95 protein-coding genes, 4 tRNA genes and 1 pseudogene (1 of these 100 running past the window's edge) are annotated in these 115343 nt (G+C 72.9%); 59 read left to right on the top strand and 41 right to left on the bottom strand.

Going from position 1 to position 115343, the window contains the following annotated elements:
- Positions 1–127: 127 nt before the first annotated feature.
- Positions 128–2368 (top strand): heavy metal translocating P-type ATPase, encoded by a 2241-nt coding sequence (locus tag ACFYWG_RS12285; protein ID WP_389201021.1) that lies wholly within the window; start codon positions 128–130, stop codon positions 2366–2368.
- A gap of 669 nt (positions 2369–3037) precedes the next feature.
- Here the strand turns inward: ACFYWG_RS12285 and ACFYWG_RS12280 are convergent.
- From ACFYWG_RS12280 to ACFYWG_RS12270, 3 genes are all read right to left on the bottom strand, one after another.
- A complete protein-coding gene (locus ACFYWG_RS12280; RefSeq protein WP_369195533.1) occupies positions 3038–4327 on the bottom strand; it encodes a citrate synthase in 1290 nt (429 codons plus the stop codon).
- Positions 4328–4505: 178 nt separating this feature from the next.
- Positions 4506–6782 (bottom strand): ATP-dependent RecD-like DNA helicase, encoded by a 2277-nt coding sequence (locus tag ACFYWG_RS12275; protein ID WP_389201018.1) that lies wholly within the window; start codon positions 6780–6782, stop codon positions 4506–4508.
- A 166-nt stretch (positions 6783–6948) separates the two neighbouring features.
- Positions 6949–7542, bottom strand: a complete 594-nt coding sequence (locus tag ACFYWG_RS12270; RefSeq protein WP_383509298.1) for a CGNR zinc finger domain-containing protein — start codon at positions 7540–7542, stop codon at positions 6949–6951.
- Positions 7543–7628: 86 nt separating this feature from the next.
- Here ACFYWG_RS12270 and ACFYWG_RS12265 point away from each other — a divergent pair, with 86 nt between their 5' ends.
- On the top strand, positions 7629–8432 hold the full coding sequence (locus ACFYWG_RS12265) for an MBL fold metallo-hydrolase (RefSeq protein WP_389201016.1): 804 nt from the start codon (positions 7629–7631) through the stop codon (positions 8430–8432).
- Between the two features lie 54 nt (positions 8433–8486).
- Here the strand turns inward: ACFYWG_RS12265 and ACFYWG_RS12260 are convergent, their stop codons facing one another.
- Positions 8487–9134, bottom strand: coding sequence for a dihydrofolate reductase family protein (locus ACFYWG_RS12260; protein WP_383509304.1), 648 nt, complete (start codon positions 9132–9134; stop codon positions 8487–8489).
- A 495-nt stretch (positions 9135–9629) separates the two neighbouring features.
- Here ACFYWG_RS12260 and ACFYWG_RS12255 point away from each other — a divergent pair, with 495 nt between their 5' ends.
- From ACFYWG_RS12255 to rbsD, 5 genes are all read left to right on the top strand, one after another.
- A complete protein-coding gene (locus tag ACFYWG_RS12255) occupies positions 9630–10649 on the top strand; it encodes a LacI family DNA-binding transcriptional regulator (protein ID WP_383509307.1) in 1020 nt (339 codons plus the stop codon).
- Positions 10646–12187 (top strand): sugar ABC transporter ATP-binding protein, encoded by a 1542-nt coding sequence (locus ACFYWG_RS12250; protein WP_389201013.1) that lies wholly within the window; start codon positions 10646–10648, stop codon positions 12185–12187. Before ACFYWG_RS12255 ends, ACFYWG_RS12250 begins: the two co-directional genes overlap by 4 nt.
- Positions 12177–14123: a substrate-binding domain-containing protein gene (locus ACFYWG_RS12245; protein WP_389201011.1), complete on the top strand. Its 1947-nt coding sequence runs from the start codon at positions 12177–12179 to the stop codon at positions 14121–14123. Before ACFYWG_RS12250 ends, ACFYWG_RS12245 begins: the two co-directional genes overlap by 11 nt.
- Positions 14124–14197: 74 nt before the next feature.
- Entirely contained in the window at positions 14198–15112 is a 915-nt protein-coding gene (locus ACFYWG_RS12240) for a ribokinase (protein ID WP_389201009.1), read from the top strand.
- A complete protein-coding gene (gene rbsD, locus ACFYWG_RS12235) occupies positions 15109–15498 on the top strand; it encodes a D-ribose pyranase (RefSeq protein WP_383509318.1) in 390 nt (129 codons plus the stop codon). Before ACFYWG_RS12240 ends, rbsD begins: the two co-directional genes overlap by 4 nt.
- A 267-nt stretch (positions 15499–15765) precedes the next feature.
- Here rbsD and ACFYWG_RS12230 read toward each other — a convergent pair whose 3' ends face one another.
- The 4 genes and pseudogenes from ACFYWG_RS12230 to ACFYWG_RS12215 form a co-directional block, all read right to left on the bottom strand.
- A complete protein-coding gene (locus ACFYWG_RS12230) occupies positions 15766–16569 on the bottom strand; it encodes a sugar phosphate isomerase/epimerase family protein (RefSeq protein WP_389201007.1) in 804 nt (267 codons plus the stop codon).
- An 11-nt stretch (positions 16570–16580) separates the two neighbouring features.
- Positions 16581–16821: pseudogene (locus ACFYWG_RS12225) on the bottom strand (hypothetical protein); the annotation flags it as partial.
- 42 nt (positions 16822–16863) lie between these two features.
- Positions 16864–17790, bottom strand: a complete 927-nt coding sequence (locus ACFYWG_RS12220; RefSeq protein WP_383499198.1) for an amidohydrolase family protein — start codon at positions 17788–17790, stop codon at positions 16864–16866.
- A gap of 246 nt (positions 17791–18036) precedes the next feature.
- Complete coding sequence (locus ACFYWG_RS12215; RefSeq protein ID WP_383499200.1) at positions 18037–19086, bottom strand: LacI family DNA-binding transcriptional regulator; 1050 nt, start codon at positions 19084–19086, stop codon at positions 18037–18039.
- Positions 19087–19360: 274 nt separating this feature from the next.
- On the opposite strand from ACFYWG_RS12215, the gene ACFYWG_RS12210 reads away from it, so the two are divergent.
- The 3 genes from ACFYWG_RS12210 to ACFYWG_RS12200 are packed head-to-tail and all read left to right on the top strand — an operon-like array spanning position 19361 to position 22508.
- Entirely contained in the window at positions 19361–20512 is a 1152-nt protein-coding gene (locus ACFYWG_RS12210; protein ID WP_389201002.1) for a Gfo/Idh/MocA family protein, read from the top strand.
- The gene (locus tag ACFYWG_RS12205) at positions 20509–21678 is read left to right on the top strand and encodes a dihydrodipicolinate synthase family protein (protein WP_385419020.1); all 1170 of its coding nucleotides are present in this window, start codon (positions 20509–20511) and stop codon (positions 21676–21678) included. The genes ACFYWG_RS12210 and ACFYWG_RS12205 overlap by 4 nt, the downstream gene beginning before the upstream one ends.
- A gap of 32 nt (positions 21679–21710) precedes the next feature.
- The gene (locus ACFYWG_RS12200) at positions 21711–22508 is read left to right on the top strand and encodes a sugar phosphate isomerase/epimerase family protein (RefSeq protein WP_389201793.1); all 798 of its coding nucleotides are present in this window, start codon (positions 21711–21713) and stop codon (positions 22506–22508) included.
- A gap of 13 nt (positions 22509–22521) precedes the next feature.
- Here ACFYWG_RS12200 and ACFYWG_RS12195 read toward each other — a convergent pair whose 3' ends face one another.
- Positions 22522–23469 (bottom strand): EamA family transporter, encoded by a 948-nt coding sequence (locus ACFYWG_RS12195; RefSeq protein ID WP_389201000.1) that lies wholly within the window; start codon positions 23467–23469, stop codon positions 22522–22524.
- 99 nt (positions 23470–23568) lie between these two features.
- Here ACFYWG_RS12195 and ACFYWG_RS12190 point away from each other — a divergent pair, with 99 nt between their 5' ends.
- The 3 genes from ACFYWG_RS12190 (at position 23569) to ACFYWG_RS12180 (ending at position 27600) form a co-directional block, all read left to right on the top strand.
- A complete protein-coding gene (locus ACFYWG_RS12190; RefSeq protein ID WP_383499212.1) occupies positions 23569–24489 on the top strand; it encodes a LysR family transcriptional regulator in 921 nt (306 codons plus the stop codon).
- A 504-nt stretch (positions 24490–24993) separates the two neighbouring features.
- Positions 24994–26826 carry a glycoside hydrolase family 3 protein gene (locus ACFYWG_RS12185; protein ID WP_389200997.1) on the top strand — a complete coding sequence of 611 codons (1833 nt, stop codon included), beginning with the start codon at positions 24994–24996 and terminating at the stop codon, positions 26824–26826.
- A gap of 114 nt (positions 26827–26940) precedes the next feature.
- Entirely contained in the window at positions 26941–27600 is a 660-nt protein-coding gene (locus ACFYWG_RS12180) for a hypothetical protein (RefSeq protein WP_385419014.1), read from the top strand.
- 21 nt (positions 27601–27621) lie between these two features.
- Here the strand turns inward: ACFYWG_RS12180 and ACFYWG_RS12175 are convergent, their stop codons facing one another.
- The 7 genes from ACFYWG_RS12175 to ACFYWG_RS12145 all read right to left on the bottom strand — a co-directional run bounded on the left by ACFYWG_RS12175 (position 27622) and on the right by ACFYWG_RS12145 (position 38677).
- Complete coding sequence (locus ACFYWG_RS12175; protein WP_376331708.1) at positions 27622–29058, bottom strand: S28 family serine protease; 1437 nt, start codon at positions 29056–29058, stop codon at positions 27622–27624.
- Between the two features lie 118 nt (positions 29059–29176).
- Positions 29177–29566: a hypothetical protein gene (locus ACFYWG_RS12170; protein ID WP_383499225.1), complete on the bottom strand. Its 390-nt coding sequence runs from the start codon at positions 29564–29566 to the stop codon at positions 29177–29179.
- Positions 29567–29671: 105 nt separating this feature from the next.
- On the bottom strand, positions 29672–33397 hold the full coding sequence (locus tag ACFYWG_RS12165; RefSeq protein WP_389200993.1) for an ABC transporter ATP-binding protein: 3726 nt from the start codon (positions 33395–33397) through the stop codon (positions 29672–29674).
- Between the two features lie 112 nt (positions 33398–33509).
- Entirely contained in the window at positions 33510–34361 is an 852-nt protein-coding gene (locus ACFYWG_RS12160) for a serine hydrolase (protein ID WP_389200991.1), read from the bottom strand.
- Between the two features lie 130 nt (positions 34362–34491).
- A complete protein-coding gene (locus ACFYWG_RS12155) occupies positions 34492–36177 on the bottom strand; it encodes a thiamine pyrophosphate-binding protein (protein WP_383499231.1) in 1686 nt (561 codons plus the stop codon).
- A complete protein-coding gene (speB, locus tag ACFYWG_RS12150; protein ID WP_389200989.1) occupies positions 36174–37154 on the bottom strand; it encodes an agmatinase in 981 nt (326 codons plus the stop codon). Before speB ends, ACFYWG_RS12155 begins: the two co-directional genes overlap by 4 nt.
- 56 nt (positions 37155–37210) lie before the next feature.
- Positions 37211–38677: a sodium:solute symporter gene (locus ACFYWG_RS12145; RefSeq protein WP_389200987.1), complete on the bottom strand. Its 1467-nt coding sequence runs from the start codon at positions 38675–38677 to the stop codon at positions 37211–37213.
- A gap of 131 nt (positions 38678–38808) precedes the next feature.
- Between ACFYWG_RS12145 and ACFYWG_RS12140 the strand changes: the two genes are divergently transcribed.
- On the top strand, positions 38809–40284 hold the full coding sequence (locus ACFYWG_RS12140; RefSeq protein WP_389200985.1) for a PucR family transcriptional regulator: 1476 nt from the start codon (positions 38809–38811) through the stop codon (positions 40282–40284).
- Positions 40285–40388: 104 nt separating this feature from the next.
- Complete coding sequence (locus ACFYWG_RS12135) at positions 40389–41177, top strand: phosphatase (protein ID WP_376331697.1); 789 nt, start codon at positions 40389–40391, stop codon at positions 41175–41177.
- A 112-nt stretch (positions 41178–41289) separates the two neighbouring features.
- Here the strand turns inward: ACFYWG_RS12135 and ACFYWG_RS12130 are convergent, their stop codons facing one another.
- The 3 genes from ACFYWG_RS12130 to ACFYWG_RS12120 form a co-directional block, all read right to left on the bottom strand.
- Positions 41290–42174 (bottom strand): acyl-CoA thioesterase, encoded by an 885-nt coding sequence (locus tag ACFYWG_RS12130; RefSeq protein WP_385418999.1) that lies wholly within the window; start codon positions 42172–42174, stop codon positions 41290–41292.
- A gap of 35 nt (positions 42175–42209) precedes the next feature.
- Positions 42210–43367 (bottom strand): acyl-CoA dehydrogenase family protein, encoded by a 1158-nt coding sequence (locus tag ACFYWG_RS12125; protein WP_356023214.1) that lies wholly within the window; start codon positions 43365–43367, stop codon positions 42210–42212.
- Positions 43368–44181: 814 nt separating this feature from the next.
- Positions 44182–44775 carry a TetR/AcrR family transcriptional regulator gene (locus tag ACFYWG_RS12120; protein WP_376331693.1) on the bottom strand — a complete coding sequence of 198 codons (594 nt, stop codon included), beginning with the start codon at positions 44773–44775 and terminating at the stop codon, positions 44182–44184.
- Between the two features lie 86 nt (positions 44776–44861).
- Between ACFYWG_RS12120 and ACFYWG_RS12115 the strand changes: the two genes are divergently transcribed.
- The 10 genes from ACFYWG_RS12115 to ACFYWG_RS12070 all read left to right on the top strand — a co-directional run bounded on the left by ACFYWG_RS12115 (position 44862) and on the right by ACFYWG_RS12070 (position 57936).
- Positions 44862–46478, top strand: coding sequence for a carboxyl transferase domain-containing protein (locus ACFYWG_RS12115; RefSeq protein ID WP_383499247.1), 1617 nt, complete (start codon positions 44862–44864; stop codon positions 46476–46478).
- Between the two features lie 14 nt (positions 46479–46492).
- On the top strand, positions 46493–48409 hold the full coding sequence (locus ACFYWG_RS12110; RefSeq protein WP_389200981.1) for a biotin carboxylase N-terminal domain-containing protein: 1917 nt from the start codon (positions 46493–46495) through the stop codon (positions 48407–48409).
- A complete protein-coding gene (locus ACFYWG_RS12105; protein ID WP_389200979.1) occupies positions 48406–49356 on the top strand; it encodes a hydroxymethylglutaryl-CoA lyase in 951 nt (316 codons plus the stop codon). The genes ACFYWG_RS12110 and ACFYWG_RS12105 overlap by 4 nt, the downstream gene beginning before the upstream one ends.
- Positions 49357–49361: 5 nt before the next feature.
- Entirely contained in the window at positions 49362–50522 is a 1161-nt protein-coding gene (locus ACFYWG_RS12100) for an acyl-CoA dehydrogenase family protein (RefSeq protein ID WP_383499256.1), read from the top strand.
- Between the two features lie 205 nt (positions 50523–50727).
- A complete protein-coding gene (locus ACFYWG_RS12095) occupies positions 50728–51771 on the top strand; it encodes an ABC transporter substrate-binding protein (RefSeq protein WP_389200977.1) in 1044 nt (347 codons plus the stop codon).
- Positions 51772–51892: 121 nt separating this feature from the next.
- Positions 51893–52735 (top strand): siderophore-interacting protein, encoded by an 843-nt coding sequence (locus tag ACFYWG_RS12090; protein ID WP_389200975.1) that lies wholly within the window; start codon positions 51893–51895, stop codon positions 52733–52735.
- 156 nt (positions 52736–52891) lie between these two features.
- Positions 52892–54358 carry a lysine decarboxylase DesA gene (gene desA / locus ACFYWG_RS12085; protein WP_376331682.1) on the top strand — a complete coding sequence of 489 codons (1467 nt, stop codon included), beginning with the start codon at positions 52892–52894 and terminating at the stop codon, positions 54356–54358.
- The gene (locus ACFYWG_RS12080) at positions 54342–55619 is read left to right on the top strand and encodes a lysine N(6)-hydroxylase/L-ornithine N(5)-oxygenase family protein (RefSeq protein WP_389200972.1); all 1278 of its coding nucleotides are present in this window, start codon (positions 54342–54344) and stop codon (positions 55617–55619) included. Before desA ends, ACFYWG_RS12080 begins: the two co-directional genes overlap by 17 nt.
- A complete protein-coding gene (locus ACFYWG_RS12075; protein WP_376331678.1) occupies positions 55616–56167 on the top strand; it encodes a GNAT family N-acetyltransferase in 552 nt (183 codons plus the stop codon). The genes ACFYWG_RS12080 and ACFYWG_RS12075 overlap by 4 nt, the downstream gene beginning before the upstream one ends.
- Complete coding sequence (locus ACFYWG_RS12070; RefSeq protein WP_389200969.1) at positions 56164–57936, top strand: IucA/IucC family protein; 1773 nt, start codon at positions 56164–56166, stop codon at positions 57934–57936. The genes ACFYWG_RS12075 and ACFYWG_RS12070 overlap by 4 nt, the downstream gene beginning before the upstream one ends.
- Positions 57937–58046: 110 nt before the next feature.
- Here the strand turns inward: ACFYWG_RS12070 and ACFYWG_RS12065 are convergent, their stop codons facing one another.
- Positions 58047–59645, bottom strand: coding sequence for a beta-N-acetylhexosaminidase (locus ACFYWG_RS12065; protein ID WP_385418983.1), 1599 nt, complete (start codon positions 59643–59645; stop codon positions 58047–58049).
- Positions 59646–59725: 80 nt separating this feature from the next.
- Between ACFYWG_RS12065 and ACFYWG_RS12060 the strand changes: the two genes are divergently transcribed.
- From ACFYWG_RS12060 to glmS, 3 genes are all read left to right on the top strand, one after another.
- Positions 59726–60610 carry a DUF4429 domain-containing protein gene (locus ACFYWG_RS12060; protein WP_385418980.1) on the top strand — a complete coding sequence of 295 codons (885 nt, stop codon included), beginning with the start codon at positions 59726–59728 and terminating at the stop codon, positions 60608–60610.
- 87 nt (positions 60611–60697) lie between these two features.
- Positions 60698–60955, top strand: a complete 258-nt coding sequence (locus ACFYWG_RS12055) for a hypothetical protein (RefSeq protein WP_376331670.1) — start codon at positions 60698–60700, stop codon at positions 60953–60955.
- Positions 60956–60967: 12 nt separating this feature from the next.
- A complete protein-coding gene (glmS, locus tag ACFYWG_RS12050; protein WP_376331668.1) occupies positions 60968–62785 on the top strand; it encodes a glutamine--fructose-6-phosphate transaminase (isomerizing) in 1818 nt (605 codons plus the stop codon).
- A gap of 146 nt (positions 62786–62931) precedes the next feature.
- Here glmS and ACFYWG_RS12045 read toward each other — a convergent pair whose 3' ends face one another.
- Positions 62932–63492 (bottom strand): GPR1/FUN34/YaaH family transporter, encoded by a 561-nt coding sequence (locus ACFYWG_RS12045; protein WP_389200965.1) that lies wholly within the window; start codon positions 63490–63492, stop codon positions 62932–62934.
- Positions 63493–63609: 117 nt separating this feature from the next.
- The gene (locus tag ACFYWG_RS12040; protein ID WP_010047889.1) at positions 63610–64137 is read right to left on the bottom strand and encodes a universal stress protein; all 528 of its coding nucleotides are present in this window, start codon (positions 64135–64137) and stop codon (positions 63610–63612) included.
- Positions 64138–64442: 305 nt separating this feature from the next.
- Here ACFYWG_RS12040 and ACFYWG_RS12035 point away from each other — a divergent pair, with 305 nt between their 5' ends.
- The 4 genes from ACFYWG_RS12035 to ACFYWG_RS12020 all read left to right on the top strand — a co-directional run bounded on the left by ACFYWG_RS12035 (position 64443) and on the right by ACFYWG_RS12020 (position 67334).
- A complete protein-coding gene (locus tag ACFYWG_RS12035; RefSeq protein WP_383499288.1) occupies positions 64443–64775 on the top strand; it encodes a hypothetical protein in 333 nt (110 codons plus the stop codon).
- A gap of 377 nt (positions 64776–65152) precedes the next feature.
- Positions 65153–66391, top strand: coding sequence for a helix-turn-helix domain-containing protein (locus ACFYWG_RS12030; protein ID WP_383499291.1), 1239 nt, complete (start codon positions 65153–65155; stop codon positions 66389–66391).
- Positions 66392–66543: 152 nt separating this feature from the next.
- A complete protein-coding gene (gene orn / locus ACFYWG_RS12025; protein WP_376331660.1) occupies positions 66544–67146 on the top strand; it encodes an oligoribonuclease in 603 nt (200 codons plus the stop codon).
- Positions 67147–67261: 115 nt separating this feature from the next.
- A tRNA-His gene (locus tag ACFYWG_RS12020) sits at positions 67262–67334 on the top strand.
- Positions 67335–67493: 159 nt separating this feature from the next.
- Here the strand turns inward: ACFYWG_RS12020 and ACFYWG_RS12015 are convergent.
- Positions 67494–68549, bottom strand: coding sequence for a LacI family DNA-binding transcriptional regulator (locus ACFYWG_RS12015; protein WP_383499296.1), 1056 nt, complete (start codon positions 68547–68549; stop codon positions 67494–67496).
- A gap of 403 nt (positions 68550–68952) precedes the next feature.
- Here ACFYWG_RS12015 and ACFYWG_RS12010 point away from each other — a divergent pair, with 403 nt between their 5' ends.
- From ACFYWG_RS12010 to ACFYWG_RS11995, 4 genes are all read left to right on the top strand, one after another.
- Positions 68953–70257: an extracellular solute-binding protein gene (locus ACFYWG_RS12010; protein WP_389200962.1), complete on the top strand. Its 1305-nt coding sequence runs from the start codon at positions 68953–68955 to the stop codon at positions 70255–70257.
- Between the two features lie 5 nt (positions 70258–70262).
- Positions 70263–71279: a carbohydrate ABC transporter permease gene (locus tag ACFYWG_RS12005; RefSeq protein ID WP_389201791.1), complete on the top strand. Its 1017-nt coding sequence runs from the start codon at positions 70263–70265 to the stop codon at positions 71277–71279.
- A gap of 11 nt (positions 71280–71290) precedes the next feature.
- Positions 71291–72199, top strand: coding sequence for a carbohydrate ABC transporter permease (locus ACFYWG_RS12000; protein ID WP_376331655.1), 909 nt, complete (start codon positions 71291–71293; stop codon positions 72197–72199).
- A gap of 108 nt (positions 72200–72307) precedes the next feature.
- Entirely contained in the window at positions 72308–73744 is a 1437-nt protein-coding gene (locus tag ACFYWG_RS11995) for a GH1 family beta-glucosidase (RefSeq protein ID WP_389200960.1), read from the top strand.
- A 182-nt stretch (positions 73745–73926) separates the two neighbouring features.
- Here the strand turns inward: ACFYWG_RS11995 and ACFYWG_RS11990 are convergent, their stop codons facing one another.
- Complete coding sequence (locus ACFYWG_RS11990; RefSeq protein WP_383499308.1) at positions 73927–75321, bottom strand: sensor histidine kinase; 1395 nt, start codon at positions 75319–75321, stop codon at positions 73927–73929.
- Positions 75318–76016, bottom strand: a complete 699-nt coding sequence (locus ACFYWG_RS11985; RefSeq protein ID WP_376331649.1) for a response regulator transcription factor — start codon at positions 76014–76016, stop codon at positions 75318–75320. The genes ACFYWG_RS11990 and ACFYWG_RS11985 overlap by 4 nt, the downstream gene beginning before the upstream one ends.
- A 132-nt stretch (positions 76017–76148) precedes the next feature.
- Here ACFYWG_RS11985 and ACFYWG_RS11980 point away from each other — a divergent pair, with 132 nt between their 5' ends.
- Complete coding sequence (locus ACFYWG_RS11980; protein WP_383499312.1) at positions 76149–76679, top strand: hypothetical protein; 531 nt, start codon at positions 76149–76151, stop codon at positions 76677–76679.
- Positions 76680–76707: 28 nt separating this feature from the next.
- On the opposite strand, the gene ACFYWG_RS11975 is transcribed toward ACFYWG_RS11980, so the two are convergent.
- Together ACFYWG_RS11975 and ACFYWG_RS11970 are read right to left on the bottom strand one after the other, a co-directional pair.
- Entirely contained in the window at positions 76708–77577 is an 870-nt protein-coding gene (locus ACFYWG_RS11975; protein WP_385418965.1) for a spermidine synthase, read from the bottom strand.
- Between the two features lie 137 nt (positions 77578–77714).
- Entirely contained in the window at positions 77715–78110 is a 396-nt protein-coding gene (locus ACFYWG_RS11970) for a hypothetical protein (protein WP_376331644.1), read from the bottom strand.
- A 298-nt stretch (positions 78111–78408) separates the two neighbouring features.
- On the opposite strand from ACFYWG_RS11970, the gene ACFYWG_RS11965 reads away from it, so the two are divergent.
- Complete coding sequence (locus ACFYWG_RS11965; RefSeq protein ID WP_389200956.1) at positions 78409–79860, top strand: hypothetical protein; 1452 nt, start codon at positions 78409–78411, stop codon at positions 79858–79860.
- A 181-nt stretch (positions 79861–80041) separates the two neighbouring features.
- Here the strand turns inward: ACFYWG_RS11965 and ACFYWG_RS11960 are convergent, their stop codons facing one another.
- Complete coding sequence (locus ACFYWG_RS11960; RefSeq protein WP_383499324.1) at positions 80042–80635, bottom strand: histidine phosphatase family protein; 594 nt, start codon at positions 80633–80635, stop codon at positions 80042–80044.
- A 187-nt stretch (positions 80636–80822) separates the two neighbouring features.
- Between ACFYWG_RS11960 and ACFYWG_RS11955 the strand changes: the two genes are divergently transcribed.
- From ACFYWG_RS11955 to ACFYWG_RS11925, 7 genes are all read left to right on the top strand, one after another.
- Positions 80823–81776 carry a phosphatase PAP2 family protein gene (locus ACFYWG_RS11955; protein ID WP_376331639.1) on the top strand — a complete coding sequence of 318 codons (954 nt, stop codon included), beginning with the start codon at positions 80823–80825 and terminating at the stop codon, positions 81774–81776.
- Positions 81727–82848, top strand: coding sequence for a hypothetical protein (locus ACFYWG_RS11950; protein ID WP_383499327.1), 1122 nt, complete (start codon positions 81727–81729; stop codon positions 82846–82848). Before ACFYWG_RS11955 ends, ACFYWG_RS11950 begins: the two co-directional genes overlap by 50 nt.
- Positions 82839–84431: a hypothetical protein gene (locus tag ACFYWG_RS11945; RefSeq protein WP_389200953.1), complete on the top strand. Its 1593-nt coding sequence runs from the start codon at positions 82839–82841 to the stop codon at positions 84429–84431. Before ACFYWG_RS11950 ends, ACFYWG_RS11945 begins: the two co-directional genes overlap by 10 nt.
- Positions 84428–85762: an AAA domain-containing protein gene (locus ACFYWG_RS11940; RefSeq protein ID WP_383499333.1), complete on the top strand. Its 1335-nt coding sequence runs from the start codon at positions 84428–84430 to the stop codon at positions 85760–85762. The genes ACFYWG_RS11945 and ACFYWG_RS11940 overlap by 4 nt, the downstream gene beginning before the upstream one ends.
- Before the next feature lie 136 nt (positions 85763–85898).
- The gene (locus tag ACFYWG_RS11935; protein WP_376331631.1) at positions 85899–86267 is read left to right on the top strand and encodes a hypothetical protein; all 369 of its coding nucleotides are present in this window, start codon (positions 85899–85901) and stop codon (positions 86265–86267) included.
- 136 nt (positions 86268–86403) lie between these two features.
- On the top strand, positions 86404–87018 hold the full coding sequence (locus ACFYWG_RS11930; RefSeq protein ID WP_385418951.1) for a bifunctional DNA primase/polymerase: 615 nt from the start codon (positions 86404–86406) through the stop codon (positions 87016–87018).
- A tRNA-Lys gene (locus ACFYWG_RS11925) sits at positions 87009–87082 on the top strand. The genes ACFYWG_RS11930 and ACFYWG_RS11925 overlap by 10 nt, the downstream gene beginning before the upstream one ends.
- A gap of 71 nt (positions 87083–87153) precedes the next feature.
- On the opposite strand, the gene ACFYWG_RS11920 is transcribed toward ACFYWG_RS11925, so the two are convergent.
- A complete protein-coding gene (locus ACFYWG_RS11920; RefSeq protein WP_383499339.1) occupies positions 87154–88455 on the bottom strand; it encodes a M6 family metalloprotease domain-containing protein in 1302 nt (433 codons plus the stop codon).
- A gap of 277 nt (positions 88456–88732) precedes the next feature.
- On the opposite strand from ACFYWG_RS11920, the gene ACFYWG_RS11915 reads away from it, so the two are divergent.
- On the top strand, positions 88733–90598 hold the full coding sequence (locus tag ACFYWG_RS11915; protein ID WP_383499342.1) for a putative bifunctional diguanylate cyclase/phosphodiesterase: 1866 nt from the start codon (positions 88733–88735) through the stop codon (positions 90596–90598).
- Here the strand turns inward: ACFYWG_RS11915 and ACFYWG_RS11910 are convergent.
- Together ACFYWG_RS11910 and ACFYWG_RS11905 are read right to left on the bottom strand one after the other, a co-directional pair.
- Positions 90568–91665: an LLM class flavin-dependent oxidoreductase gene (locus tag ACFYWG_RS11910; RefSeq protein WP_389200949.1), complete on the bottom strand. Its 1098-nt coding sequence runs from the start codon at positions 91663–91665 to the stop codon at positions 90568–90570. The genes ACFYWG_RS11915 and ACFYWG_RS11910 overlap by 31 nt on opposite strands.
- Positions 91666–91800: 135 nt before the next feature.
- Positions 91801–92532 (bottom strand): decarboxylase, encoded by a 732-nt coding sequence (locus ACFYWG_RS11905; protein ID WP_389200947.1) that lies wholly within the window; start codon positions 92530–92532, stop codon positions 91801–91803.
- 307 nt (positions 92533–92839) lie between these two features.
- On the opposite strand from ACFYWG_RS11905, the gene ACFYWG_RS11900 reads away from it, so the two are divergent.
- The 7 genes from ACFYWG_RS11900 (at position 92840) to ACFYWG_RS11870 (ending at position 98095) form a co-directional block, all read left to right on the top strand.
- On the top strand, positions 92840–93787 hold the full coding sequence (locus tag ACFYWG_RS11900; protein ID WP_389200945.1) for a D-2-hydroxyacid dehydrogenase: 948 nt from the start codon (positions 92840–92842) through the stop codon (positions 93785–93787).
- A 132-nt stretch (positions 93788–93919) separates the two neighbouring features.
- Positions 93920–94846, top strand: coding sequence for an ectoine/hydroxyectoine ABC transporter substrate-binding protein EhuB (gene ehuB, locus ACFYWG_RS11895; protein WP_389200943.1), 927 nt, complete (start codon positions 93920–93922; stop codon positions 94844–94846).
- On the top strand, positions 94843–95544 hold the full coding sequence (ehuC, locus tag ACFYWG_RS11890; protein ID WP_383499357.1) for an ectoine/hydroxyectoine ABC transporter permease subunit EhuC: 702 nt from the start codon (positions 94843–94845) through the stop codon (positions 95542–95544). The genes ehuB and ehuC overlap by 4 nt, the downstream gene beginning before the upstream one ends.
- Complete coding sequence (gene ehuD, locus ACFYWG_RS11885) at positions 95541–96191, top strand: ectoine/hydroxyectoine ABC transporter permease subunit EhuD (RefSeq protein WP_385418935.1); 651 nt, start codon at positions 95541–95543, stop codon at positions 96189–96191. The genes ehuC and ehuD overlap by 4 nt, the downstream gene beginning before the upstream one ends.
- Entirely contained in the window at positions 96181–96966 is a 786-nt protein-coding gene (gene ehuA, locus ACFYWG_RS11880; RefSeq protein ID WP_389200940.1) for an ectoine/hydroxyectoine ABC transporter ATP-binding protein EhuA, read from the top strand. The genes ehuD and ehuA overlap by 11 nt, the downstream gene beginning before the upstream one ends.
- 197 nt (positions 96967–97163) lie before the next feature.
- Complete coding sequence (locus ACFYWG_RS11875) at positions 97164–97925, top strand: IclR family transcriptional regulator (RefSeq protein WP_376331610.1); 762 nt, start codon at positions 97164–97166, stop codon at positions 97923–97925.
- Between the two features lie 96 nt (positions 97926–98021).
- Positions 98022–98095 (top strand) — tRNA-Lys (locus ACFYWG_RS11870).
- Positions 98096–98142: 47 nt separating this feature from the next.
- On the opposite strand, the gene ACFYWG_RS11865 is transcribed toward ACFYWG_RS11870, so the two are convergent.
- The 4 genes from ACFYWG_RS11865 to ACFYWG_RS11850 form a co-directional block, all read right to left on the bottom strand.
- Complete coding sequence (locus ACFYWG_RS11865) at positions 98143–98640, bottom strand: hypothetical protein (RefSeq protein WP_383499363.1); 498 nt, start codon at positions 98638–98640, stop codon at positions 98143–98145.
- A gap of 108 nt (positions 98641–98748) precedes the next feature.
- Complete coding sequence (locus tag ACFYWG_RS11860) at positions 98749–99354, bottom strand: lytic polysaccharide monooxygenase (RefSeq protein WP_383499366.1); 606 nt, start codon at positions 99352–99354, stop codon at positions 98749–98751.
- Positions 99355–99455: 101 nt separating this feature from the next.
- Positions 99456–100574: an SPFH domain-containing protein gene (locus ACFYWG_RS11855; RefSeq protein ID WP_389200937.1), complete on the bottom strand. Its 1119-nt coding sequence runs from the start codon at positions 100572–100574 to the stop codon at positions 99456–99458.
- A 136-nt stretch (positions 100575–100710) separates the two neighbouring features.
- Positions 100711–102027 (bottom strand): peptidoglycan-binding protein, encoded by a 1317-nt coding sequence (locus tag ACFYWG_RS11850; protein WP_389200935.1) that lies wholly within the window; start codon positions 102025–102027, stop codon positions 100711–100713.
- Between the two features lie 198 nt (positions 102028–102225).
- Between ACFYWG_RS11850 and ACFYWG_RS11845 the strand changes: the two genes are divergently transcribed.
- The 3 genes from ACFYWG_RS11845 (at position 102226) to ACFYWG_RS11835 (ending at position 106905) form a co-directional block, all read left to right on the top strand.
- Positions 102226–102299 (top strand) — tRNA-Lys (locus ACFYWG_RS11845).
- 668 nt (positions 102300–102967) lie between these two features.
- Positions 102968–104968 (top strand): glycosyltransferase family 2 protein, encoded by a 2001-nt coding sequence (locus ACFYWG_RS11840; RefSeq protein ID WP_389200932.1) that lies wholly within the window; start codon positions 102968–102970, stop codon positions 104966–104968.
- Positions 104965–106905 (top strand): galactose oxidase-like domain-containing protein, encoded by a 1941-nt coding sequence (locus ACFYWG_RS11835; RefSeq protein ID WP_389200930.1) that lies wholly within the window; start codon positions 104965–104967, stop codon positions 106903–106905. Before ACFYWG_RS11840 ends, ACFYWG_RS11835 begins: the two co-directional genes overlap by 4 nt.
- Positions 106906–107060: 155 nt before the next feature.
- Here the strand turns inward: ACFYWG_RS11835 and ACFYWG_RS11830 are convergent, their stop codons facing one another.
- The 6 genes from ACFYWG_RS11830 to ACFYWG_RS11805 all read right to left on the bottom strand — a co-directional run bounded on the left by ACFYWG_RS11830 (position 107061) and on the right by ACFYWG_RS11805 (position 112927).
- Positions 107061–108098 carry a glycoside hydrolase family 6 protein gene (locus ACFYWG_RS11830; RefSeq protein WP_383499380.1) on the bottom strand — a complete coding sequence of 346 codons (1038 nt, stop codon included), beginning with the start codon at positions 108096–108098 and terminating at the stop codon, positions 107061–107063.
- Between the two features lie 330 nt (positions 108099–108428).
- Positions 108429–109106 (bottom strand): class F sortase, encoded by a 678-nt coding sequence (locus ACFYWG_RS11825; protein ID WP_389200927.1) that lies wholly within the window; start codon positions 109104–109106, stop codon positions 108429–108431.
- A gap of 2 nt (positions 109107–109108) precedes the next feature.
- Positions 109109–109756 (bottom strand): hypothetical protein, encoded by a 648-nt coding sequence (locus ACFYWG_RS11820; RefSeq protein ID WP_389200925.1) that lies wholly within the window; start codon positions 109754–109756, stop codon positions 109109–109111.
- A 121-nt stretch (positions 109757–109877) separates the two neighbouring features.
- Entirely contained in the window at positions 109878–110657 is a 780-nt protein-coding gene (locus ACFYWG_RS11815) for an HAD-IIA family hydrolase (protein ID WP_376334563.1), read from the bottom strand.
- 196 nt (positions 110658–110853) lie between these two features.
- A complete protein-coding gene (locus tag ACFYWG_RS11810; RefSeq protein WP_376334564.1) occupies positions 110854–111615 on the bottom strand; it encodes a hypothetical protein in 762 nt (253 codons plus the stop codon).
- A gap of 226 nt (positions 111616–111841) precedes the next feature.
- The gene (locus ACFYWG_RS11805; RefSeq protein ID WP_389201789.1) at positions 111842–112927 is read right to left on the bottom strand and encodes an ROK family protein; all 1086 of its coding nucleotides are present in this window, start codon (positions 112925–112927) and stop codon (positions 111842–111844) included.
- 95 nt (positions 112928–113022) lie between these two features.
- On the opposite strand from ACFYWG_RS11805, the gene ACFYWG_RS11800 reads away from it, so the two are divergent.
- The 3 genes from ACFYWG_RS11800 to ACFYWG_RS11790 all read left to right on the top strand — a co-directional run.
- Positions 113023–114114, top strand: a complete 1092-nt coding sequence (locus ACFYWG_RS11800) for a Gfo/Idh/MocA family oxidoreductase (protein WP_389200922.1) — start codon at positions 113023–113025, stop codon at positions 114112–114114.
- Positions 114111–114629, top strand: coding sequence for a heme-degrading domain-containing protein (locus tag ACFYWG_RS11795; protein WP_383499393.1), 519 nt, complete (start codon positions 114111–114113; stop codon positions 114627–114629). The genes ACFYWG_RS11800 and ACFYWG_RS11795 overlap by 4 nt, the downstream gene beginning before the upstream one ends.
- Before the next feature lie 80 nt (positions 114630–114709).
- On the top strand, positions 114710–115343 hold the 5' portion of the coding sequence (locus ACFYWG_RS11790; RefSeq protein WP_389200919.1) for an LLM class F420-dependent oxidoreductase. The gene runs 233 nt beyond the window's last position; the window shows 634 of its 867 coding nt (coding positions 1–634); its start codon is at positions 114710–114712; its stop codon lies off the right edge, out of view.

The following is a 115343-nucleotide window of genomic DNA, read 5'->3' as shown; positions in this document are numbered from 1 at the left end:
CCGTCCGACCGGGTGTGAGTCGGCCCGGTCCCGGCACCCGTACCCGGGTGCGGGCCGTACGCAGCCGTCCCCGGCCCGTACGGCCCGTTCCGTCCGGCGGGCACACCGCGTCTCCTGGAGCGACACCATGACCACCACCACCGGCCGTGCGCCGGCCGGCCGCGAGCCCGGGCTAGCCGAGACCGAGCTCCTCATCGGCGGCATGACCTGCGCCGCCTGCGCCGCCCGCGTGGAGAAGAAGCTCAACCGCATGGACGGCGTGAGCGCCACGGTGAACTACGCGACGGAGAAGGCCCGGGTCACCCACCCCGAGGACATCGGGGTGGCCGACCTGATCGCCACCGTGGTGAAGACCGGGTACACCGCCGAGGAGCCCGCACCGCCCGCCCAGGAGGCGCCCGCGGCCGAGGAGGCCGACCCCGCTCAGGCGGCCCTGCGCCGGCGTCTCGTCGTCTGCGCCGCCCTCGCCCTGCCCGTCGTGCTGCTCGCGATGGTCCCGGCGCTGCAGTTCGACAACTGGCAGTGGCTCTCGCTCACCCTCGCCGCGCCCGTGGTGGTCTGGGGCGGGCTGCCCTTCCACAAGGCGGCCTGGACCAACGCCCGGCACGGCGCCGCCACCATGGACACCCTGGTCTCCGTCGGCACGCTGGCCGCGTTCGGCTGGTCCCTGTGGGCGCTGTTCCTGGGCGACGCGGGCATGCCGGGCATGCGCCACCCCTTCGAGGCGACCGTGGCGCGCGGCGACGGCGGCTCCTCGATCTACCTGGAAGTGGCCTCCGGCGTCACCGCCTTCATCCTGCTGGGCCGCTGGCTGGAGGCCCGCTCCAGGCGCCGGGCCGGGGCGGCGCTGAAGGCGCTGATGGAACTGGGCGCCAAGGACGTGACCGTGCTGCGGGACGGGCGCGAGGTGCGGATCCCGGCACAGCGGCTGGCCGTCGGCGACCGGTTCGTCGTCCGGCCCGGCGAGAAGATCGCCACCGACGGCACGGTCGTGGAGGGCGCCTCAGCGGTGGACGTGTCGATGCTGACCGGCGAGTCGGTGCCGGTGGACGTCACCGCCGGGGACGCGGTCACCGGCGCCACGGTCAACGCGGGCGGCCGGCTGGTCGTCGAGGCGACCCGGGTCGGCGCCGAGACCCGGCTCGCCCGGATGGCCCGGCTGGTGGAGGACGCGCAGACCGGCAAGGCGGAGGTGCAGCGGCTGGCCGACCGGGTCGCCGGCGTGTTCGTGCCGGTCGTGCTGTTCATCGCCGTGGCCACGGCCGGGGCCTGGCTCGGGCTGACCGGGGACGCGGTCGCCGCGTTCACGGCCGCCGTCGCGGTCCTGATCATCGCGTGCCCCTGCGCCCTGGGCCTGGCCACCCCGACCGCGCTGATGGTCGGCACCGGCCGCGGCGCCCAGCTCGGCATCCTCATCAAGGGCCCCGAGGTGCTGGAGTCCACCCGCCGGATCGACACGGTCGTCCTGGACAAGACCGGCACGGTCACCACCGGCCGCATGACGCTGCGGGAGGTCCACGCCGGCGCGGGGACGGACGAGAAGGAGGTGCTGCGGCTGGCGGGCGCCGTCGAGCACGCCTCCGAGCACCCCGTCGCCCGCGCGATCGCCCTGGGCGCCGCCGAGCGGGCCGGGGACCTCCCGGAGGTCGAGGACTTCCGCAGCGTTCCGGGCCGGGGCGTACGCGGCCGGGTGGAGGGCCGCGAGGTCGCCGTGGGCCGCCTCTTCGACGCGGTGCCGCCGGACCTCGCCCGGGTGCGGGACGAGGCCGAGCGGGCGGGGCGCACGGCCGTGCTCGCCGGCTGGGACGGGACGGCGCGGGCCGTGCTGTGCGTGGCGGACGCGGTCCGGGAGACCAGCGCCGAGGCCGTACGGGAGCTGCGCGCGCTGGGGCTCGCCCCGGTGCTGCTGACCGGTGACAACCGCACGGTGGCCGAGGCGGTGGCCGGTGAGGTGGGGATCGACCGGGTGGTCGCCGAGGTCCTGCCCGAGGACAAGGTCGACGCGGTCCGGCGGCTGCAGGCCGAGGGGCGGGTCGTCGCCATGGTGGGCGACGGCGTCAACGACGCGGCCGCGCTCGCCACCGCCGATCTGGGGCTCGCCATGGGCACGGGCACGGACGCGGCGATCGAGGCGGGGGACCTGACCCTCGTCCGGGGCGATCTGCGGGCCGCCGCCGACGCGATCCGGCTCTCCCGCCGCACCCTGGCGACGATCAAGGGCAATCTCGTCTGGGCCTTCGGCTACAACGTGGCCGCGCTGCCCCTGGCCGCCGCGGGGCTGCTGAACCCCATGATCGCGGGGGCCGCGATGGCCTTCTCGTCGGTCTTCGTGGTGACCAACAGCCTCCGGCTGCGGACATTCCGGTGAAGTCGCCCGAATTCGGCCTACGTTCCCGGCGAACGTGATTTGAACCCCCCTGGAGTCCCGGGCCCGGCTCACATAAGCTCTTCACAAGGCTCGCGCATCATCCTTACGCTGGGACCCCCCGGACGGCGCATCCGGGCTCTTGCCCATCTATAGGACATATGCAAGAGACGCAGATCACAGTGATGTGAACGTAACCATCCGAGGGGTTCGAAGGTCTAAGTTGACGATGTCAGGAAGCGTCTTGGGGGGCGCGACCCGACATCTGGGGATGTCTTGGGGGACTTCCCCGGAGATGCGTTGCCGGGGCACGTACACCGGGAAGCTTTGAGCGGCCCTCCCGGGCGTGCGCTGTCCCGGCAGACCGCACCTCACCCAGTGGTACGGCGAGTCCGCTCGCCGCGTTCACCAGCGATTCAGGCGCTGTCCTCACAGACGCCCGGCCGGATCCCGTGGGGGGAATCCGTACCGGGACTGGGAAGGCGCCCTGGTCGTCGGCCCGTGGGGGGACCGACGCCGGGGCGCCTTCTTCATTGCGTAAGAAATCATGTGAGAGATCACGATCGTGCGGGCCCGCACGCGGAGTGCGCCGGACACGCCCGAGCCCCCGCGTCCGGTGGCCGGACACGGGGGCTCGGGCGTCAGAGCATCCCTGGACTGCGGGGCGGCGGCTCAGCGCTCCTCGACGGGCACGAAGTCGCGCTCGACCACGCCCGTGTAGATCTGGCGCGGGCGGCCGATGCGGGAACCCGGCTCCTTGATCATCTCGTGCCACTGGGCGATCCAGCCCGGCAGCCGGCCGAGGGCGAACAGGACCGTGAACATCTCGGTCGGGAAGCCCATGGCCCGGTAGATCAGGCCGGTGTAGAAGTCGACGTTGGGGTAGAGGCTGCGCGAGACGAAGTAGTCGTCGGAGAGCGCGTGCTCCTCCAGCTTCAGCGCGATGTCCAGCAGCTCGTCGGACTTGCCGAGGGCGGACAGCACGTCGTGCGCGGCGGCCTTGATGATCTTGGCGCGCGGGTCGAAGTTCTTGTAGACCCGGTGGCCGAAGCCCATCAGGCGGACGCCGTCCTCCTTGTTCTTCACCTTGCGGATGAAGGAGTCGACGTCGCCGCCGGAGTCGCGGATGCCCTCCAGCATCTCCAGCACCGACTGGTTGGCGCCGCCGTGCAGCGGGCCCCAGAGCGCGTTGATGCCGGCGGAGATCGAGGCGAACATGTTCGCCTGCGAGGAGCCGACGAGGCGGACCGTCGAGGTCGAGCAGTTCTGCTCGTGGTCCGCGTGCAGGATCAGCAGCTTGTCGAGCGCGGAGACCACCGTCGGGTCCAGCTCGTACTCCTGCGCGGGGACCGAGAAGGTCATGCGGAGGAAGTTCTCGACGTAGCCGAGGTCGTTGCGCGGGTAGACGAACGGGTGACCGATCGACTTCTTGTACGCGTACGCCGCGATCGTCGGGAGCTTGGCGAGCAGGCGGATCGTCGAGAGGTTGCGCTGGCGCTCGTCGAACGGGTTGTGGCTGTCCTGGTAGAACGTGGACAGCGCCGAGACGACCGAGGACAGCATGGCCATCGGGTGGGCGTCGCGCGGGAAGCCCTTGTAGAAGTTCTTGACGTCCTCGTGCAGCAGGGTGTGCTGCGTGATCTCGTTCTTGAACGCCGAGAGCTCGTCGACGGTCGGAAGCTCGCCGTTGATCAGCAGATAGGCGACCTCCAGGAAGGTGGAGCGCTCGGCCAGCTGCTCGATCGGGTACCCGCGGTAGCGCAGGATGCCCGCCTCGCCGTCCAGGTAGGTAATGGCGGATTTGTACGCGGCGGTGTTGCCGTAACCACTGTCCAGCGTCACCAGACCGGTCTGGGCGCGGAGCTTTCCGATGTCGAAGCCCTTGTCACCGACGGTGCTGTCGATCACCGGGTAGGTGTACTCGCCGTCGCCGTACCGCAGTACTACAGAGTTGTCGCTCACGTCTTCCCTCACCGACGTTGTGCCTCATCTTCGAGGTGCCCTGACTGTCTCTACCATCCCCCACTTGGCTCAGGAGAGTGCACTCGGGGTCGACCATCGGGCCTACTGACGGCACTGAGTGCCGCCAACTTGCCCATCCTGCCCCCTGTGATGCCCTTCCGGAAGTGGCTTGTGACCTTCACGACTCATTTGATCGATCATTTTTTGCCGAACCGAGCCGGAAGTCGAGTGCCGTGCACCGCCGACCCGCCGAAACCGTGCGCACCGCCTGGCCGATCGCCTTGCGCGACCCGACGAGGACGACCAGCCGCTTGGCCCGCGTGACCGCCGTGTAGAGCAGGTTGCGCTGGAGCATCATCCAGGCCCCCGTGGTGACCGGGATGACGACCGCCGGGTACTCGCTGCCCTGGGAGCGGTGGATCGTCACGGCGTAGGCGTGGGCCAGCTCGTCGAGCTCGTCGAACTCGTAGGCGACCTCCTCGTCCTCGTCCGTGAGCACCGTCAGGCGCTGGTCGACCGGATCGAGCGAGGTGACCACGCCCACGGTGCCGTTGAAGACACCGTTGGTGCCCTTCTCGTAATTGTTGCGAATCTGGGTGACCTTGTCGCCGACGCGGAACACCCGGCCGCCGAATCTCTTCTCGGGCACGTCGGGGCGGCCCGGGGTGACGGCCTGCTGGAGGAGGCCGTTGAGCGTGCCGGCGCCGGCCGGACCGCGGTGCATGGGAGCGAGGACCTGCACGTCCCGGCGGGGGTCCAGCCCGAACCTGGCCGGGATGCGGCGCGCGGCCACGTCCACGGTGAGCCGCCCCGCCTCCTCGGTGTCGTCCTCGACGAACAGGAAGAAGTCCTTCATGCCGTCGGTGAGCGGGTGCTGCCCGGCGTTGATGCGGTGGGCGTTGGTCACCACGCCGGACTGCTGCGCCTGGCGGAAGACCCGGGTGAGGCGGACGGCGGGGATCGGGCTGCCGTCGGCCAGCAGGTCGCGCAGGACCTCGCCCGCGCCGACGCTGGGCAGCTGGTCCACGTCCCCGACGAACAGCAGGTGCGCCCCGGGCGGCACGGCCTTGACCAGTTTGTTCGCCAGGAGCAGGTCGAGCATGGACGCCTCGTCGACGACGACCAGGTCGGCGTCGAGCGGGCGGTCGCGGTCGTAGGCGGCGTCACCGCCGGGTTTGAGCTCCAGCAGCCGGTGGACCGTGGAGGCCTCGGCGCCGGTCAGCTCGGACAGGCGCTTGGCGGCCCGGCCGGTCGGGGCGGCGAGCACGACCTTTGCCTTCTTGGCCCGGGCCAGCTCCACGATCGAGCGGACGGTGAAGGACTTGCCGCAGCCCGGGCCGCCGGTCAGCACGGCCACCTTCTCGGTGAGCGCCAGCCGGACGGCGGCCTCCTGCTCGGGCGCGAGATCGGCGCCCGTACGCCCCTTCAGCCAGGTCAGCGCCTTGTCCCAGGCGACGGAGGCGAAGCCCGGCATCCGGTCCTCGCCGGTGCGCAGCAGGCGCAGCAGCTGGGCAGCGAGCGAGAGTTCGGCGCGGTGGAAGGGGACGAGGTAGAGGGCGGTGACGGGCTGGCCGTCGGGGCCCGGCACCTTCTCCCGCACGACGCCGGGGTCCTCCCCGTCCTGTCCGGGCTCGGCCAGTTCGGCCAGGCACTCGATGACCAGGCCGGTGTCGACCTGGAGCAGCTTGACCGCGTCCTTGATCAGCTGCTCCTCGGGCAGGTAGCAGTGGCCCTGGTCGGTGGACTGCGACAGGGCGTACTGCAGGCCCGCCTTGACGCGCTCGGGGCTGTCGTGCGGGATGCCGACCGACCGGGCGATCTTGTCGGCGGTGAGGAAGCCGATGCCCCAGACGTCGGAGGCGAGCCGGTAGGGCTGGTTCTTCACCACGGAGATGGAGGCGTCGCCGTACTTCTTGTAGATGCGCACGGCGATGGACGTGGACACCTCGACCGTCTGGAGGAAGAGCATGACCTCCTTGATGGCCTTCTGCTCCTCCCAGGCGTCGGCGATCTTCTTCGTCCGCTTGGGGCCGAGCCCGGGGACCTCGATGAGGCGCTTGGGCTCCTCCTCGATGATCTTCAGGGTGTCCATGCCGAAGTGCTGGGTGATGCGGTCGGCGAAGACCGGCCCGATGCCCTTGACCAGGCCCGAGCCGAGGTAGCGGCGGATGCCCTGGACGGTGGCCGGCAGGACGGTCGTGTAGTTCTCGACGTGGAACTGCTTGCCGTACTGCGGGTGGGAGCCCCAACGGCCCTCCATGCGCAGGGACTCGCCGACCTGCGCGCCGAGCAGGGCACCGACGACCGTGAGCAGGTCACCGGCGCCTCTGCCGGTGTCGACCCGGGCGACCGTGTAGCCGTTCTCCTCGTTGGCGTACGTGATGCGCTCCAGCACGCCCTCCAGCGTGGCCGGTCGTCGCTCGCCCGCAGGGGCGGCCCCCGCCTGATCGGTCATGATCCGACGGTACCGCCCGGGTACGACAGCGGAGTCGGCCGCGGCCTCAGCAGCACCCCGCGCGGAGGGAACGGGCCGGTGACGTACGGCCGCTCACCTTTCCGGCCGAGACACCGGGGGCCAAGTCCTGCGCGGATGCGGCCGGTTGCCCCGCCGCCCGCGCGGTTCAGGTCCCGGCGGTCCTGCGTGCGTACGCGCGGGCCGCACGCGCCCGGTCGCCGCAGCGGGTGGAGCACCACTGGCGGCGGCCGTGGCGGAGCAGGAAGCGGTTGCAGGGCGGGGAGCCGCAGGCCGTGAGGCGTTCCGCCGCGGGGGACGTGAGCAGGTCGGCCGCGTCGGCCGCGAGGGTCGCCACGGCGAGGTCGACGATCGCGGTCGTCGGGTGCGGGGCGGTGCGGTAGGGGCCGGTCCTGTCGTCCCACCGCAGGAGGGGGGCCGTCGGCACGCGGGTCATGGCGTCGTTGACCGCGTCGACGGCCGCGGGCAGGGCGGGCAGGCCCTCGGCGCGGGCGGCGAACAGCGACCTGATCTGTTCGCGCAGTGAACGCAGTTGCGCCGCGCACATCTCCCGCATCCCGGCGTCGGCCGGCGCGAGGCCGCGCTCGGTGAGCCAGTGATTTGCCTGCGCGGGCGTGCCCAGGAGGTCGATCGTGTGCCCGCCGGGCAGCGCCGGCGCGCTGTTGGCGAGGGCGAGGGACGGGTGCTCCTCCTCCCCCTGCGCGGGCGGCGGGACGGGCTGCTCGGTCACGGACTCTTCCATGCTTCTCATGGTACGGCTTGCCGTCATCCGTGAGAAAGGACTACGGTCTCCTCACGGTTCCACGACATCTATCCGTGAGGTGCTGCATGTCCTCCACGCCCGCGCCCACCGGCGGTCTACCCGTGCGCGTCTTCGGCGGCCCCACCGCCCTCTTCGAGTACGGCGGCCTGCGCTTCCTGACCGACCCGACCTTCGACGCACCCGGCGACTACCCCCGAGGCGACGCCCGGTTCCTCACCAAGACGGCACCCGCCGCGGCCTCCCCCGACGACCTCGGCCGCGTCGACGTGGTGCTGCTCTCCCACGACGAGCACCCCGACAACCTCGACCGCTCCGGCCGCGCCCTGCTCGCCGGCGTGCCGCTGACCCTGACCACGCCGGGCGGCGGCAAGCGCCTCGGCGAGTCCCTGGGCGACCGGGCCAGGGGCCTGGCCGACTGGGAGTCCGTCGAACTGGACCGGCCCGGGGGCGGCACCGTGACCGTCACCGGCGTCCCGGCCCTGCACGGACCCGGCGCCCGCGAGGAGGTCGAGGCGGTCACCGGCCAGGTCGTCGGCTTCGTCCTGACCGGGGAAGGGCTGCCCACCGTCTACGTCAGCGGCGACAACGCCTCCCTCGACGCGGTCCGTGAGACAGCCGGGCGCTTCGGGCCCGTCGACACCGCCGTCCTCTTCGCCGGGGCGCCCCGGTTCCCCGTCCTCTTCGACAACCGGGTCATCGTGCTGGACAGCGCCATGGCCGCCGAGGCCGCGCGGATCCTCGGCGCCCGCCGGGTGGTCCCCGTCCACTACAACAGCTGGGCCCACTTCACCGAGGGGCGCGAGGAGCTCGAAGCGGCCTTCACCGCCGCCGGGCTCGCCGACCGCCTGGACTGGGGCACGGACGCCTGAGCTGCGGCGACGGGAACACCTGGCGGGGTGCGGCGAGGACGCCCGGCCGGTCCGTCACTTGCGCCAGAACAGGTGATGGACGACCCCGCTGGGGCTCGGCACCACATCGCAGTGGAAGCGGTCGAGCAGTTCCTGCGGGGACTCCCACAGCCGCGCGCCGGAGCCGAGGACGATGCCCGGGGAGACCGCCACGTGCAGGGTGTCCACCAGGTCGGCGTCCAGGAACTCCCGGACGACGGTCGCCCCGCCGCCGAGCCGGACGTCCTTGCCCCCGGCCGCCTCGCGCGCCTGCCGGAGGACCTCGGCCGGCTCGCCCCCGACGAAGTGGAACGTGGTGTCGGAGAGCGTGAACGAGGGGCGCTCGTGGTGGGTCATGACGAACACCGGGGTGTGGAAGGGGGGTTCGTCGCCCCACCAGCCCTGCCACTCGTGGTCCTGCCACGGGCCGCGCTGCGGGCCGAACTTGTTCCGGCCCATGATCTCGGCGCCGATGCCGTGGTGGAAGTCGCGCACCAGGTAGTCGTCGAGGCCGCGGCTGCCGCCGGGGTCGGTGCGGTTGGGCCAGCTCGCCGTGGCACCGGCCCAGGCGAACATCTCCCCCGGGTCCGCGTGGCCGAAGGGCCTCTCCAGGGTCTGGTTCTCCCCGGCACCGAAGCCGTCGCTGGAGACGTTGAAATTCTGCACGCGCAGCAACTGGGACACAGCGTTCCTCCTGTGGTCGACGGGATGGGGACCGCCCGGGCCGCCGGAACTCATCGGTGGCCGGAGTACCGGATCCGGAGGGCGGCCCGGGCCCCGGCCCGCCCTCCGGCGGCCGGCCCCGGCAAGCGCGCCGCGGCACCCCGGGCCGCAGGCGCCGGGCGCGGCGCCCTGCCGAGCTCGGCCGCCGTCCGGCCGCCGCTCGGCAGCCGCCCGGCCTCGCCCGCCGGGCGGCCGACGCCCTCCGCCGCCTGTTCCGCCGCCGCGGGCAGCCCGTCGCAGCCCGGCCCGCCGCTGCCGCGCCGGCCTCCGGCAAGATCCCCGCCCTTCCACCCTGACCCGCCCCCGCCGTCTCCGCGACATCACGATCCGGTCAAGAGGTGCCCTCGGGGTCTTGCCTCGCGGCCGTGTAATCGATTCCATGCACTCGATGTAATCGATTCCACGAGCACCCCCCGAGGTGCTCCCCCGACTGATCCACGAGGAGGTGGAGCGGCGGTGGCCAGCATCAAGGACGTCGCCGCCGAGGCCGGCGTCTCCGTCGCCACGGTCTCGCGCGTCCTGAACGACCACCCGTCGGTCAGCGCCGAGGCACGCACCCGCGTGCTGGCCGCCGTCGAGACCCTGGGCTACCGCCCGAACGCCGTCGCCCGCTCCCTGCGCACCGACCAGACCCGCACCCTCGGCCTGGTCATCAGCGACGTGCTGAACCCGTACTTCACCGAGCTGGCCCGCTCCGTGGAGGAGGAGGCCCGCGCGCTCGGCTACAGCGTGATCATCGGCAACGCCGACGAGCGGCCCGACCTCCAGGACCACCACGTCCGCACCCTGCTGGACCGCCGGATCGACGGCCTGCTGGTCTCCCCCACCGACGGCGGCTCCCCGCTGATGCTGGACGCCGCGCGGGCCGGGACGCCCATGGTGTTCGTCGACCGGTGGATCCCCGGCGTGGACGTGCCGGTCGTCCGGGCCGACGGGCGGGCCGCCGTGCGGGATCTCGTGGCGCACCTGCACGGTCTGGGGCACCGGCGGCTGGCCATCATCGCGGGCCCGGCGGCGACCACGACCGGCCAGGAGCGCGTCGCCGCCTTCCGGGAGGCACTCGCGGCCCACGGGCTCGACCTGCCCGGCTCCTACATCGGCCAGGGCGACTTCCAGGCCGAGAGCGGACGACGGGTCACCGAGGGCTTCCTCGACCTGGCCGAGCCGCCCGAGGTCGTCTTCGCCGCCGACAACCTGATGGCGCTGGGCGCGCTGGACGCCGTACGCGCGCGTGGTCTGCGCGTGCCGGACGACCTCGCGCTCGCCGCGTTCGACGACATCCCGTGGTTCGTGCACACCGATCCGCCGATCACGGCGATCGCCCAGCCGACGGGCGAGCTGGGCCGGGCCGCCGTGCGGGCCCTGGTGAACCGCATCGAGGGGCGGGCCGGGGAGTCCGTCACCCTCCCCGCCCGTCTCGTCGTGCGCCGCTCGTGCGGCGAGAACCCCACCCCAGTGCAGAGGAGCACGTCGTGAGCAACGCGGACGAGTTGCTGCGCATCGAGGGCATACGCAAGACCTTCCCGGGCGTGGTGGCGCTGGACGGCGTCGACTTCGACCTGCGCCGGGGCGAGGTGCACGTGCTGCTCGGTGAGAACGGCGCCGGCAAGAGCACCCTGATCAAGATGCTCTCCGGCGCCCACACGCCCGACGCCGGGCGGATCCTGGTCGGCGGCGAGGAGACCCGCATCCAGAATGCGCAGGACTCCGAGCGGCTCGGGATCGCCACCATCTACCAGGAGTTCAACCTGGTCCCGGACCTCACCGTCGCCGAGAACATCTTCCTGGGCCGCCAGCCGCGCCGCCTCGGCATGATCGACCGCAAGCGGATGGAGGCCGACGCCGAGGTCCTGCTGCGGCGGGTCGGCGTGGACGTCTCGCCGCACGCCCGGGTCCGCGAACTCGGCATCGCGCGCCTGCAGATGGTCGAGATCGCCAAGGCGCTCAGCCTGGACGCGCGCGTGCTCGTCATGGACGAGCCGACGGCGGTGCTCACCTCCGAGGAGGTCGACACGCTCTTCGCGATCGTGCGCACGCTGCGCGAGGACGGCGTCGGGATCGTCTTCATCACGCACCACCTGGAGGAGATCGCCGCGCTCGGCGACCGGGTCACCGTCATCCGGGACGGCAGGAGCGTGGGTCAGGTGCCCGCCTCCACGCCCGAGGACGAACTCGTCCGGCTCATGGTCGGGCGCTCCATCGAGCAGCAGTACCCGCGCGAGCGGGCCGGCCGGGGCGCCGCGCTGCTCACCGTCGAGCAGCTCACCCGGGACGGCGTCTTCCACGACGTGAGTTTCGAGGTGCACGCCGGCGAGGTCGTCGGCATCGCCGGGCTGGTCGGCGCCGGGCGGACCGAGGTGGTCCGGGCGGTCTTCGGGGCCGACTCGTACGACCGGGGCAGCGTCAGGGTGTCCGGCGCGCCGGTCGCCAGGCACGACGTGAACGCGGCGATGCGCGCCGGGATCGGCCTGGTGCCCGAGGACCGCAAGGGCCAGGGCCTGGTGCTGGACGCCTCCGTCGAGGAGAACCTCGGGCTGGTGACCCTGCGGTCGGCCACGCGCGCGGGGCTCGTCGACCTCAAGGGGCAGCACGCGGCCGCCGAGCGGATCGCCGGGCAGCTGGGCGTGCGGATGGCGGGTCTCGGCCAGCAGGTGCGCACGCTCTCCGGCGGCAACCAGCAGAAGGTCGTCATCGGCAAGTGGCTGCTCGCCGACACCAAGGTGCTGATCCTCGACGAGCCGACCCGCGGCATCGACGTCGGCGCCAAGGTCGAGATCTACCAGCTCGTCAACGAACTGACCGCCACCGGGGCGGCCGTCCTGATGATCTCCAGCGACCTGCCCGAGGTGCTCGGCATGAGCGACCGGGTGCTGGTGATGGCGCAGGGCCGGATCGCCGGTGAGCTGACCGCCGACGAGGCGACCCAGGACGCCGTGATGGCCCTCGCCGTCAGCACCCCCACGACGACCACGCACCCGACCACGAACGGAACGGAGACCTCCGGTGGCCACTGACACGCTCAAGAGCACGACGGGCGCGGGTGGCGCCCCGGGGGGCCTGCGCCGCCTCCTGCTCGACAACGGCGCGCTGACCGCGCTCATCGTCCTCGTCGTCGCGATGTCGGCGCTGTCCGGCGACTTCCTGACGGCGGACAACCTCCTCAACGTCGGCGTCCAGGCGGCCGTGACCGCCGTTCTCGCCTTCGGCGTGACGTTCGTGATCGTCTCGGCGGGCATCGACCTGTCGGTCGGCTCGGTCGCCGCGCTGTCCGCCACGGTCCTCGCCTGGAGCGCCACCTCGGCGGGCGTGCCGGTCTTCCTCGCCGTGCTGCTCGCGATGGCGACGGGCGTCGTCTGCGGCCTGGTCAACGGCATCCTGATCTCCTACGGCAAGCTGCCGCCGTTCATCGCCACCCTGGCCATGCTGTCCGTGGCCCGCGGCCTGTCGCTGGTCATCTCCGAGGGCTCCCCGATCGCCTTCCCCGACTCGGTGTCCCACCTGGGCGACACGCTCGGGGGCTGGCTGCCGGTGCCGGTCCTGGTGATGATCGTGATGGGCCTGATCGCCGCCTTCGTGCTCGGCCGGACCTACATCGGCCGCTCGATGTACGCCATCGGCGGCAACGAGGAGGCGGCGCGGCTGTCCGGCCTGCGCGTGAAGCGGCAGAAGCTCGCCATCTACGCCTTCTCGGGTGTCTTCGCCGCCGTCGCCGGTGTGGTGCTGGCCGCCCGCCTCTCCTCCGCGCAGCCCCAGGCCGCCGACGGCTACGAGCTGGACGCGATCGCCGCGGTCGTCATCGGCGGCGCCTCCCTCGCGGGCGGTACCGGCAAGGCGTCCGGGACGCTGATCGGCGCGCTGATCCTGGCGGTGCTGCGCAACGGCCTGAACCTGCTGAACGTCTCGGCGTTCTGGCAGCAGGTCGTCATCGGTGTCGTCATCGCGCTGGCGGTGCTGTTCGACACCCTGCGCCGCAAGGCGGGGGCGACCCCGGCGGCGGCCGGGGCCGGCGGCCCCAGGGGAAGGCAGGCGGCGACGTACGCGCTGGCGGCCGTGGTGACGGTCGCGATCGTCGGCGCCACCTCCTTCCTGCACAACGGCTCCTCCTCGGACAAGCCGAAGATGGGCCTGTCGCTGTCCACGCTCAACAACCCGTTCTTCGTGCAGATCCGGGCGGGCGCCCAGGCCGAGGCGGAGAAGCGCGGCATCGACCTGACCGTCACGGACGCCCAGAACGACGCCTCCCAGCAGGCCAACCAGCTGCAGAACTTCACCAGTTCCGGGCTGGACGCGGTCATCGTCAACCCGGTGGACTCCGACGCGGCGAGCAACTCCGTGCAGGCCGCCGGCAAGGCGGACATCCCGGTCGTCGCCGTGGACCGCACCGTCAACGACGCGGCCGTCGACACCCTGGTCGCCTCCGACAACGTCGCCGGTGGTGAACTCGCCGCGAAGACCGTCGCCGACAAGCTGGGCGGCAAGGGCAAGATCGTGATCCTGCAGGGCCAGGCGGGCACCTCCGCCGCCCGCGAGCGCGCCCGGGGCTTCGCCGAAGGCCTCGAGGCGTTCCCCGGCATCGAGGTCGTCGCCCAGCAGCCCGCCGACTTCGACCGCACCAAGGGGCTCGACGTGATGTCGAACCTGCTCCAGGCCCACCCGGACGTGCAGGGCGTCATCGCCGCCAACGACGAGATGGCCCTCGGCGCGATCAAGGCGCTGGGGTCCAAGGCCGGCAGGTCCGTGTCGGTGGTGGGCTTCGACGGCACGCCTGACGGACTGAAGGCGGTCGAGGGCGGCACGCTGTACGCGTCGGTGGCGCAGCAGCCGTCCCAGCTCGGGAGGATCGCCGTCGACAACGCCCTGAAGGCGCTCCGGGGCGAGAAGGTCGAGCAGACGGTGAAGGTGCCGGTGAAGGTGGTCACGAAGGAGAACGTGGCCGGCTTCAGCGGCTGACCTCGGGGAACGGCGGGCGGGCGCACACGGCGTGCGGGCCCGCCCGCCCTGTCACGGACGTGGGGAGACAACGCATGTACGACTACGACCTCCTGGTCGTGGGGTCGGCCAACGCCGACCTGGTGATCGGAGTGGAGCGCCGGCCCGCCGCCGGCGAGACCGTGCTCGGCTCCGACCTGGCCGTCCACCCGGGCGGCAAGGGCGCGAACCAGGCGGTCGCCGCCGCCCGGCTCGGCGCCCGTACGGCCCTGCTGGCCCGGGTCGGCGACGACGCGCACGGCCGGCTGCTGCTGGACTCGCAGCGGGAGGCCGGGGTCGACACGGTGGGCGTCCTGGTGGGCGGCGCGCCGACGGGCGTCGCGCTGATCACGGTCGACCCGTCCGGGGACAACAGCATCGTCGTCTCCCCGGGCGCCAACGGCCGCCTGACGCCCGACGACGTGCGGGCCGCCGCATGCCTGTTCCAGGGTTCCCGGGTGGTCTCCGCGCAGCTGGAGATCCCGCTGGAGTCGGTGGTGGAGGTCGTGCGGAACCTGGCTCCGGGGAGCCGTTTCGTGCTCAACCCCTCGCCGCCGCGGCCCCTCCCCCAGGAGGTGCTGGCGGCCTGCGACCCGCTGATCGTCAACGAGCACGAGGCGAAGGTGATCCTGGGCGGTGCGGCCGTCGGGGACGCCCCCGAGGACTGGGCGCGGATCCTGCTGGCGAAGGGCCCGCGGTCGGTGGTGGTGACGCTCGGCGCGCGGGGCGCCCTGGTGGCGTCGGCGCAGGGTGTCGCGCGGGTGCCGTCGGTGCGGGTGGAGGCCGTGGACACGACCGGCGCCGGGGACGCCTTCACGGCCGCGCTGGCCTGCCGGCTCGGCGCGGGCGAGTCCCTCCCGGACGCGGCGGCGTACGCGGCGCGGGTCGGGGCGGCGACGGTGCTGAAGGAGGGCGCGCAGGCGTCCTTCCCGACGGCGGCGGAGCTCGCGGCGCGGGACGGGGCGGTGTGAAGAAGGACGGGATACTCAACCGCCACCTCGCGGGGGCGCTGGCCGGGCTGGGCCACGGCGACGGGGTGCTGGTGTGCGACGCGGGCATGCCCGTCCCCGACGGCCCGCGGCTGGTGGACCTGGCGTTCCGGGCCGGGGTGCCGGCCTTCGCCGAGGTGCTGGAGGGGCTGCTGGCGGAACTGGTGGTCGAGGGGGCGACGGCCGCGCAGGAGGTCCGGCGGGCGAACCCGCGGGCGGCGGCCCTGCTGGAGGGGCACTTCCCCGCGCTGGACCTCGTCCCGCACGAGCGCCTCAAGGAGCTGTCGTCCCGGGCCCGGCTGATCGTCCGCACGGGCGAGGCCCGTCCGTACGCGAACGTGCTGCTGCGCTGCGGCGTGTTCTTCTGAGGCGCGCGCGGCCCGGAGCGCTCCGGAGACGTTTCGAGGGGACCCGGTCCGTCGACCGGGTCCCCTCGGCGTTTCCCCTCCCGTCAGGAACTCCCTCGATTCCCCCCTCGGAAATCCCCCCGGAGGTCCTGACACCACGTACGACCCGCGCGGACGGCGAAGGGTTGCGCGGCGGAGCGAAGTTTTTCCGCCGGATCTTTCGGGGACGATCGCGGAGGCCGGGCCCGGCGGGGACGGGGGGCCTGTGCGGGCGCGCCGCCGGGCGGGTCAGGCCGAGTCGTTCAGGAGGCGGTTCAGGTGGGTGCGGCCCGCCTCCAGCAGGTCCGGCAGCGGGGCGGCGTCCTCGTACCAGCGCTTCTCGTACTCCCAGCACAGCCAGCCGTCCCAGCCGTGCCGGGAGAGGACCTCCACGCAGTCGGCCAGCGGCAGGACACCCTGGCCGAGGGGCAGCGGGGTGGTGTCCTCGGCGGAGGCGATGTCCTTCACCTGGACGTAGCCGAGGTGCGGGGCCAGGGCCATGTACGACTCGGAGGGCTGCTCCCCGCCGAGCCAGGTGTGCATGACGTCCCACACGGCGCCGACCTGCCGGTGGCCGACGAGGCCGAGGACGCGCATCGCGTCGGCGGCGGTGCGGTGGGAGTCGTGGGTCTCCAGCAGGATGCGCACGCCGAGATCGGTGGCGTACTCGGCGGCCGTGCCCAGGCGGCGCGCGGCCGTCGCGTCGGCCTCCTCGGGCGTCTGGGCGTCCGGGTCGGCCCCGGGGAAGACGCGGACGTACGGGGCGCCGAGGTCGCGGGCCAGGTCGAGCAGGGCCCGGATCTCGGCCAGCACCGGGCCGTCGTCGCCGGGCGCGGCGACGCGCACGTAACCGGCCAGGCCCAGGAGCTCCACACCCGCCCCCTTGAACTCGGCGGCCACCTCGGCCCGCCGGTCCGGGTCGAGGCCGAGGTGCACCGGCTCCTCGGGGTGGGTGCGCAGCTCCACACCGTGGTAGCCGTGAGTGGTCGCGAGCCGCAGGACGTCGGGCAGCGGCAGGCCGGGGACACCGAGGGTGGAGAACGCGAGCTTCATGTGGACGGACACTACCCGCCATCCCCGCCGGCGATTCCCCTTCGCGCCCCTGGTGTTGCGGCGAGATCCAGTCGCCGGTCCTGGCCGGTCAGGTCGGGCCCGGAGGAGCGGTGCGGCCGCTCGGCGACCAGGACGAAACCGTGGCGCGGGTGGATGCGGCGGGCCGCGGTGAGGACGGCGTCGGTCCACAGCGCCACCGCGCGGCAGCCGGCCGCGGGCGAAGTCCACGACGGCGCCGGCCAGGCGGTCGCCCCTCGCGACACGGGCGCGGCGGCCGGCGCTCGGTGGGAGGCGTCACGCACCCGTCCGCCCGCCGGCCGGCCCGAACAGCCGCGCCGCGTTGTCGTGGCAGACGGCGCGCAGCCACGGCGTACCCAGCCCGAGCCGTTCCAGTGCGTGCAGCTGGTGCAGGTAGGGATAGGGGATGTTGGGGAAGTCGGAGCCGAGCAGGATGCGGTCGCCGAGTGCGGCGAGCCGGGGCAGGGCCCGGCGCGGGAACGGGGCGAGCCGCTCGGTGAAGTCGGTGAACGACATGGTGGTGTCGAGCCGGACCTCGTCGTGGCGCTCGGCGAGGTCGAGGAAGTCCTCGTACTCGGGCATGCCCATGTGCGCGACGATCAGCCGCAGCCGCGGGTGCCGGGCGAGCACCCGGGCGACGGGCTCGGGGCCGGTGTGCTTGCCCGGTGCCGGGCCGGAGCCGCAGTGCATCACCACCGGGATCCGGGCCTCGGCGAGCAGTCCCCACGCCCGCTGCAGGCGTTCGTCGGCGGGGTCGTAGGCGCCGACCTGCACGTGTGCCTTGAACACGCGCGCGCCCGCTGCGACGGCCTCGCCGACGTACGCCTCGACGTCCGGGTCGGGGTAGAGGGTGGCGGTGTGCAGGCAGTCGGGCGTGCGCCGGGCGAAGTCGGCGGCCCAGCCGTTCAGCCACCGGGCCATGCCGGGTTTGTGCGGGTACAGCATCGCGGTGAACGCCCGGACCCCGAACTCCCGCAGCAGGGCGGTCCGTTCGGCCTCCTCGCGCCGGTAGGTGATCGGCCACTCCAGGCCGCCGACCAGTGGCCCGTTGGCGGCGAAGTAGTCCCAGACCTTGCGCAGGACGCGCTCGGGCATGAAGTGGGTGTGGACGTCGACGAGCCCGGGCACCCCGAGCCGCTGCCAGAACGCCCGTACCTGCCGGGCCTCTTCCGAGTCGGTGCTCCCGCCCTGCGCTTCCGCCATGCCCTCACGATCACCCCGTCCGGGGAGTAGGGCGATCCCTTGCACGGAGAAGCACCTGAGGCGTGCGCCACACCCCGGATTTCGGGGGCGGGCTGCCGCTGCGGCCCGACCCGTCTCCGCCCGACCCGTCTCGGCCCGTCCGGCGTTTTGAGGGCGAGGCCGTTCAGGCCGATGCGGGGTCCGGGGGCGGCAGCCCCCGGCGGGCCCCGGGGAGCGGCCCCGAGCACCCGCACCCGGTACCGCGCCTCACGACGCCCGCGGCACTCCGGAGGAACCCCGCACCATCAACTCCCCCCGCACCGAGGCGATCCCGCCGGGCGGGGCCTCCTCCCTGCCCATGGCGACGCGCCCGGCCCGGGCGCCCGCCTCGGCCAGCGGCAGCCGCACCGTCGTCAGCGACGGCACCGCGTCGATGCTGAACGGCAGGTCGTCGAAGCCGGCCACCGACACGTCCTCGGGGATCCGCAGCCCCGAGTCGCGCAGCGCCGCGCAGGCGCCCAGCGCGACGGAGTCGTTCGCCGCGACGACCGCCGTCAGCGAGGGGTCGCGGCGCAGCAGCTCCAGCGTCGCCTCATAGCCGGAGCGCCGGTCGTAGCGCCCGTGCACGGTCCAGCGGGGGTCGTCCTCGATGCCGTGCGCGGCCAGCGCGGCCCGGTGGCCCTCCAGCCGGTGCCGGGTCGTGGTCCGTTCCTGCGGTCCGGCGATGTAGCCCAGCCGCCGGTGGCCGAGCCCGATCAGGTGCTCGGTCAGTTCCTGCCCGCCCCCGCGGTTGTCGAAGGTCAGCGCGATCGCCCCGGTGTCCGGCGCCGGCGGGCGCCCGCACAGCACGACCCGCGTCCCGGCGTCGATCAGCTTGCGGACCTTGGCGTCCATCGCCGCCCGGTGCGCGGGGTCCTCGATGGCCCCGCCGGTCAGCACGACGGCCGCGGCCCGCTGCCGCTGCAGCAGCGTGAGGTAGGTCAGCTCGCGCTCCGGGGTGCCGCCGGTGTTGCAGACCACCGCGAGCCGCTCCCCGCCCGCACGGCCGCCCGGGCCGCCGATCTCGGCCTGGATGGCGCTCGCCATGATGCCGAAGAAGGGGTCGGCGATGTCGTTGACGAGGATGCCGACGAGGTCGGAGGTGGCGGCGGCCAGGGCGCTGGCGGGCCCGTTGAGCACGTAGTCCAGCTCGTCGACGGCCTTGAGCACCCGCTCCCTGGTGGAGGCGGCCACGGGGTAGTTCCCGTTCAGCACGCGCGACACCGTCGCGGGCGAGACCTGCGCGCGGGCCGCCACGTCCGCCAGGGTCACCGTCATCTCGTCGTCCTCCGGTCGCGCATCTCGTGTGCCCTCGTCCACACCACACCCGTGGCCGTGGTTCGAAGCAGACCTTAAGCCCCCGGCCCCGGGTTGTTCGCCCCCTCGAACAACTCGTCCTGGTCACGGTCTTGTCCGGACCGCCGCCAGGGGCTAGCTTCTCCGAGGACAGAAAGCGCTTACTGGACGGTTCACCAGTCAGTGCCGTCTCCCGGGGGTCCCCGGTGACGGGTGGGGCGCACGCGGCGCGGCGCCCGCGTACGAAGGGAACGACGTGACACGCAAGACGGTGCGAATCGCCATGAACGGCGTGACCGGGCGCATGGGCTACCGCCAGCACCTGGTCCGCTCCCTCCTCGCCCTGCGCGCGCAGGGCGGACTCGACCTCGGCGACGGCACCGTGCTGTGGCCCGAACCGGTTCTGGTCGGCCGCCGCGAGCACGCGCTGCGGGCCCTGGCCGAGCGGCACGGACTGGAGCACTGGTCGACGGACCTGGACGCGGTCCTGGCCGACGCCTCGGTGGACGTCTACTTCGACGCCCAGGTCACCTCCGCCCGCGCGGAGGCCCTGAAGAAGGCCGTCGCCGCCGGCAAGCACGTCTACACCGAGAAGCCGACCGCGACGGGCCTCGCCGGCGCCCTGGAGCTCGCCCGCCTCGCGGACGAGGCCGGCGTCAAGCACGGCGTGGTCCAGGACAAGCTCTTCCTGCCGGGCCTGCTGAAGCTGAAGCGCCTGATCGACGGCGGCTTCTTCGGCCGGATCCTGTCCGTGCGCGGCGAGTTCGGCTACTGGGTCTTCGAGGGCGACTGGCAGGCGGCGCAGCGGCCGTCGTGGAACTACCGGGCGCAGGACGGCGGCGGCATCGTCGTCGACATGTTCCCGCACTGGGAGTACGTGCTGCACGAGCTGTTCGGGCGGGTCCGGTCCGTGCAGGCCCTCACCGCCACGCACATCCCGCAGCGCCGGGACGAGCACGGCAAGCCCTACGACGCCACCGCCGACGACGCCGCCTACGGGATCTTCGAGCTGGAGGGCGGTGCGATCGCGCAGATCAACTCCTCCTGGACCGTGCGCGTCCACCGCGACGAGCTGGTGGAGTTCCAGGTCGACGGGACCGAGGGCTCGGCGGTGGCCGGGCTGCGCACCTGCCGGGCGCAGCACCGCAGCGCCACCCCCAAGCCGGTGTGGAACCCGGACCTCCCGGCCACGGAGGTCTTCCGCGACCAGTGGCAGGAGGTCCCGGACAACGGCGAGTTCGACAACGGCTTCAAGGCCCAGTGGGAGCTGTTCCTCAAGCACGTGTACGCCGACGCGCCCTACCACTGGGACCTGCTGGCCGGGGCCCGCGGTGTCCAGCTCGCCGAGCTGGGGCTGCGCTCCTCGGCCGAGGGCCGCCGTCTCGACGTACCGGAGATCTCGCTGTGACACTCCGGCTCCCGGGCCCCGGAGGGGCGGTGCGCGCCTACGAGCCGCGCACCGAGCCGCTCGCCCTGTCCCCCGGCGCGCCCCTCACCTCCCGTACGGTCTTCTCGGCCGCGCACGTCGTCGCCGACCCCCGTGCCGACGTCTCGCCCGACTCGCCCGCCGCCGTCGACTGGGACGCCACCCTCGCCTTCCGCCGCCACCTGTGGTCGCACGGGCTCGGCGTGGCCGAGGCGATGGACACCGCGCAGCGCGGGATGGGCCTGGACTGGGCGGGTGCGGCGGAACTGATCCGCCGGTCGGCCGCCGAGGCCGGGTCGGTCGGCGGCCTGATCGCCTGCGGCGTGGGCACCGACCAGCTGCCGGTCACCGCATCCGGCCGCCCGTACGGCCTCGGCGCGATCCGGGCCGCGTACGAGGAGCAGCTCGCCGTCGTGGAGGAGTCCGGCGCGCAGGCGATCCTGATGGCCTCCCGGGCGCTGGCCGCGGCCGCCCGGGGGCCGGAGGACTACCTGGAGGTCTACGGGCATCTGCTGCGCCAGGCGTCGGAGCCGGTGATCCTGCACTGGCTCGGCCCGATGTTCGACCCGGCGCTGGAGGGCTACTGGGGTGCGGCGGACCTGGACGCGGCCACGCGCACCTTCCTGGACGTCGTCGCCGCCCACCCCGGCAAGGTGGACGGCATCAAGGTCTCGCTGCTGGACGCGCGGCGCGAGATCGACATCCGCCGCCGCCTGCCCCGGGGCGTGCGCTGCTACACGGGCGACGACTTCCACTACCCGGAGCTCGTCGCGGGCGACGCACAGGGTTTCAGCCACGCCCTGCTCGGCATCTTCGACCCGCTGGGCCCGCTGGCGGCCGAGGCGGTCCGGGTCCTGGACACGGGGGACGTGCGGGGCTTCCGGGGCCTCCTCGACCCCACGGTCGCACTGTCCCGGCACCTGTTCCAGGCGCCCACCCGCTTCTACAAGACGGGCGTGGTGTTCCTGGCGTGGCTGGCCGGCCACCAGGCCCACTTCACGATGGTCGGCGGCCTGCAGTCGGCCCGCTCGCTGCCGCACCTGGCGCGGGCGTACGAACTGGCGGACGGGCTGGGCCTGTTCCCCGACCCGAGGCTCGCGGAGGAGCGGATGAGGACACTGCTGGGCGTGTACGGGGTGGAGCAGTGAGCGGATCACCGGCCCGCTTCTCCGTCAACCAGATGACGGTGAAGCAGCTGTCGCTGCCGGAACTGGCCGACGGCTGCGCCCGGTTGGACATCGGGCACGTCGGCCTGTGGCGGGAGCCGGTCCGCTTCCACGGCCTGGAGGCCGCGGCGAAGCTGGTCCGGGACGCGGGCCTGACGGTGACGTCCCTGTGCCGGGGCGGCTTCCTCACGGCGATCGACCCGCGCGAGCGGGCGGAGGCGCTGGCGGACAACCGCCGGGCGGTCGACGAGGCGGCGGCCCTGGGCACGGACACGCTGGTGCTGGTCTCGGGCGGTCTGCCGGCCGGCTCCAGGGACCTGCGCGGGGCGCGGGAGCGCATCGCGGACGCTCTGGCGGAGCTCGGCCCGTACGCCGAGCGGCACGGGGTCCGGCTGGCGATCGAGCCGCTGCACCCCATGTTCGCCTCGGACCGCTGCGTGGTGTCGACGCTGGCTCAGGCCCTGGACCTCGCCGAACGCTTCCCGGCGCGGCAGGTCGGCGTCACGGTCGACACGTACCACGTCTGGTGGGACGACACGGCTCCCGGGCAGATCGCCCGGGCCGGGGCGGGCGGCCGCATCCACTGCTTCCAGCTCGCGGACTGGACGACCCCGCTGCCGGAGGGCGTCCTCGACGGCCGCGGGCAGCTCGGCGACGGCGCGATCGACATGCGGGAGTGGCAGGGCCACGTGGAGGCGGCGGGGTACTCCGGGCCGATCGAGGTCGAGTTGTTCAACGGCGGGCTGTGGGCCCGGGACGGGTTCGAGGTCCTGGCGGAGACGGCGGCGAGGTTCGCCGAGCACACCCGCTGACCCCCGCCCGGCCTCAGGGGCGCCCGGTGCGTGCCGGGACGGCCCCCGGTGTGCTGTCCGCACCGCCCGCAGACCCGGTGGACGGCAGCGGTCCGGCGGTCCGGCCGCGGCGCGGCGGCAGGGACGTCAGGGCCACTCCGCCGACCAGCAGGGCCGCCGCGCACCACCGCAGCGGGCTCACGGGCTCCCCGAGGAAGAGGAACGCCGAGGACATGCCGAAGACGGGCACCAGCAGCGAGAAGGGCGCGACGGTGGAGGCGGGGTGCCGGCGCAGCAGCCAGCCCCAGGCGCCGAAGCCGAAGACGGTGGTGATCCAGGCGACGTAGAGGACCGTGCCCGCGCCCTGCCAGTCCAGGGCGCGCAGGGCGGCGAGGTCGCGGGACGGGCCCTCGGTGAGCAGGGACAGCGCCAGCAGGGGCAGTACGGGGACGGTGCTGACCCACACCATGAAGTTGAGGGCGTCGGGGGGTGCGGCCCGGCGTGTGAGGACGTTCGAGGCGCCCCAGCAGGCCGCCGCCGCGACGACCAGGGCGAAGGCGCCGAGGGGCCCGGAGGCTCCCTCGTCCACGGCGGCCACGGCGATGCCGGCCAGGGCGACGGCCATGCCCAGCAGCCGTGTCCGGGACGGGCGCTCGCCCAGGGCCAGGGCGGCGATGCCGGCGGTGAACACCGCCTGGATCTGCAGCACCAGGGAGGACAGACCCGCCGGCATGCCCTGGTCCATGCCGATGAACAGCAGGCCGAACTTGGCCACGCCCAGGACGAGACCCACAGCCACGATCCACCTGAACGCCACCTTCGGCCTGCCGACGAGGAAGACCGCGGGCAGCGCCGCCGCCAGGAAGCGCAGGGCGGAGAAGAGCAGGGGCGGGAAGTGGTCGAGGCCGATCTCGATGACCGTGAAGTTGACGCCCCAGACGGCGGCGACCAGGACGGCGAGGGCGAGGTGTGCGGGACGCATGCCGTGAGCATCGCCGCCCGGCACCGTGAAGCACCAGCGATGATTGCTGCATGGTTGGATGAAGCACTGCTTATCGGTTGGTGACGACAGGGGGCGTCGATGCTCGATCTCCAGCGGCTGCGCGCACTGCACGCGGTCTCCGTGCACGGCACCGTCGGAGCCGCGGCCGTGGCGCTCGGATACACGCCCTCGGCCGTCTCCCAGCAGATCGCCAAGCTGGAACGGGAGACCAGGACCGTCCTGCTGGAGCGGGAGGGGCGGGGCGTGCGGCTGACCGACGAGGCGCGGCAACTGGTCGCTGCCGCGCAGCAGTTGATGGCCATCGTGGAGCGGGCGGAGACGGAGCTGGAGGAGCGGCGGGGGCTGCCCGCCGGGCGGCTGGCGATCGCCGCGTTCGCCTCGGCCGCGCGGGGGCTGATGCCGGGGGTGCTGGCCGAGCTGGCCCGCCTGCACCCCGCCCTGGACGCCCGGCTCACCGAGGTCGACCCGCACCTGTCGGTGGACCTCGTCGCCAAGGGGGCGGTCGACCTCGCCGTCGCGCACGACTGGGACATCGCCCCGCTGCCCGCCCCCGCCGGGGTGGAGCAGGCGGTCATCGGGGACGACCTGTGCGATCTGCTCGTGCCCGAGGGGCACCCGTTCGCCGGGCGGGCCGCCGTGCGGCGCGAGGAGCTGGGCGGCGAGCGGTGGATCTGCCAGCCGCCCGGGCGGGTCTGCCACGACTGGCTGCTGCGGACGCTGCGTGCGGCGGGGCATGAGCCGGACATCGTCCACCAGGCCGACGAGAACCCGACACTCGTCGCGCTGGTCGCGGCCGGGCTGGGCATCGCGCTCATTCCCCGGCTGGGGCGGGGGCCGCTGCCGGCCGGGGTGGTGCAGGTGCCGCTCGATCCGCTGCCGGTGCGGCGGTTGTACGCGCTGTGGCGGACGGGGGCGGCTCGCCGGCCGGCGATCGTCGAGACGGTGCGGGTCCTGGCGGAGCGGTGGCCGGCGGTGTCGGGGCGGCGGCCGGGCGACTGAGTGCGTGGGGGTGAGGGCGGCGGGGTGGTGGGCTGTGCGTGCGTTGTGGGTCTGTGCGGGTGCGTCGGGGTTGTTCGCGCAGTTCCCCGCGCCCCTGAGGGTGACGGGGGTGCTTGCGGCGGGTGGGTCTGCGCGGGTGCGTCGGGGCTGTGCGCGCAGTTCCCCGCGCCCCTGGCGAAGCCCGGGTCTCGGGAGTCTCGTCTGTTCCGGATCGGGGGGGCGGGGGGAACCCGGGGTGGGGGTGGGGCGTCATAGGGGCGGTCGTCGGGGAGTCTCCTCGGTGCGGTGTCGGCCCTCGCTCTGGCGGCGATCGCCGACCACCCTCTCCGCCGCACCGCGGCCGGCGGCCCCGCCGCCATCGGCACGTCCCCCTCCTACCGTGCCGGTGGCGGCCCTTCCGGCCACTGCGCGCTCCCTTGACTGGCAGAAACTTCCCGGATATTGGTGACCGGTTGGAAGTTTCCTTCAGCGGATCCGAGCGGATCACCTCCGGAAGGAGCGCACGTGCACGACACCGGCACGGCAAGCACGGGAAGCACCGCACAACCCTCCAGACGCACGGTCCTCGCCGCCACGGCCGGCGTCACCGCCCTCGCGGCCGCCGGCCCCGCCCACGCGGCGGCCGCCCCCGACGACGGCGGCCTGCGTGCGCTGATCTCCCGCATGACGCTGGAGGAGAAGGTCGGCCAGCTGTTCGTGATGCGGGTCTACGGCCACTCCGCCACCGCCCCCGACCAGGCCGACATCGACGCCAACCTCAAGGAGATCGGCGTCCGCACGGCCGCCGAGCTGATCGGCAGGTACCGGGTCGGCGGGATCATCTACTTCACCTGGGCGCACAACACCCGCGACCCGCACCAGATCGCCGAGCTGTCCAACGGCATCCAGCGGGCCTCCCTCGGTCTGCCCCGGGGCCTGCCCGTGCTCGTCTCCACCGACCAGGAGCACGGGATCGTGGCCCGGGTCGGCGAACCCGCGACCCTGTTCCCGGGGGCCATGGCCGTCGGCGCGGGCGGGTCCCGGTCCGACGCGCGCACGCTGGGCCGCATCGCCGGGCGCGAGCTGCGGGCCCTGGGCATCCGGCAGGACTACTCCCCCGTCGCCGACGTGAACGTCAACCCGGCCAACCCGGTCATCGGCGTACGGTCGTTCGGCGCGGACCCGCAGGCCGTGTCCGCGCTCGTCGCGGCCGAGGTCGCCGGGTACCAGGGGTCCGGGGTCGCCGCGACCGCCAAGCACTTCCCCGGGCACGGGGACACCAACGTCGACAGCCACACCGGCTTCCCCACCATCACGCACAGCCGTGACCTGTGGGAGCGGCTGGACGCCCCGCCGTTCCGGGCCGCGATCGCCGCCGGCATCGACTCGATCATGACCGCGCACCTGATGGTCCCCGCCCTGGACGACTCCGGCGATCCGGCGACCCTCTCCCACCCCATCCTCACCGGCATCCTGCGCGAACGCCTCGGCTACGACGGGGTCGTGGTCACCGACTCCCTCGGCATGGAGGGCGTGCGCACCAAGTACGGCGACGAGCGGGTGCCCGTCCTGGCCCTGAAGGCGGGGGTGGACCAGCTCCTCAACCCGCCCGACCTGGACCTCGCCTGGAACGCGGTGCTGACCGCCGTGCGCGAGGGGGAGCTGACCGAGGAGCGGCTGGACCGCTCGGTGCTGCGGATCCTGCGGCTGAAGGCCAGGCTCGGGCTGTTCCGCGAGCCGTACGTCCGGCTCGGCGACGTCGACCGGACCGTGGGCAGGCGGTCGCACCTCGCCGCCGCCGACCGCATCGCCGAGCGGAGCACCACCCTGCTCGTCAACGAGGGGCGGCTGCTGCCGCTGTCGCGGCGCCGGCACCCCGAGGTGCTGGTGGTCGGGGCCGATCCGGCCTCGCCGTCGGGGACGACCGGACCGCCCACGGGCGTGCTGGCGACCGCCCTGTCCGAACTCGGCTTCACCGCCACCGCCTTGTCCACCGGCACCGCCCCCTCGGCGGCGACGATCGCCAAGGCGGTCGCGGCCGCGCGGGACGCGGACGCGGTGGTGGTCGCCACGTACAACGTCACGGCGGGCAGCAGCCAGCGCACGCTGGTCGAGCAACTGGTGGCGACGGGAACGCCGGTCGTGGCGGTCGCGGTCCGCAACCCGTACGACGTGGCCCACCTGCCGTCCGTGCCGGCCTTCCTGGCCGCCTACTCCTGGACGGACGTCGAGGTGCGGGCCGCGGCCCGGGTCATCGCCGGGCGGGTGGGGCCGCGCGGGAAGCTGCCGGTGCCCGTGCAGCGGGCGGACGACCCGGAGCAGGTGCTGTACCCGATCGGTCACGGCCTGACGTACTAGACGTACGCCCCGCGACGGGCGCACCACCCCCACCGTGCGCAAACCCTCCGGTGTGCCTGGCGTGCGCCCGTCGCGGCGGGCCACGCTGGGCGGGCACAACCGGGGGGTTCGGCCATGCGTGAGAGATGTTCCGTGGGGGTGGTCTGCGGGCTGGTGGCGCTGATCGGCGCGCTGCTGGCGGGATGCCAGAGTCCTTCGGGAGGGCTGGGCGGGGACGGCCGGCTGAGCGGCCCCGCGGCCGGGCGGACCGCCCCGGCGTCACCAGGGCCCACCCGGACGCCCGCCGGGTACGGGGCGGTGTTCCTCGCGGTGGGCGAGTGCAGTTCGTTCGGCACGACGAGCTTCACCGAGGTGCCGTGTTCCGGGGAGCGGGCCGCGGCCCGGGTGACGGCCCGGCACGCCGGCACGGTCCGGGACGGGCCGCGCTGTCCGCCCACGACCGACTTCGTGCTGCACATCAGCGAGCAGCGGCCCTCCTCCGACGAGGACGGCGACGGGGCGGTGCCGCGGGGCTACGCCTGCATGCGCAACCTCCAGCCGCCGCACCCGGGCGATCCCGGCGGCGGGGGCGGACCCCGCACCGTCGTGGGCGACTGCGTCTACGGCTCCGGCGGCGGGCAGGTCCGGGAGACGGCCTGCGACGGCGGGGGCGAGGAGAAGCCCGAGTACGAGGTCACGCGGGCGGTGGTCAGGCGGGCCGACTGCCCGGCCACGACCGCCCTGTACGTGCGGCTGGGCGGCGAGCGGCCCGTGGGCTGCGCCCGGCCGCTGTGAGCGGCCGGGCGCGGCGGGGCGTCACGGACGCAGCGTCATCTCCCGCTGCACGTCACGCTTGTCGAGCTTGCTGTCGAACTTCGCCAGCGGCCTGGCGGCCTGCGGGTCGGCCTGGACCGTGCCGGAGGCGACTCCCGCCCAGTCGAGGATGCGGGCGGTGGCCAGCGCCTTCTCCTCGGGCACCAGGCCCGCGACGTTGGCGCCGTGGTTCATGCCGGGGGCGGTGAAGACGTAGGAGTCCTTCGCGCCCTTGCCCACGCGGAACGGCTCCGCGCCCCACGGGTCGTTCTGCCCGTAGACGAAGAGCATGCGGCGGGCGTTGTGGCGGACCCAGGTGTCCACGTCGCGCATGGCCGACGGCTGGAACTTCATCGGGATGTCGCGCGGCACGAAGTTGCGCGGCGGCTGGTAGCCGTAGCGGATGTACTGCTTCTCGATGTACGGGAAGCGGATCGTGGGCGCGCCGAGCTGCGTACCGGCCTGGTAGTAGTACGGCGTGTAGGTGGACAGGCCCTGGTCGGCGTAGGCGGAGAAGCCGGAGATGCCGTCGACGGAGTTCCAGATCTCGTCGTCCGTGGCGTTCGCGGCGTCGGCCGGGATCTGGTCGCAGTCGGACAGCAGGCTGTACTGCCAGAAGCCCCACACGTAGTCCAGGACGGTCGCCTCGTAGGCCTTGTCCAGGCTGCCGATGGTGGTGAAGGTGAGGCCGTTCTCCTCGGCGTAGGCCGCGTACTTCTTCTCCAGCGGCTCGCGGCGCACCAGCGCCTCGCGCTGCACGGCGTTCAGCCGGTCGCGGCACTCCTCGGTGCCGACGCGGGCGAAGAAGCGGTCGTAGGCCGAGTCCTCCTTGTTCACCACGTCGTTGGGGGCGACGTAGGCGACGACGCCGTCCATGTCACGCGGGTAGAAGCGCTCGTAGTAGGTGGCGGTCATGCCGCCCTTGGAGCCGCCGGTGGAGATCCACTTCTTGCTGTAGATGCCCTTCAGCGCCGTGAAGACCCGGTGCTGGTCGCTGGCGGCCTGCCAGATGTCCAGCTTGGACCAGTCGGCCGGGGTGGGCCGGGACGGGGTGAAGAAGCGGTACTCCAGGGAGACCTGGTTGCCGTCGACGATCTGCGTGGGCTCGCTGCGGCGGGGCGTGGTGGAGACGTTGTAGCCGCTGGTGAAGAAGACCGTCGGCCGCGCGACGTCCTTGTGCAGCACGGTGATGCGCTGCTGGAACGTGCCCTTGGACGGCTTCCGGTGGTCGACCGGCTGGGTGTAGTTCAGGACGAAGAAGCGGTAGCCGGTGTAGGGCTTCTCCTCGACCAGGCTCATGCCCGGGACGGACAGCAGCCTCTCCTTGATGTCGGTGGTGCCGTCGGTGCCGGTGGCATCGGCGGCGGTGGCCGCTCCCGCCGTGCTCAACGTGCCTATGAGCACCGTGAGCGCCAGCAGCCATCTGAGCGCCTTGCGCATGCGCACTCCCCTGTGAGACATATGTGCGCCGGAAGCTAGCGGACCAACTCGCCGGAGCACCAGGGGACATGGGGAAAACCCTGTGCGCGGGGGCGCGCGGCACCCGCCGGACGGGGCGTCAGCACAGGATCCAGCCGGAGCTGAACCTGACCTCCCCCACCCGGCCCTTGAGCCACACGCAGCGGCGTCCGGCGTGCACGGTCACCGGGCCCGCCCGGTAGGCGTAGCGGCCTTGGTCGACCACCGGCCGGTTGCCCCGGGCCTGCACGCTCACCGACATCCTGCGCTTCGTGCCGGGTCTCTTGGCGGTGGTCACGGCGCAGACGTAGCCGCCGCGCTTGTAGACGAGAACAGTGCCGGTGGCGAACGGCAGGGTGCGGACCTTGCGGCCGGGGCAGGACGCGGAGGCGGCCTGCGCCTGGCCGGGCACGGCGACGGCGAGCAGCCCCGAGGCGGTCAGCACGGCCAGGCCGAGCGCGAGCCGCCGGCGTATCGGTCCACTGTCCACTGTCGTCCTCCGCGTCGTCCGCGACCATCGGCGTACGGCAGTACGGACGCATGACGTACGTCGGACGGTTGCACGAGTGTTACAGAGACGGGTGTGGCTGCCGGGTCAGCGGCGCGCGCCCACCGGCTCCTCCGGTTCGGCGCCGATGAACGTGCGCCACAGACGTGCGTAGCGCCCGCCGCGCGCGAGCAGTTCCTCGTGGGTGCCGTCCTCCGCGACGCGGCCGTGGTCCATGACGACGACCCGGTCCGCGCGGGCCGCGGTGGTCAGCCGGTGGGCCACCACCAGGGTCGTGCGGCGGCCCGCGAGGCGGTCGGTGGCCTGGTTGACCTGGGCCTCGGTGGCCAGGTCGAGGGCGGCCGTCGCCTCGTCGAGCAGCAGCACGTCCGGGTCGACCAGCTCGGCCCGGGCCAGCGCGATCAGCTGGCGCTGGCCCGCGGAGAGGTTGCGGCCGCGCTCGGCGACGGCGTGCAGGTAGCCGCCCTCCAGGGTGGCGATCATCTCGTGCGCGCCGACCGCCCGCGCCGCGGCCTCCACCTCGGCGTCGGTGGCGTCGGGGCGCCCGTAGGCGATGGCGTCGCGGACGGTGCCCTGGAAGAGGTACGCCTCCTGCGGGACGACCCCGAGACGGTGCCGGTAGGAGGTGAGGTCCAGCTCCCGCAGGTCGGTCCCGTCGACGGTGACCCGGCCCTCGGTCGGGTCGTAGAACCGGGCGACGAGCTTGACCAGCGTGGACTTGCCGGCGCCGGTCTCGCCGACGAAGGCGACGGTCTGCCCGGCGGGGATGCGCAGGTCGACCCCGCCGAGTGCCGCCTCGCCCTGCTCGGCGGCCCCGTACGCGAAGTGCACGCCCTCGAAGGCGATCTCGCCGCGCAGGGAGGTGACCTCGGCGGGTGCGGCGGCGGACTTGGTCGACGTGGGCTCGCGCAGCAGCTCCTGGATGCGGCCGAGGGAGACGGTCGCCTGCTGGTAGCCGTCGAAGACCTGGGAGAGCTGCTGCACGGGCGCGAAGAACAGGTCGATGTAGAGCAGGTACGCCACCAGCGAGCCGATCGCCAGCGTCCCGTCGTCGACCCGGGCGCCGCCCACGATCAGCACGGCCGCGGCCGCCACGGACGACAGGAACTGCACGAACGGGAAGTACACGGAGATCAGCCACTGCCCGCGGATGCGGGCCTGCCGGTAGCTGTGGCTGCGCTCGGCGAACCGCCGGCCGCCGTCCCGCTCGCGCCGGAACGCCTGCACGATCCGCAGCCCCGACACCGACTCCTGGAGGTCGGCGTTGACCGCCGACACCCGCTCGCGGGCCAGCTCGTACGCCTTCACGCTCGCCCGGCGGAAGAAGAACGTGGCGATGATCAGCGGCGGCAGCGTCGCGAAGACGACCAGGGCGAGCTGCACGTCGATGACCAGCAGGGCGACCATGATGCCGAAGAAGGTGACGACCGAGACGAAAGCCGTGACCAGGCCCGTCTGGAGGAACGTCGACAGCGCGTCGACGTCCGTCGTCATCCGGGTCATGATCCGGCCGGTCAGCTCCCGCTCGTAGTAGTCGAGCCCGAGGCGCTGGAGCTGGGCGAAGATCTTCAGCCGCAGCGCGTACAGGACCCGCTCGCCGGTCCGCCCGGTCATCCGGGTCTCGCCGACCTGGGCCGCCCACTGCACGGCCACCGTGCCCAGCCCCAGCAGGGCCGCCGCCCACACCGCGCCGAGCGCGGCCTGGGTGACGCCGGAGTCGATGCCGTGCCGGATCAGCACGGGCAGCAGCAGGCCCGTGCCCGCGTCGACGGCGACCAGGGCGAGGCTGATCAGCAGCGGCCATCCGAAGCCGCGCAGCAGCCGGCGCAGCCCGTAGGAGTCCTCGGGGCGCACGGCCTGCGCCTCGTCGACGTCGGGCACGTCGGTGGCCGGGGGCAGCGCCTCCACCTGGGCGAGCAGCTCCGGGGTGGCGGGGCTGCCGGCCAGCGCCGTGTCCTCGCGTTCGCGGTCCCCGGTCCACAGCCGGGGGGTGACCCCGCGCTCGGCGTCGTACTCCGCGTCCAGCTCGTCGCGGACGGAGGTGTCCTCCTCGGGGCAGGCGGGCGGGGTGTGGCCCGGGGAGACCCCGCCCAGCTCGTCGGGGTCGGTGAGCAGCCGCCGGTAGAGGGCCGAGCGGCGCTGGAGCTCGTCGTGGGTGCCGATGTCGGCGAGCCGGCCGCCGTCCAGGACGGCGATGCGGTCGGCGAGGTTCAGGGTGGAGCGGCGGTGGGCGATCAGCAGGGTGGTGCGGCCCCGCATGACGCCCTTGAGCGCCTCGTGGATCTCGTGCTCGACGCGGGCGTCCACGGCGGAGGTGGCGTCGTCCAGGACCAGCAGGCGCGGGTCGCTGAGGAGGGCGCGGGCCAGGGCGATGCGCTGGCGCTGCCCGCCGGAGAGGGTCAGTCCGTGCTCGCCGACGGTGGTGTCGTAGCCGTCGGGCAGCTCGGCGATGAACCGGTCGGCCTGGGCGGCCCGGGCCGCCTTCTCGATCTGCTCCTGGGTGGCGTCGGGGCGGCCGTAGGCGATGTTGCTGCGGACGGTGTCGGAGAAGAGGAACGAGTCCTCCGGGACCAGCCCGATCGCGGACCTCAGCGACTCCAGCGTCAGCTCCCGCACGTCGTGCCCGCCGACCAGGACGGCGCCGCGGGTGACGTCGTAGAAGCGCGGCAGCAGCAGGGAGACGGTGGACTTGCCGGAGCCGGAGGAGCCGACGACGGCGAGGGTCTCGCCCGGGCGGATCTCGAAGGAGAGGCCGTCCAGGACCGGGCGGTCGGCGTCGTAGCCGAAGGAGACGCCGTCGAACTCGACCGTCGCGGGGGCGTCGGCCGGCAGGTCCTTCTCACCGTCGCGCAGGGAGGGCTCGGTGTCGATCAGCTCCAGGACGCGTTCGGTGCCGGCGCGGGCCTGCTGCGCGACGGTGAGCACCACGGCGAGCATGCGGACCGGCCCGACGAGCTGGGCCAGGTAGGTGGAGAACGCGACGAACGTGCCGAGCGTGATGTGCCCGCGGACCGCCAGCCAGCCGCCGAGCGCCAGCATCGCGACCTGGCCGAGCGCGGGGACGGACTGCAGGGCCGGGGTGTAGACCGAGTTGAGGCGGATGGTGCGCAGCCGGCCCGCGTAGAGCCTGCGGCCGACCTCGCGGAGCTTGCCGGTCTCCTGCTCCTCCTGCCCGAAGCCCTTGACGACCCGGACGCCGCTGACGGCCCCGTCGACCACGCCGGCGACGGCCGCGGCCTGGGCCTGGGCGTACCAGGTGGAGGGGTGCAGCCGGGTGCGGCTGCGCCGGGCGATCCACCACAGGGCGGGTGCGACGGCCAGGGCGACCAGGGTCAGCGGCACGGACAGCCACGCCATGACCACCAGGGAGATCAGGAACAGGGCGAAGTTCCCGATGGTCATCGGGAGCATGAACAGCAGGCCCTGGATGAGCTGGAGGTCGCTGGTGGCGCGGCCGACGACCTGGCCGGTGGACAGCTCGTCCTGGCGGCGGCCGTCGAGCCGGGTGATCGTGCCGAACATCTCCGTCCGCAGGTCGTGCTGGACGTCGAGGGCGAGGCGTCCGCCGTAGTAGCGGCGGACGTAGGTCAAGACGTACACGGCCAGGGCGGCGGCGACCAGGAGCCCGGCCCAGGTGGTCATGGACCGGGTGTGGTCGCTGACGACGTCGTCGATGATCACCTTGGTGATCAGCGGGACGAGCGCCATCACGGCCATGCCGGCGAGCGAGGAGCCGAGGGCGAGGACGACGTCCTTGGGATGGCGCCATGCGTAGGCCCACAGTCGTCGTGCCCATCCCCGTTTCGGTGTCACACCCGTGCCTTCCGGTCGTCCTGATCTGCCGGAAGGCTGCAACGCCGTGAGCGGCCGATTTCATCCCGCCGTAACAATGCGACTGCCGGCGGGGAGGCCGGGGCGGGGCCCGTCAGCTCGCCGCCAGGTCGCGGTGGATGACCTTGGCGACGGCCTGGATGGTGGCGATGCCGTAGTTCATCGTGCTGTTGCCGTGGGTGAGCACCGTCATCACGTAGTCGTGGCCCCCGCCCTTGAACGCCCCGATGCTGTGCACGCGCCAGCCGTTGCTCGACCGCTGCAGCCAGCCGTTCTTCACGGCCACGGTGACACCGGAGGGCACCCCGTACGGCGTCCCCCAGCGCTGCGACGACACGACCTGGCCCATCAGCTTCAGGATGTAGGCGCGGGAGTTGTCGCTGAGGACGGTGTTCCTGCCGGTGATGAGCTTGAGCAGCTTCTGCTCGTCGGTGACGGTGATCTGGGTGAGACCCCAGTAGCCGTCGGCGCCGGGCCTGGTCTGGGTCATGCCGGCGGCCGCGAGGAAGTTCCTGATCTTCGTCAGGCCCAGCTGCTTCCACAGCGTGGAGGTCGCGGTGTTGTCCGACTTGGTGATCATCGCCTTGGCGAGACCGGCCTCGCGGTCGGTGAGGTACCGGTTCGTCCTCTTGGCGTCCCACAGCAGCGCGGCGAGGACCGCGACCTTCACGACGCTGGCGGAGTCGTAGGCCGTTCCGGCGCGCAGGGTGCAGGTGGTGTTCGTGCTGCGGTCGTGCAGGCCGACGGCGACCGTGCCCTTGCGGGTGGCCAGCGCGGCGGTGATGTCCTTGGTCAGCTTGGCGGCCAGCCCCGCCCTCGCGGACGTGCAGGTCACGGGGGGCGGGGCAGCGGCGGCGGGCGTGGCGGCGGCGACGAGCGGCACGAGGACGCCCGTACCCACGGCCACCGCCAGCACTCTCGCGCGGCGGGGTGTCCGAGAAGTCATGCACCCCTTGACCGCCGGACGCCACCGAATGGTTGTATGACCTGCGAAGACTTGTGCGAGTCGTTACCGGCTCGCGCCCCCGCCCCCGGGGAGTACCACCCGCTCGGTTCGAGGCCGCCGGGCCGGGCGCTCAGTCCAGGTGGGTCGGTGCGAACATCCGCAGCACGGCCGGCAGCAGCACCACCGAGGGGCCGGGCGACGCGAACGCCTTGGCGAGGTCCTGCTCCAGGTTCTCCGGGCTCGTGCGGACCCCGGGCACGCCGAAGGACTCGGCCAGGGCCACGTAGTCGGGCCGGGTCAGTTCGGTCGCGGTCGCCTCGCCGAACGCGTCGTTCATGTACTCGCGCAGGATGCCGTAGCCGCCGTCGTCGACGATGAGCCAGGTGACGTTGAGGTCGTACTGGCGGGCGGTGGCCAGCTCGGCGATCGAGTACAGGGCGCCGCCGTCGCCGGAGACCGCGAGGACGGGGCGGGTCGGGTCGGCCGCCGCCGCGCCCAGGGCCGCCGGGAAGCCGTAGCCGAGGCCGCCGGCGCCCTGCGCGGAGTGCATGTGGTTGGGGCCCTTGGCGTCGAAGGCCGACCAGGCCCAGTACGCCAGGATCGTCATGTCCCAGAAGGAGGGGGAGTCGGCGGGCAGCGCCCTGCGCACGGACGCCAGCACCTCCTGCTCGAGGGTGAGGTCCTGGGCGGCGATGCGGCCGGCGACCTTCGCCAGCACCTCGCGGACGCGGTCCGCCGCGGCCGCGTCCTCCCGGGGCGTGACCGTCTCCAGCAGGGCCTGCAGGGCGAGGCGGGCGTCGGCGTGGATGCCGAGGGCCGGGTGGTTGGACTCCAGCTTGCCGAGGTCGGCCTCGATCTGGACGACTCGGCCGCGCGGCTTGAACGTGTGGTAGTTCGAGGAGAGCTCACCGAGCCCCGAGCCGACGACCAGCAGGACGTCCGCGTCCTCCAGGAAGTCGGTGGTGTGGCGGTCCTCGATCCAGGACTGCAGGGACAGCGGGTGGTTCCAGGGAAATGCGCCCTTGCCGCCGGGGGTGGTGACGACGGGGGCCCGGAGCCGTTCCGCCAGTTGCTTCAGCTTGCCGGAGGCGTCCGCGCGGACCACGCCCCCGCCCGCGATGATCGCCGGCCGGGCCGCCCGGGACAGCAGGTCGGCGGCGACGGCGGTCAGCTCGGGGCGCGGCACCAGTTCCTCGGGGAAGGCGTCGCCGCCGGTGACGACCGGGATCGACGTCCGGGCGAGGAGCACGTCCTGCGGGATCTCCACCCACACCGGCCCGTGCGGGGCGGTCAGTGCCGACTTCCAGGCCGCCTCGACGGCCGAGGGGATCTGCGACTGGGTGCGCACGGTGTGGACGGACTTCACCACGCCACGGAACGAGGCCGCCTGGTCGGGCAGTTCGTGCAGGTAGCCGTGGCGGCCGCCGCCGAGGCCCGCCGTCGGGACCTGGCTGCTGATCGCCAGCACCGGCGCGGAGGCGGCCGCCGCCTCCTGGAGCGCGGCGAGGGACGTCAGCGCGCCCGGCCCGGTCGACAGCAGCAGCGGCGCGGCCTCACCGGTGATCCGGCCGTAGGCGTCGGCCGCGAACCCGGCGTTGTTCTCCACCCGCAGGCCGATGTAGCGCAGGTCGGAGCGGCGCAGCGCGTCGAACATGCCGAGGGCGTGCTGGCCGGGCAGGCCGAAGACGGTCGTGGCGCCGAGCCCGGCCAGCGTCTCCACGACCAGGTCTCCGCCGTTGCGGCCGGGAGGAGGGTTGAGGGCGGCCTCCGTCTGCGCGGGCGTCGGGCGGAGCACCAGGTCGTGGTCGTGGGTCACTTGGCTTCCGAGTCCTTCCGGGCCGCGGCGATCTGGCGGGACATGATCGTGGTCAGTTCGTACGCCGTGTGGGACGCGGCCACCGACGTGATCTCGGCGTGATCGTACGCGGGGGCCACCTCGACGACGTCGGCCGAGACCAGGTTGCAGGAGGCCAGGCCGCGCAGGATCTCCAGCAGCTCGCGCGAGGTCATGCCGCCGGCCTCGGGCGTGCCCGTGCCGGGGGCGTGGGCCGGGTCGAGGCAGTCGATGTCGATGGAGATGTACAGCGGCCGGTCGCCGATGCGCTGGCGGAGCTGGTCGGCGACCTCGTCGGCGCCGCGCCGGTAGACGTCGGCGGAGGTGACGATGCCGAAGCCCATCTTCTCGTCGTCGGTCAGGTCCTGCTTGCCGTACAGCGGGCCGCGGGTGCCGACGTGGGAGAGCGCCTCGGTGTCGAGGATGCCCTCCTCGACCGCGCGGCGGAACGGGGTGCCGTGGGTGTACTCGGCGCCGAAGTAGGTGTCCCAGGTGTCCAGGTGGGCGTCGAAGTGCAGCAGGGCGACGGGGCCGTGCTTCTTGGCGACCGAGCGCAGCAGGGGCAGCGCGATGGTGTGGTCGCCCCCGAGGGTCATCAGCCGGGCGCCCGTGCCGAGCAGGTCGTCCGCGGCGGCCTCGACGGTCTCCACGGCCTCGTTGATGTTGAACGGGTTCACGGCGATGTCGCCGCCGTCCGCGACCTGCGCCAGGGCGAAGGGCGAGGCGTCCTGCGCCGGGTTGTAGGGGCGCAGCAGCCGGGACGCCTCACGGATCGCGTTGCCGCCGAAGCGGGCGCCCGGCCGGTACGAGACGCCGGAGTCGAACGGCACACCGACCACGGCGACGTCGGCGCGGCCGACCTCGTCCAGCCGGGGCAGCCGGGCGAAGGTGGCGGGGCCGGAGTACCGCGGGACGCGGGAGGAGTCGACGGGGCCGCGCGGGGTCTCGTTGCTGCTCATGAAGTAATGCCTTCTTTCCTACGCTTCATCGCGTATGTACTGCTTGCTCTACGACTTTACTGGGCGGCCGGGACCGGTTCGGACGCGAGTTCGGGTGATCGCCCGGCGAGGCGTTCGCGCCAGGCCGCGAGGACGGCCGCGTCGGTGGCCGGGGTCGCCAGGGAGACGATCACGTAGGCGGCGAGCGAGGCCAGCAGGCCGTAGTAGACCGGCTCGTTGGCGAGGATGCCGTGGGTGGCCATCAGCACGACGACCGCGACGCCGCCGACCAGCACGGAGGCCAGTGCGCCGTACACGGTGCCGCGCCTCCACACCAGGCCGCCGAGGATCGGCACGAGCAGGCCGCCGACGAGGAGGTTGTAGGCGACGGTCAGGGCCTCCACGACGTTGTCGATCGCGATGGCCGTGCCGATCACCGCCACGCCCATGATCAGGATGAAGGCCCGGTTGCCCTTCACCTCGTCGTGGTCTCCGGCCGGTGCGCTCCGGCCGATCCCCCGCAGCCGCGACCAGATGTCGTTGTTGGCCACGGTGGCGCAGGCGATCAGCGCGCCCGAGGAGGTCGACATCACGGCGGCCAGCGCGGCGGCGAGCACCAGCCCGCGCACGCCCATGGGCAGTTCGTCCTTCACGATGGTCGCGAAGGCGTCGTCCGGGCTGCCGAGCTTCGGGTACAGCACCTTGGCGGCCGTGCCGATGACGGCGCCGGCGAGGGCGTAGGCGAGGCAGTACGTGCCCGCGACGGTGCCGCCCCACTTGGCGGTGCGGTCGCTGCGGGCGGTGAAGACCCGCTGCCAGATGTCCTGCCCGATGAGCATGCCGAAGGTGTAGATCAGCACGTAGGTGAAGATCGTCTCGCCGCCGATGCCCAGCGGGTCGAAGTACTCGGTGGGCAGCTGCGCCTTCATCTCGGCGAACCCGCCGGCCTTCACGACGGCGATGGGCAGCAGCAGGAGCAGCACGCCGACGGTCTTCACGACGAACTGCACCATGTCGGTGAGCGTGATCGACCACATGCCGCCGAGGGTGGAGTACGCCACCACGATCGACCCGCCGAGGACGATCGCCAGCGTGCGGTTGATGTCGAACAGCACGTCGAAGATCGTGGCGTAGGCGATGGTCGAGGTCACGGCGAGCATCAGCGTGTACGCCCACATCACGAGGCCGGAGACGACCCCGGCGCGACCGCCGCCGTAGCGCAGGTCCAGCATCTCGGAGACCGTGTAGACCTTCAGGCGGGCGATGCGGGCGGAGAAGAGGACGGACAGGACGAGCAGGCCCAGGCCGATGGTGAACACCATCCAGGCACCGGACAGGCCGTACTGGTAGCCCAGCCCCACACCGCCGATGGTGGAGGCGCCGCCCAGGACGATCGCCGCCATGGTGCCGGAGTACATGGCCGGGCCGAGGCGGCGGCCGGCCACCAGGAACTCGCTCTTGGAGCGGGCGCGGCGCATGCCCCACCAGCCCATGGCCAGCATCCCGGCCAGATAGACGACGATCACGAGGTAGTCGACGGCCATGGGGCCTCCTTCGCACGCGCTCGCTCGTTCGGGGACGAGGTGGACGAGGACTGACCCTAGGTGGCCGGAAAGCGACTGCGAAGTGTACGTTTCATCCATTCGAACCGCTCGGTATGGAGGGAACGCACACCATGCCGGAACCGGCCGTCCCGCCCACCCCGCCGGTCCGGCTGTCCGCCCTGCTGGCCCGCGAGGACCTGGGCCTGCGGCAGGTGGCCGGCCCGGACGACCCGGACCGGGTCGTGCACTGGGTGCACACCTCGGAGATGGCCGACCCGTTCCCGTACCTGCTCGGCGGGGAACTGCTGCTCTCGGCCGGGGTGCACATCCCGCAGGACGCCGGACCCGGCTACTTCGACGACTACGTGTCCCGGATCGTCGCGGCGGGCGGCGCGGCACTGGGCTTCGGCGTGGCCCCGGTGCACGACACGGTGCCGGACGCCCTGGCCGCGGCCTGCGCACGGCACCGCCTGCCGTTGCTGGAGGTGCCGCCGCGCACCACCTTCTCGGGTGTGGCGCGCGCGGTCTGGCAGCTGATGGCCCGGGCGCGCCTGGCGGAACTGCGCCGGGTGGCCGACGCCCAGCAGCACCTCGCCTCCGCAGCCTCCCGGCCCGACCCGGTCCCCTCGGTCCTGCGGCAGCTCGCCCGGCGGCTGGCCGGGTGGGCGGTGCTCTACGGACCGGACGGCGCGCGGCTCGCGGCGGCCGGCCGGGAACCCGCGGCCGAGGCGCGCGCGGCCCTGGCGGCGCTGGCGGGCGTGGTCCGGCCGGCCGGAGAGGCGGCCGGACGCCCCGGGCCCACCTCCGCCGCCGACACCACCGCCGGCCTCCATCTCGCCGCGTACGCGCTCGGCGCCGGGCACGGGTTCGTCCTCGGGGTGGCGGCCCCGGCCCGCGACCCCGGCGACCACACCATCGCCTCGGTCGCCGCGGTCCTGCTGTCCCTCCTCACCGGCGAACAGCACGGCGGCAGCGGCGCCGCCCGGTCCGCCGCGCTGGTGCGGCTGCTGCTGGGCGCGCCGCCCGAGGAGGTCGCCCCGCTGCTCGGCGACGGGGAGTGGGTCGTCGTGCACGCCCGGCCGGACACGGACGGCCCCCCGGACCCCGTCGCCGCCTCCGCCCTGGGCGCCGCCCTCGGCTCCGCCCTGGTCGACCCGGCGGGCGACGCCGTACGGGTCCTGGTGCCGGCCGGCCGCGTCCCGGCCCCGCTGCCCGGCTGGACCCTCGGCGTCAGCGCCCCCGCGGCCCCGGCCGACTGGGCCGCCGCCGACACCCAGGCGGCCCGCGCCCTGTCCCGGGCCCGCGCCACCCGCACCCCGCTGCTCCGGCACGCCCCGCGCCCCGCCCTGGCCGACCTGGTCCCGCCCGGCGAGGCGGCGGCGCACGCCCGGGTGCTCCTCGCCCCGGTCACGGCCCACCCCGCGCTCACCGAGACCCTGCGCACCTGGCTGTCCCTGCACGGCAGTTGGGACCGCACGGCCGTGGCCCTGTCCGTGCACCGCAACACCGTGCGCCAGCGCGTCGCCCGCTGCGCGAGCCTGCTGGGGACCGACCTCGACGACCCGGACGTCCGCATGGAGCTGTGGTTCGCGCTGCGGCGGCTCTGAGTACCCGCGCCCACCCCTGACCGGGCCCGCCCTGAGTACGTGACGCACGTCCCAGCGCGCGATACCCAGGGACGCCCACCTGGGGCTGCCCCACAATGGGACCCATGCCGATAACCGGGACCCCCAGCCGCGCCGAACTCCTCGACCATCTCGTCCGGACGCGCATCGCGGGCGACGTCGCCACCCCGCGCGAGAACAACCTCTCCCACTACCGCAAGCTGGCGAACGGCGACCGCCACTACTGGCTCGGCCTGGAGCTCGGCGACCGCTGGACCGACGAGCAGGACGTCCTCGCGGTGATGGCGGAGCGCGTCGGCGTCAACGACGACCCCGGGCACCGGTACGGCCAGGACACGATCGACCCCGAGCTGACGGTCTCGGCCCTGGAGCGGCTCGCCGCGCGGCTGCGCAAGGCGGCCGACGGCGGCCAGCGCGTCCTGTTCGCCACCGGCCACCCCGGCGGCCTGCTCGACGTCCACCGCGCGACCGCGGCGGCGCTGCGCGCGGCCGGCTGCGAGATCGTCGTCATCCCCGACGGGCTGACGACCGAGGAGGGCTACGTCATGCAGTTCGCGGACGTGGCGGTCCTGGAGCACGGCGCGACCCTGTGGCACACCCACTCGGGCGAACCGATGAAGGCGATCCTGACGGCCCTGGAGCGCGCGGGCCGCCCGCTGCCCGACCTGGTCGTCGCCGACCACGGCTGGGCGGGCTACGCCGGACAGCACGGCGTGGACTCCGTCGGCTACGCCGACTGCAACGACCCGGCCCTGTTCCTGGCGGAGGCCGAGGGCACCGTGCAGGTGACGGTCCCCCTCGACGACCACGTGATCAGCCCGCGCCACTACGACCCGATGACGGCCTACCTGCTCTCGGAGGCGGGCCTGGGCTAGGGCCCGGAGGAGGTCCCGGGGGGAAGCCGGTCGTCGCTCGGCCGGTGGACGGGAACGGGGCCGCACCCGCGACCGCGTGCCCCGGACCTGCCGCCGGACGACCTGGCCGAGGTCAGTGACGGGCGCGGGGGACCCGCACGACGCCCTCCTGGATGACCGACACGGCGAGCCGGCCGTCCTGCGTGTAGATGCGGGCCTGCCCGAGGCCGCGCCCGCCGGAGGCCGAGGGGGACTCCTGGTCGTACAGCAGCCATTCGTCGGCGCGGAACGGCCGGTGGAACCACATGGCGTGGTCCAGGGAGGCCCCGACGACGTCGCCGACCGCCCAGCCGCCGCGGCCGTGCGCGAGCAGGACCGAGTCGAGCAGGGTCATGTCGGAGACGTAGGTGGCGAGCACGATGTGCAGTAGGGCGTTGTCGACGGGCCCGTCGAGCTTGCCGTTGGTGCGGAACCACACCTGGGAGTGCGGCTCGCGCGGCTCCCCGAACCGGCCGTAGGGCGGTTCCTCGACGTAGCGCAGGTCGATGGCCTCGCGTGCGGCGAGGAAGTGCGCGACGACCCCGGGGTCGAGGTGGTCGTAGCCTCGGAACCGCTCCTGCGAGGTGGGCAGCGCCGCCGGGTCCGGGGCGGGCGGCATGGGCGCCTGGTGGTCCATGCCCTCCTCGTGCTCCTGGAAAGACGCGGACAGCGAGAAGATCGGCCGGCCGTGCTGGACCGCGACCACCCGGCGGGTGGTGAAGGACCGGCCGTCGCGGATGCGCTCGACGTCGTAGACGATGGGCGCGCCCGGGTCGCCCATGCGCAGGAAGTACGCGTGCAACGAGTGGGGCGGCCGGTCCGCCGGGACCGTACGCCCGGCGGCGACCAGCGCCTGGGCCGCGACCTGGCCGCCGAAGACCCGGGGGACCACGGCGGACCGGGACCGGCCGCGGAAGATGTTCTCCTCGATCTGCTCCAGGTCGAGCAGATCGAGGAGGTCCTGGAGTGCCTGGCTCATGAAGTCGGTTGTACCGGCCCGTGGTTGCCGGGGCCTTACAGGCCCATGTCCTTGGCGATGATCGACTTCATGATCTCGCTGGTGCCGCCGTAGATGCGGTTGACGCGGTTGTCCGCGTACAGGCGGGCGATCGGGTACTCGTTCATGTAGCCGTAGCCGCCGTGCAGCTGGAGGCAGCGGTCGATGACGCGGTGGGCGACCTCGGTGCAGAACAGCTTCGCGGAGGCGGCCTCGGCGGGGGTCAGCTCACCGGCGTCCAGGGCCTCGGTGGCGCGGTCGGCGACGGCCTCGGCGGCGTCCACCTCGGCCTGGCAGGCGGCCAGCTCGAACTTGGTGTTCTGGAAGTGCGCGACGGGCTTGCCGAAGACGGTGCGCTCCTGCACGTACTGCTTGGCGAACCGGACCGCGGCCTTGGCCTGGGCGTAGGCGCCGAAGGCGATGCCCCAGCGCTCGGAGGCGAGGTTGTGGCCGAGGTAGTAGAAGCCCTTGTTCTCCTCGCCGAGGAGGTCCTCGACGGGCACCTTGACGTCGACGAACGCCAGCTCGGCGGTGTCGGAGGTCTTCAGGCCGAGCTTGTCGAGCTTGCGGCCGACGGAGTAGCCCTCGGACTTGGTGTCCACGGCGAACAGGGAGATGCCGTGGCGGCGGTCCTCGGCGGTGGGCGCGGAGGTGCGGGCGCACACGATCACGCGGTCGGCGTGCACGCCGCCGGTGATGAAGGTCTTGGCGCCGTTGAGGACGTAGTGCGTGCCGTCCTCGCTCAGCTTGGCGGTGGACTTCATGCCCGCGAGGTCGGAACCGGTGCCCGGCTCCGTCATCGCGATGGCCCACATCTCCTCGCCGGTGACGAACTTCGGCAGGTACCGCTTCTTCTGCTCGTCCGTCGCCAGCATCTTGATGTACGGCAGGGCGAGCAGCACGTGCACGCCGGAGCCGCCGAACTGGACGCCGGCGCGGGCGGTCTCCTCGTACAGCACGGCCTCGAACTTGTGCGAGTCGAGACCGGCGCCGCCGAACTCCTCCGGCACGTTGATGCCGAAGATGCCCAGCTCACCGAGCTTGTAGTAGAAGTCGCGGGGCGCCTGGCCCGCCGCGAACCACTCGTCGTAGACGGGCACGACCTCGGCCTCGATGAAGGCGCGAAGGGTCTCCCGGAACGCCTCGTGATCCTCGTTGAACACCGTACGGCGCACGCCGCCACCTCCACGACATCATGTCTAAGCGCTTGCTCAGCCAAAGATACCGGCCAGTATCCGGACGCGTCCAGGGTGGGTCGGGGGTAACGCTCGTCACGCTGGGGCCGGGAGGCGGGGGGCGGCGAGGCCCGACCGGGGCCGGGACGGAGGGCGGTGGCGGGCCGGGCCTGTTGCTCGACAGCTTCGAACGGACGGGCTGGCGAAACGGGAGGGCGGGGGGGCGCAGCCCCCGCCGGGCGGCGGGCCGAGCCCCGAGGGGCCTGCCCCCCAACAGCTTCGGACGAACGGGGTGCAGGGGGGCGCAGCCGTCGCCGAGGTCCGGTGCGGAGCCCCGGCAGGGCCGGGCTTACCCGACAGCTTCGGATGGACGGCCGAACCGGGGTGCAGGGGGCGCAGCCCCCGCCGGGGACCGGGGCGGAGCCCCCGGGGGCCGAGCCTGTCACCCGACAGCTCCGAATGGACAGACCGGCGAACCGGAGGCGCCGGGGTCCGGGGCGGAGCCCCGGGCGAGGCGGGCCGTCACCCTTCGCGCGCCGTTGCACCGGATGCAGGGGGCGCAGCCTCCGCCTGGGCCTGGGGCGGAGCCCCGGGGGAGCCGGGCTTACCCGACAGATTCGGCTGGACGGCCGAACCGGGGTGCAGGGCGCAGCCCCCGCCGGGGCCCGCGGCGGAGCCCCGGGCTTACCCGACAGCCTCAGGCGGGCGGACGAACCGGGGTGCAGGGGGCGCAGCCCCCGCCGGGGTCCGGGGCGGAGCCCCGGAGGGGGCAGGGCCTGTCACCGGGCCGTTTCGGGTGGGTTGGGTGGGAAACCTAGTCCCCCGCCGCCGCGAACGCCCCCCGGGCCATCCGGTGCAGCAGCTCCGCCGTCGCCCCCCGCCCCGGCAGCACCCCGCTCCTCCCCAGATGCGGCGTCGAGTTCAGCAGCCCGAACACCGAGTGCACCGCCGACCGCGCCGCCGGCTCCCCCAACCCGGGGTACACCTCCCGCACGACCCCCACCCACAGCTCCACGTACTGCCGCTGCAGCTGCCGCACCATCTTCCGGTCACTGTCCCGGAGGCGATCCAGCTCCCGGTCGTGCAGGGTGATCAGAGGCCGGTCGTCGAGCGCGAAGTCGATGTGCCCCTCGATCAGCGAGTCCAGCACCCCCTCCGCCCCCTCCCCGTCCGCCTCCGCAACCCTCCGCTTCGCCCCGGTCAGCAACTGCCCGCTGATCCCGACCAGCAGTTCCGCGAGCATCGCGTCCTTGCCCGGGAAGTGCCGGTACAGCCCGGGCCCGCTGATCCCGACCGCGGCGCCTATCTCGTCGACCCCGACCCCGTGGAAGCCTCGCTCGGCGAACAGCCGCGCGGCCTCCTTGAGGATCTGCTCGCGGCGGGTGGGGGCGTCGGTTCTGGTGGCCATGAAATCGATTCTAGACAGCGAGGTTAGCGCTCGTTAACCTGAAGGAAATGCGTTAACGCTCATTAACACGTGAGGGGACCCGCAGGATGCACGAGGCACCGGAGCTCACGAGCGCGGCAGACCCCGCGTCGGAGGCCTTTCGGGCCAACGAGGAGGCGCACCGCACCCTCGTGGAGGAGCTGCGCGCCAAGCTCGCCAGGGCCGCACAGGGCGGGGGCGAGAAGGCCCGCGCCCGCCACACGGCGCGCGGCAAGCTGCTCCCCCGCGACCGGGTGGACACCCTCCTGGACCCGGGATCACCGTTCCTGGAGCTGGCCCCGCTCGCGGCCGACGGGCTGTACGAGGACCAGGCCCCGGCCGCCGGGGTCATCGCCGGCATCGGCCGGGTCAGCGGCCGCGAGACCGTGATCGTCGCCAACGACGCCACGGTCAAGGGCGGCACGTACTACCCGATGACGGTCAAGAAGCACCTCCGCGCCCAGGAGGTCGCCCTCGACAACCGCCTGCCCTGCGTCTACCTGGTGGACTCCGGCGGCGCCTTCCTGCCCATGCAGGACGAGGTCTTCCCGGACCGGGACCACTTCGGCCGGATCTTCTACAACCAGGCCCGCATGTCCGGCGCCGGGATCCCCCAGATCGCCGCCGTGCTCGGCTCCTGCACGGCCGGCGGGGCGTACGTCCCGGCGATGAGCGACGAGGCCGTGATCGTCCGCAACCAGGGCACGATCTTCCTCGGCGGCCCGCCCCTGGTGAAGGCGGCCACCGGCGAGGTGGTCACCGCGGAGGAGCTCGGCGGCGGCGAGGTGCACTCGCGCGTCTCGGGCGTCACGGACCACCTCGCGGAGAACGACGCGCACGCCCTGCGCATCGTCCGCACGATCGTCTCCACCCTCCCGGCCCGGGGCCCCCTGCCCTGGGAGGTCACCGAGCCCGTCGAGCCCAAGGTCGACCCGCACGGCCTCTACGGCGCGGTCCCGGTCGACTCCCGCACCCCCTACGACGTGCGCGAGATCATCGCCCGGGTCGTCGACGGCTCGCGATTCGCCGAGTTCAAGTCCGAGTTCGGCCAGACCCTGGTCACCGGCTTCGCCCGGATCCACGGCCACCCGGTGGGCATCGTCGCCAACAACGGCATCCTGTTCGCCGAGTCCGCCCAGAAGGGCGCCCACTTCATCGAGCTGTGCGACCAGCGCGGCATCCCGCTGGTGTTCCTGCAGAACATCTCGGGCTTCATGGTCGGCAAGGACTACGAGGCGGGCGGCATCGCCAAGCACGGCGCCAAGATGGTCACGGCCGTGGCCTGCACCCGCGTACCGAAGCTCACGGTCGTGGTCGGCGGCTCGTACGGCGCGGGCAACTACTCGATGTGCGGCCGGGCGTACTCCCCCCGCTTCCTGTGGATGTGGCCGAACGCCAAGATCTCCGTCATGGGCGGCGAGCAGGCCGCCTCGGTCCTCGCCACGGTCAAGCGCGACCAGCTGGAGGCCCGCGGCGAGTCCTGGCCGGCGCAGGAGGAGGACGCCTTCAAGGCCCCGATCCGCGCCCAGTACGAGCGCCAGGGCAGCGCCTACTACGCGACGGCCCGCCTGTGGGACGACGGGGTCATCGACCCGATGGACACCCGTCAGGTCCTGGGCCTGGCCCTGACCGCCTGCGCCAACGCGCCCCTGGGTGACCCCCAGTTCGGCGTCTTCCGGATGTGAGGGGACGGACGACGATGTTCGAGACAGTGCTGGTGGCCAACCGAGGCGAGATCGCCGTCCGCGTCATCCGGACGCTGCGGTCGATGGGCGTGCGCTCGGTGGCCGTCTTCTCCGACGCGGACGCCGACGCCCGGCACGTCCGCGAGGCGGACACGGCGGTCCGGATCGGCCCGGCCCCCGCCATCGAGAGCTACCTGTCGGTGGAGCGCCTGCTGGAGGCGGCGGCCCGCACCGGCGCCCAGGCGGTCCACCCGGGCTACGGCTTCCTCGCCGAGAACGCCGGCTTCGCACGCGCCTGCGCCGAGGCGGGACTGGTCTTCATCGGTCCCCCGGCGGACGCGATCGCGCTGATGGGCGACAAGATCCGCGCCAAGGAGACGGTCCGGGAGGCCGGGGTGCCGGTGGTGCCCGGCGGCCGGGACCCGGAGCTGGCCGAGGCGGCCCGCGAGCTGGGCGCGCCGGTGCTGCTGAAGCCGAGTGCGGGCGGCGGCGGCAAGGGCATGCGCCTGGTGCGGGACCTGAGCCGGCTGGAGGACGAGATCGCCTCGGCCCGCCGTGAGGCCCGGGCCTCCTTCGGCGACGACACGCTGCTGGTGGAGCGCTGGATCGACCGGCCCCGCCACATCGAGATCCAGGTCCTCGCCGACGGCCACGGCAACGTGGTCCATCTGGGCGAGCGCGAGTGCTCCCTCCAGCGCCGCCACCAGAAGATCATCGAGGAGGCGCCGAGCGTCCTGCTCGACGAGGAGACGCGTGCCGCGATGGGCGAGGCGGCGGTCCAGGCGGCCCGCTCCTGCGGCTACCGGGGCGCGGGCACGGTGGAGTTCATCGTCCCCGGCACCGACCCGTCGTCGTACTACTTCATGGAGATGAACACCCGCCTCCAGGTCGAGCACCCGGTCACCGAGCTGGTCACCGGCCTGGACCTGGTCGAGTGGCAGCTGCGGGTCGCGGCGGGCGAATCCCTCGGCTTCACGCAGCAGGACGTACGGCTCACCGGTCACGCGGTGGAGGCCCGCATCTGCGCCGAGGACCCGGCGCGCGGCTTCCTGCCCTCCGGCGGCACGGTGCTCAGGCTGCGCGAGCCGCAGGGCGACGGGGTGCGCACCGACTCGGGCCTCACCGAGGGCACGGAGGTCGGCAGCCTCTACGACCCGATGCTCTCCAAGGTCATCGCCTACGGCCCCGACCGGGCCACGGCCCTGCGCAAGCTGCGCGCGGCCCTGGCCGAGACGGTCACGCTCGGCGTGCAGACCAACGCCGGTTTCCTGCGCCGCCTGCTGGCCCACCCGGCGGTGGTCTCCGGCGACATGGACACGGGCCTGGTCGAGCGCGCGGTCGAGGACCTGGTCCCCACGGACGTGCCGGAGGAGGTGTACGAGGCGGCGGCGGCCGTCCGCCTGGAGGGCCTGAAGCCCGAACCGGGCGGCTGGACGGATCCCTTCTCGGTCCCGAGCGGCTGGCGCCTGGGCGGCCGGCCGAAGCCGCCCGCCTTCCACCTGAAGGTGCAGGAGCCGCTGGAGTACCTCCCGCGCGGCACGGCGGCGGTCGGCGACGACCGGGTCGCGGTGACCCTGGACGGCGTCCGGCACACCTTCCACCGCGCCGCGGACTGGCTCGGCCGGGACGGCGACGCCTGGCACGTCCGCGACCACGACCCGGTGGCCGCGTCCCTCACCCGGGCGGCCCACGGGGGCGCCGACTCGCTGACCGCGCCGATGCCCGGCACGGTGACCGTGGTGAAGGTGGCCGTCGGCGACGAGGTGAGCGCCGGCCAGAGCCTGCTGGTGGTGGAGGCGATGAAGATGGAGCACGTCATCTCCGCCCCGCACGCCGGCACGGTCGCCGAACTGGACGTCGCGCCGGGCACCACGGTCGCCATGGACCAGGTCCTGGCGGTCATCGCACCGCACGAGGAGGCGGCGGAATGACAGCACCGGGACTCCCCATGACCGTGCCCGCCCGGGACCTGCCCGCCCGGGTGCGCATCCACGAGGTGGGGGCGCGCGACGGCCTGCAGAACGAGAAGGGCACGGTCCCCACGGAGGTGAAGGCGGAGTTCATCCGCCGTCTGGCCGGCGCCGGCCTGACCACCGTCGAGGCGACGAGCTTCGTCCACCCCAAGTGGGTCCCCCAACTGGCGGACGCCGAAGCCCTGTTCCCGATGGTCGCCGATCTCCCGGTGCAGCTCCCGGTCCTGGTGCCGAACGAACGCGGCCTGGACCGCGCCCTGGCCCTGGGCGCCCGGCGGGTCGCCGTCTTCGCCAGCGCCACGGAGTCCTTCGCCAAGGCCAACCTCAACCGCACGGTGGACGAGGCCCTGGCGATGTTCGAGCCGGTGGTGAACCGGGCGAAGTCCGCGGGCGTGCACGTCCGCGGCTACCTCTCCATGTGCTTCGGCGACCCGTGGGAGGGCGCGGTCCCCGTCCCGCAGGTGGTGCGGGTCTGCCGCGCCCTGCTGGACATGGGCTGCGACGAACTGAGCCTGGGCGACACCATCGGCGTCGCGACCCCCGGTCACGTCGTCGCGCTCCTCGCCGCCCTGGACGAGGCGGGGGTGCCGCCGTCCGCCCTCGGCGTGCACTTCCACGACACCTACGGCCAGGCCCTGGCCAACACGCTCGCGGCGCTCCAGCAGGGCGTCACGACGGTCGACGCCTCGGCGGGCGGCCTGGGCGGCTGCCCGTACGCGAAGTCGGCGACGGGCAACCTCGCCACCGAAGACCTCGTGTGGATGCTGCGGGGCCTCGGCATCGACACCGGCATCGACCTCGGCCGCCTCGTCGCCACGAGCACGTGGATGGCCGCCCGACTGGGCCGACCCAGCCCCTCCCGCACCGTACGAGCTCTGTCCCACGAGGACACCGAGGAGCAGTGATCACCATGGACTACCGTCTCTCCCCCGAACTGGAGGAACTCCGCCGCACCGTCGAGGAGTTCGCCCACGAGGTGGTGGCGCCGAAGATCGGCGACTTCTACGAGCGGCACGAGTTCCCGTACGAGATCGTGCGGGAGATGGGCCGCATGGGGCTGTTCGGCCTGCCCTTCCCGGAGGAGTACGGCGGCATGGGCGGTGACTACCTGGCCCTCGGCGTGGCCCTGGAGGAGCTGGCCCGGGTCGACTCCTCGATCGCCATCACCCTGGAGGCGGGTGTCTCGCTCGGCGCGATGCCGATCCACCTGTACGGCACCGAGGCCCAGAAGCAGGAGTGGCTGCCCCGCCTGTGCTCGGGCGAGATCCTGGGCGCGTTCGGCCTGACCGAGCCGGACGGCGGCAGCGACGCGGGGGCGACGCGGACGACGGCCCGGCTGGACGAGTCGACGAACGAGTGGGTCGTCAACGGCACGAAGTGCTTCATCACCAACTCGGGCACGGACATCACGGGCCTGGTGACGGTCACGGCCGTCACGGGCCGCAAGCCCGACGGCCGGCCGCGGATCTCCTCGATCATCGTCCCCTCGGGCACGCCCGGCTTCACGGTCGCGGCCCCGTACTCCAAGGTCGGCTGGAACGCCTCGGACACCCGCGAGCTGTCCTTCGCGGACGTCCGCGTCCCGGCGGCGAACCTGCTGGGCGAGGAGGGCCGCGGCTACGCCCAGTTCCTGCGCATCCTGGACGAGGGCCGCGTCGCCATCGCGGCGCTGGCGACGGGTCTGGCCCAGGGCTGTGTCGACGAGTCGGTCAAGTACGCCAAGGAGCGCCACGCGTTCGGCAAGCCGATCGGGTCGAACCAGGCCATCCAGTTCAAGATCGCGGACATGGAGATGAAGGCCCACACGGCCCGCCTCGCCTGGCGCGACGCGGCGGCCCGCCTGGTGACCGGCGCCTCGTTCAAGAAGGAGGCGGCCCTGGCCAAGCTCCACTCGTCCACGGTCGCGGTGGACAACGCCCGGGAGGCCACCCAGATCCACGGCGGCTACGGCTTCATGAACGAGTACCCGGTCGCCCGCATGTGGCGCGACTCCAAGATCCTTGAGATCGGCGAGGGCACGAGCGAGGTCCAGCGCATGCTGATCGCCCGGGAGTTGGGGCTGGTCGGCTGAGGCCGCAGCACACGGCCGAGACGGCCTGACAGCGGGCGCGGTGATCCGGATCACCGCGCCCGTCGGCGTGCGGCGCCCCACCTCGGGCACACCCCCAGGCCCCCCTGGACACAGAGCGAGGTTAGGCTAACCTAATCGTGATCTCAGCCAAGCGGCTGCCGGCCGCGCCCGCAGTGGCTCCGTACGCACGAAAGCAGACCCCGTCATGTCGAACGCCATATCCGCCCGCCTCTCCCGTCGCGGCCTGCTCGCCGCCGGTGGTGCCCTCGGGCTCGGCGCCCTCGTGACCGCGTGTGGCAGTGAGGACTCCAAGGACGGCGGCTCCGGCGCGAAGGGTGCCGCCGCGTCCGGCCCCTGGTCGTTCAAGGACGACCGCGGCACGACCGTGAAGCTCGACAAGGCCCCCGCGACCATCGTCGCCTTCACCGGTGTCGCCGCGGCCCTGTACGACTACGGCGTCGAGGTCAAGGGCGTGTTCGGCCCGACGAAGACCGAGGACGGCAAGGCCGACGTCCAGGCCGGCGACATGGACGTCAGCAAGCTGACGGTCCTCGGCAACGCCTGGGACCAGTTCAACGTCGAGAAGTACGCGGCCCTCGCCCCGGACGTGCTGATCTCCACCATGTTCGACGACGCCGGCACCCTCTGGTACGTCCCGGCGACCTCCAAGGACAAGATCGCCAAGCTCGCCCCGAGCGTCGGCATCTCCGTCTACGACCGTCAGATCACCGCGCCCCTGCAGCGGATGTGGGAGCTGGCCGAGTCCCTCGGCGGCGACATGAAGGCCGCGAAGGCCGCGGACGCCAAGAAGCGCTTCGAGGCGGCCTCCGAGCGACTGCGCAAGGCCGCCAAGGCCCGTCCCGAGATCACCGTGATGGCCGGCTCCGCGAGCCAGGAGCTGTTCTACGTCTCCGGCACCAACCTCTCCATCGACCTGGAGTACTTCAAGGCGCTCGGCGTGCGCTTCGTCGAGCCGCCGGAGAAGGCCAAGACCCAGGGCGGCGGCTGGTTCGAGAGCCTCAGCTGGGAGAACGTCGACAAGTACAAGGCCGACATCATCATGATGGACGACCGCACCTCGGCCATCCAGCCGGCCGACATCACCGAGGCGACCTGGAAGAAGCTGCCCGCGGTCAAGGCCGGCCAGGTCATCCCGCGTTCGGCCGAGCCCATCCTGTCCTACGGCAAGTGCGCGCCGCTGGTGGAGAACCTGGCGAAGGCGATCGAGACGGCGAAGAAGGTCGGCTGACACCGCACACCGCGGGAGCTGCGCGCGCACGGCGGCCGCGGGCCGCGGACGGCCGGCCGCGCGGCTCCCCCTGCCCCCGACGGGGCGCCACCCCACCCCCGGTGACACATCAGGAGCCCTCATGACCACCGCCGTGGCCGCCCCGTTCCGCTTCTTCTCCCTCCAGGTCGTGCGGACGAGGCGGCTCGGGCCGTCCCTGGCCCGGGTCACCTTCGCGGGGCCCGATCTGCACGCCTTCCACTCCGACGGCCGCGACCAGTCGCTCTCCCTGTTCTTGCCGCACCCGGGCCAGTCCGAGCCGGTCGTGCCGGTGGAACTGGGGGACGGCTGGTGGCAGGGCTGGCGCGAACTGCCGGACGGCGTGCGGGCCGTGATGCGGTCGTACACCCTGCGCGCGCTGCGCCGGGACCCGGACGAGATCGACATCGACTTCGTCCTGCACGGCGTCGGACCGGGCGCCCACGGCGAGGCGGGTCCCGCGGCCCGCTGGGCGGCCCGGGCCGCGGCGGGCGACCGGGTGCTGCTGCTGGGGCCGGCGGTCGCCGACAACCGGGCGATCCGCTTCCGGCCGCCCGCGGACAGCGACCTCGTGGTCGTCTGGGGTGACGAGACCGCCGTGCCGGCCGCCTCGGCCGTCGTGGAGTCGCTGCCGGCCGGCGCCCGTGCCCGGGTCTGGCTGGAGGTGCCCCACGCCGGCGACGTCCAGGACCTGGCGACCGCGGCCCAGGCCGAGATCACCTGGCTGGTGCGCGCCGAGGGGGCGCCCACCGCCCTGGACGCCGTCCGGGCGGCGGACTTCGGGTCCGCCGAGCGGCCGTACGTCTGGCTCGCCGGTGAGTCGGGGTGCGTGAAGGAGCTGCGCCGGCACTTCGTGGCGGAGCGGGGTGTCGACCGCCACCGGGTCACCTTCGTCGGCTACTGGCGCCGCGGCGTCAGCGAGGAGCAGTTGCGCGCCGAGGGCTAGGCGCGGCGTCCCGCCGGGTGGCCGAGTGATCACGGTCACGCAACACTCCCACCCCTCCCACGCCTCTCTGAACTTAGGTTAGGCTAACCTAAGTTGAACCCGCGGTTCAGCCCGTCACCGATCCGCCCCGGACTGTCCCCACCGGAGGACCCGCACATGCGCTCGCACCTGCTCAACGACACCACCGCGGAGCAGTACCGCCGCTCCGTGACCGACGGAGTCGAGCGGGTGGCCGCCAAACTCGCCGCCACCGACCGGCCGTTCACCGGTGTGACCGTCGACGCCCTCGCGCCGCGCATCGACGGGATCGACCTCGACCAGCCGCTGCACGACACCACCGCGGTGCTCGACGAGCTGGAGGAGGTCTACCTCCGGGACGCGATCTACTTCCACCACCCCCGCTACCTGGCCCACCTCAACTGCCCGGTCGTCATCCCGGCCGTGCTCGGCGAGGCCGTCCTGTCCGCCGTCAACTCCTCCCTGGACACCTGGGACCAGTCGGCCGGCGGCACCCTCATCGAGCGCAAGCTCATCGACTGGACGAACGCCCGCATCGGCCTCGGGGAGAACGCCGACGGCGTGTTCACCTCCGGCGGCACCCAGTCCAACCTCCAGGCGCTGCTGCTGGCCCGCGAGGAGGCCAAGCCGGGGCGGGACGGGTGGGAAGGTCCGGCCTCGCTCGCGAAACTGCGCATCTTCGCCTCCGAGGTCAGCCACTTCAGCGTGAAGAAGTCCGCGAAGCTCCTCGGCCTCGGGCAGGACGCGGTGGTCTCCGTGCCCGTCGACCACGACAAGCGCATGCAGACCGTCGCCCTCGCCCGCGAACTGGAGCGCTGCACGGAGGCCGGCCTCGTCCCCATGGCCGTCGTCGCCACCGCGGGCACCACCGACTTCGGTTCGATCGACCCGCTGCCCGAGATCGCCGAGCTGTGCGAGCAGTACGGCACCTGGATGCACGTCGACGCCGCCTACGGCTGCGGACTGCTCGCCTCCCTGAAGCACCGGGACCGCCTGACCGGCATCGAGCGCGCCGACTCCGTCACCGTCGACTACCACAAGTCCTTCTTCCAGCCGGTGAGTTCCTCGGCCGTCCTGGTCCGGGACGCCACCACGCTCCGGCACGCCACCTACCACGCCGAGTACCTCAACCCGCGCCGCATGGTGCAGGAACGTATCCCCAACCAGGTGGACAAGTCCCTGCAGACCACGCGCCGCTTCGACGCCCTGAAGCTGTGGATGACGCTGCGCACCATGGGCGCCGACGGCATCGGTCAGCTCTTCGACGAGGTGTGCGCCCTGGCCCGGGAGGGCTGGAAGCTGCTCGCCGCCGACCCGCGCTTCGACGTCGTGGTCGAGCCGAGCCTGTCCACCCTGGTCTTCCGCTACGTCCCGGCGGCCGTCACCGACCCGGCCGAGATCGACCGCGCCAACCTCTACGCCCGCAAGGCCCTGTTCGCCTCCGGTGACGCCGTCGTCGCGGGCACCAAGGTCGGCGGCCGCCACTACCTGAAGTTCACCCTGCTGAACCCCGAGACGACGGTGTCCGACATCGCCGCCGTCCTCGACCTGATCGCCGGCCACGCCGAGCAGTACCTGGGAGAGTCCCTTGACCGCGCGTCCTGACAACCGAACCAGCACCCACGACTTCGTGGGGATCGGGCTCGGCCCCTTCAACCTCGGCCTGGCCTGCCTCACCGAGCCCATCGACGAACTCGACGGCGTCTTCCTGGAGTCGAAGCCCGACTTCGAGTGGCACGCGGGCATGTTCCTGGACGGCGCCCACCTCCAGACCCCGTTCATGTCGGACCTGGTCACCCTCGCCGACCCCACGTCCCCGTACTCCTTCCTCAACTACCTGAAGGAGAAGGGCCGGCTGTACTCGTTCTACATCCGGGAGAACTTCTACCCGCTGCGCGTCGAGTACGACGACTACTGCCGCTGGGCCGCGGGCAAGCTGAGCAGCATCCGCTTCGGCACCACCGTCACCGAGGTGACGTACGAGGACGACCTCTACGTCGTGCACACCGCCGGCGGCGGCACCTACCGCGCCCGGCACCTCGTGCTCGGCACCGGCACCCCGCCCCACATCCCCGAGGCGTGCCGGGACCTGGGCGGCGACTTCATCCACAACTCCCGCTACCTGCAGCACAAGGCGGAGCTGCAGAAGAAGGAGTCGATCACCCTGGTCGGCTCGGGCCAGTCGGCCGCCGAGATCTACCAGGACCTGCTCGGCGAGATCGACGTCCACGGCTACCGGCTGAACTGGGTCACCCGCTCCCCGCGCTTCTTCCCGCTGGAGTACACCAAGCTCACGCTGGAGATGACGTCCCCGGAGTACGTCGACTACTTCCGCGCGCTGCCCGAGGCGACCCGCTACCGCCTCACCGCCGAGCAGAAGGGCCTGTTCAAGGGCATCGACGGCGACCTGATCAACGAGATCTTCGACCTGCTCTACCGGAAGAACCTCGCCGGCCCCGTCCCCACCCGGCTGCTCACCAACTCCGCGCTGCACAGCGCCCGGTACGAGGACGGCACCTACACCCTCGGTTTCCGCCAGGAGGAGCAGGTCAAGGACTTCGAGCTGGTCTCCGACGGCCTGATCCTCGCCACGGGCTACAAGTACGCCGAGCCCGAGTTCCTCGCGCCGGTCAGGGACCGCCTCGTCTACGACGCGCAGGGCAACTTCGACGTGGCGCGCAACTACGCCGTCGACATCACCGGCCGCGGCGTGTTCCTGCAGAACGCCGGTGTCCACACGCACAGCATCACCAGCCCCGACCTGGGCATGGGCCCGTACCGGAACGCGTACATCATCCGCGAGCTGCTCGGCTCCGAGTACTACCCGGTGGAGAAGACGATCGCGTTCCAGGAGTTCGCCGTATGAGCAGCAGCACCGGTGTCGGCCGGCTCACCGTCCGCCCTCTGGACCCCCTGAAGGACGCCGGGACACTGCACACCTGGGTCACCCACCCCAAGGCGGCCTACTGGATGATGCAGGACGCGAAACTCCAGGACGTCGAGCGCGAGTACATGCGCATCGCGGCCCACGAGCACCACGACGCGTTCCTCGGCCTGCACGAGGGCAGGCCCGCGTTCCTCATGGAGACGTACGACCCGCGGTACGTGGAGCTGGTCGGGCTGTACGAGCCGCAGCCCGGCGACGTCGGCATGCACTTCCTGGTCGCGCCGACCGACCGGCCGATCCACGGGTTCACCCGGGCCGTCATCACGACCGTGATGGAGGAGCTGTTCGCCGACCCGCGCACCCGGCGGGTCGTGGTGGAGCCCGACGTCGGCAACAAGGCCGTCCACGCGCTCAACGAGGCCGTCGGCTTCGTCGCCGAGCGCGAGATCGACAAGCCGGAGAAGCGCGCGCTGCTGAGCTTCTGCACGCGTGAACAGTTCCTGGCAGCCCGAGGAGCAGCCGTATGACCCTGTCCGACGCCGTGGCGCACCTGTCCCCCCACCGCTGGGCGCGGGCCAACCGCCTCCTGATCCGCAAGGCGCTCGCCGAGTTCACGCACGAGCGCCTCCTCACGCCCGAGGCCGACGGCGAGGGCCGGTACACCGTCCGCAGCGACGACGGGCTGACCCGGTACACCTTCACCGCGGTGATCCGCGCCCTGGACCACTGGCAGGTCGACGCCGAGTCGATCACCCGTCACCGGGACGGCGCCGAAGTCCCGCTGTCCGCGCTGGACTTCTTCATCGAGCTGCAGAAGTCCCTGGGCCTGAGCGACGAGATCCTGCCGGTCTACCTGGAGGAGATCTCCTCCACCCTCTCCGGCACCTGCTACAAGCTCACCAAGCCGGCCGTGCCGGCGGCCGAGCTGGCGCGCGCCGACTTCCAGACGGTCGAGACCTCGATGACCGAGGGCCACCCGTGCTTCGTCGCCAACAACGGGCGGCTCGGCTTCGGCATCCACGAGTACCTGTCGTACGCGCCGGAGACCGCGAATCCCGTCCGGCTGGTCTGGCTGGCCGCGCACCGCTCGCGCGCCGCGTTCACCGCCGGTGCCGGCGTCGAGTACGAGTCGTTCCTGCGCGAGGAGCTGGGCGGCGAGACCGTCGAGCGCTTCCACGCCGTGCTGCGCGAGCAGGGCCTGGACCCGGCCGACTACCTGCTCATCCCGGTCCACCCCTGGCAGTGGTGGAACAAGCTCTCCGTCACCTTCGCCGCCGAGGTCGCCCGGCGGAACCTGGTGTGCCTGGGCGAGGGCGACGACGAGTACCTGGCCCAGCAGTCCATCCGGACCTTCTTCAACCGGACCAGCCCCCCGAAGCACTACGTCAAGACGGCTCTGTCCGTCATCAACATGGGCTTCATGCGCGGCCTGTCGGCGGCCTACATGGAGGCCACCCCCGCCATCAACGACTGGCTGGCCCAGCTCATCGAGAACGACCCGGTGCTGCGGTCCACGGGCCTGTCGATCATCCGGGAGCGGGCCGCCGTCGGCTACCGGCACCTGGAGTACGAGCAGGCGACCGACCGGTACTCGCCCTACCGCAAGATGCTGGCCGCGCTGTGGCGGGAGAGCCCGGTGCCGTCGCTGCGGGAGGGCGAGTCCCTGGCCACGATGGCGTCCCTGGTGCACGTCGACGACCAGGGCGCCTCGGTCGCGGGCGCGCTGATCCGGCAGTCGGGCCTCACCCCGGTGGAGTGGCTGCGCCGCTACCTCCAGGCCTACTTCACTCCGCTGCTGCACAGCTTCTACGCCTACGACCTGGTCTACATGCCGCACGGCGAGAACGTCATCCTGGTGCTGAAGGACGGGGTGGTGCAGCGGGCGATCTACAAGGACATCGCCGAGGAGATCGCGGTCATGGACGCCGACGCGGTGCTGCCGCCGGCGGTCGAGCGGGTGCGTGTGGACGTCCCCGAGGACACGAAGCTGCTGTCGATCTTCACGGACGTCTTCGACTGCTTCTTCCGCTTCCTCGCGGCGAACCTCGCCACCGAGGGCATCCTGGCCGAGGACGACTTCTGGCGCACGGTCGCGGAGGTCACCCGCGCCTACCAGGAGTCGATGCCCTCACTGGCGGACAGGTTCCGGCAGTACGACATGTTCGCCCCCGAGTTCGCGCTGTCCTGCCTCAACCGCCTCCAGCTGCGCAACAACCGGCAGATGGTGGACCTCGCCGACCCGTCCGGAGCCCTCCAGCTGATCGGCACCCTGAAGAACCCGATCGCCGGCTTCTGACCCCCGGACGGACGGGCACCCCGGAGTACGGTCCTCCGGGGTGCCCGTCCCCGTGCCCCGTCAGGGGCGCGGGGAACTGCGCGCCCAGCCCCCACCGGGCGGCGGACGCATCACTGCGCACCCCACGGAACCTGCGGTGACCGATACCACTCGATGCCCAGGGCGTTCCACCGCTCGGCCTGCGCAGCGAGCCGCACCTTGTACCGCTCCCAGTCGTGGGTGTCAGCCGGCGACCACCCCAGCTCGGCAACACCGGGCAGGCGCGGGAACGCCATGAACTCGATGTGCCCGGAGTCCTCCAGCGTCTCGGACCACAGGGGCGCCTCGACCCCCTTCACCGCGCCCTCCGGCACCCCGGGCAGATAGGTCCCGGGGTCCCAGTCGTAGGACCGCCGCACCTCGACGTACCCCGCCCAGGACAGTCCCAGGGGCGTGTCCTCGGTGTACTTCATGTCGAGGTAGGCCCGGTCGGCCGGGGACAGGACGAGTCCCGTCCCGTTCTGCGCGGCCTTCACCACGCGTGCCTTCTCCTGCGCCGAGGTGCGGTCCAGACCCCAGTACTGCGCGAGCGCGCCCTCGGCCGGGGTCGCCCCGGTCAGCTGGTGCCAGCCGACGACGGTCTTGCCGTACTTCGCCACGATCGGCTGCACGCGGTCCATGAACGCCGCGTAGTCCTCGTGGCTGGTGGAGTGGGCCTCGTCGCCCCCGATGTGCAGGTACCTGCCGGGGGTGAGCGCGGCCAGCTCCCGGATCACGTCGTCCACGAAGTCGTAGGTGACGTCCTTGCCGACGCACAGCGAGCTGAAGCCGACCGCGGTGCCGGTGTACAGCGGCGGGGCCACGCCGTCGCAGTTGAGCTCGGCGTAGGAGGCGAGCGCGGCGTTGGTGTGGCCGGGCATGTCGATCTCGGGGACGACCTCCAGGTGGCGGGAGGCGGCGTAGCGCACGATCTCCTGGTAGTCGGCCTTGGTGTAGTGGCCGCCGGGTCCGCCGCCGACCTCGGTGGAGCCGCCGTAGGTGGCCAGGCGCGGCCAGGAGTCGATGGCGATGCGCCAGCCCTGGTCGTCGCTGAGGTGCAGGTGCAGCTTGTTGAGCTTGTACAGGGCGAGCTGGTCGATGTAGCGCTTGACCTGCTCCACGGTGAAGAAGTGCCGGGAGACGTCGAGCATGGCGCCGCGCCAGCCGTAGCGCGGGGTGTCGGTCACGGTGCCGCCGGCGACCGTCCAGGGGCCGGGCTGGACCGTGTCCCTCTCGACCGCCGCGGGCAGGAGCTGGCGCAGGGTCTGCACGCCGTGGAAGAGGCCCGCGGGCGTCCTGGCGCTGATCGTCACCGCTCGCGGGGAGCTGCTCAGGCGGTAGCCCTCGGCGCCGAAGTCGCCCCGGGTCAGGGCCAGTCGGATGCCGCCCTCGCCGCGCGTGGTGACCGGCAGCCGGTACCCGGTGGAGGGCCGCAGGATGTCCGCGAGGTACTGCGCGACCTGCCGCGCCTCGCGCGAGCCGTCGACGCGGATGTGCGTGCCGCGCGTGATCCGGTACGGGGCGCCGCCGGGCGTGACCGACGCGGGTGCCGGGACGACCCGGTCCAGCGGGGTGGGAGCGGCCGCCCGGGCCGGAGCGGCGCCGGTGGCGCAGACGCCCACCGCGACGAGCAGCAGGGAACCGAGAAGGCGAAGCGTTCTGTGGTGCTGTCGTACGAGACCGTCTCTCACAAAACCGTCCCTTCCATGAGCCGTTGAGCTCCAAGAGGTCTGGACCACTCTCCCGTGAGACGGGTGGAACAATCCACCCCATGGCGGAAATCATCCAGAAGGACGGCACGTGGATCTTCGACGGCGACGCCCTGCGGCTGACGCCCGGGCGGGACAAGAACGTCAGTGTGCTGCGCAGGGAGCTGGGTGAACTGGTCGTCCCGCTGGCCGCGTTGGCGGGCATCTCGTGCGAGCAGGGCAGGAAGGCGGGCCGGCTGCGGCTGCGCCTGCGCGACGGTGCGGATCCGCTGCTGCACGCGACCGGCGGGCGGCTCACCGAGCCCCACGACCCCTACCAGCTCGTCGTGGAGCCCGACCGCTACGGCGTCGCCGAGTACCTGACCGACGAGGTGCGCAACGCGCTGCTGCTGGACCGGGTCCCGGCCGGCCCGGTGACCGAGTACCTGCTGCCGGGCCCGGCCGTGCCCCTGTCGGCGTCCGCCGGGGACGGCACGGCGAGCTTCGACGGCGAGCGCATACGCCTGGAGTGGAACTGGAAGACGGAGGACGCCAAGGCCGCCGCCGGGACCCGCACGCTCGCGCTCGCCGACGTCACCGGCGTCCAGTGGCAGCCCGCGGCCGGACTGGACAACGGCCATCTGCGCTTCACCGTGCGCAACGCGCCCACCAAGACCCCGCCCAAGTACGACCCGAACGCCGTGGAGCTGTGGGGCTTCAAGAAGGACCCGCTGATGGCCCTGGTCGCGGCGGCGGTCCAGGCGAGGCTTCCGCACCCGGCCCGGCCCGCCGGCGACGCCGTACGGGACGCGCGCCCGGAGCTGCCCTCCTCCCCGGCCGCGGCCGCCGAGGACGACCACGACGCCCTGCTGCGCCGGCTTCGGGAACTCGGGGAGCTGCACCGCACGGGCGTCCTGACGGACGACGAGTTCGCCCTGGCCAAGCAGGCGGTCCTCAGGCGGATGTGACCGGACGCTGCCGGGCCGGCCACGAGGCCCTGCCCGGAATCGGGCAGATTTCTTGCGAAAGACTCGCTCGTGCTTCAGGATCATCGGGTGCACGACGAACTCGTTGATCATCTGACGCGCTCCAGCCCCCTCAGCCGGGGCGAGGCGCAGCGTGTGATCCAGGACGTGCTCGCCTACTTCGACGAGACGACCGAGGAGTACGTCCGTCGCCGCCACCGCGAGCTCCAGGCCCAGGGCCTGGTGAACGCGGCGATCTTCGAGCGGATCGAGGCGGACCTCAAGTACCGCGCGGTGGCCCCGCCGGAGCTCTCGCTCCGGCAGCTGCGGCGCATCGTCTACGGCTAGGAATACGTATACATGTGCGGAATCGTCGGTTACATCGGGAAGCGTGACGTCGCGCCCCTGCTCCTGGAGGGCCTGCAGCGCCTGGAGTACCGCGGCTACGACTCCGCGGGCATCGTCGTCACGTCCCCGAAGACGTCGGGCCTGAAGATGGTCAAGGCCAAGGGCCGCGTGCGCGACCTGGAGGCCAAGGTCCCGGCCCGCTTCAAGGGCACGACCGGCATCGCCCACACCCGCTGGGCCACCCACGGCGCCCCGTCCGACGTGAACGCCCACCCGCACCTGGACGCCGAGGGCAAGGTCGCCGTCGTCCACAACGGCATCATCGACAACGCGTCCGACCTGCGCCGCAAGCTGGAGGCGGACGGCGTCGAGTTCCTCTCCGAGACCGACACCGAGGTCCTCGTCCACCTCATCGCCCGCTCGCAGGCGGAGAAGCTGGAGGACAAGGTCCGCGAGACCCTCCGGCTCATCGAGGGCACCTACGGCATCGCCGTCATGCACGCCGACTTCCCGGACCGCATCGTCGTCGCCCGCAACGGCTCGCCGGTCGTCCTCGGCATCGGCGAGAAGGAGATGTTCGTCGCCTCCGACATCGCCGCCCTGGTCACGCACACGCGGCAGATCGTCACCCTCGACGACGGCGAGATGGCCACCCTCAAGGCCGACGACTTCCGCACCTACACCACCGAGGGCACCCGCACCACCGCCGAGCCCACCACCGTCGAGTGGGAGGCCGCCTCCTACGACATGGGCGGCCACGACACCTACATGCACAAGGAGATCCACGAGCAGGCCGACGCCGTGGACCGCGTGCTGCGCGGCCGCATCGACGACCGCTTCTCCACCGTGCACCTGGGCGGTCTGAACCTGGACGCCCGCGAGGCCCGGCGCATCCGCCGCGTGAAGATCCTCGGCTGCGGCACCTCCTACCACGCGGGCATGATCGGCGCCCAGATGATCGAGGAGCTGGCCCGCATCCCCGCCGACGCCGAGCCCGCCTCGGAGTTCCGCTACCGCAACGCGGTCGTCGACCCCGACACCCTCTACGTCGCCGTCTCCCAGTCGGGTGAGACGTACGACGTGCTGGCCGCCGTGCAGGAGCTCAAGCGCAAGGGCGCCCGCGTCCTCGGCGTGGTGAACGTGGTCGGCTCGGCCATCGCCCGCGAGGCCGACGGCGGCATCTACGTGCACGCCGGCCCCGAGGTCTGCGTCGTCTCCACCAAGTGCTTCACCAACACGACGGTCGCCTTCGCCCTGCTCGCCCTGCACCTCGGCCGCACCCGCGACCTCTCCGTCCGGGACGGCAAGCGGATCATCGAGGGCCTGCGCAAGCTGCCCGCGCAGATCGCCGAGATCATGGAGCAGGAGGAGGACGTCAAGAAGCTGGCCCAGCAGTTCGCCGAGGCCCGCTCGATGCTCTTCATCGGCCGCGTCCGGGGCTACCCGGTGGCCCGCGAGGCCTCCCTGAAGCTCAAGGAGGTCTCCTACATCCACGCCGAGGCATACCCGGCCTCCGAGCTGAAGCACGGCCCGCTGGCCCTGATCGAGCCGGCCCTCCCCACGGTCGCCATCGTCCCCGACGACGACCTGCTGGAGAAGAACCGCGCCGCCATGGAGGAGATCAAGGCCCGCAGCGGCAGGATCCTCGCGGTGGCCCACCAGCACCAGGAGAAGGCCGACGAGACCATCGTCGTCCCGAAGAACGAGGACGAGCTGGACCCGATCCTCATGGGCATCCCGCTCCAGCTCCTGGCGTACCACACGGCCCTGGCCCTCGGCCGGGACATCGACAAGCCGCGCAACCTGGCCAAGTCGGTGACGGTGGAGTAGAGGCCTTCCGGTAACGGGCGCGGGGCACTGCGCGAGCAACCGCACCCCACGGGCCGACAGACGACAACGGACCCCCACGTGCTGCCACCGCGCACGGGGGGTCCGTTCCATCGCCGGGAAGCCGCCCAACTCCCCAGCCGGCGCAGCTAGCCGGTGGCCGTCACTCCCCGGCCGGCAGCGCGTCGCGGAAGTGCCGTCGGCCAGTGCGCCCACGCGGCGGTGGCCGCGTACCAGGCCACCGCGCCCGCGGCGACGGCGAACCAGCCCCCGGCCTTCGCGAGCCCGTCGTTCTGCGCGAACGCGGCGACCGCGAGCAGCATCAGGGCCACGAAGAACAGCCCGTGGACGCCGCGGTTGAGCCGATCTCCGCCCGCGAGCGTGAGGGACAGCGCCGCGAGGGCGAACAGCAGCAGGAACAGCCCCGCCTCCTCGGCGGCGGCGACGTCGGTCACGGCCCAGGTGAACCACAGCGCCCCGAGCACGGAGAACGCCGTGCCGTCGGCGGCGTCGCCCTCCCGGAGGGCCACCACACCGGCGACGAAGAGCGCTGCTCCGCCGACGTACTGGGCGATTGACGAGGCGTCAGCGGCCGAGACGCCGTCGAGCACGGCGGTGTTCCCCAGACCGAAGGCCAACAGGGTAATTCCGAGGGCGAGTCGACCGGCCACGGTCGTGATTCCGCTTCCCGCGGGAACGTCTTTGTCCACGGCGGGCTCCCTTCGTGCAGTGGTGCGATGTCCCGTATATGCCCTTCACAAGGGCACAAACACCTTCATGCGCAGGGAAATTCACGCATGCACAAGGGAGTTGAACCGGGCCGGGGCTCAGGGAATGACGATGACGGGCCGCTGCGCCCGCTTGGCCAGCCGTCCCGCGACGGACCCGAAGATCCGCCCGACGATGCCGTGGGTCGACCCGACGACGATCGCGTCGGCCTCGTACTCCCGGCCGACCTCCTCGAGCTCGTGACAGATGTCACCGCCGCGCTCGACCAGGATCCAGGGCACCTCGGCGAGGTAGTCGGCACAGGCCAGCTCCAGACCGAGCACCTCGGTCCGGTGGTCCGGCACGTCCACGAAGACGGGCGGCTCGCAGCCCGCCCACACCGTGGTCGGCAGCCGGTTGGCGACGTGGACGATGATCAGGCCCGACCCGGAGCGATGGGCCATGCCGATCGCGTAGGCCAGGGCGCGCTCGCTGGACGTGGAGCCGTCGAAGCCGACGACGACCCCGTGCTTGAAAGCGGGATCGCACGAATGGCGTGGCTCTTCCGCCGCCAGGGGCTCGGCCGCCGTGGGATCGGCGACGGGCCGCTTGCGGTCCGCAGGTTCGAAGAATTCGTGACCGGCCATGGCTGTCTCGGCGTTGTGATCCTTTATGGGTGGGACAACAGGGTGCGGCGGAGCTGTGTCCGGGAATGGTCTTCCCAACCCCATACCCCCAAGGGTACGGCGGCACGCCTCTTCGGCCCAGCTCCCGCCCGTCGTGCGTGCGGGTTCCAGGGAGCATGCACGAGGCGACGCCCGTAACGCAATGGTTGCTGCCCTGTACAGGCGGTTTGCACGGGATGCACTCACCCGTGACAGTGGGGGCGGCACAGTGACCCACGCCCGGGCCGCGCGTTGAACCCCGTGAGCCACGCCACAGGGAGCCCGTCATGTCCGCACCACACCCCGCCTCCGAGGCGGACGGCGCGGCCGCGCCGAGGCGGGACACCGTGACGGACGTGGTCCGCTGGGCCGCCTTCAGCTGCCTGCTCGTCCCGGTCGTGCTCCTCGCCTGCGGCACCACCCTGGCCGGCGCGGCCGGCACGGCCCTCGGACTCGCGGCCGTCACGGGCGCCTGCCGGGTGCTGCTGCGCCAGTCCGAGCGGGGAGCGGCCCGGCTCGCGGCCGAGGACCGGGCGCCGCACCGGGGCAGGCGCCACCGCACGGGAACGGGGTCCCACCGCGGCGGACGGCACACGGGAGGAGAGACACCGGTCGACTGACCGGTTTCCGTACCCTGGCACGCTGCTTTTCAGCCAACTTCCGGCCTTGGCGCATCCCCCCACCCCACCACCCCCCAACCCCCGTTCGACCTGCACGGAAAGGGTCTCCGGGCGGTCCCGCACCCTACGTGGTTTGGCCACTGCGACGAGGCGCACTTCCCTGCACGCCCCACGAGTGCAACGCTTCGTGATCGAATGCTTTACGCCAAGTTGCCAAGTCGACAATGCGCCGAGTGCCGAACCGGCCACCTCGGCGCAACGCGACACAGTAGATTCGATCTTGACTGTCTACGGCGGGGGACTCGTGCAGGACCGAGGGGAAACGTGCAGGAGCGACACAACCGAGGAGCCGCGACCACCAAGGGGGGCTTAGCAGGATGAGCCACGACTCCACTGCCGCGCCGGAAACCACCGCGGCCCGGAAGCTGTCCGGGCGACGCCGCAAGGAGATCGTCGCGGTGCTGCTGTTCAGCGGCGGCCCCATCTTCGAGAGTTCCATACCGCTGTCGGTGTTCGGGGTTGACCGCCAGGACGCCGGCGTACCGCGCTACCGACTACTGGTGTGCGGAGGGGAGGAAGGCCCGCTGCGGACCACAGGGGGCCTCGAACTCACCGCACCACACGGCCTGGAGGCGATCTCACGCGCGGGCACGGTCGTCGTGCCGGCCTGGCGTTCGATCACCTCACCGCCACCGGAGGAGGCGCTCGACGCGCTGCGCCGCGCCCACGAGGAGGGCGCCCGCATCGTCGGGCTGTGCACCGGCGCCTTCGTGCTGGCGGCGGCCGGTCTGCTGGACGGCCGTCCGGCGACCACCCACTGGATGTACGCACCGACGCTGGCCAAGCGCTACCCGTCGGTGCACGTGGACCCGCGGGAGCTGTTCGTCGACGACGGCGACGTGCTGACCTCGGCGGGCACCGCGGCGGGCATCGACCTGTGCCTGCACATCGTGCGCACGGACCACGGCAACGAGGCGGCCGGGGCCCTGGCGAGGCGGCTCGTCGTGCCGCCGCGCCGCAGCGGCGGGCAGGAGCGCTACCTCGACAGGTCTTTACCCGAGGAGATCGGCGCCGACCCGCTCGCCGAGGTCGTCGCCTGGGCGCTGGAGCACCTCCACGAGCAGTTCGACGTGGAGACGCTGGCGGCTCGCGCGTACATGAGCCGGCGTACGTTCGACCGCCGCTTCCGCTCGCTGACCGGGAGCGCTCCGCTGCAGTGGCTGATCACGCAGCGGGTGCTCCAGGCGCAGCGGCTGCTGGAGACGTCGGACTACTCGGTGGACGAGGTGGCGGGGCGCTGCGGCTTCCGGTCGCCGGTCGCCCTGCGCGGGCACTTCCGCCGCCAGCTGGGCTCGTCCCCGGCGGCGTACCGGGCGGCGTACCGGGCCCGGCGTCCGCAGGGCGAACGCCCGCAGGAGACCGAGTCCGCCCCGGGCGGTCCCGGCTCCGGCCTGGCGGGGCATCCCGGTCACCCGGGCCACCACCCCCAGGCGCCCACCCCGCTGCACCCGGACCATCCCGTCCCGCACCAGTCCCGCCGCACGGCGGCGGCGAGCGCGGTCGGGGCGTCCGCGGCCCTGTCGGCCAGCCTGCCCGGCCCGCGCAGCGGAACGTGACGCGGTAGTCACCGGGCGGGCCGGCGTGATGCCGGCCCGCCCGGTGCGTTCCCGCTCCGGGCATGCAGCGTCCTCGCCCGGCCCCGCCGGCTCCTGCGGTGCCGACGACACGGCCGACCCGACCGCGCACCCCGCGCCGTAGGGTTGGGCCCATGAACGATCGCATGGTGTGGATCGACTGCGAGATGACCGGCCTCTCGCTGTCGGACGACGCGCTCATCGAGGTGGCCGCCCTCGTCACGGACTCGGAGCTGAACGTGCTCGGCGAGGGTGTGGACATCGTCATCCGGCCGCCGGACCGGGCCCTGGAGACGATGCCGGACGTGGTGCGCCAGATGCACACCGCTTCCGGCCTGCTCGAGGAGCTGCCGCACGGCACGACCCTCGAGGACGCCGAGGAGCAGGTCCTGGCGTATGTGAGGGAGCACGTCAAGGAGCCCGGCAAGGCCCCGCTGTGCGGCAACTCCGTCGGCACCGACCGCGGCTTCCTGCTGCGGGACATGCCCACGCTGGAGGACTACCTGCACTACCGGATCGTCGACGTCTCCTCGATCAAGGAGCTGGCCCGCCGCTGGTACCCGAGGGCGTACTTCAACAGTCCGCAGAAAAACGGCAACCACCGCGCCCTGGCCGACATCCGCGAGTCCATCGCGGAGCTGCGCTACTACCGCGAGGCCGTCTTCGTCCCGCAGCCCGGGCCCGACTCGGACACCGCGCGGACGATCGCGGCGAAGCACGTCCTGCCCGCCCAGTAGGCCGGACCGGGGAACGCCGAGGGGCGCCGCGAAAGGCGGGCGCGAGCACCCCTTCGGACCCTGTACACTTTTTCTCGGCCGGTCGGGGACGACACTGATCTCCAAGCCGGTCATGGTGGGTGTAGCTCAGCTGGTAGAGCACCTGGTTGTGGTCCAGGATGCCGCGGGTTCGAGTCCCGTCACTCACCCTGTACGACGAGGGGCTGTCCCGGGAGACCGGGGCAGCCCCTCGTCCGTGTTCCCGGCGGCCCGCTCGCGGCGCCCCGACTCCCCCGCGCGGGCGGGCCGTTCCCCGTGGCCCTCCGCGCGTGCGGGCCGCCAACGGGCGGAGCGGCCCTCACCCGCCGTCAGGAGGACGCCCGCGGCACCAGCTCCGTCGCCAGGACCAGCTGACGCCGCTCCAGGCTCCGGGACGCCGCCGGGCGGCGGTCGGCGACCTCGGACAGCAGCAGATCGATCATCCGCCGCCCCATCTCCTCGATGGGCTGGCGGACGCTGGTCAGCGGCGGATCCGTGTGCCGCGCTATGGCGGAGTCGTCGTAGCCCACGAGCGCCACGTCGTCCGGGATGCGGCGGCCCGCCTCGCGCAGGGCCTGCCGGGCCCCCGCCGCGGTGACGTCGGAGGCGGCGAAGACCGCGTCCAGGTCCGGGTGGCGCTCCAGCAGCGCCGTCATCGCGCGCAGGCCGCCGTCCTCGGTGAAGTCGCCCGCCTCGATCAGCGTCCCGTCCGCCGCGTGGCCGGCGTCGTCCAGGGCGTCGCGGTAGCCGTCGATACGGCGCTGGGCACCGTAGACGTCGAGGCGGCCGGTGATGTGGGCGATGCGGCGGCGGCCGCGGGAGATCAGGTGCTCGACGGCCTGCCGGGCCCCGCCGTAGTTGTCCGAGTCCACCGAGGCCAGCGTCTCCCCGGCCGACCGGGGGCCGCTGATGACCGCGGGGATCTCCAACTGCGCGAGCAGGTCCGGCAGCGGGTCGTCGGCGTGCACCGAGACCAGCAGCACACCGTCCACCCGGTGGGCCGCCAGGTACTGGGCGAGGCGCCGGCGCTCGCGGTCGCTGCCCGCGAAGATCAGCAGCAGCTGCATCTCCGTCTCCGACAGCTGCGCCCCGACGCCCTTGAGCATGTCCGAGAAGTACGGCTCCGCGAAGAAGCGGGTCTCCGGCTCGGGCACGACGAGCGCGATCGCGTCCGTGCGGTTCGCGGCCAGGGCGCGCGCGGCGGTGTTGGGGACGTAGCCGAGCTCGGCGACCGCCGCCTCGACCGCGGCGCGGGTCGCGTCGCTGACCCGGGGCGAACCGTTGATCACCCGGGAGACGGTGCCGCGGCCCACACCGGCGCGCGCCGCCACCTCTTCGAGGGTGGGCCGGCCCCCGCTGCGGCCCCGCGCTCCGTGGCTTGCCATGGGCTCCGCCTTCCGTCGTGTGTCACGCTGGCTGGAATCTAACAGCCCCGTCAGAGCCGGTGACCGCCCCTGTGGACCGAAGCTCCGGGTGCCTTCCGCTTGGGCCGGAACGCGGCTCGCGCGTACGGTACGGCGACCGAAACGAGTCAGGACCGCCGGTGCGCGGACGCCCCCACCGGCCCAGTTAACAGCCCGATAACTGAACGCATTTCGCCGTGCCCGGTCCCTTGACACCCTCGCCCCGACCCGCGACTCTTCAACACATCACTGGTGGGAGCGCTCCCACAGTACCTGACACCTACACATCCCGCACGTTCCCCACCCGAGCCGCAGCGAGTAAAAAGGGCCCAACAATGCCGTTGGCCCGGGGGGTCGGCACGTCAGGGCAACAGGAGGACCTCAGATGCGAGCACGTAGGGCGGTAGTGCTGGCGGCGGTGGCGTCGCTGGGCGCCGGACTGCTGGCCGGTTGTGCCGACGACGGCGGCAGCGACTCGGACTCGTCGGGCGGCAGCGGCGGCAAGACCGTGATCACCCTGGGTCTGTTCGGCACCTTCGGCTTCAAGGAGGCCGGACTCTACGCGGAGTACGAGAAGCTCCACCCGGACATCAAGATCCAGGAGAACGTCACCGAGCGGAACGAGAACTACTACCCGGCGCTGGTCAACCACCTCACGACCAACAGCGGCCTGATGGACATCCAGGGCGTCGAGGTCGGCAACATCGCCGAGGTCGTCGCCACCCAGGCGGGCAAGCTCGAGGACCTCTCCAAGGCACCCGGCGTGAAGCAGGACAACTACCTCGACTGGAAGTGGCAGCAGGCCACCACCAAGGAGGGCCAGACGATAGGTCTGGGCACCGACGTCGGCCCGATGGCCATCTGCTACCGCAAGGACCTCTTCGAGAAGGCCGGTCTGCCGACCGACCGCGAGGAGCTCGCGAAGATGTGGTCGGGCGACTGGCAGAAGCTGATCGACGTCGGCCAGAAGTACAAGAAGAAGGCGCCCGAGGGCACCACGTTCATGGACTCCCCCGGCGGCCTGATGAGCGCCATCATGTCCAGCGAGAAGGTCCGCTACTACGACGAGTCCGGCAAGGTCATCTACAAGGACAACCCGGTCGTCAAGAAGTCCTTCATGATGACCGCGAAGGCGGCCGAGGACGGACTGGTGGGAGCGCAGACGCAGTTCCAGCCGGCCTGGGACACCACCATCGCCAACGGCAAGTTCGCGGCGATGTCCTGCCCGCCGTGGATGCTCGGCTACATCGAGAGCAAGTCCAAGCCGGAGGCCCAGGGCAAGTGGGACGTGGCCGCCGCGCCCAAGTCCGGCAACTGGGGCGGTTCGTTCCTCAGCGTGCCCAAGAGCGGCAAGCACGTGAAGGAGGCCATCGAGCTGGCCGCCTGGCTCACGGCTCCGGAGCAGCAGGCGAAGCTGTTCGAGAAGCGCGGCAGCTTCCCCAGCACGCCGTCGGCGTACGACACCCCCGCCGTGCAGAACGCGAAGAACAAGATGACCGGTGACGCCCCGATCGGCAAGATCTTCGCCGAGGCGGCCGAGACGAGCCCGGTCCAGGTCATCGGCCCGAAGGACCAGATCATCGGGTCGGCGCTGAACGACAACGGTCTGGTGCTGGTCACCAAGGGCAAGTCGCCCGAGGAGGCCTGGAACACGGCCGTGAAGACCATCGACAACAACCTGGACAAGTGACCCGTATGGCCACCCGCCCCGACACCGCCGCGCTCCCCTCCAAGGAGGGGAGCGCGGCCCCGGCCCGTCCCGAGACGGGCAGGCCGCCCGCGCCGGTGGACGAGCGCCGCCGGGCCCGGTTGTCCCGACGCTGGCAGCGGGACGTGCGCTGGAGCCCGTACGGGTTCGTCTCGCCGTTCTTCCTGCTGTTCGTGGCCTTCGGCCTGTTCCCGCTGGTCTACACGGGCTGGGCCTCGCTGCACCAGGTGGAGCTGACGGCGCCCACCGACATGAACTGGGTGGGGCTGCGCAACTACACCCGGATCTTCGACGACGACTTCTTCTGGAACGCGGCGAAGAACACCCTGACCATCGGCATCATCTCCACCGTCCCGCAGCTGCTGATGGCCCTGGGCATCGCCCACATCCTCAACTACAAGCTGCGCGGCTCGACCTTCTACCGGGTCGTGATGCTCGCGCCCTACGCGACCTCGATCGCCGCCGCCTCCCTGGTGTTCGTGCTGCTCTTCGGCCGCGACTACGGCATGATCAACTGGGTCCTGAACATGGTCGGCATCGACCACATCGACTGGCAGAACGACCGGTGGCCCTCCCAGATCGCCGTCTCGACCATCATCATCTGGCGCTGGACCGGCTACAACGCGCTGATCTACCTGGCGGCGATGCAGGCCATCCCGAACGACCTGTACGAGTCGGCGGCGCTGGACGGGGCCAACCGCTGGCAGCAGTTCTTCCACGTGACGCTGCCGTCGCTGCGGCCCACGATCCTCTTCACGGTCGTCGTGTCGACCATCGGCGCCAGCCAGGTCTTCGGCGAGCCGCTGCTGTTCGACGCCAACAAGGGCGCCTCGGGCGGCGCCGAGCACCAGTTCCAGACCCTGGGCCTGTACCTGTACGAGCAGGGCTGGGTGAACCAGCACCTCGGCCGGGCCTCGGCGATCGCGTGGACGATGTTCCTCATCCTGATCGTCATCGGCATCGTCAACTACGTCATCTCGCGCCGGCTGCGCGCCAGTAGCTAAGGAGTGTGGCCGTGACGACGACTGTGACGCCCCCCGAGACGAAGACCCCCGCCCCCCAGCCCAAGCGCTCGCGCCTGCCCCGGTCGGCCCGGGCGGGCGGGACCCTGCACGCCGGCCCGGTCGCGTACGTGATCCTGGGCCTGTTCACCCTGGTCTCGCTGTTCCCGCTGGTGTGGACGGCGATCGCCGCCTCCCGGGACAACCAGCGGCTGGCCGAGACGCCACCGCCGTTCTGGTTCGGCGCGAACCTGTTCAAGAACCTGGAGATCGCCTGGCGGGACGCCAACCTGGGCGAGGCGTTCCTCAACACCACGATCGTGGCCGGGATCTCGGCGGCGACCATCGTCGTCCTGTCGACGATCGCCGGGTTCGCCTTCGCCAAACTGCGGTTCAAGGGCCGCAACGCGCTGATGCTGGTGGTGATCGGCACGATGATGGTGCCGCCGCAGCTCAGTGTGATCCCGCTGTACATGATGGTCGCCGAGCTGGACTGGACCGACCAGTTGCAGGCGGTCATCTTTCCCTCGCTGGTCAGCGCGTTCGGTGTGTTCTTCATGCGGCAGTACCTGATCCAGGCGCTGCCGGACGAGATCATCGAGGCGGCCCGGGTGGACGGCGCGAGCAGCTGGCGCGTGGTGTGGCACGTGGTGTTCCCCACGGCCCGGCCCGCGATGGCGGTGCTCGGCATGCTGATGTTCGTGCAGGCCTGGAACGACTTCCTGTGGCCGTTCCTGGTGCTGACCCAGACCGGCAACCCGACCGTGCAGGTCGCCATCGCGGGTCTCGGCCGCGGCTACACGCCCGACCAGTCCCTGATCATGGCGGGCGCGCTGCTGGGCACGCTGCCGCTGCTGCTGGTCTTCGCGATCTTCGGCAAGCAGATCGTGGGCGGCATCATGCAGGGTGCCGTCAAGGGGTAGCCCTTCCCTCGGGGGCCGGGCCGGTGCCGCTCCGGCCCCTGTCTTGTCTTCCTCCTCCCCTCCCCTCTTCACTCTCCGGTCTCCACGACCCCCTTTGGGAGCGCTTCCATGCCTGACTCCGAGAACCCGGCCACCGCGGTGACCTTCCCTTCGTCCTTCCTCTGGGGCGCGGCGACCTCCGCGTACCAGATCGAGGGAGCGGTGCGGGAGGACGGCCGTACGCCGTCGATCTGGGACACCTTCAGCCACACCCCCGGCAAGACGGCCGGCGGCGAGCACGGTGACGTCGCTGTCGACCACTACCACCGCTACCGCGACGACGTGGCGCTGATGGCCGAACTGGGCCTGGGCGCCTACCGCTTCTCCGTGTCGTGGTCGCGGGTGCAGCCCACCGGGCGGGGCCCTGCCGTGCAGAAGGGCCTGGACTTCTACCGCCGGCTGGTGGACGAGCTGCTGGAGAAGGGCATCAAGCCCGCCGTCACCCTCTACCACTGGGACCTGCCGCAGGAGCTGGAGGACGCGGGCGGCTGGCCGGAGCGGGACACGGCGTACCGGTTCGCGGAGTACGCGCAGCTTGCCGGGGAGGCGCTCGGGGACCGCGTCGAGCACTGGATGACCCTCAACGAGCCGTGGTGCGCCGCGTTCCTGGGGTACGCCTCCGGTGTGCACGCGCCGGGCCGCACCGACCCGCTCGCCGCGCTGCGTGCCGCGCACCATCTGAACCTCGCCCACGGCCTGGGCGCCGTCGCGCTGCGGTCGGTGATGCCGGCCCGCAACCAGGTGGCGATCGCCCTCAACTCGGCGGCCGTCCGGCCGCTTTCGCAGGACCCGGCGGACCTGGCCGCAGCCCGCAAGATCGACGACCTGGCCAGCGGTGTCTTCCACGGCCCGCTCCTGCACGGCGCCTACCCGGAGACGCTGTTCGCCGCGACGGCGGGTGTCACGGACTGGGGTTTCGTCCTCGACGGGGACCTGGAGCAGATACACCAGCCCCTGGACGCCCTCGGCCTCAACTACTACACGCCCTCGCTGGTGTCGGCCGCCGACCCGGCCGCCAAGGGGCCCCGGGCGGACGGGCACGGGGCGAGCGAGCACTCGCCGTGGCCGGGCGTGGACGACGTGGCCTTCCACCAGACGCCGGGCGAGCGCACCGAGATGGGCTGGACGATCGACCCGACCGGCCTGCACGAGCTGATCATGCGCTACTCCCGCGAGGCACCGGGCCTGCCGCTGTACATCACGGAGAACGGCGCGGCCTACGACGACAAGATCGACTCGGACGGCCGGGTGCACGACCCGGAGCGGGTCGCCTACCTCCACGGCCATCTGTCGGCGGTGCGCCGCGCGATCGCCGACGGCGCGGACGTCCGCGGCTACTTCCTGTGGTCGCTGCTGGACAACTTCGAGTGGGCGTACGGCTACGGCAAGCGCTTCGGCGCGGTGTACGTCGACTACGCCACGCTGGAGCGCACCCCGAAGACGAGCGCCCGCTGGTACGCGCAGGCCGCCCGGACGGGCACGCTGCCCGACGTGCAGGCGGTCTGAGCCTCCGGAGGACGGGGACGCGGCACGCTTGAGGGAGTGCCGCGCCCCTGCCCGCGAGACGACGGGTGCGCGGTCGTCCCTCGCGCGCCGCGCGCCGGGTCGCTGACGGACCGGTGCCGCGGCGCGACGTGGACGACGAGGGCCGGCGGGAGTGCGGGGTCGGCGTGGAGACGCGCCGGTCGTCAGTGCGAGCGCGAGCGGTGCGCCCTGGTGAGGCGGCCGGGGCGGCGGCGGCGCATCTGCCGGTGCCCCTTGCCGGCGGGCGGCCGTCCGGCCGGCTGGATCCAGAGGCGCACCTCGGTCCCGCCGAGCACCGAGGAGCCGATGCGGACGTCCCCGCCGGTCGACTCCGCGAGCCGGCGCACGATGTCCAGGCCGAGCCCGGTCGAGCCGTCGCTTCCGGAGCCGCTGCCCCGGGCCATCGCGGCCTCCGGGTCGGATATGCCGGGTCCGGCGTCGGACACCAGGACGATCACCGCGTCCTCGCCGTTGTGCACGTCGACCGCGAAGGCCGTGCCCTCCGGGGTGTGCCGGAAGACGTTGCCGAGCAGCGCGTCGAGCGCGGCGGCCAGATCGGCGCGGGCCACGGGGATGCGCACCGGCCGGTCGGCTCCGGCCACCCGCCACTTGCGCCCCTCGTCCTCGGCGAGCGCCGACCAGAAGGCCATCCGCTCGCGCACCACCTCGGCCGCGTCGCAGCCCGCGCCCGGACCGGCCGCGGCCGTCTGGGGTTTGGCCTCGCGGGCGGTGCGGATGATGGTGTCGACCTCGCGCTCGAGCTGCTCGACCGCGCTGCGGGTCTGGTCGGCGGCCGGTCCCTCGCCGAGCGAGGCGGTGTTCAGCCGCAGCACGGTCAGGGGGGTGCGCAGCCGGTGGGAGAGGTCGGCGGCCAGTTCCCTCTCATTGGCGAGGAGCTGGACGACCTGGTCGGCCATGGAGTTGAACGCGGCCGCGGCGAGCCGCAGTTCGCTCGGGCCCTCCTCGGGCACACGGGCGCCGAGCTTGCCCTCCCCCAGTTCGCTGGCCCCCTCGACCAGCCGCTGGGCGGGCCGGACCATGCGCACGCCCAGCCGGTCGGCGACCGCGACCGAGCCGAGGATCAGCGCGACCCCGACCGCGGCGAGGACCGCCCATGCCGTGCCCACGCCGTTGGTGACCTCCGACTCCGGCACGTACACCTCGACGACCGCGATCTCGCCGGTGCTGAGCGCCACCGGCTGGAGGAGGGTGGAGCCGCCGGTGACGGCGGTGGTGGAGGCGCGGCCCAGCTTGCGCACGGTCGCGATGTCCTGGTCGGCGGCGCGCTGCCGGCCGAGCTCCGACGCCTGCCGGCCGTCCCCGGCCGGCAGGTGCACGGCCATCCCGGCGTCGGAGCCGGCGGAGGCGACGACCCGCTCCAGCTGGTCGCGGTCGGTGGTGATGGACAGGGCCGGGGCGACGGCCGCGGCCTCCCGCTCGGCGTTGGAGAAGGCCCGGTCCCGCGCCATCTCGCGGATGACGAGTCCGAGCGGCACCGCGAAGGCGAGCACCACCATGGTGGTCACCGCCAGCGACACCTTCACCAGGGCCCACCTCATCGCGCGGCCCCCGGTGGCTCCAGCTTCACACCGACGCCCCGAAGGGTGTGCAGATAGCGCGGGTTGGCCGCCGTCTCGCCCAGTTTCCTTCTGAGCCAGGACAGATGGACGTCGATGGTCTGGTCGTCCCCGTACGACTGCTGCCAGACCTCGGCCAGCAGCTCCTTGCGGGGCACGACGACGCCGGGGCGGCGGGCGAGGAAGGCGAGCAGGTCGAACTCCCGCCGGGTGAGGTCCAGTCGCACGCCGTCCAGCTCGGCCTGGCGGCGCAGCGGGTCGACGGTCAGCCCGCCGACCCGGAGCACCGGGGAGGCCTCCTGCTCCCCCGCGCCGGAGCGGGCCCGGCGCAGCACGGCCGCCATGCGGGCCGACAGGTGCTCGACCGAGAAGGGCTTGGTGAGGTAGTCGTCCGCTCCCGCGTTGAGCAGCCGGACGATCTCCGTCTCCTCGTCCCGCGCGGTCGCGACGATCACCGGTACGTCCGTGATGCCGCGCAGCATCTTCAGGGCCTCGGACCCGTCGAGATCGGGCAGTCCGAGGTCCAGGACGACCACGTCGAAACGGAAATGGGCGACCTCGCGCAGCGCCTCCAGCGCCGTCCCCACGCTGCGCACGGTGTGCGCGGCGTCGGTCAGGTGCCGGATGAGCGCCGAGCGTACGAACTGGTCGTCCTCGACCACGAGCACACTTGCCATGCGCCGCACCGTACGCCATCCCGAACTGCCCGGTGCGGGCCTGTGGACAACTCCCCGTCGCGGGGCCGCCCGTCGTCTCGGCGGGCGCGATCTGTGGACAACGCCTGGGACGGGTGAGGCAGTATGGCCGCGATGCGCAGAGGACTCGTACACGTACTGGCCTGGCTGCTCGCGACGGGCGCGGCGGTCACGCTGTCGTGGTGGGGTGTCCACACGGTGATGGCGGGCACGGCCTACGACCCGCCGCGCGCTCTGCCCATCAAGGCCGCCGACACGGCCGCCCGGGTGTCCGAGCCGCCGGCCGCCCCGTCGCGGAAGTCGCCTCCGCCCAAGCGCCGCACGCCCGGTGCCGCACCGTCGTCCGGGAAGCCGGGCCCCGCCCCCTCGCGCACGCCGGGGCCGTCCCGCCCTGCCTCCCCGACGGCCGCTCCCGCCTCGACGGGTGAGGTCAAGAGCTACGACACCGAGGGCGGCCGGGCGGTCTTCGACCTCGGCAAGGCGTCGGCGTCCCTCGTCTCGGCGACGCCGGGCGCGGGCTGGTCGATGCAGGTGTGGAAGACCGAGTCGTGGATCCGCGTGGAGTTCGCCTCCGGCGCGGACCGGGTGTCGGTGTTCTGCACCTGGCACGACGGCCCGCCCCGCGTGGAGATCGGGACCTACTGAGCGCGGCGCGGACCGGCGGCCGCCGGGGTCACCGGAACACCGACGGGGGCGGCGCGGGCGACGCCACCGCGGCCAGGTCCGTCACCGGGAGCGCCCCGCCGGTGAAGTCCGTGAGCGCCCTGCCGTGTTCGACCCGGCCGGGGTGGGGGTCGGAGGCGGCCCGGCGGGTCAGTTCGGCCACGGGCAGCGGGTGGTCGCAGGCGACCAGGACGGCGTTGCCGAAGCGCTTGCCGCGCAGGACCGTCGGGTCGGCGACCAGCGCCAGGTGCGCGAACCGGGCGGCGGCCGTGGCGATCTGGCCGCGCAGGTGGGCCAGCGGCGGCCCGTCGGCGAGGTTGGCCGCGTAGACGCCGCCGGGCTTGAGGGCCCTGCGGACCTCGTCCAGGAACTCGGTGGAGGTCAGGTGGGCCGGCGTCCGGGCCCCGCTGAACACGTCGCTGACGACGAGGTCGGCCCAGCCGTCGGGGACCTTGGCGAGCCCCGCGCGGGCGTCGGCGGACCGCACCCTGATGCGCGCGTTCGGGTCCAGCGGCAGCTCGCGGCGCACGAGTCGGACCAGGGCCGCGTCCCGTTCGACGACCTGCTGGGTGGAGCGGGGCCGGGTGGCGGCGACGTAGCGGGCGAGCGTCAGGGCCCCGCCGCCGAGGTGCACGGCCTGCAGGGGGCGGCCCGCCGGACCGGTGAGGTCGATCACATGGCCGAGCCTGCGCTGGTACTCGAAGGACAGGTACGCCGGATCGTCCAGGTCGACGTGCGACTGCGGCGCCCCGTCGATCACGAGGGTCCAGGCCCGGCGCCGCTCGCGGTCGGGTATCAACTCGGCCAGCCCGCCGTCGACGTTCTCGACGACGGCCTGCTCACCGGCCTGTCTGCTCCGGCCGCTCCTGGACTTGCCCATCGGCCCATTATCGCGGTGGTCCGGTAAGCGGCGCGTACGGCCGCCGGGGCCGGGCGGTCGGCAGCGGTGCCCGGATCACGGGCGTCCGAGGCCGGGCGGTCGGCGGCGGTGTCCGGATCACGGCTTTGGAGCGGGCCTCAGCGGCAGCTGTCCGCCGCCCTGATCATGCGGGCCGCCTGGTCCAGGGCCTCGCGCAGGACGGCCGGGTCCGTGGCGAGGTCCGCCTCGCCGGGCGGCAGCAGCCAGTCGGCGCCCTCCACCGGCGGCTCGGGCGCCAGGCGCATCCCGCGGCCGCCGGTGCCGGTACAGGTGCTGCCGGGGACGTCCCACCCGGCGGCGGTCCCGGGCGGGACCAGGAATCCGAGCGTGTCACCCCCGTCGTCGTGCAGCACGGGCCCGACGGCGTCCCCGGGGGCGCGCCGCAGGATGTCGACGGCCTCCAGTCCCTGCCGCGCCGGCACCGTCACCACGTCGCAGCCCACCGCCGGTCCGCACGACGGCGTACGAGGATCGTTGATCCGGCTGGTATCCATCCCGGCCTCCACCACGAGAACCCCTGCTCGGACAAGCGGTCGGGAGTCGGGGGCCTCCTCCCGGTCCACCGGTTCAACGCGGCGGGGCGTCAACGGCTACGGCGGAAGTCAGCCACAAAGGATGGCACTTCATGGCAGATCGTGTATGAGATATCCGGTTTGTAGCCAAACACAGCGTGAGGGCTCCGGCACAGCAGGTACGTTCATGCCCGCCGGACACAGGGCGGATCTGCGGACAACGCACGCAACTCGCCCGGTGCCCGGCATGGTTCGACGGTTCGCACGAGAGGACCCGGCCATGGCGTCGTCAACGGTGGCCTCGTCTCAGCCCGACCGGCCCGCACGGCCGAACCTCGCCTTCCGGCGGCTGCGCGGACAGCGCTCGCCGGCCGAGTTCGCCGCGGCGGTCCGCCGGGCCGGACTCGAGATCGGCGAGCAGGTCAGCTGTGACGCGCGCTACGTCGGCCGGGTCGAGGCAGGCGAGATCCGCTGCCCCAACTACGCGTACGAACGGGTGTTCCTGCACATGTTCCCGGGCCGCACGCTGACCGACCTGGGTTTCGCGCCCCGCTCGTCCGTACGCGGACGCCGGGCGCGCGACATCGAGGACACGCCCCCGACGCACACCCCGGACCCGGCGAACGCCCCCTGTGAGACCAACAGGGCGTGCGAGCCGTATGAAACGCGGAACCCGTACGACCCGTTCCACCCGCACGACACCTTTGAGGAGAGCGACGTGCTGCGTCGCGCATTCATGACCGGCGGAGGCGCCACGGTGGCCGCCGCCTCGCTGGGAGCCGCCGGCTTCTCCCGCGACGCCTCGGCCGCCCAGCGCGCCGTCCGCCGCGCCGGGGCCGGCGACGCCGGCGCGCTGGAGGAGGCCGTCCGCCGGATCCGGCTGCTCGACGACCGGCACGGGGCCGACGGCCTCTACCGCCGCGCCGCCGCCCCGCTGCGCGCCGCCTACGCCCTGCTGGACGCGGGCGCGACCCGGCAGACGACCGCGGACCGCCTCTACTCGGGCGCCGGCGAACTGGCCATCTCCGTGGGCTGGCTGGCGCACGACTCCGGCCGCTTCGACGACGCCCGCTCCCACTACGCGGAGGCCCTGGCGACCGCCCGGATGACCGGCGACCCGGGCCTGGAGGCGCACGCCTTCTGCAACACGGCGTTCCTCGCGCGCGACGCGGGCCGGCCACGCGAGGCGGTGCGGGCGGCGCAGGCCGCGCAGCGCGTCGCCCGGCCCGTCGGTTCCGCCCGGCTGATGTCGCTGCTCGCGCTGCGCGAGGCGGGCGGCTGGGCCGGACTCGCCGACCGCGTCGCCTGCGAGCAGGCGCTGGCGCGGGCGCAGACCCTCTTCGAACGCGGCCCCTCGGACGCCGACCCGGAGTGGATGAGCTTCTACGGCGAGGCCGAACTGGAGGGCCTGGAGGCGCAATGCTGGTCCACGCTCGGCGACTGGCCCCGGGCGGCGCGGCACGCGCGCCGGGCGGCGCAGCTGCAGGACCGGCACTTCACGCGGAACATCGCCCTGTACACGGCGGAACTGGCGGACGACCTCGCCCGGGGCGGCCGGCCGGACGAGGCGGCGGTGGCCGGGATGCGGGTGCTCGACCTGCTGGAGGAGGTCCAGTCGTCCCGGATCCAGACGATGCTGGCGGCCACGGCACGCGTCCTGCTGCCGCACCGGCGCGCCTCAGGGGTGTCGGCCTTCCTGGACCGCCACGCCTCGCTGCCGCGCACGGCGTAGGGGGAGCAGGCGGCCCCGGTGCCCGGGCCCGGCCCGGGCGCAGGCGTCCCGTCGCCCGCGCCGCCCGGCCCGAGGCAAGCAGGCCGTCGGTGCCCGCGCAGGGCTGGGAAGCGGCAGGCCGTCCGACTCGTACAGGGCCGGCCAGGAGCAGCGCCCCCGGGGGTCCGGCCCGGGCCGGTTCTCAGGCCAGGTGGCCCAGGTCGTTCCAGCTCTCGATCGCCGGCTCGCCGTAGGCCCAGCCCAGGACCGACAGGGACGTCGGGTTGAGGCGTATGCGGGCCGCGAAGTCGAGCGGCAGGCCCAGCCAGCGCGCCCCGAGGGAGCGCAGGATGTGCCCGTGGGCGAAGACCAGCACGTCGCGGTCGGCGGAGCGGGCCCAGGCCACCACCTCGTCCGCACGGGCCGTCACCGCCGCGAGCGACTCGCCCTCGGGGACGCCGTCGCGCCAGATGAGCCACCCGGGCCGGACGGCCTGGATCTCCGCCGGCGTCATGCCCTCGTACGCCCCGTAGTCCCACTCGAGCAGGGCGTCCCAGGTGCGGGCGCGGTCGCCGAAGCCGGCCAGCTCGCAGGTCTCCCGCGCGCGTGCCAGCGGGCTCGTGCGCACCTCGACCCCGGCCAGTCCGTCGTACGGCGGCCGGTGCAGGCGCTCGCCGAGCAGCTTCGCGCCCTGCCGGCCCTCCTCCAGCAGCGGCACATCGGTCCGGCCCGTGTGCTTGCCGGACAGCGACCAGGCGGTCTGTCCGTGGCGGGCCAGGAGGATGCGCGCGGCCATGGGGAACCTTTCCGGAGGAACGACGCAAGCGGAACTCCTCCATCATCGCGCACGCCTCCGGCGGGCAACCCGGGGGGCGATCTCTGCGTCTTCGAGGTCCGGAGGCCGCCCCCCGGGGCGTGCGCCCACACCGTAAAGTGACACGCCGACCGGGCTGCACGTGAGGACGAAGGGGGAGGGCGATCGGATGCCGCACACCGAGACACCGGGCACCGAGGCGGCCCCTGCGCCCAGGCTGCGCTGGTGGACGGAGCTGCCGCTCATCCTGCTGGTGTACGCGTGCTACACGGCCGGCCGGCTGCTCGCCCGGGGTGACGTCTCCACGGCGGTCGACCACGGCCTGGCGATCCTGCGGATCGAGAAGGCGCTGTACCTCAACGCCGAGCACCCGCTCAACCGCCTCTTCACGCGCGAACCCTGGATAGGCATACCCGCCGACTTCTGGTACGCCTCCCTGCACTACGTGGTCACACCGGCCGTCCTCGTGTGGCTCTTCCGTTCCCGCGCGGTGCGCTACCGCGCCGCGCGCACCTGGCTGATGACGTCGACCCTCATCGGCCTGATCGGCTTCACCCTGCTGCCCACGTGCCCGCCCCGGCTCCTCGACGCCGGCCACGGCTTCGTCGACACGATGGCCCAGTACAGCTCCTACGGCTGGTGGGGCGGCGCGGCCAGCGCGCCGCGCGGCATGGGCGGCATGACCAACCAGTACGCGGCGATGCCGAGCCTGCACGTGGGCTGGGCCCTGTGGTGCGGGGTCATGCTGTGGCGCTACGGCGGTACGCGCCTGATGAAGGCGGCCGGCGTCGCCTACCCCCTGATCACCACCGTCGTGGTGATGGGCACCGCCAACCACTACTTCCTCGACGCGGCCGCGGGCGCGCTCGTCATGGGCGCCGGCCTGCTCCTGGCGCCGTTCGTGATGCGCGCCGCCGACCGCCTGAAGGCCCGGTTCGCCACGGCGGCCGCAGCGGTCCCGGCGGACTCCCCCGCCGCTGGTTCCCCGATTGTCAGTGCCGGATGCCAGACTTCCGCGGGTGAGCGAATTCCACGGCAGCGCGAGTCGCGGCCCGCAGCGGGAGCCGAGCCCGGTGCCTCCCCCAAGGACGCGGGGGACGGCGCTCCGACACCGGCTCGCTGAGCTGCGCGGCCCCGACGTCCCCGCGAAGGCACTGGACGCGCGCGCCCTGGCGGCGCTGGCCGCCAACCCCGGCTGCGCGCGGCGCGCGATCCTGGACGGGGCGGGGGTGAACAAGGCGGTGCTGGCCGACGCGCTCGGTTCGCCGTCGGCCTTCGGGCAGTCGCAGTTCGCGCTCACCCGGGGCAACGCCTTCGAGGCGAAGGTCAAGGCCGACGGCGGCGCGGAGCTGCTGCGGCTGGTGCACGAGAAGCTGGACCGCTCCGCCGAACCTCCCGCCGGCGCGCGCGTGCCCGACCTCACGGCGACCGGCCCCCAGGGGCGCACGGCCCGTACGGCGCTGGAGCTGCGGGAGGCCGCCGCGCATCCGGGCGCCTGGACGCTGCTCGACCACCCGATGCTCGCGCTGGACGTCGCGGGCTCCCCCGCCTTCCTGGAGCCGGACGCGGTCGTGGTGCACCCCGACGGCAGCTGGACGGTCGTGGAGATCAAGTCGTTCCCGCTGCTGGACGGCTCGGCCGACCCGGCGAAGGTCGGCGCGGCGGCCCGGCAGGCGGCGGTGTACGTGCTGGCCCTGGAGGAGGTCGCCGCGCGGCTGGAGCCCGCCCCGCGCGTGCGGCACCGCGTCCTGCTGGTCTGCCCGCGGGACTTCTCCAACCTGCCGGCCGCCTCGGCCGTGGACATCCGCAAGCAGCGCGCGGTGACGGCCCGCCAGCTGGCCCGGCTGACCCGCATCGAGGAGATCGCCGACGCCCTCCCGGAGGGCACCTGCTTCTCGCCCGGGCTGCCCGCCGAGCGGCTGACCGCGGCCGTGGAGTCCGTCCCGGCGACGTACGCGCCCGAGTGCCTGTCCGCCTGCGAGCTGGCCTTCCACTGCCGGTCCCGGTCGCGCGAGCAGGGCGCGGTCACCACGCTCGGCCGTCCGGTGCGCGCCGAGCTGGGCGGTCTGACGACGGTGGAGGACGTCCTCGCGGCGGCCCGCGGCGAGGCCGGCGACCCGGACGACCCGGCGGTGGCCGCGCTGCGCCGGGCGGCGGCCCTGCGCGCCGAGGCGCTGGAGGCGGCGTGTCGCTGATCTCCACGCTGGCCCGCCTCGAAGCGGTCAGCACCGGCCGGGCCCAGCCCGCCGCCACCGTCCGGCACCGGCACCTGTCCGGCGAGCCGCTGGTGTTCGTGCCGCTCACCACCGCGGGTGAGGCCGGTGCCCCGCTCGGCGCGCTGGTCGGCACGGACCGGGACGCTCCGCGCCTGCTGGTCGTCCCGCAGCCGCGCGACCGCGACCTGCGCTTCGGCTTCCTGGCGGACCTGGCCGACGTGGTGCTGCCCTACGTCGACTCCTACGGCGAGGTCGTCGAGGCCGCCGAGCGCACGGAGACGGACCCGGAGACCGGCAAGCGCGTCAAGGTCGAGGTGGACCTGTGCGCGGACGCTCCGCAGCTGATCGTGCCGAGCCGGGCCGGTGTCGACCTGGTGCGGCTGCTCGGGCGCTCCACGCGGTTCCGGCGGACGGCCGAGCAGGACCCGGAGGCGCCCTACCCGGCGCCGCCGCGGGTGCCGCTGCTCGGCCGGTGGCTGACCCACTTCGGGGAGCGGGCCCGGGTGCCGGGTTCGTCGCTGCTGCTGGCGATGACCGACGTCCTGGGCCGGCACTGGGCGACCGGGCAGTCCACGCTGGAGGACCAGCACCTCGGGGCGCTGCTCGCCTGGATCGACCCGCCCGTCGGCGTCACCGGCGCCGAGGCGGCGCTGCGGGCCGAGCTGGAGCGGGACGAGCGCGGCCAGCTGCTCTGCCCGCCGGCGGGCCCGGCCACCGATCCGGCGTTCGACAACAAGCTCCTCGCTCCGGCGATCGAGCGCTACGACCGCGCCCGTACGGCCCTCCAGTCCGCCGAGGACGGGCTGGAGGCCGACGAACGGCTGGGGGCGCTGACCGCCGCCGAGCGGGAGATCCGCGCCCTGGTGCTGAGCCGGACCCGGCCGACCTGGGACGCGGTGTGGCGCGGTCTCGACCTGCTGCGCGAGCTGCCGGAAGGGGCGCACGTCGAGGAGCGGTGGACCCGCGACCGCTGGTCGTTCACGGGCCACCGCGACCGGGTCCTGGCCGGTGAGCCCCCGCAGCCGCGCCGCGACGACGCGGTGACGGCGGCGAACAAACTGGCCACGCGCGAGCGGGAGCAGGCCCGCCTGGAGGCGCAGGAGGCGCTCGACGACCCGCTGGTGATGGCCGGCCGGCGGCTGTCCGGGGAGGCGTTCGCGGGCGAGGTCACCGATGTGGTGATGGCCTACAGCGACGGCAAGCGCCCGAGCCCCCGCCCGCTGGTCACGGTCCGCACGGACGACCGGCCGCATCTCGGGGAGCGGACGAAGGTCCACCGGTCGCTGGGCGGGAAGCCGCAGTCGGCGGAGTGCGTCGCGGTCGAGGAGGACGGCGCGTACGTCGTGCTGCGGATCCTCGACAAGATGGGGCGCGGCAAGGAGCCCGAGCCGGGGTCGGTGCCGGAGAAGGGCGACCGGGTCTGCTTCACGCTGTTCGAGCACGAGCAGCGGGGCGGCGCCAAGCTGCCCGACCCGGAGCAGACCCCCTGGACGCACGGCGGGCCGCCCGGCGAGGCGGTCCTGGAGGCCGCCGATCCGGTGACCGAGGAGGATGTGCTGTGACCACGGTGTTCGACCCGTCGGCCGCCGCGGGCGAGGCGACGGAGGCGATCCTCCACGACACCCTGCACGGCACCGCGCGCGGAGTCGTGGTCGACTCCCCGCCGGGCGCCGGCAAGTCCACGCTGGTCGTCCGCGCGGCCTTGGAGCTGGCCGAGGCGGGCCGCCCGCTGATGGTGGTGGCGCAGACCAACGCCCAGGTCGACGACCTCGTCCTGCGGCTCGCGGAGAAGAATCCCGAGCTTCCGGTGGGGCGGCTGCACAGCAGCGACGCCGACCCCTACGACAAGGCGCTCGACGGTCTGGACAACGTCCGCAAGTCCGCCAAGGCGGCCGACCTCGCCGGGCTGGCCGTGGTGATCTCGACGGCCGCGAAGTGGGCGCACGTGAAGACCGACGAGCCGTGGCGGCACGCCATCGTCGACGAGGCCTACCAGATGCGCTCCGACGCGCTGCTGGCGGTGGCCGGGCTGTTCGAGCGGGCGCTGTTCGTGGGCGACCCGGGACAGCTGGACCCCTTCGCGATCGTGGGCAGCGAGCAGTGGGCGGGCCTGACCTACGACCCGTCGGCCTCGGCGGTGACGACCCTGCTCGCGCACAACCCGGACCTGCCCCAGCACCGCCTGCCGGTCTCCTGGCGGCTCCCGGCCTCGGCGGCGTCCCTGGTGTCGGACGCCTTCTACCCGTACACGCCCTTCCGCAGCGGCACCGGCCACGGCGACCGCTCCCTGGCCTTCGCGGTGCCGTCGGACGGCTCCGGGCCGGACCGGGTGATCGACGAGGCGGCGGCGTCGGGCTGGGGCCTGCTGGAGCTGCCCGCCCGGCACACCCCGCGCACGGACCCCGAGGCGGTCCGGGCCGTGGCCGAGGTCGTCCGCCGTCTGCTGGAGCGCGGCGGTGCGGCCTCCTCGGAGCGCTCACCCGACCCCTCGCCGCTCACGGCCGACCGGATCGCCGTCGGCACGGCCCACCGCGACCAGGCGGCGGCGGTCCGCACGGCCCTGGCCGGCCTCGGCGTCACCGACGTCGTGGTGGACACGGCGAACCGGCTGCAGGGCCGGGAGTACGACGTCACGGTGGTGCTGCATCCCCTCTCGGGCCGCCCCGACGCCACGGCGTTCCATCTGGAGACGGGCCGCCTCTGCGTCCTGGCCTCCCGCCACCGGCACGCCTGCATCGTGGTCTGCCGGGCGGGCGTCACCGGCCTCCTGGACGACTACCCGTCCACGGAACCGGTCCAGCTGGGAACGGTGGTGAAGTTCCCGGACGGCTGGGAGGCCAACCACGCGGTCCTGGCGCACCTGGCCGAACACCGGGTGGCGTGGCGGACGTGACGGGCCCCCCGAACGCGGCGGCGGGTGGTGCGGCGGGGTTTTCCGCGACCGCGATGCCCACTTGCGCGCCGCGCGACAATGGACGGTGGCCCGATCCGCCCGGCGGGCCGTGCGCGTCGTACGAGGAGGAGAAGACATGGCGGAGCCCACGCCGCGTCGGAACGAGCCGCGGCTACGCCCCGCGCCCCTGCTGTTCGAGCCCGCGGAGGCGGCCTCGGACCCTGAGCACTTCTTCGACCTCGAGTCGATCGACGACCCCCGGGCGCTGCTCGCCCGGGCGACGGAGCTGACGCTGGCGTTCCGGGCCGCGGCGGACCGGGCGCTGGAGTTCCAGGCGATGGCGGCGGCACAGCTGGCCGACCCGCGGCGGTTCGACCGGCTGACCACGGCGGACATCGCCGACCGGGCGGAATGGACCGAGGACTACGCCAAGAAGATGGTCGAGTTCGGGCGGGGCCTGATGCGCGGCGAGGCCGAGGGCCGCGGACCGGGCGATCCCGGCTGAGCGACGCTCCGACCGCACGGCCCGACGATCATCTGGCATATGCCAGGCGGGCAAGATACCCCCTCTCACCCCCCGCTGTCCCGGTTTCCCGCAACCCTGGGAGACCGTCCGCTCACCGCCGGTAGACCTGTCTGCCATGAGCAGCGCATGGAACGCCTCCGATGTCACCCCGGACGGGGCCGCCTGGCTCGCCTCGGCAGGAACGTATCCGCGGAGCACGCTCGCCCTGTGGGACGAGCGGCCGGGCGCCCCGGTGGTCCTGCCCTGCGGCTCGGTCTTCGACGTGGTCAGCGCGCCCGCGATCTTCGGGCGCCGGATGCTCGACCGGCTGTGGGACGACGGCCCCGGCTCGGGACCGGTCGCCGAGTTCCGCGGCCGCATGCTGCTGTTCGCCGCCCCCGGCACGGCCCAGCGGCTGCCGGCGCTGCTGGAGTGGGAGGAGTGGGGCGCGCACGGCCGGGACGGCGGGGAGAGCCGCCGTACGGACGCGGTACCGCCGCTGCTGTGCCACGGCACCGGCGACGCGGTGACCGTCCCCGCCCCGGCGCCCGGCGACTCCACCGCGCCCCCCGCCCCGGCCCGGTCCGGTTCGCGCTGGCTCGTCGCTCCGGATACCCGTCAGCCCTGGCTGCCCGGTCCGGAGGTGCTGCTGTGGGCGGCCGTGCGGGCGGCCCGCTCGGCCGTGCGGATTTCGATTTTTCCTCCCGCCGACCAGGGTGCTAAGGTCTACGACGTCAGCAGGCGCCGCTAGCTCAGTTGGTTAGAGCAGCTGACTCTTAATCAGCGGGTCCGGGGTTCGAGTCCCTGGCGGCGCACAGACGGTGAAAGGCCCCTCGCAGCAGCGGGGGGCCTTTCGCGTACCGGCGTGGGGCACTCGGTGCGACCGTCAGTGCCCCACCTTGATCTTCACGGTCCAGGCCCCCGACGCGGTACGCCCCTCCACCCGCACCTCCACCCGTACGCCCCCGCCCGGCACCGTGAAGCTCTCCCCGAGGGCGATCGGCGCGTCCGCCAGCGGCGGGTAGACGGAGTTCTCCCAGCACGCCTCGGTGCGCGGATGCGCGTCGACCACCTCGATGGGGCCGCCCCCGGACTGCGCCCCGCCCCGCACCCGGTACACCAGCACCCCCGCGCGGCAGGCCTCGGCGTCGTTGCCGACCGGCCCCCGCGCCTCCAGGGCGAGCACGCTGTCCGGGCCGGTGCGCACCACGGCGAGCTTGGTGCCGCGCCCGAGCCCGAAGGCCCGGGCCCCGGCCGCGCCCACCTCGGCCGGCTCCGCTCCCGCCGTCAGCGGCTCCAGGGTGAGCCGGGTGGGACCGGGGTCCTGCACGCACCGCACCTGGCGCGGGTCGAGCCAGCCCAGCTTCCACTTGTGCCAGGCGAACAGGTCGGGGGCGAGTCCGAACTGGCTGCCCATCAGGTCCCAGTCGCCGACATGGGTGTCCCAGTCGCCCTTGCCGTCGGCGGGACGGTGGTACAGGTCGGGCAGGTCGAACACGTGCCCGGTCTCGTGGGCGAGGACGAGCCGGTCCGGGGGGTGCTGCTCGAACACGGTGACGACCCGGCGCAGATCGGTGCCGTCGGCCCGCAGCGGGCTGGTCAGGTTCACCACCTTGGTCGCGTCCGAGTCCACGCCGGGGGCGTCCGGATCGGCGACGAAGTACACGACGTCGTAGCGGGAGAAGTCGACCTGCGGGTCGGCCACCGAGAGCGCGTCGCGCAGGTAGGCGGCCCGCCGGTCGGAGCTCCAGTCGCGCTGTATGTCGTAGGCCGTGGACGGCTGCGGCATCTGGATCCAGCGGCCCAGCGGGTGCGGGCGCAGGGTGAAGCGGCCGTAGGAGGCGCGTTCGAAGAAGCGGGTGGTGGCCGGGAAGTGGTCGGCGGTCAGCTCCTGCGGTGTGGTGAGCGGGCGGGAATCGGGGAAGGACAGGAACACCATCACCGCGTCCAGCGACCGGTCCGGGCGCGGGTAGGAGGCGTTCCAGGTGTCCAGGCCCTCCGAGTGGTGGGCGTCGGTGCGCGTCAGGGCGCAGGGCGCGGCGGAATCGGGCCCGGCGGCGGAGGGACTGGCCCCGAGGGAGGTGGCGGCGAGCGCGGACATGGTGGTGAACACGGCCGCGGTGCTGCGCCATCGGGCGCGCGGAAACTGACGCGGCACAGGTACCTCCGGGTACGGTTCGCGGGACACCGCACCCAGACTGTGATGATTTGTCGTACCGCGCCCTGTTTGCCTGCACCGGTCGGGTGAAGGGGCCGAAGAAATGCGAACGGCGACGCTCCCGAAGCACTCACGGAACGTCACAACTGGTCGAGGGCCCGAAGAAGCCGTCCAAGGCTGAGCAGAAACGATCTGGCAGAAGCGCGGACCGGCCCGGAAGACCGGACACCGGCTGGAAGGCCCCGGGGCCAGCCTCTATGATCGGCACACTTTCCTGACCTTTCCTGCACGGACAGAGATCGAATACATGCGGGAGCGAGCGGTGAGCGGAACCTCCGAAGGGCCGGCGCCCGCGGCAGACCTCGACCGGCCGGTCGTCACAGAGAGTGAGATCGATACGTCTCCCCGTACCGAGAACCCGTCACGGCAGCCCTATCGCTCCGTCTTCACGGCCGCCCCGCTCGCCATGGCCGTCGTGGACCGCGAGGGCGCCGTCGTCAGCGCCAACGACGCGCTCGCCGCGCTGCTCGGCGGCAGCCCGGACGAGTTGGCCGGGTCGGCCGCCGCCGACCTGGTCGACCTCACCTCCGACACGCGCACCTGGCACGCCTACCGCGAGGTGCTGCGCGGCCGGCAGTCACGGCTGCGCTGCACGCGCCGCCTGAAGCACCCCGACGGGCACTCGCTGTGGGTGCAGGTGACGGTCGCCCCGCTGCCCGCCGAGGACCAGGGCGTGCTGCTGTCCGTCGCCGACATCAGCGCCCGCCGCGAACTCCAGGCCCGGCTGCGCCACTTGCAGATGCACGACCCGGTGACCCGGCTGCCCAACCGCACCCTGTTCTTCGAACGCCTGTCTGCGGCACTGGAGGCCGAGTCGTACGAGCAGAGCGGCACCGGCCGGATCGGGCTGTGCTACCTGGACCTCGACGGCTTCAAGGCCATCAACGACACCCTCGGCCACCGCGTGGGCGACCGGCTGCTGGCCGCCGTCGCCGAGCGCCTCATGCGCTGCGCGGACGAGGCCGGGCACTCCCGGACCACCGTCCCGCTGGTGGCCCGGCTCGGCGGTGACGAGTTCGCGCTGCTCGTGGAGGACTCCACCGGCACCGAACAGCTGGCCGAGCTGGCCGAGTCGGCGCTGCGCGCGGTCCAGGACCCGTTCGACATCTCCGGGCAGCGGCTGTCGGTCTCGGCCTCGATCGGCGTGGTCGAACGGCATGCGGCCGGGACGACCCCGACGGCCCTGATGCAGGCGGCCGACACGACGCTGTACTGGGCGAAGGCCGACGGCAAGGCCCGCTGGACGCTGTTCGACCCGGAGCGCAACGCGCACCGCATGACCCGCCAGGCCCTGGCCTCCACCCTCCGGCCGGCCATCGACCGGGGCGAGTTCCGGCTCGAGTACCAGCCGCTGGTGGGCATGGAGGACGACCGGCTGCACGGCGTCGAGGCGCTCATCCGCTGGAATCATCCTCAGTTCGGCGTACTGACGCCGAATCGGTTCATCGGACTGGCCGAGGAGGACGGTTCGATCGTTCCACTGGGCCGCTGGGTGCTGCGCACGGCGTGCGAGCAGGCCCGCCGCTGGCAGCTGGACCACCCCGACGAGCCGCCGATCTTCGTCAGCGTGAACGTGGCCGTGCGGCAGATCTGGGACTCCGACCTGGTGGCGGACGTGGCGGAGGTGCTGGCCGGGACGGGCCTGGAGCCGCACCTGCTGCAGCTGGAGCTCACCGAGTCGGCCGTGATGGGGTCGGCGGGCCGCCCGCTGCAGACTCTGAAGGCCCTCAGCGACATGGGCGTGCGCATCGCCATCGACGACTTCGGCACCGGCTACTCGAACCTCGCCTACCTCAGCCGGTTGCCCGTGTCGGCGCTGAAGCTGGACGGCTCGTTCGTGCGGGGCTTCCAGTACGACGACCGGGAGGCGGCCGCCCGGGCCAACCCGGCCGACCAAGTGGTCGTCGAGGCGATGATCCAGCTCGCGCACCGGCTCGGGCTGACCGTCACGGCCGAGTGCGTGGAGACCTCGGCGCAGGCCACCCGGCTGCGCAGCATCGGCTGCGACACCGGACAGGGCTGGCTCTACTCCCGCCCGGTGCCGCCGGACCGCATCTCCGAGCTGCTGGGCACGCCGGGCGTTCAGGCCGAGGCGGGCGTCGGCAAGCCGTAGGCGTCGGCGATCAGTGCGTAGGAGCGCAGGCGGACGTCCCCGCCGTGGGCGTTGGCCGTGATCATCAGCTCGTCGGCGCCGGTGCGCTTGGCCAGGTCGTCCAGGCCGGAGCGGACCTCGTCCGGGGTGCCGTGCACGACGTTGGCGTTCCAGGAGTCGACGAAGTCGCGCTCCATGGGGCTGAACGGGTAGGCCTCCGCCTCCTCCGGGGTGGGCACGAGGCCGGGGCGGCCGGTGCGCAGCCGGACCATGCCGAGGGCGGCCGCCAGCACCTGCCGGCGGGCCTCCCGCTCGTCGTCCGCGGCGAGCGCCGAGACGCCGATGAGCGCGTACGGCTCGTCGAGCACGGCGGACGGCCGGAAGGACTCGCGGTACAGGTCGAGCGCGGGGACGGTGTTCTGCGCCGAGAAGTGGTGCGCGAAGGCGAAGGGCAGCCCGAGGACGCCCGCCAGGCGGGCGCTGAAGCCGGAGGAGCCGAGCAGCCAGATCGGCGGGCGGTGCGGGGACTGGACGCCGCCGGGGGACGTGGCCTGCACCGGACCCGGCACGGCGTGGATGCGGCGGTAGGGATGCCCGTCGGGGAAGTCGTCGTCGAGGAAGCGGGTCAGCTCGGCGAGCTGCTGCGGGAAGTCGTCGGCGCCCTCGTCGAGGCGCTCGGTGCGGCGCAGCGCGGCGGCGGTGGCGCCGTCGGTGCCCGGGGCGCGGCCGAGGCCGAGGTCGACGCGGCCGGGGGCCATCGCCTCCAGCGTCCCGAACTGCTCGGCGATCACCAGCGGCGCGTGGTTGGGCAGCATCACCCCACCCGAGCCGAGCCGGATGCGCTCGGTGTGGGCGGCCAGGTGGGCCAGGATCACCGCCGGGGACGAGGAGGCCACGCCCGGCATGGAGTGGTGCTCGGCGACCCAGTACCGGTGGAAGCCGCGGCGCTCGGCGAGGCGGGCCAGCTCGACGCTGGTGCGCAGCGCGTCGGTGGCGGTGCGGCCGGCCCCCACGGTGACCAGGTCCAGTACGGAGAGGGGGACGGGGGCGCTGCCCTGCGCTGCGCCGCGGATCTCGTCTGCCGCCACGGTGGGGTGCCTCCTGCTGTGGGCCGTGTGCTGTCGTCCAGGCAGTAACAGGGGACTGTCTCCGGTTATTCCCGCACCACCACGCAGCAGCTCGGGGAGCCCCGGCCGGCCGGGGCTCGGGCAGCGGCCCCGGGCTCAGGCCTGGACGAGCGGTTCGCGGGTGAACAGGGCTCCCAGTTCCGGCGCGTTCACCCGGCGGTCCGCCAGGCGCAGGGCTTCCCAGACCGTGACCTGGTTGGCGGTGAGGACCGGCTTGCCGATCTCCTTCTCCAGGGCGGGGATGTGGGCCGCGGTGTGCAGGTCCGTGCCGGGCAGCAGGAGCGCCTGCGCCTCGGGGTGGTCGGAGTCGCGCGCGAGGGCGAGGAGTTCGCCTTTGCCCCAGCCGACCACCTCGGCCGCCGAGGCGGTGCCGGAGCTGTGGACCGAGACGACGTCGACGCCGTCCGCGCGCAGGAACCGCGCGAAGAGCTGCGCCACGTCCTGCGGGTACGCCGCTCCGACGGCGACCCGCCGCAGGCCGAGTTCCCGCACCGCGTGCACGAAGCCGAAGGAGGTCGAGGAAGCGGGCATACCGGCCGCCTGGGCCAGCGTGCGGACCTGGTCCTGCGCGCCGTCCCGGCCCTGGACGAAACTCCCGCTGGTGGACGCCCACACCACGGCGTCCGCGCCGGCGTGCCGCAGCTCCTGGACCCCGGCCGCCAGCCGCCCGGCCGCGTCGCCCGCCGCCGGCGCGTCCACCCGGTGGGTGTCCCCACCGAGGTCGATGTGCACCAGGTCCACCCGGATGTCGCTGCCCAGCAACTGCTCGATGCGCGGATAGTCGTCGTCGGCGGAGTGGCCCGGGTAGAGGAATCCCAGCGCTGTCATGTCCAGCCTTCCTGCTGCTCGCTTCCGGTACTACGGGACCGGGTACCCAGTCGGCGCAGCGCCGCCCACCCTCGTCACCGGGTTGGCCGAGACCACCGGGGCGTGCGGCTCCTCGGGCGCCGGCCGGGCACCCGGTTTCACGCGGGGCGACGGGCGGGCGACCGTGCGTGTTGACGGCCGTCGCCGGGAGGTGCCAGCGTGGGCGGTCCGCCCGGATCACCGCCCGGCCGGCACCGGGCCCCTGCGTCGCCGCCGCCCGGAGCCCGCGCCGGCCGGACCCGCCGAACGGCTGGAGGAACGGCTGCCCATGCCCACCCCCACCCTGCTCGTCCTGGATGCCGAGCCCCTCCCCCGCCTGGGCCGCCTCACCGGCCGGGTCCGGATCGAGCACACCGACGCGGCCGGGCTCGCCGCGCACCTGCCCCGCGCGGACGTCCTCCTGGTGTGGGACCTCACCTCGCACGCCGTACGGGACGCGTGGCCGGGCGGAGGCCCGCGCCCGCGCTGGGTGCACATCGCGAGCGCCGGGGTGGACCACGTGATGTGCCCCGAACTCGCCTCCTCGGACACGGTGGTGACCAACGCACGGGGCGTCTTCGACCAGCCGGTCGCCGAGTACGTCGCCGCGCTGGTGCTGGCCATGGCCAAGGACCTGCCCCGCACGCTGGAGTTGCAGCGCGCACGGACCTGGCGGCACCGGGACACCCGAAAGGTCGCCGGGAGCCGGGCCGTGGTGGTCGGGTCCGGCCCCGTCGGCCGTGCCGTCGCCCGCACGCTGAAGGCGCTGGGCGTCACCACGGCGCTGGTCGGCCGTGCCGCGCGCGCCCGGGTGCACGGCCCGGAGGATCTGGACCGGCTGCTGTCCCGTGCCGACTGGGTGGTCGCGGCGGCGCCCCTCACGGAGCGCACGCGCGGCATGTTCGACGCCCGCCGCTTCGGCGTGATGCAGCCCTCCGCCCGGTTCGTCAACGTCGGCCGGGGCCCGCTGGTCGTCGAGGAGGCCCTCGCCGAGGCCCTGGACAGGCGCTGGATCGCCGGGGCCGCGCTGGACGTCTTCGCGGACGAACCGCTGCCCGGGGACAGCCCGTTGTGGGGAGTGCCGGGGCTGATCGTGTCCCCGCACATGAGCGGTGACACGGCCGGCTGGCGGGACGAACTGGCCGCGCAGTTTGTGGAGTTCTTCGACCTGTGGGCGGCCGGTGAGCCGCTGCGGAACGTGGTCGACAAGCAGCGCGGTTACGTCCCCGGGCCGTGACGCGCCGGGAAGGGCGGACGCGGCCGCGCACACCACCGCGGGCGTCCCGGCCGGCCGGGGGTGTCGCGGAGCGCACGTGGGGGGCCTGAAAAGACCTGCATAACCCGGAGGCGTTCGGGTAGCCGCGCGCCCATGGCTCCACCACAGAGAAGCCCGAGAAGTCCAGAACCCCTCTCGAAGGCCCGATCCAGACCCACACGCCGGTCGCTGCTCGCGGGGGTGGCGGCGTTCGGCGCGCTGGGCGCCACCGGATGCAGCCGGGTCGCCACCGCCTCGGACGTCGCGGGCGGCGACCTCCTCCGACGGCTGCGCGCGGCGGGCGTCGTCCGCCTGGGCATCGCCGGGGAGATCCCGTTCGGCTTCATCGACAGGAACGGCGAACTGACCGGTGAGGCACCGGAACTGGCCAAGGTCGTCTTCAAGCGGCTCGGCGTCGACCGGGTGCAGCCCGTGCCGACCGAGTTCGGCTCGCTCATCCCCGGCCTGAACTCCCAGCAGTTCGACGTCGTCGCCGCGGGGATGTACGTCAACCCCGAGCGCTGCGAGCAGGTCGTCTTCTCCGACCCCGACTACCAGATGCTCGACGCGTTCATCGTGCGCAAGGGCAACCCCAAGGGCCTGCGCGACTACAAGGACGTCGTGGAGAAGAAGGCCAGGTTCGCCACCGGGACCGGCTACGCCGAGATCCAGTACGCCGTCGAGGCGGGGTACGACGAGAGCGAGATCCTCATCGTCCCGGACCAGGTCGCCGGTCTCAACGCGGTCGAGGCCGGACGCGTCGACGTGTTCGCCGGCACGGCGCTCACCGTGCGCGAGGTCGTGAAGAAGTCCGCCAGGACGGAGGCCACCGAACCGTTCAAGCCGATCGTCGGCGGCAAGCCGCACGTCGACGGCGGCGCGTTCGCCTTCCGGCCGACCGAGACGAATCTGCGCGACGCCTTCAACGTGGAGCTGCGCAAGCTCAAGAAGAGCGGCGAACTCTTCCGCATCCTCAAGCCCTTCGGATTCACCGAGGCCGAGATGACGGACCTGACCGCGAAGGAGCTGTGCGGCGGATGACCTCGGGACTCTGGGAACTGGTGCTCCAGGGCGTCTGGGTCACGATCCAGCTGCTCGTCCTCAGCACCCTGCTGGCCGCGGCGGTCTCCTTCGTGGTGGGCGTCGCCCGCACGCACCGGCTGTGGATCGTCCGCTTCCTCGCGGGCTTCTACACCGAGGTGTTCCGCGGCACCTCGGCACTGATCATGATCTTCTGGGTGTTCTTCGTGCTGCCGATCACCTTCGGCTGGCAGCTCGTCCCCCTGTGGGCGGCCACGCTGGCGCTCGGCCTGACCTACGGGGCGTACGGCTCCGAGATCGTGCGCGGCGCGCTGAACGCGGTCGACCCGGCGCAGAAGGAGGGCGGGATCGCGCTGAGCTTCACGCCCTGGCAGCGGTTGCGGCTGATCCTGCTGCCGCAGGCCGTGCCGGAGATGATCCCGCCGTTCTCCAACCTGCTCGTCGAACTGCTCAAGGGCACCGCCCTGGTGTCCGTCATCGGCATGGGCGACCTGGCGTTCAGCGGCAACCTGGTGCGGCTGGCGCTGCAGGAGAGCGCGGAGATCTACACGTACGTCCTGCTGATCTACTTCGTGATCGCGTTCCTGCTCACGCGGGGCATGCGCGGGCTGGAGCGGAAGCTGAAGGCGGGCGCCGGCACGCAGTCCGGCGGCGCGGCGCGGGCGCCCGAGCCGGTGGTGGCGGAGGCGGTGCGATGAACTGGGACTGGAGCGCGGTCTCCGACTTCATGCCGCACTTCCTGGACGGCCTGCTGGTCACCTTGCGGGCCCTGCTGCTCGGCTCGGTGATCGCCTTCGCGCTGGGACTGGTGTGGGCGCTGCTGATGCGGGTGCCCTCGCGCTGGGTGACCTGGCCGGTCGGTGCGGTCACGGAGTTCGTGCGCAACACCCCGCTGCTGGTGCAGCTGTTCTTCCTCTTCTACGTCCTGCCCGAGTGGGGCGTGGCCTTCTCGGCGCTGACCACCGGTGTCGTCGGCATCGGCCTGCACTACTCGACGTACACGATGCAGGTCTACCGCGCCGGCATCGAGGCGGTGCCCGCCGGCCAGTGGGAGGCGGCGACGGCGCTGAACCTGCCGCTGCGCCGCACCTGGACGGCCGTGATCCTGCCGCAGGCGATCCGCCGGGTCGTGCCGGCCCTCGGCAACTACGTCATCGCGATGCTCAAGGACACCCCCATCCTGATGGCGATCACGGTGCTGGAGATGCTCGGCGAGGCGCGGCTGTTCGCGCAGGAGAGCTTCCGCTTCACCGAGCCCGTCACGCTGATCGGCGTGGCCTTCATCGTCATTTCCTACCTGGCCAGCCTTGGCCTGCGAGCCCTGGAGCGTCGCCTTGCCCACTGACACCCTCTCCGATCCCGAGAAGACCCCCGCCAGGAGCACCGGCGAGCTGATCCGGCTGGAGCAGGTGACCAAGCGGTTCGGGGACAACACCGTCCTGGACCGCCTGGACTTCTCCGTGGACGCCGGCAAGCACGTCACGCTGATCGGCCCCTCGGGATCCGGCAAGACCACGATCCTGCGGCTGCTGATGACGCTGGCCGAGCCCGACGAGGGCACCATCACCGTGGACGGGCAGCGGCTGTTCCCGGCCTCCGACAAGGAGGTCCGCGAGGTCCGCAAGAAGATCGGGATGGTGTTCCAGCAGTTCAACCTGTTCCCGAACATGACGGTGCTGCGGAACATCACCGAGGCGCCCGTCACCGTCCTCGGCCTGTCCAAGGACGAGGCGGTGGAGCGGGCCAAGGGGCTGCTCGACCTGGTGGGCCTGGCCGACAAGTGCGACGCGCACCCGGGCCGGCTCTCCGGCGGCCAGCAGCAGCGGGTGGCGATCGCCCGGGCCCTGGCGATGCGCCCCCGGGTGCTGCTCCTGGACGAGGTCACCTCCGCGCTCGACCCCGAGCTGGTCGCGGGAGTGCTCGACGTCCTGCGGGACATCGCCCGCTCCACCGACATCACGATGCTCTGCGTGACCCACGAGATGAACTTCGCCCGGGACATCTCCGACCAGGTGCTGATGTTCGACTCGGGTCGCATCCTCGAGTCGGGCCCGCCGGAGAAGATCTTCAGGGAGCCGGAGAAGGACCGCACCCGGGAGTTCCTCAGCGCGGTCCTCTGATCACCGCCGGTCACCAGGCAGGACACGGACCGCCCGGACCGGGGGCATGCGCCCGGCATGTGCCGCGGCGCCGCCGCCCGGCCCGGGCGGTCCGCAATCATGTCAACCCCCGCTTCCCGCAGGCCGTTCGCCCGTTAGTCTGGAACAGGTCGACCGACCGGATCACGGCCCTACAGCACGCGCAGGGGGAGACCACCGTGGCGCTGAAGCACGAGCCGCCGACCACTCCGTACCACTCGGCCCAGGACGCGCTGCGCGTGCTGGAGACCGTCGCGCACCGCCCCGGCGGCGTCACCGACGCCGACCTCGCCCGGCACACCGGCATCGGCCCGGACCGGCTGACCGCGCTGCTGCGCATGCTGCGCCGCGAGGGCTACGTCGAGCAGATCACCGACGGGGCGTACGTCACCGGCGAGACCCTGTCCCGCCTCACCTCCGCCCCGCAGCGCGAGCAGGCGCTGCGGGACAAGCTCCAGCACACCCTCGACCGGCTGCGCGACTCGGTCGGCGCCGCCGTCTACATGAGCCGGTACGTCGACGGCGAGATCAGCGTCACCCAGTACGCCGACAGCCCGGCCACACCCAAGGTCCACGAGTGGGTCGACTTCCGTTCCTCGGCCCACGCCACCGCCATCGGCAAGAGCCTGCTCACCCAGCTCGACCACGCCGGGCGCCGTGATCACCTGGCCCGGCACAGGATGGCCCGCCTCACCTCCCGCACCATCACCAGCGACCGGCTGCTGCTGTCGCGCCTGGAGGCCCAGCCGCCGACCGCGCCCGTGCTGGACCTCCAGGAGTACGCGGTCGGCACGGTGTGCGCGGCGGTGCCGGTCACGGCCGGCTCCTCCGTCGGCTGCCTCGCCCTGTCCCTGCCCGTCGAGCACGCCCACCGCCTGCGCCGGGCCGCCGAGGCCCTCAACCGCAACGCGGCCCCGGTCCTGCTCTCCATGGCGATCTAGGACCGCCGTCCGGGTGGTCAGGAGCACCCCTGCGGACCAGGTAGTATTTTCTCGTCGCCAGCCGCGGAACACCTTCCGGCGGTCGGCGTGAGTCATGCGCCGCTAGCTCAGTTGGTTAGAGCAGCTGACTCTTAATCAGCGGGTCCGGGGTTCGAGTCCCTGGCGGCGCACCTGAATCGAAGGGCCTCTCGTGGGAGCGAGGGGCCCTTCGAGGCGTTCAGGGCAGTGTGGACGTCCCGCTGTCGTCCACGCTGAAGACGATGTCGCCCACGGGCCCGAAGGTCTGGCTGTAGGCGGTCACGAAACCCGCGCAGAAGACGACGATCACAGCGAGGAACGCCAGGACGCCGATCGCGCTCACGGCCTGCCGGGCGCGGTCCGGCGGCTGGGCGGTGGCCACCACCCGGGCACCGCCGCTGTAGTACACCGTGACGTAGTCGCCCTCGAGGGTGGTGCCGGGGCCACCGTCCTCCTCGAAGCGGACGACCCGGCCGTCGTGGGTGATGAACTCGTACACGTGGTGGAGCGTGCTGCGCACGGACGTGTCCCCCTGCCCGCCGCTCACGGTGGTGTACGCCCGCAGGCAGCGGCCCTCGGCCGTCAGCCCGCTGTTCCAGGCACCGCGGATCTGCAGCCAGCGCCGCACGACGCGGTGGGCCATGAAGAGGGCCAGGGCCATGATCAGTCCGGGCACGACGTAGAAGACCACGTCCATCGCGCACCCCCGAGGTCGATGCGCCGGACCCGAGCGGCCGGCGTGGCAGGAACCTACCCACGCCGGCCGCGCCGGTGACTCAAGAGAACCTCAGAGGTGCGCCGGGCGTCAGAAGGTGACGTCCGAGCAGGCGTAGAACGCGTTGGCCGTGTCGGCGATCGTCCACACCGCGACGATCACGTGCCGGCCGCTCAGCCCCGACGGCAGCCGGCCGCTGTGCGAGAGCGTGGACGGCGGCCGCTGGCCGTTGTACGGAACCGTGAAGAACGGCGTCAGGTTGAGGTCGGACCGGGACAGGTTGTGGTTCTGGTTCCAGCCCGGCTTGGTGATGTAGTACTTGAAGTCGCTCGTGGCGTGCATGGCGGTGAACTGCCAGCGGAACGTGTAGTTCTGACCGCCCGTCACCGGGGTGGCCGGCCAGGCGGCGCCGGACGGCGTCCGGGGCGCGCTGAGCTGGCTGAAGTGGCCGACGCCGCCGTTGCAGATCTGCCCGTCGGCCGGCCCGGAGGCCGGGAAGCCCTTCGGCCCCTCGACGCTCTGCGGTTCCCACTGGATGGAACCGCAGTTGGTCACGGTGCCGTTCTGACAGAGCTTCTGCCGGCTGACGGGGAGGTCGGTGTAGCCGTGGCCGCTGGCGCCGCCGGAGGAGAGTACGAGGGCTCCGGTCGTGGCCAGCCCCACCGCGAGTGCGGACACCTTGGTCCTTGTGCGCATGCTGCCGCTCCTGGGAAACGTGGGGGAGGGTTCAGTGAGCCGTGCATGTAGGTCTAGACCAAGGGGAGCGTATGACTGTTAGTTGAACATGTCCATACCAATCACGGAGCTGTTTCGCCGCGGCCCGAGCAGAACGCGACCGTCAGGTCCTTCACCAGCACCTTGCGCTCGTAGTCGTCGAGTTCGACCAGTCCGCGCATGGTCAGCCGGGTCACCGTGTCCTCCACGGAGTCGACCACCGAGGTGAGCACGCTCGCCCGGTGCTGGGCGTCCAGCGCCGCGATCCGGCGGCGGTTCATCGCGGCCGCGACCTCGGGGGCGTACTCCACCCGCAGCGGCTGCACCGAGTACACCTCCAGCCCGACCGGTGCCGCGTCGGCCGCGACCAGCCGGGTCAGCGTCTCGCCCGCCGCTCCCCCGGGCCCGCGCGTCCCGCCCGGCGTCTCCACGGGCACCCGGGCCAGCGCCGCCTCGACGCACTCGCGCAGGTACGCCTCGTGGTCCTCGACGCCCAGCACGGCCCGGGCGGTGTCCCGCACCCGCCAGACCACGAGCACCACCACGCGCAACGCGACCCCGCTCGCGTCGGCCGCCGGGACCGGCTCGCTGCGCCAGTGCCGCAGCCGCACGTCCACCCGGCGGCGCAGCAGCAGCGGGTTGACCCACAGCAGGCCGGAGCGGCGCACGGTCCCCCGGTAGCGGCCGAACAGGTCCAGCACCCAGGCCCGCCCGGTGCGCCCCCGGGCCAGTCCGCCGAACCCGAACAGGCCGAGCGCGCCGGCTCCCGCGTACGCCGCCCACTGCGCGGGGCCCAGCCCGGCCCCGGAGGTCAGCGGGAGCCGCAGCGCCTCCACCGCGAGCGGCGGCAGCACCCCGGCCCACCAGGAGACGGCCGCGCACCCGGCCGCCCCGCACAGCCCGGCGAGCACCCCGGCCGCACCCGGCAGCACCCGCGCGGGCCGCTCCGCCAGGCCGGGGTCGACCCGCGGCACCGGTCGGTGCGTGGCGGCGGGCCGCCGCAGGCGCGGCTGCTCCCCCGTGCCGTGCCTGCGGCCGACGACCGCCGGCTTCAGCGCCACCGGCGCCGGGTCCGGGTCGTCGCGGAACAGCAGATGGACGGGGATCTCGGTGGTGGACTCGTTCTGGATGAGCCGGGCGGACCGGACCGGCCCCTCGGCCGGTCGGTCGGGCTCGGACGTGTGGGAAGTGGTCGTACTCATGCGTGCCTCCAGCCTCCGCGCCAGATGCGTCACAACGGTGGTCCCGCTGCCGGACCCGTTCGGGCCCGGCCGGGTGTCGGGGCCGGCCGCCGGGGAAGCGGCCCGAGGGCCGGCGCCCGCCGTCCGGCCGGCGGGGTCACGAGAACAGCCGCCGCCAGGTCTCCGGGCCGGGGTAGCCGTCCGCCGCTCCGCCGCGCCAGCCCTGGGCCCGCTGGAACGCCTCGACGGCCCGCCGGTCGGCCTCGGTCCACAAGGGGCCCGGCCCGACCTCGTAGAACCTGCCGTACCCCTTGCGCACGAGCTGCTGCCCGAGCCGGGTCACATAGGCGTTGTCGGCGCCGGGCCGGAACATCGCCCGCCCCGGGTAGCCCGGCACGCCGTGGGAGGCGGGCGGCGGCCCCACCACCCCGCCCACGACGTCCTTGCCCTTGCCCGTGACCAGCAGCTCCCAGGTGAGCGGGCCGGGCAGCCCGTCGGCGTCCGCGCCCGTCCAGCCCTGCGCCTGCTGGAACGCGCGGGTCGCCCGGCGGTCGGCGTCGGTCCAGCGGGGTCCGGGGCCGGCCGCGTAGGCGCCCCCGGCACCCCGGGCGACGAGCAGGCGGCCGAGCCGGGTGACGTAGGCGTTGTTCGCCCCGGGGCCGAAATACGCCGCTCCCGGGTACGGCGTCACGGCCGGGGCGCCCGGGCTCCCGCTGCCGGATCCGGGCGCGGGCTCCTCGGTGGTCACGCCCTTGTAGCGGTAGGGGACGTACCGGTCGGAGTCGCTCCAGTAGGCGTACGGGGTGGCCTGCCGGCGGGTGTGCGGGCGGGTCTGCTCGTAGGCGGTGTAGGTGGTGTGCGCCTCGTCCGTCCAGCCGCCGAAAAGGGTGACGTGCGAGCCGCTGGTGGGGGAGGCCGCATTGTGGAACAGCAGAATGTCACCCGGCTGGAGTTCCTCTTTCGTGATCCGTTCCGCGTATTGGGCGAGACTGCCGGTCCATTCGTTCCCCGGCAGTTTCCACGCCATCGAGACATAGCCGGAGCAGTCCTGCCGGTAACCGTCGGACCAGTACGCGCTCATGCTGTAGGGCACCTTCGCCGCGACCCAGACCTTGGCCCGGTCGATGATCTCCGCGCGGGTGATGGAGGTGGGCTGCGGAGCGACGGACTGCGGTGCCGGGCGGCCGGCCGGTCCGTGCAGCGGGGCCCTCTCCCCCTGCGGAGTGTCAGGCCCGTCACCTGCGGGAATGCCACCCGGACGGTAGGGCGCGTGCGGGGCGGCCGCGGCCGGTGCGGCGTGCCCCGCGCCGAGGGCGGCGGAGGCCACGGCGGCCAGGGCGAGCGCCCGGTGGGCGGCCGGGTGGGCGGTGCCGCGGCCCGCCCGGGAATGCGGCAGGACCCGCCGCCAGTGCACGCATCCGGGACAGTCGCAGTCGCTCGCGGGGTCGAATTCTTCGAATACCGGAGACTCCATGCGATTCCCCTCACACTTCCGGCGGAATGTACGGCGCCCGTGCACGTGCGGGAGCGCGTCGCCAGTTTCGCAACTGTCTTCCGCACGCGCATGCTGACGGTCCGAATGATGTACGCCGGGTCCGTCCGGGGAGGGCCCGGGCCGGCCGGGGTGGTCCGGAGCACCCCCGGGCGTCCTGTAGAGTTTCCGTGTCAGCAGGCGCCGCTAGCTCAGTTGGTTAGAGCAGCTGACTCTTAATCAGCGGGTCCGGGGTTCGAGTCCCTGGCGGCGCACAGACGGGAAAGGCCCCTCGCGGAAGCGGGGGGCCTTTTCGCATGCCCGTGCGGCCTTCCCGCGCGTCCGGCCCCGGTGGCCGAAACCTTTCTCTCCACAGAACGCCACGCGCCGTACGCCGGGGCGGCTACCCTCTCGCCATGGCGGCGCGGGGGCTTGCCCGGCGACCGGTGGGACGCCCGTTTGAACGGAGCACGCCCACTGCTCGTACAGGCTTCCGGGTCGAGTCCGCAGGCGCGAGGCGAGCGAGGAGGGCAGGAGGAGCACGTCGGCGACATCGGCGCCCACTTGTCCACACCCGCCCCGCAAAGCCCGCGAGCACACCATAATGAGTGCGTATGACCGGTAAACACCGTGTTGCGCATCTTGCGATCATGAGGGACGCCGTAGAACGCTGGGTCCCTGGTTTTACAAAGAGCTGCGGCTTCGTGGCAGTTGGGGGGATCCGTACCGGTTGTGCGGAGCGGCGGGAGTAGGGGCTCCCGGTCCGTGAAGCGATGCCGTGGGGCGCATCTGCAACCGCGAGGTCGCGATTCCATGTCTGAGGGTGTGGATGACGTGGTGACCGCGACCCACCACCGAATACGTCTGCGCCGGTCGAGGGGGACCTGGCAGGCGGCAAGAAAGCTACGAAACACGCGGCTGTCCGCGTGTGGGGGGAAGACTCATGACGTCGAGGCCCACGGGTGCCCGGCAGGACCACGACCCGTCCAGCACCACCCAACTGAGGGTGCCGGCTCACCGGATGAGCACAACCGGAACGTTCCGTCGGATCAGGAAGACGCTGCCGCGGTACGACTACGAGCACTACAGCCGGCTCGCGGGCCCCCTCACCCAGCCCGATCCGCACAAGCCGTACCGGGTGCAGTACCGCTCGCTCATCTCGCAGGAGCCGCACCGCATCCGGGTCGCCCTGATGCTGGCCGCGGCGCCGGTGCTCTCCCTGGTGCTGCTGTTCTGGCTGCTCCAGCCCGAGCACTGGACCGAGCGCGACTACCCGGCCTTCGACTGGCTGCCCGCGCTCGACATGGTCATGCTCGTCTCGATCGGCCTGATCGAGTTCTTCCGCTGCATGAACGTGCTGTCCAACGCGCACGCCACGCTGGTCGCCCGGGACCCGATCCCGGTGGTGCCCGAGACCGGCACCCGAGTGGCCTTCCTCACCTCCTTCGTGCCCGGCAAGGAGCCGCTGGAGATGGTGACGAAGACCCTGGAGGCGGCGGTGAGGATCCGCCACCGGGGCCTGATGCACGTCTGGCTGCTGGACGAGGGCGACGACCCCGAGGTGAAGGCGGTCTGCGAGCGCCTCGGCGTGCACCACTTCTCCCGCAAGGGCGTCGCGAAGTGGAACCAGGCCAAGGGCCCGCACCGCGCCAAGACCAAGCACGGCAACTACAACGCCTGGCTGGAGGCGCACGGCGACGCCTACGACTTCTTCGCCTCGGTCGACACCGACCACGTGCCGCTGCCCAACTACCTGGAGCGGATGCTCGGCTTCTTCCGCGACCCGGACGTCGGCTTCGTCATCGGCCCGCAGGTCTACGGCAACTACGACAACGCCATCACCAAGGCCGCCGAGTCGCAGCAGTTCCTCTTCCACGCGCTGATCCAGCGCGCCGGCAACCGCTACGGCTCCCCGATGTTCGTCGGCACCTCCAACGCCGTGCGCATCAAGGCGCTGAAGCAGATCGGCGGCCTGTACGACTCGATCACCGAGGACATGGCGACCGGCTTCGAGATGCACCGCCACAAGAACCCGGCGACGGGCCGCAAGTGGCGCTCGGTGTACACCCCGGACGTGCTCGCCGTCGGTGAGGGCCCGAGCGCCTGGACGGACTTCTTCACCCAGCAGATGCGCTGGTCGCGGGGGACGTACGAGACGATCATCGGGCAGTACTGGAAGGGCTGGTACTCGCTGCCGCCGAGCAAGCTCTTCAACTACACGATGATGATCATCTTCTATCCGATGTCGGCCCTGAACTGGATCCTGGCGGCGCTCAGTTGCGCCCTGTTCCTGGGCCTGGGCGCCTCGGGTGTGAACATCGACCCGGCGGTGTGGCTGATGCTCTACGGCAACGCCTCCGCCCTGCAGATCGGCCTGTACGTCTGGAACCGCCGGCACAACGTCTCGCCGCACGAGCCGGAGGGCTCCGGCGGCGTGGCCGGCATGATGATGTCCGCGCTGTCGGCACCGCTGTACGCCAAGGCGCTGGTCGACGCGGTGCTGCGGCGCAAGAGCAAGTTCGTGGTGACGCCCAAGGGCGACTCGGCGAGCCCGGACCGCTGGTTCGGCACGTTCCGCTACCACTGGTACTTCATCCTGATCTTCGGCGCCTCGATCGCGGCCGGCATCACCCTCGGCCACGCCCACCCAGCCATGATCATCTGGGCGTCGTTCGCGCTGCTCATCACCGCCTCGCCGGTGTTCGCCTGGCGCTGGCAGCTGCGCCAGGACGCCAAGAAGCCCGCCGGTGGCGCCGGGGACCCCGGACAGGAACCCGCAGAACCGCACCGGACGCAGCCGCCGCCCGCTCCGCAGGCGCAGACGCCGCGCACCCCGCGGCACACGCCCGGCTGGGCCGCGGCCCCCGGTGACGAGGGGGAGGTCACCGAGGCCGACCCGACCATGCACATCGCCCTGGGTGGACTTGGGGGACGTAAGGAATGAACGACCGTGCAGGCCGCCGCCGGGCCCGTCGATTCGCGATCGGCACGGCGGTGGTACTCGCGCTGGCCGGGATGAACGGGCCGTGGCTCTACCGCTTCGGCACCGAGAAATACCACCAGTACACGATCAACAAGCCGGAGTACAAGGCCGCCAACGGCAAGTGGGAGATCGTCGACTTCCCCGAGGAGTACCGGCAGAACACGATCCACGCCGCGCTGCTGCGCACCGGCAAGGTGCTGCTCGTGGCGGGGTCGGGCAACGACCAGGACAACTTCGACGCGAAGAAGTTCGACACCCGGATCTGGGACCCGGTCAAGGGCACCGTCAAGAAGGTCCCGACGCCCGCCGACCTGTTCTGCACCGGCCACACGCAGCTCGCCAACGGCAACCTGCTGATCGCGGGCGGCACCAAGCGCTACGAGAAGCTCAAGGGGGACGTCACCAAGGCCGGCGGCCTGATGATCGTCCACAACGAGAACCCGGACGAGCCGATCACGCTGCCCGCCGGCACGCGGTTCACCGGCAAGGAGAACGGCAAGACGTTCGTCTCCAAGGACCCGGTGCTCGTGCCGCGCGCCAAGAAGGTCTTCGACAAGGCCACGGGCAGGTTCCTGCGCAACGACCCCGGCCTGGGCCGGATCTACGTCGAGGCGCAGCAGCGCGGCAAGAAGTACGAGACGGGTACGCAGGACAACTACCGCGTGCACGGCCTGAAGGGCGCCGACGCCAGGAACACCTACGGCATCGCGCAGAAGCTCGCCCTCGACAAGAAGGACTTCCAGGGGATCCGGGACGCCTTCGAGTTCGACCCGGTCGCCGAGAAGTACATCAAGGTCGACCCGATGAACGAGGCCCGCTGGTACCCGACGCTCACCACCCTGAGCGACGGGAAGGTCCTCAGCGTCTCCGGCCTGGACGACATCGGCCAGCTCGTCCCCGGGAAGAACGAGGTGTTCGACCCCAAGAGCAGGAAGTGGACCTACACGGACAAGGTCCGGCAGTTCCCGACCTACCCGGCGCTGTTCCTCATGCAGAACGGCAAGGTCTTCTACTCGGGTTCCAACGCGGGCTACGGGCCGGACGACGTGGGCCGCGACCCGGGCGTGTGGGACGTGGACACCAACAAGTTCGCGAAGATACCCGGCCTGAGCGACCCCGAGCTGATGGAGACGTCCGGCACGGTGCTGCTGCCGCCGGCGCAGGACGAGAGGTACATGGTGATCGGCGGCGGCGGTGTCGGCGAGTCCCAGCGGTCCAGCGAGAAGACCCGGATCGTCGATCTCAAGGACCAGGACCCGGCGTTCGTCGACGGCCCCTCCCTGGACAAGGGCACCCGCTACCCGAACGCCTCGATCCTGCCCGACGACAGCGTGCTCATCTCGGGCGGTTCGCAGGACTACCGGGGCCGCAGCGACTCCGACATCCTCGAGGCGCGGCTGTACGACACCGGGAAGAACGAGCTGAAGCGGGTCGCCGATCCGCTGGTGGGCCGCAACTACCACTCCGGTTCGATCCTGCTGCCCGACGGCCGGGTGATGTTCTTCGGCTCCGACTCGCTCTACGGCGACAAGGCCAACACCAAGCCGGGCGAGTTCGAGCAGCGCATCGAGATCTACACGCCGCCGTACCTCTACGGTGACGCCGAGCGGCCCGAGTTGTCGGGCGGTCCGCGGACCGTCGAGCGCGGCGGGACGGCGACGTTCTCCTCGCGGGACGCGGCGAAGGTCAAGAAGGTCCGGCTGATCCGGCCGAGCGCGGCCACACATGTCACGGACGTCGACCAGCGGTCGATCGCCCTGGACTTCACGGTCGACGGCGACCGGCTGAAGGTGACGCTGCCGGAGAACCGCAACCTGGTCCAGGCGGGCTGGTACATGCTGTTCGCGACGAACGCCGACGGCACGCCGAGCAAGGCGCAGTGGGTGAAGGTGCCGTAGCGGGAGACCCGTCCGGCCGACGAAGGGGCGCCCTCCCCGTGGGGGGCGCCCTTTGACTGCCAGCACCGGTGAGGGGCGCTCCAGGTGGGCGCCCCTTGCGCGTGGCCTCCGGTGCGGTGGCCCGGTGGCCCGGTGGCCCGGTGGCCGAGCGTGCGTCAGGCGGTGGCCTTCGCGAGTTCCAGGGCGTAGTCCTGCCACCACTGGCCCGCCTTGGGGCCGCCCTTGCACTCGCCGTCGGACTCGCCCGGCCGCTTGACCCACAGGTAGGCGTCGACCAGCGGGTCGGCGGTCCTGGTCGTCGGGGTCTCGCCGAGGGCGCGGCCGGGCGGGTTGCACCAGCGCTCGTCCGGGTCGCCGCCGGTGTAGGGGCCCTTGCCGTTGCGGCTGGTGTCGATCACGAAGTGCTTGCCGCCGACCTTGGCGGACAGCTGCTTGCCGTAGGCGAGCGAGTCCTCGGTGGAGTAGAAGTTCGAGACGTTCACCGAGAAGCCGTCGGCGCGGGCGATGCCGGCGCGCTGCAGCGGCTGGAATATCTGGTCCGGGTTCTGCCAGCCGGCGTTGCCCGCGTCGAGGTAGACCTTCGTGTTCTTCAGCGCCTTCAGCTCGGTGACGGCGTCCTTGAGCAGGTCGTAGCGCTCCTCGTGGAACTGCTGCGGGGTGCAGCCGTCCACGAGGTGGAGCAGCGCGTCCGGTTCGAGGACGACGGTGGCGGGCCGGTCTCCGATGCCCGCGGCCACGCCGTCGATCCACGCGCGGTAGGCGTCGCCGTCGGCGGCGCCGCCCTGGGAGTACTGGCCGCAGTCGCGGTGCGGGATGTTGTAGAGGACGAGCAGGGCGGTGCGCCCCGCCTTGTCGGCGGCCTGGGTGAGGCCCCGCGTCTGCTCCTCCGGGTCGTCCGGCCCGATCCATTCGGCGACCGGCTGTTCGGCGATCCTGCGGATCCGCTCGGCCTCCCGCTTCTTGCCGGCCTTCTCCAGCGCGGCCATCTGCCGGGCCGCCGTGCCGTCCGGGTTGACCCAGAACGGGGCGCTCTCGCGGGGCTGTTGCGTGATGCCCGCTCCCGCCTTGCCGCCGTCGTCCTCGCCGTCCCCTCCGTCGGACGAGGAACATCCCGTGACCAGCAGTGCCGCCCCCAGCACCGCCGCGGACGCCCGCCTCCCCGCGGACGCCCCGACCCCCCTGCTGCCGTACATCCAACTCCCCCTCGGGTGCACCCGTTCCAAGGCTCAATCCTGACATACGTCCCGTGGCGCCCACGCGGTTCGAAGTCCACCCGCATGGTGACGCAGCGCCACGGTATCGGGACCTGGCGTCATCCACCTCTAGGCCCGGACGGCCTCCGGGCTCTACAGTCGAGGGGCGGGGTTCCGGTCTTCGGCCAGAGGTTCACCCACCGTGGCTCCCGTGGCCTCCCGCGCGGTTCGCCGGGTCACTCCCGCAGCCCGTGCCCGCGCGGTCGAGGACGGACCCGGTCGGCGGCTCCAGGGGGAGCGGGCCGCCGCCCGGGTCCGGTGGGCCGTCCGTCAGCGGCCGGTTCCGGTCAGGTACGCCGAGACCACCACGTTCGCCGTGTAGCTGCGGGTGGCCCGGTCGAAGCTGCCGCCGCAGGTGACCAGCCGCAGCTCGGCCCGCCCCGACTCGCGCGGCCCGTACGCCTGGTGGGCGTCGAAGCGCTCACGCGAGAGGACCTGGACGGACTCGACCGTGAACTCGGCGATGCGGGCGTCGGCCCGCACCACCCGGATCGTCTGGCCCGGGCGCATCGCGCTGACCCGGAAGAAGACCGCCGGCCGGGCGCCGGTGTCGACGTGACCGACCATCAGCGCGGTGCCCGGGGCCCCGGGAGCGGCCCCTCCCGCGTACCAGCCGACGACGCCCGGCTGGTCGAAGGGCGGCGGGTCGGGAGCCCCGCGGGAGTCCAGCCCGCGCGCCACCACCGGCGCCTGGACGCCGAGCCCGGGGATGTCCACGCGCTGCGGCTCGGCGTCGCCCAGCGGGCGGTGCGCGGGCGGCAGCTTCACGTCCGGGGGCCGTCCGGCCGCGGCCATGTCACCGGTGGTGGGCGCCGAGATGCCGTGCCGTACGTCGGTGACCTCGCGGCCCCAGAGCCACAGCCCGAGCAGCAGCACCACCCAGGCCACGCCGGCGAGCATGCGGCCGGTGCCGGAGGGGCGCCGGTACGTCTGATCCTGGTCGGACATGGTCAGCCGATCCCCCGTCGCCCGCGGGCACCGCCGAGCGCGACGACCGTCGCGGCCACGCCCGCCAGGGCCAGGCCGGTGACGCCCTGGGCCGTGCCGGGCCCGGTGGCGCGCTCCCCGCCCGCGACGAGGCCGGCGGCTCCGCCGCCACCGGCCCGGACGGGCGCGATGGGCGAGGCCGGTGCGCTCGGCACGCGCTCGCCCTCGGCGGGAGCGGACGGCTGCCCGCCCTTGCCGGGCAGGGGCGGCTGCCCCGCGCTCCCGGGAGCGGGACCCGACAGGGGCCGCGGGGCGTCGCCCTCCCGGACGGTGAGGACGCCGGTCCGGACGGTGAGGACGCCGGTCCGGGCGGTCCTCCCGCAGCTGATCCGCACCCGGTACGCGCCCGGCTCCAGCGTGGAGCGGACACGGGTGTCGCCGGTGAGCGTGCGGTCGCCGGAGACGGTGAGCCGGGCCTGCCCGACGAAGGCCGCGGAGACGGCGACGGCCGTCCGCCGCGCGCAGTCGGTCACGCGGAGCGTGACGTCACTGCCGGGCGCGGGGGCCGCCGGGGTCACCGTGACGCCCCCCGCGTCCGCCGCGTGCGCCGCCGGGGAGAGGGCGACCGCGGCCAGGACGCCGGTGCAGACAGTGACTTTCAGGGAACCCATCGTGAACCTCCAGACGCCTGGAGCCTCCCCCGCAGGGTGGGCCGCCGCATCCTCAGGGACGCGGCGGCTGCTCCGTACGGGTGGTGACGGGTTTGGGCCCGGCGGGGGCGCCGGACCCGGGTCAGATCCGGTCGACGAGGTCCGCGATCGAGTCCACGACCTGCGACGGCCGGTACGGGAAGTCCTCGACCTGGTCGGGCCGCGTCAGGCCGGTGAGCACCAGGAACGTCTGCATCCCGGCCTCCATGCCGGCCAGCACGTCGGTGTCCATGCGGTCGCCGATCATGGCGCTGCTCTCGGAGTGGGCCCCGATGGCGTTCAGGCCGGTCCTCATCATCAGCGGGTTCGGCTTGCCCGCGAAGTACGGCTGCTTGCCGGTCGCCCGGGTGATCAGGGCGGCCACCGCGCCGGTCGCGGGCAGCGGGCCCTCGGTGGAGGGGCCGGTCTCGTCCGGGTTGGTGCAGATGAAGCGGGCGCCGCCGTTGATGAGCCGGACCGCCTTCGTCATGGACTCGAAGGAGTAGGTCCGGGTCTCGCCGAGGACGACGTAGTCCGGCTCGTGGTCGGTGAGGATGTAGCCGATGTCGTGCAGCGCGGTGGTCAGCCCGGCCTCGCCGATGACGTACGCCGAGCCGCCCGGCCGCTGGTCGTCCAGGAACTGGGCGGTGGCCAGGGCCGAGGTCCAGATGCTCTCGATCGGCACCTCCAGGCCCATGCGCCGCAGCCGGGCGTGCAGGTCGCGCGGGGTGTACATGGAGTTGTTGGTGAGGACCAGGAAGGGCCTGCCGGACTCCCGCAGCTTCTTCAGGAAGGCGTCGGCACCGGGGATCGGCACGCCCTCGTGGATGAGGACGCCGTCCATGTCGGTGAGCCACGACTGGATGGGCTTGCGGTCTGCCATGTGCGGGATCTCCTGCCGTACGCGGTCCAGCGTGCGATCCAGCCTAAACAGTGCCGGGATCTTGGGGAACGGCCCCCGTACGGCGTCCCGCCTGTCGGGACGCGGGCGGCGGGCGCCGGGCGCGTCGGCGACGGCGGGCGGGGCGGGTCCGCGAGACGGTGGGCGGGGCGGGTCCGCTGGGCCGTGGAACGCCGGCCTAGCGGCGGCGGCGCGCGAGGAGCAGGGCGCTGCCCGCGGCGAGCAGCAGGGCCGAGGCGGCGGCCGCGATCCGGACGCCGGCGCCGGTGCTCGCGAGTTCCTCGGCGAACGGGAACCGGTCCTCGCGGGGCGGGACGGAGGCGTCGGGCTCGGGGTCGGGCCGGTCCCCGGTGCCGGGGTCGGTGTCCGTGCCACCCTCCTCGATCCGGAAGCGGTAGTCGCCGGACTGGCCGACCCAGTCGCCGTCGTCGTCGTGGCGCTGGACGACCGCCGCGTTGACGGTGACGTCGTTCGGCACGGCGTCCGAGGTGAGGGCGAGCCGCACCTTCACGGTGACGGTCCCGCCCGGGCCGACGGTGAAGCCCGCGAAGCCGCCCTCCTCGTCGGAGAACGCCCCGACGAGTTCGTCCTCGCCGCTCTCCTCGAACCGCACGGGGTGGGCCCGCGGGCCGTCGAAGAACTCCAGCCGCGGCTGGGAGGGTTCCAGGGCCCGCTCCTCGTCGACGAGTACGACGACGGGGTGGATGTCCTCGCAGGTCCGGTCGGTCGTGTTGGTCAGGTCGACGTACCAGGTCCCGAACCCGCCGCCGGCCGTGTAGGAGCCGGGCCCGCCGTGGATGCGGGTGGTGAGCGGGAAGGTGTGGTCGTCGGGTGCGGCACAGGCGGGCGCCGGATCGTCCGCGTACGCCGGGTGAGCACCAGGGAGCAGGACGGCGGCCGCCGTCGCGAGGCAGAGGTGTACGGGCGTGCAGGGTCGCATGATGACGTGACATTGCCGCGCGGGGCCCCCGGTACATCTGCCGCGCCGGGAAGCCCCCCGAACGGCGGCGGCGATCCGCCCGGTCGGCGGACAGAGGCGAGGACCGGGCACCGCCGCACCGCGGGGCGGTCCCCCGCGTGCGTACCGGCGCCTCCCCGCCGCGCGAGGGAACGCCCCGCCGGCGTCCCGGCGCGTTCGCCGGATCCGGCAGATGCGTCCGGCTCTGTCAGCCGCCCCCGCGGCCGAACACCGGTCCCAGGACGAGCTGGGCCGCTCCGGCCGCCACGATGCGGTCGCCGCCGGGGGCGGTCCGGACGGGGATCTCGTCCTGGCCGGTGCGCCGGGACCGGGCCGTCAGGACCGCGCCGACGCCCCGGACGAACGCCTCCGGTGCCGCGGCCACGGTGCGGCCGCCCAGCAGGACCCCGTCGATGTCGAGCAGGCCCACGAGGTTCGCCGCCGCGGTGCCCAGCACCCGGGCGGCCTCCGCCGGGTCGCCGCGCTCGACCGCGGCCAGGCACAGCGCCTCGACGCAGCCGCGCTGGCCGCAGGTGCACGGCGGCCCGTCCAGCTGGATCACCTGGTGGCCGAACTCCCCCGCCCCGGTCCGGGCACCCCGGTGCACGGCACCGCCGAGGACCAGCCCGGCTCCCAGACCCGTACCGAGGTGCAGGTAGGCGAAGGAGCCGGCCTCTTCCCCGGCGGCCAGGGCGAGCGCCGCCGCGTTGGTGTCCTTGTCGACCACCACCGGCATGGCGAGCCGCTCCGCCAGGGCCTGCCGCAGCGGGAAGCCGTCCCACTCGGGGAACCCGGTCACTCGGTGCAGCACGCCCCGGGTGTGGTCGAGCGGCCCCGGTAGCGCGACGCCCGCCCCCAGGAGGGTTCCAGCGGGCCCCTCCGCCGCGTCCCGCACCGCCCGCGCCACCGCCGCGAGCACGGCCTCGGCGCCGGCGCCCAGGTCCAGCGCGGTCCGGCGCTCGGCGACCACGCTCCCGCGCAGGTCGACCAGCACCGCCCGCACCTCGTCCCGGTCCAGGTGGACGCCGGCCGCGTGCCCCGCCTCGGGCACCAGCCGCAGGACCGTCCTCGGCTTGCCGCCCGTCGAGGCCCGTCGCCCCGCGTCCGCCGCGAGGCCGTCCTGCCGCAGCCGAGCCGTGATCTTGCTGACGGCCTGCGGGGTGAGACCGGTCCGCTCGGCGAGTTCGAGCCGGCTGATGCCCTCCGTCCCTGCCGTGCGCAGCAGGTCGAGGACCAGCGCGGTGTTGTGGCTGCGCAGGGCCGGCAGATTCACCCCGCCGCCCGTGCCGCGCATGCCGCCCACTCCGCCCGCACTGTCGTCCGCCCTGTTCACGCACCCATTGTCCCCGGCGCTTGCACTTTGGCAACAGCGTTGCGAAAGTGGAGGGCATGACTGGCACTCCCCCCGGCACCGCTTCCGGTTCGCCGCTCCGCGTCGGCCTCGTCGGCTACGGCCTGGCCGGCTCCGTCTTCCACGCCCCGCTGATCGCCGCCACCGAGGGCCTCGCCCTCGACACGGTCGTCACCTCGAACCCGGAACGGCAGCAGCAGGCCCGCGCCGAGTACCCGGACGTCCGCCTGGCCGCCTCGCCGGGCGAGCTGTTCGACCGGGCCGCCGAACTGGACCTGGTCGTGGTGGCGTCGCCGAACAAGACCCACGTGCCGCTCGCGACGACGGCCCTGGAGGCCGGTCTGCCGGTCGTGGTCGACAAGCCCGTGGCCGGCACCGCGGCCGAGGCCCGCGCCCTGGCCGCCCTGGCCGAGGAGCGCGGACTGCTCCTGTCCGTCTTCCAGAACCGCCGCTGGGACAACGACTTCCTCACCCTGCGCAAGCTGCTGGACGAGGGCGGGCTGGGCGACGTCCGGCGCTTCGAGTCGCGCTTCGAGCGCTGGCGGCCGGAGCCCAAGGGCGGCTGGCGGGAGTCCGGCGACCCGGCCGAGATCGGCGGCCTGCTCTACGACCTCGGCAGCCACGTCGTCGACCAGGCCCTGGTCCTGTTCGGCCCTGCGGCCGAGGTGTACGCGGAGACGGACGTCCGCCGCCCGGGCGCGGAGACCGACGACGACACGTTCATCGCGCTCACGCACACCAACGGCGTCCGCTCCCACCTGTACGTCTCCGCCACGACGGCCCAACTGGGCCCCCGCTTCCGCGTCCTGGGCTCCAGCGCCGGGTACGTCAAGTACGGGCTGGATCCCCAGGAGGCCGCCCTGCGCGAGGGCCTGCGGCCCGGGCCCGGCTGGGGCGCGGAGCCCGAGTCGCTGTGGGGCCGGGTGGGTTCCGGCGAGTCCCCGATGACCGGCGGCGGCCGCCCCGAGCCGACCCTGCCGGGCGACTACCCCGCCTACTACACCGCCGTGGCGAAGGCCCTGCTGGAGGGCGCCCCCAACCCGGTGACCGCCCGTGAGGCGGCCGCCGCCCTGGACGTACTGGAAGCCGCGCGCCGTTCGGCACGCGAGAAGGTGACGGTGACCCTGTGACCGCCCGGAACACTCCGCACAGCCAGGAACTCGGCCCGAAGTTCCATCCGGAGCTGACCCCCGGTCTGGAGGAGCTGGAGAGGCAGGAACGCCGCCTGGTGTTCCGCCGGTTCACCCCCGACGACGCGTGGGCGCTCGGCTCGCTGCTCGTCGGCATGGCCCGGGAGCGGCAGGCCCCGGTCGCCGTGGACATCCACCGGGCCGGACAGCAGCTCTTCCACGCGGCGCTGCCCGGTTCGACGCCGGACAACGACGCCTGGATCGCCCGCAAGCGGCGGGTGGTCGAGCGGTACGGCTCCGCCTCCTACCTGGTCGGTGCCCGCTTCCGCGCCAAGGGCACGACCTTCGAGGAGTCCTCGCGCCTGGACCCGGACACCTACGCGGCCCACGGCGGTTCCTTCCCGATCACCGTCGAGGACGTCGGCGTCATCGGCGCGGTGACGGTGTCCGGACTGCCGCAGCTCGACGACCACCGGCTGGTGGTGGAGGCGCTGGAGCGCTTCCTCGATCTCTAGCCCGGCGGAATCAACCCCGGTCCCCTCCGGTTGGCACCTGCCGTATGCAGGACCTGGCGCCCACCGGAGGGATCGGACAGATGAGCACGCCCGTCAAGGAAGCGGTCGGCCGATACGGCATCTGGAGCGTGGGGCTGCGCTCGGAGGACCCGCAGCGGCGCGGGGAACTCACCGAGGCCGCCGCCGAACTGGAAGAACTGGGCTTCGGCGCGCTCTGGCTGGGCGGCAACTCCTCCGCCGCCCACGCCGCCCCGCTCGTCGAGGCGACCTCCCGGGTCGTCGTCGGCACCAGCATCCAGAGCATCTGGCAGCACGAACCGGATTCCTCCGCCCGCGCGTTCGCGGACCTGGACTCCGCGCACCCCGGCCGCTTCCTGCTCGGCCTCGGCGTCAGCCACGCCAAGCGGGTCGAGCAGTACGCCCGTCCCTACACGGCCCTGGTGGGTCACCTCGACGCGCTGGACGCCGCCGGAATGCCGGCGGACCGGCGCCTGCTCGCCGCGCTCGGCCCCAAGTCGCTGCGCCTGGCCCGGGACCGGGCGGCGGGCTCGATCCCGTACCTGGTCACCCCCGAACACACCGCGCACGCCCGGGAGATCATGGGCGAGGGCCCGCTGCTCGCCCCGGAGCTGGGCGTGATCCCGGAGAGTGACCCGGACCGGGCCCGCGCGCTGGCCCGCGAGTTCCTGGAGCTCTACCTGCCCCTGCCGAACT

Origin of the sequence: Streptomyces sp. NPDC003456 (genome assembly GCF_042878735.1) — a bacterium.
Taxonomy (GTDB): Bacteria; Actinomycetota; Actinomycetes; order Streptomycetales; family Streptomycetaceae; genus Streptomyces.
Note: the sequence above shows the minus strand (reverse complement) of the source record. Positions and strands in the feature narration are given on the sequence as shown.

Coding starts and splice junctions, on each gene's coding strand:
- ACFYWG_RS11810 (WP_376334564.1), bottom strand. CDS start 111,615: ATGCGACCCTGCACGCCCGTACACCTCTGCCTCGCGACGGCGGCCGCC.
- ACFYWG_RS12145 (WP_389200987.1), bottom strand. CDS start 38,677: ATGGCCGTCGACTACCTCGTGATCGTCGTCTATCTGGCCGGGATGCTG.
- ACFYWG_RS11955 (WP_376331639.1), top strand. CDS start 80,823: ATGCCGCACACCGAGACACCGGGCACCGAGGCGGCCCCTGCGCCCAGG.
- ACFYWG_RS12035 (WP_383499288.1), top strand. CDS start 64,443: ATGTCCGCACCACACCCCGCCTCCGAGGCGGACGGCGCGGCCGCGCCG.
- ACFYWG_RS11860 (WP_383499366.1), bottom strand. CDS start 99,354: ATGCGCACAAGGACCAAGGTGTCCGCACTCGCGGTGGGGCTGGCCACG.
- ACFYWG_RS11930 (WP_385418951.1), top strand. CDS start 86,404: ATGAGCAGCGCATGGAACGCCTCCGATGTCACCCCGGACGGGGCCGCC.
- ACFYWG_RS11855 (WP_389200937.1), bottom strand. CDS start 100,574: ATGAGTACGACCACTTCCCACACGTCCGAGCCCGACCGACCGGCCGAG.
- ACFYWG_RS12110 (WP_389200981.1), top strand. CDS start 46,493: ATGTTCGAGACAGTGCTGGTGGCCAACCGAGGCGAGATCGCCGTCCGC.
- ACFYWG_RS12060 (WP_385418980.1), top strand. CDS start 59,726: ATGGCGGAAATCATCCAGAAGGACGGCACGTGGATCTTCGACGGCGAC.
- ACFYWG_RS12115 (WP_383499247.1), top strand. CDS start 44,862: ATGCACGAGGCACCGGAGCTCACGAGCGCGGCAGACCCCGCGTCGGAG.
- ACFYWG_RS12120 (WP_376331693.1), bottom strand. CDS start 44,775: ATGGCCACCAGAACCGACGCCCCCACCCGCCGCGAGCAGATCCTCAAG.
- ACFYWG_RS12130 (WP_385418999.1), bottom strand. CDS start 42,174: ATGAGCCAGGCACTCCAGGACCTCCTCGATCTGCTCGACCTGGAGCAG.
- ACFYWG_RS12140 (WP_389200985.1), top strand. CDS start 38,809: ATGCCGGAACCGGCCGTCCCGCCCACCCCGCCGGTCCGGCTGTCCGCC.
- ACFYWG_RS12105 (WP_389200979.1), top strand. CDS start 48,406: ATGACAGCACCGGGACTCCCCATGACCGTGCCCGCCCGGGACCTGCCC.
- ACFYWG_RS12030 (WP_383499291.1), top strand. CDS start 65,153: ATGAGCCACGACTCCACTGCCGCGCCGGAAACCACCGCGGCCCGGAAG.
- ACFYWG_RS11975 (WP_385418965.1), bottom strand. CDS start 77,577: ATGGGCAAGTCCAGGAGCGGCCGGAGCAGACAGGCCGGTGAGCAGGCC.
- ACFYWG_RS12195 (WP_389201000.1), bottom strand. CDS start 23,469: ATGCGTCCCGCACACCTCGCCCTCGCCGTCCTGGTCGCCGCCGTCTGG.
- ACFYWG_RS12270 (WP_383509298.1), bottom strand. CDS start 7,542: ATGGAAGAGTCCGTGACCGAGCAGCCCGTCCCGCCGCCCGCGCAGGGG.
- ACFYWG_RS12090 (WP_389200975.1), top strand. CDS start 51,893: ATGACCACCGCCGTGGCCGCCCCGTTCCGCTTCTTCTCCCTCCAGGTC.
- ACFYWG_RS11970 (WP_376331644.1), bottom strand. CDS start 78,110: ATGGATACCAGCCGGATCAACGATCCTCGTACGCCGTCGTGCGGACCG.
- ACFYWG_RS11800 (WP_389200922.1), top strand. CDS start 113,023: ATGACTGGCACTCCCCCCGGCACCGCTTCCGGTTCGCCGCTCCGCGTC.
- ACFYWG_RS11985 (WP_376331649.1), bottom strand. CDS start 76,016: ATGGCAAGTGTGCTCGTGGTCGAGGACGACCAGTTCGTACGCTCGGCG.
- ACFYWG_RS12070 (WP_389200969.1), top strand. CDS start 56,164: ATGACCCTGTCCGACGCCGTGGCGCACCTGTCCCCCCACCGCTGGGCG.
- ehuB (WP_389200943.1), top strand. CDS start 93,920: ATGGCTCCACCACAGAGAAGCCCGAGAAGTCCAGAACCCCTCTCGAAG.
- ACFYWG_RS12220 (WP_383499198.1), bottom strand. CDS start 17,790: ATGGCGGAAGCGCAGGGCGGGAGCACCGACTCGGAAGAGGCCCGGCAG.
- ACFYWG_RS11990 (WP_383499308.1), bottom strand. CDS start 75,321: ATGAGGTGGGCCCTGGTGAAGGTGTCGCTGGCGGTGACCACCATGGTG.
- ACFYWG_RS12215 (WP_383499200.1), bottom strand. CDS start 19,086: ATGACGGTGACCCTGGCGGACGTGGCGGCCCGCGCGCAGGTCTCGCCC.
- ACFYWG_RS11965 (WP_389200956.1), top strand. CDS start 78,409: ATGGCGTCGTCAACGGTGGCCTCGTCTCAGCCCGACCGGCCCGCACGG.
- glmS (WP_376331668.1), top strand. CDS start 60,968: ATGTGCGGAATCGTCGGTTACATCGGGAAGCGTGACGTCGCGCCCCTG.
- ACFYWG_RS12160 (WP_389200991.1), bottom strand. CDS start 34,361: ATGACTTCTCGGACACCCCGCCGCGCGAGAGTGCTGGCGGTGGCCGTG.
- ACFYWG_RS12075 (WP_376331678.1), top strand. CDS start 55,616: ATGAGCAGCAGCACCGGTGTCGGCCGGCTCACCGTCCGCCCTCTGGAC.
- ACFYWG_RS11835 (WP_389200930.1), top strand. CDS start 104,965: ATGAACGACCGTGCAGGCCGCCGCCGGGCCCGTCGATTCGCGATCGGC.
- orn (WP_376331660.1), top strand. CDS start 66,544: ATGAACGATCGCATGGTGTGGATCGACTGCGAGATGACCGGCCTCTCG.
- ACFYWG_RS12010 (WP_389200962.1), top strand. CDS start 68,953: ATGCGAGCACGTAGGGCGGTAGTGCTGGCGGCGGTGGCGTCGCTGGGC.
- ACFYWG_RS11820 (WP_389200925.1), bottom strand. CDS start 109,756: ATGGGTTCCCTGAAAGTCACTGTCTGCACCGGCGTCCTGGCCGCGGTC.
- ACFYWG_RS11900 (WP_389200945.1), top strand. CDS start 92,840: ATGCCCACCCCCACCCTGCTCGTCCTGGATGCCGAGCCCCTCCCCCGC.
- ACFYWG_RS11830 (WP_383499380.1), bottom strand. CDS start 108,098: ATGTACGGCAGCAGGGGGGTCGGGGCGTCCGCGGGGAGGCGGGCGTCC.
- ehuD (WP_385418935.1), top strand. CDS start 95,541: ATGAACTGGGACTGGAGCGCGGTCTCCGACTTCATGCCGCACTTCCTG.
- ACFYWG_RS12100 (WP_383499256.1), top strand. CDS start 49,362: ATGGACTACCGTCTCTCCCCCGAACTGGAGGAACTCCGCCGCACCGTC.
- ACFYWG_RS12275 (WP_389201018.1), bottom strand. CDS start 6,782: ATGACCGATCAGGCGGGGGCCGCCCCTGCGGGCGAGCGACGACCGGCC.
- ACFYWG_RS12190 (WP_383499212.1), top strand. CDS start 23,569: ATGCTCGATCTCCAGCGGCTGCGCGCACTGCACGCGGTCTCCGTGCAC.
- ACFYWG_RS12240 (WP_389201009.1), top strand. CDS start 14,198: ATGTACGACTACGACCTCCTGGTCGTGGGGTCGGCCAACGCCGACCTG.
- ACFYWG_RS12175 (WP_376331708.1), bottom strand. CDS start 29,058: ATGCGCAAGGCGCTCAGATGGCTGCTGGCGCTCACGGTGCTCATAGGC.
- ACFYWG_RS11935 (WP_376331631.1), top strand. CDS start 85,899: ATGGCGGAGCCCACGCCGCGTCGGAACGAGCCGCGGCTACGCCCCGCG.
- ACFYWG_RS12005 (WP_389201791.1), top strand. CDS start 70,263: ATGGCCACCCGCCCCGACACCGCCGCGCTCCCCTCCAAGGAGGGGAGC.
- ACFYWG_RS11815 (WP_376334563.1), bottom strand. CDS start 110,657: ATGGCAGACCGCAAGCCCATCCAGTCGTGGCTCACCGACATGGACGGC.
- ACFYWG_RS11805 (WP_389201789.1), bottom strand. CDS start 112,927: ATGCGCGGCACGGGCGGCGGGGTGAATCTGCCGGCCCTGCGCAGCCAC.
- ACFYWG_RS12230 (WP_389201007.1), bottom strand. CDS start 16,569: ATGAAGCTCGCGTTCTCCACCCTCGGTGTCCCCGGCCTGCCGCTGCCC.
- ACFYWG_RS11995 (WP_389200960.1), top strand. CDS start 72,308: ATGCCTGACTCCGAGAACCCGGCCACCGCGGTGACCTTCCCTTCGTCC.
- ACFYWG_RS12285 (WP_389201021.1), top strand. CDS start 128: ATGACCACCACCACCGGCCGTGCGCCGGCCGGCCGCGAGCCCGGGCTA.
- ACFYWG_RS12135 (WP_376331697.1), top strand. CDS start 40,389: ATGCCGATAACCGGGACCCCCAGCCGCGCCGAACTCCTCGACCATCTC.
- ACFYWG_RS11840 (WP_389200932.1), top strand. CDS start 102,968: ATGACGTCGAGGCCCACGGGTGCCCGGCAGGACCACGACCCGTCCAGC.
- ehuC (WP_383499357.1), top strand. CDS start 94,843: ATGACCTCGGGACTCTGGGAACTGGTGCTCCAGGGCGTCTGGGTCACG.
- speB (WP_389200989.1), bottom strand. CDS start 37,154: ATGAGCAGCAACGAGACCCCGCGCGGCCCCGTCGACTCCTCCCGCGTC.
- ACFYWG_RS11850 (WP_389200935.1), bottom strand. CDS start 102,027: ATGGAGTCTCCGGTATTCGAAGAATTCGACCCCGCGAGCGACTGCGAC.
- ACFYWG_RS11865 (WP_383499363.1), bottom strand. CDS start 98,640: ATGGACGTGGTCTTCTACGTCGTGCCCGGACTGATCATGGCCCTGGCC.
- ACFYWG_RS12040 (WP_010047889.1), bottom strand. CDS start 64,137: ATGGCCGGTCACGAATTCTTCGAACCTGCGGACCGCAAGCGGCCCGTC.
- ACFYWG_RS12265 (WP_389201016.1), top strand. CDS start 7,629: ATGTCCTCCACGCCCGCGCCCACCGGCGGTCTACCCGTGCGCGTCTTC.
- ACFYWG_RS11915 (WP_383499342.1), top strand. CDS start 88,733: ATGCGGGAGCGAGCGGTGAGCGGAACCTCCGAAGGGCCGGCGCCCGCG.
- ACFYWG_RS12180 (WP_385419014.1), top strand. CDS start 26,941: ATGCGTGAGAGATGTTCCGTGGGGGTGGTCTGCGGGCTGGTGGCGCTG.
- ACFYWG_RS11825 (WP_389200927.1), bottom strand. CDS start 109,106: ATGTCCGACCAGGATCAGACGTACCGGCGCCCCTCCGGCACCGGCCGC.
- ACFYWG_RS12200 (WP_389201793.1), top strand. CDS start 21,711: ATGACGGTGAAGCAGCTGTCGCTGCCGGAACTGGCCGACGGCTGCGCC.
- desA (WP_376331682.1), top strand. CDS start 52,892: ATGCGCTCGCACCTGCTCAACGACACCACCGCGGAGCAGTACCGCCGC.
- ACFYWG_RS11980 (WP_383499312.1), top strand. CDS start 76,149: ATGCGCAGAGGACTCGTACACGTACTGGCCTGGCTGCTCGCGACGGGC.
- ACFYWG_RS11905 (WP_389200947.1), bottom strand. CDS start 92,532: ATGACAGCGCTGGGATTCCTCTACCCGGGCCACTCCGCCGACGACGAC.
- ACFYWG_RS12095 (WP_389200977.1), top strand. CDS start 50,728: ATGTCGAACGCCATATCCGCCCGCCTCTCCCGTCGCGGCCTGCTCGCC.
- ACFYWG_RS12015 (WP_383499296.1), bottom strand. CDS start 68,549: ATGGCAAGCCACGGAGCGCGGGGCCGCAGCGGGGGCCGGCCCACCCTC.
- ACFYWG_RS11960 (WP_383499324.1), bottom strand. CDS start 80,635: ATGGCCGCGCGCATCCTCCTGGCCCGCCACGGACAGACCGCCTGGTCG.